A 115343-nucleotide genomic window follows, 5' to 3' on the forward strand; every position below is an offset into this window, starting at 1 on the left:
CAGGCCACCGCCACGTCCACGCCCGGTGAGTCCTGCAGATCCACGTACACCACCCCGCTCAGCCGGAGGGCGCGGACGGATTCGGGGAGCACGGCGACTCCTCCTCCAGCCGCCACAAGCGAGAGCATCCCGGCGGTCTCGTGCGTGACCTGGCCGATCCGCATCCGGAAGCCCGATGCGCGGCACAGCTCGCTCACCGTCCGGGCGATCACGGACTCCGGCGGGTGGGACACGAATTGCTGATCCTGCAGCAGCCGTGCGGACACGGGCCCAGCGGCCAGGGAGCTGTCCCGGGGAACGGCCACCACCAGTTCCTCGCGGTGGACGAGTCGGTGCTCGATGTCCTGCGAGGCCACGGGCGGAGACAGGATAGCGGCATCCAGGGTGTGCTCACGCAGCCCCGCTTCCATGGCGGGGCCCGGCATCTCCCCGTGCAGCACGAGTGAGACCCCGGGCAGCTGCTCCTGGACCGCCCGCCCCAGCCGGGGCATGACACCGTAGGTGGCGGGCCCCGAGAATCCCACCCGCAGCACACCGGCCGCGCCGTTGCCCACCCGGTGGACGTCCGCCGTCAGCGTCTCGAGCTCGGTGACGATCCGCCGCCCGCGGTCCAGCAGCTCCTGGCCCGCGGGCGTGAGGTCCACCCGCCGCGTGGTCCGGTCCAGCAACCGGACGCCCAGCTCCTCCTCCAGCTGGCGGATCTGCTGGGACAGCGGCGGCTGGGCCATGTGCAGGCGCTCGGCCGCACGGCCGAAGTGCCGCTCCTCGGCCACCGCTATGAAATGGTTCAGCTGCCGCAGGTCCACGACCACCGCCCCTCTCAGGAGTCCAGGAGCTTCTTCTCCAGGATCTCCTCCTTGACCGCTCGGCGCAGCGTCTTCCCCAGCATCGTGCGGGGGAGGTCGTCCATCGCGACGATCCGCCGCGGCACCTTGTAGCGGGTCACCTTGTCGTAGCAGTGCTGCCGCAGGGCGGCCTCGTCCATGCTCGTGCCGGGCTCGAGCACCACCGCGGCCACGACGGTCTCGTTCCCGTCCGCGTTGGGAATGCCCACCACGGCCGCGTCCGCGACGCCGTCGTGCAGCTTCAGCGCGGTCTCCACCTCCGTGGGCGCCACGTTGAACCCGCCGGTGATGATGACCTCCTTGATCCGGTCCACCACGCGCAGGAAGCCGTCCTCGTCCACGGTGACGATGTCGCCGGAGCGCAGCCAGCCGTCCGCCGTGAAGAGCTTGGCGGTCTCCTCCGGGCGCTTCCAGTAGCCCTGCGTGGTCTGCGGACCCTTGACCAGCAGCTCGCCCTCCGCGTCCACCGGGACATCCTCCCCGGTCTCCGGATCCACCATGCGGACGTCCGTGCCCGGGAAGGGGATGCCGATCGAACCCGCGCGGCGGTGCTCGTTGAGCGGGTTGCAGGCCACGAGGGGCGAGCACTCCGTGAGTCCGTACCCCTCGATGAGCATGCCGCCCGTGGCATCCTCCCAGGTGGCGACCAGGGGAACCGGCAGGCTCATGGCCCCGGACACGGCCACGCGGATCCCCGAGAGGTCCTTGCCGGTCTCGGCGGCGGCGTCGAGCACCTTCTGGTAGACGGGCGGAACCGCGGGGAGCACCGTGGGCATGCTCTTCTTCATGGCCCGCAGGATGAGGTCCGCGCGCACGGTGGGGAACAGCACGAGCTTCGCCCCCAGGGACATGGCGAAGGTCAGCCCCAGGGTGAGGCCGAAGGCGTGGAACAGGGGGAGCACACCGTAGACCACCTCGTTGGAGGAGCTGTCCAGCCAGTGCTGGCCCATGAGCGCGTTGGACTCCAGGTTGCGGTGGCTCAGCATGGCGCCCTTGGGCCGGCCCGTGGTCCCGGAGGTGTACTGCAGCAGCGCGATGTCCGTGGCGGTGGGGCGCGGGTGGTCCGAGCGCACCGGGGCGGAGTCCAGCAGCGTCTTCCAGGCAATGGTGCCGGGCGCGGGCGCGGTGAGCTCCCTGCGCTGCTCGGCCAGCTTCCTGAGCGGCAGCCGCAGCCCCAGGCGCATCACCGGGGGCATGGCCGCGGTGATGTCCACGGCCACCACGTGCTCCACGGCCAGGTCCTCTGGCATCCCGGTGATCCGCGAGGCCACCTTGTCCCAGGCGATCACCACGCGGGCACCGTGGTCCTCGAACTGGTGCCGCAGCTCGGGAGTGGTGTACAGCGGGTTGTGCTCCACCACGATCGCCCCGAGCCGCAGGGCAGCGTAGAAGGCCACGATGTGCTGGGGGCAGTTGGGCAGCACGATCGCCACGCGGTCACCGGCCTGCACGCCCAGGATCCGCAGCCCCTCCGCCACGCGCTGCACCTGGTCCCCGAGCTGCGCGTAGCTCATCCCGGCCCCGAAGAACTCGACGGCGGTCTTCGCGCCGTGGCGGGCCACCGACTTCTCCAGCATGTGCACCAGGGAGGTCTCCGGCAGATCCAGGTCCCGGGGGACCCCGGGGTCGTAGCTCGCCGTCCAGGGTCGGGATGCCAGGAAGTCTCGGGAATTCACGTCAGCCATGACAGCGAGGTTACCCGCCGCGCTCCACCCGCCACGAGCGGTGTCCTCACCGCCTCCGGCGGCAGGCCCGGCTCGGTCCCGCCCCCGGCCGCGTCGGTAGACTTTGCGGGACCCGTCACCGGACTCCCCGCCGAATCGAGGCCCCGCCATGTCCCCCTCCTCCGCCCGTGACCCCTTCGGCGACGGCAACGCCCCCTGGACCGGGAGCTCCCCCGCACGTGCCGCCTCCGAGTCCGAGGACACCCGCCCCCTCCCCCGCCCGGAAACCGCCGGACGCGACGTCGCCTCCGCGGACACCGCCGCCATGCCCTCCGTCCCGGCCGACGACGCCGCCCGCAGCCTTCCCCCGCGGAGCTCGCCGCAGACCGGTCGCACCGGGGTGGCCTCCGGCAGGCTGCACCCGCGCGACCGGCGGGCGGAGCCCGCGGACCCCGTGGGCGACGACCACCTCACCAGCCCCCAGGACCGGATCACGGGGGAGGCCGCCTGGGACTCCATGCGCCCCGCCGTGCGCCCAGAGGCCGCCGGTGCGACGAGCCGCCCCACCGTGGAGTCCCTCCGGGCCCGGCAGCGGCAGCGGTTCGGCGGCCCGCAGCTGCTCCCCGGTCTCACGGGTCTGCTCGTGGCCATGGCCCTCGGCGGCTTGCTGCTGGGCGCCGCGGGCCTCGTCGGTGACCAGTTCGGCGTGGACACCACCCGCAGCGCGGGGGACTCCCTTGCCCGCGCGTGGAGCCGACCGGACGACGCCCGGCTGTGGAGCGGCGTCGGCGTGCTGGGCGCGGTGGAGTTCCTCTCGCTGCTCGCGGGTGGCTACGCGGCGGGCCGCGCGGCTCGCTTCTCGGGTGTCGCCCAGGGAGTGGGCGTGTGGCTGTGGTCGCTGCTCGCCCGGGCGGTGGCCTCCGCGGGGGTGGCGCTGTGGGCCGGCGCCCAGGGGTGGGGCGGTTCGCGCTGGGTGGTGCAGGAGTTCCTCGGCGGCAACCAGGGCATCGGGGCCGTGGCACTCGCCGGGGCGCTGGTCCTGGGCCTGCTGGGCGCGGTCCTCGGCGGGGCCTGGGGGATGCGCTACCACCGTAAAGTGGACGCCTGGACCATTTCGAATGCAATGAACCAGTAGACTTTCGTACCGTCGGGAGCCTGGGCTGGGCTTCCACAGGGGAGTACGGAGGAAACAGCTATGCCTTCAACACTCGTCGCGGTCGTCGACGATCATGAAGTGGTCCGCGAGGGTGTCCGCCTGGTGTCCATGACCTCGCTGGCGGACGTCAAACTCGTGGGATCGTCCGATTCCGTGACCACGCTGCTGGACCAGCTGGGACGGGACCCGGAAAATCCCGCGCTCACGGCGCAGGGTGCGAAGCGCATCGAGTGCGACGTGGTCCTGCTGGACCTGTCGCTGGCGGACAAGTCGCGCCCGGCGAGCAACGTGGAGCGCCTGCGCAGCGCGGGCATGAAGGTCCTGATCTTCAGCATCGGGGAGAACGCCGGTCTCATCCGCGAGGCCCTGCGTGCGGGGGCACTGGGGCTGGTCCGCAAGTCGGACCCCCTCGAGCACGCCATCGAGGAGGCGCGCGCCATCGCGGACGGCAAACCCGTGATCACCAAGGAGCTGGCCGCGGCCATCGACGGCGACGTGGAGTTCTCCCGGGCCGCGCTGTCCCCGCGCGAGCGGGAGACGCTGCGGCTGTACGCCTCCGGGTTCGCCCAGGTGCAGGTGGCCCGGCGCATGGGCATCAAGCAGTCCGCGGTGAAGACGAACATCGACCGCATCCGCGAGAAGTACGCGCGCATCGGCCGCCCCGCACCCACCAAGATCGATCTGCGGATCCGTGCCATCGAGGACGGTCTGGTGGATCCCGAGGACGACGTCACGAGCGCCGAGAAGAAGCTGTGATCCCCACCCCGGACATCCCGTGACCTCCCTCCGCACGGTGGCGGGCAGCAGGGCCCGCTCCTACCGCAGGGTCAGCACCCAGCTGCGGTGGAAGCGGTTCTTCGCCACCACCGCGCCGGGTGAGCTGGGCGTCTACACCTACCGTGCCCACTGGCTCGCCATGATCGGCTTCGGCGTGTTCGGGGTGACCCACATGATCGAGGTGCTGCCCATCTTCACCCAGCAGCAGTCCTCGCTGCACGGCTGGTACTCGCTCTTCCTGATGGCGCTCGGGGTACTGACCGGGTGCACGCTCTACTACGGGCTGCGGCACTCCGTGCGGCCCTGGGTGTTCTTCGCCTTCACCACGGTGGTGGGCGCCGCCATCCTGGCCCTGCCCGCGGCGTGGACGGGGGGATCGCTGCCCCAGAATCCGTGGATCTCCGGATTCATCATCCTCGCGGTGGCAGCGGCCGCCGTGCTGTGGAGTCCCGCGGTGGCCGTCCTGTACATGGCCTCGATCGAGGTGGTCTACGCCGTGGTGGCCAGCCAGGTGATCACCACGGCGCCCCGGGCGGAATCGTGGGTGGCCGCGGGCCTGTCCCGCGTCGTGTTCAGTCTGATGCTCGTCATGATCCTCACGGTGGGCAAACGCGGCGTGAAGCGCATGGACCTCAACTACGCCGAGGCACTGTCCGAGACACTCGCCATGCGCCGCAGCCGCTCCGAGACCGAGGACCAGGAACGGATCGACCGGCTGATCCACGACAACGTCATGGCGGCGCTGCTGGACGCCTCACGCAGCCAGGGCGTGCTGCACAGGCGGACCCGGCAGCTGGCGGCCCGGGCGCTGGACGTGCTCGCAGAGGAGTCCAGCCGTTCCACGGCCGCGCACACCGTGATGGTGCACGACCTGATGGACGAGCTCATGGACGCCCTGGCGCCGTGGCGCACCCGCGTCCGGTTCACCAACCTCCGCGCCCCCGTCCGCCCGGTGGGGGAACCGCGCGTGTTCGTCCCCGCCTACGTGGCCCACGGACTGACCCAGGCCGTGAGCGAAGCCGTGGCCAACAGCGCCCGCCACTCCGGCAGCGAGATCACCATCGTCTCCATGGAGGGGGACGTGTGCCCGCCCAGCCCGATCAACCCCGAGGGCTTCTACCTGCGGTTCACCATCCGTGACGACGGCCGGGGCTTCAACTACCACGACGTCCCCAACCGTCGGCTCGGCGTGCGCGTCTCGATCATGGAGAACCTGGACTCGATCGGCGGGCGCGTAGTGCTCGACACCGCCCCGGGACGCGGCACCACCGTGAGCCTGATCTGGCCCGGGGACGTCCGGGTGTGAGCGGGGCAGAGCGGGCGGTCTTCGCCCACCGTTTCATGGGGCTCTTCGTCCTCGCGGCCTTCGCGGCACCCTTCTTCGAAGCTCCGGAGTACCTCGACGCAACGGAGCGCACCCGTGAGATGGCGGTCTCCATGACCGCCTACGTTCTTGCCGGGCTGATCGTGGCGCTCCCCCGGTGGGACGGCCGCCGCTTCCCCGCGGTCCCCACAGCCCTGGTCACCGTGCTGTTCCTGGTGGCGGCGCAGCAGGGGTACGCGACAACCCCGCCCACCCCGGACGCCGGGCAGTCGCCCTGGTTCCACCTGGGTTTCATCGCAATGCTGTTCGCCCTGGGGATGCGGCGCCGCCCGGGCTGGGCCTTCGCCGTCTGGCTGGGAGTGACCGCGCTCTCGGTCCTGCGGTGGCCGGTGGTCAACGGCACGATCATTCCCGTGGAGACATATCACGTGGTCGGCGTGGCCGTGATGATCACTACCTGGATGGTCGAGCGGCAGTACGACTTCTTCCTCCGCCGCAGTGAGGAAACCCAGCGGATCCTCGACAACGCCCGCGCCCGAGACGAGGCGGAGAAGGACATGCGGCACGCGTCGAGCCGCCGGGTGGACGAGGTCCGGCGGCTCGCGGGCGGGCTGCTCGAGCAGATCGCCCACGACTCCGCCGAGGTCACCGACTACGACGTGCAGCAGTTCCGGCTCACGGAGGCCCAGCTGCGGGACAGCATCCGCGGCCGTTCCATCGCCACGCCCCACGTCCTGGAACTCACCCGGGCCGCGCGCGCCCGCGGTGTGGCCGTGGACATCCTCGACGAGCGCGGCAGCACCCCCTCCCCCGAGGTGCTGCAGTCCACCGCGCAGCAGCTGGCCGAGATCCTCTCCGGGGTGCAGTCGGGGGTGGTCACGGTGCGCGCGCTGCCCCCGGGGGATCCCGCGGCGGTGTTCATCGTGTACGACTCGCAGAACCCGGACGACGACCCCGTGGCCGTGGAGATCGCGGACGTCACGGGGGTCGCCTCCGTCTTCTGAGGTGGCTGCGCCCGCACCGGGGCCCGGAGCGCTCCCCCGCGCGTGCCCGAGACTGCTCGTCGAAGCGCAACGCGAGCGCGGCGGCACCGGCGCTTCCCGCGCGTGCTCATGAGTGCACGACGACCTCCCACCGCGGCGAGCGAACTGCACAGCTCACGCCGAACGACAGGGGCCGTGGATCTCGTCCCCGGGTGCGCACGGTGGCCGTTCCCCCGAGGTGCGACCGTTCTAGCGTGCCCGTATGACGACGACCCCACCCGTGCGCGACGCCGCGCCGCCGACCGCTGCCGAGCAACCCGTCCCCGAAGCGCAGAGGACCACCCCGCGCGACGCCTTCCGCGCCGTCCACTGCGGTGACGGACTCGTCAGGTGTCCCTGGGCCCTCGGCTCGGCAGGCGCCCTGGCGGATCACGACACGGACTGGGGGACACCTCCCGCCGACGCCCACGAGCACTTCGCGGCCCTCACGCTGGAACTCGTGGACTCGGGACTGGCGCGGTGGTCCCAGTCCGCCCGCCACGGATCCTGGTACCTCCACATGGCCGAGCTGCGCCCGGAACGGCTGGCCCTGTTCGACGACGACGACGTCGAGGACCTGCTGGTCAATGCCGAGCTGATCCGCAACCGGGCCAAGATCGAGGCCGTGATCCACAATGCACGGGTCTGCCGGCAGTGGGACGTGCCGCAGTGGCTCCGCGTGTTCGAGGAGGCCGAGGTACCACCCACGGCGGAGCCGCCGGGCAACGCCCTGGACCTGCCGGACAGCACCGCGGCGTCCCGCAGGCTGTCGCAGGTGCTGAGGTCCCGGGGCATCGTGCTCGTGGGGCCCGTGAGCGCGCAGCGGTGGCTGCAGCGTATCGGCCGAGCCCCCGGGCACGTGGCCGGATGCCATCGCCTCCCCGCCGCAGCCCCCGCCTGAGCAGCCGGCCCGCCGAATGTGGGACTCCGTTCGAGCAGGTGCCGCGGGCCGGCCTGTCGGCGGGGGCGGCCCCCGGATCACTCCAGCAGCAGCGCCGGCTCCTCCAGGATGCGGGCCACGTCCGCCATGAAGTGGGCGGCGAGCTCACCGTCCACCACGCGGTGGTCGAACGAGCCGGCCAGGGTGGTGATCCAGCGGGGCACCACCTCACCGGCCACGACCCATGGTTTCTGCTTGACGTTGCCGAACGCCACGATGGCCGACTCACCCGGGTTGATGATGGGTGTCCCGAAGTCCGCCCCCAGCACGCCGATGTTGGTGATGGACAGGGTGCCGCCCTGCATGTCCGCCGGCTGCGTGCGCCCCGCGCGAGCCGTCTGCGTCAGCTCCTGCAGCGCCTCGGCCAGCTCGCGCAGGCCGAGGTCCTGGGCGTCCTTGATGTTGGGCACCAGCAGACCCCTGGGTGTCGCGGCGGCGATGCCCAGGTTCATGAAGTGCTTGACGATGATCTCGGAGTCCGTCCACGTGGCGTTGACCTGCGGGTTGCGCTGCGCGGCCCAGATCACCGCCTTGGCCACGATCAGCAGGGGCGAGATCTTCACGCCCTCCATGGACGGGGACTTCTTCAACCGCTGGACGAACTCCATGGTCCGGGTGGCATCCACCTCCACGAATATCGAGACGTGTGGTGCGGTGAAGGCGGACCTCACCATGTTCTGCGCCGTGGCCTTGCGGACACCCTTCACACGTAACCGCTCCACGCGCTCGTCCGCCGGGCGGCCCGCAGAGGACGACGCCGTGGCCGTGCCTCCGCTGCCCCCTCCCAGGCGCTCGGCGTGCGCGAGCAGATCGCGCTTGGTGACCTGACCGCCGTCGCCCGTGGCACGCACGTCCGCGAGGTCGATGCCCAGTTCCCTGGCGGCCTTGCGCACCGGGGGCTTGGCCAGGCCCGGGCGCCGGGGAACGGCGTCGACCGCGGGCTGCTCCGTCACGGTGTCCTCGAGGGAGCGCAGCAGAGTGCCCCCGCGTTCCCGGATCTTCCCCGCCCGCTCCGCGAGATCGGCGGCGGCACCGCCCAGACCCGTCCTGGACAGCCGTCCGGCCAGGCCCTGCCGGCGCGGAGGTGTGTCGTGGGACGGCTCGTCCGCCTCGCCGTCCGGGCCCTCCAGGCCCTGGGGCGTGTCCGCGTCCGTGCGCATCCCCACGCGGGAGCGGCGCCGACGTCGCACGGGGTCCGCCTTCGGGCCGGAACCCACGAGGGCCTTGCCCTGGGACGAATCGGCCCCCTCGCCGGACCCCGCGGCACCGCTCTCCCCGGCCTCGGGCTCACCTGTGAGCCCGTTCTCCGGCACGGACCCGGCATAGCCCGGAACGGTGGCGTCGGGCGGAGCGTCACTGCCCGAGCCGACGGTGATGATGGGGGTGCCCACGTCCACGGTGTCGCCCTCGGCCACCATGATCTCCTGGACCGTTCCCTCGAACGGGGACGGCAGCTCCACCACGGACTTCGCGGTCTCGATCTCCACGAGCACCTGGTTGACGGTTACGGTGTCCCCGACGGACACCTTCCAAGCCAGGATGTCGGCCTCGGTCAGTCCTTCGCCCACATCGGGCAGTGTGAAAACCTGTGACATCAGTTCTCCCTCCTGGGGAGCCGCCTCCGCACACGAAGACAGCGACGGTGTGAGTGCTCTAGTAGGCGAAGGAACGGTCGAGCGCCTCGAGCACTCTGTCCAGATCCGGGATGTAGTGGTCCTCCACGGCGGCGGGAGGGTACGGCAGGTGGTAGGCGCCCACGCGCAGCACGGGAGCCTCGAGCGAGTAGAACGCCCGCTCGGTGACCCGCGCCGCGATCTCACCCCCCAGACCGCCGAAAGTGGGGGCTTCGTGGGCGATCACCAGGCGACCGGTCCTGCGCACTGACGCGGTGACCGTGTCGAAGTCGATGGGCGAGAGGCTGCGCAGGTCGATGACCTCCACGCTGCGCCCGTCCTCCTCCGCAGCCTTGGCCGCGGCGAGTGCCACGGGGACCATGGGGCCCCACGCCACCACGGTCGCGTCCGTGCCCTCGTGGATCACGGCCGCGGCGAAGGGATCACCGGGAGAGTTCTCCTCGTCCACCTCACCCTTGAGCCAGTAGCGCCGTTTGGGTTCGAAGATGATGACGGGATCGTCGCACGCAATGGCCTGCTGCTCCATCCAGTAGGCGTCCTGCGCGTTCGAGGGTGTCAGGATGCGCAGCCCGGCGGTGTGGGCGAACAGTGCCTCGGGGGACTCCGAGTGGTGCTCCACCGATCCGATCACGCCGCCGTAGGGGATGCGGATGGTCATGGGCACCGAGAGCCTGCCCTCGGTGCGCGCCCGGAGCTTGGCCACCTGCGTGGTGATCTGGTTGAACGCCGGGAAGGTGAACCCGTCGAACTGGATCTCGCACACGGGCCGGTAGCCGCGGACCGCGAGGCCCACCGCTGTGCCCACGATGCCCGCTTCCCCGAGCGGCGTGTCCAGGACGCGGTGCGCGCCGAAGCGGGCCTTGAGGCCCTCGGTGACGCGGTACACGCCCCCCAGGGATCCGATGTCCTCGCCGAGGAGCATGACCTTGGGGTTCTCCTCCATGGCCCGGGCGAGCCCGGCGGTGATGGCTTTGGCTACGGTCAGCTTGCTCACGCGCCGACTCCTTCCGAGTCAGAATCCTGCGAATCGTCCTGGGCGACGAAGCCTGCCTGGTAGTCCAGGTACTCCGCACGCTCGGCGGCCACGAGCGAGTGCGGCTCGGCGTACACGCCGTCGAAGCGGTCCACGAACTCGGGGGGCGACATGGCGAGGACATCCGCGCGCATCTGGCGGGCCACGGCGTCGTTCTCCGCGGCGACGGTGTCGAAGAACGCCTGGTCCACGCAGTGCACGGTGCGCAGGTGGACCCGTAGCCGCTCGATGGGATCGAGGTGACCCCACTGGTCCTCCTCCTCCCGTTCGCGGTACTTGGTGGGATCGTCCGCGGTGGTGTGGGCGCCCATGCGGTAAGTCTCCGCCTCGATCAGCACCGGGCCCTCGCCCCGGCGCAGCTTCTCCAGTGCGTAGCGCGTGGCCGCGACCACCCCGAGGATGTCGTTGCCGTCCACCCGCAGTCCCTCGAAGCCGTAGCCGGCGGCTCGCGTGGCCAGCGGCACGCGCGACTGCGTGGCGAACGGGACGGAGATGGCCCACTGGTTGTTCTGGATGAAGAACAGTACGGGAGCGTCGTAGGACGCCGCGAAGACCATGGCCTCGTGGACCTCGCCCTCGGTGCTGGCGCCGTCGCCGAAGTACGCGATGACCGCCTCGGGATCGCCGTCCAGCGGGGAGCCGGAGTCCTCGGCGGCCTTGCGGTCGAGGGACGCGCCCATGGCGTAGCCCACCGCGTGCAGCGTCTGCGAGCCGAGCACCACCGTGTAGGGGTTGAGGTTGTACTGCTCCGGATCCCACCCGCCCGCGCTCAGGCCCCGGAAGTAGCGCATGAGCTCAGCGGGGGGAACGCCCCGCTCGAAGGCCACCGCGTGCTCACGGTAGGACGGGTAGATCCGGTCGGAGGGGTGGGTGGGCCACACGGAGCCCACCTGCGCGGCCTCCTGACCCCGGAGGGGGACCCACAGCACCAGCTGGCCCTGCCGCTGCAGGGAGGTGCCCTCCTCGTCCACGCGGCGCGCGAGGGTCATGGAGCGGTACAGGTGCTGCAGCTCCTCGACCGTGATGTCCGCGGCGTAGGGGGACAGCAGCGGGTCCTCGGCGACGACGCCCTGCTCGTCCAGGAGTTGATGGCGGGTCAGCGTGCTGGGCACGGCTCCCGCGTGACTTCGTGATTCCATGGTCGATCTCGGTCCTTCCACTGACTTCATGACCGGAGGATCGCCCCGGTCATGTCGAGCCTTGCGAACGAAGAGTTCTCGGTGCGCGTCTTGCGCTCAGCCCTGCCGGGTCATCGGCATGGTGCTGGGGTGCGGGAAGGTCGCGCAGAGTTCCAGGAATCGGGAGTTCGCCTCGGGTTCACCGAAGCTAACACGGACTCCTTCGGAAGTGAAACACCTCACAGACAGGGCGTGCTCGTCGCACAGCCGCGCGAACGCCTCACTGCGCTCACCCAGTGGCAGCCACACGAAGTTCGCCTGGGTCTCGGGGTGCTGCCACCCCAGTTCGTGCAGCCCGCGCAGCACCCGGACCCGTTCGTCCACCACGCGCTGCACCCGCTCCGCCACCTGCTCGATGTTCTCGACGGACGCCACGGCAGCCCGCTGGGCGACCTCCGTGACCGCGAAGGCCGGGGCGCTCTGGCGCAGGTACCGGGTGACGTCCTGCTGGGCCACGGTGTAGCCCACCCGCAGACCCGCGAGCCCGTGGGCCTTGGAGAACGTCCGCAGGGAGACCACGTTCGGGAAGTCCCGGTACAGCTCGAGGCCGTCGACGAGGCCCTCGGTGCGCTGGAACTCCCAGTACGCCTCGTCCACCACGACCACCACGTCCGAGGGAACCCTGGCCAGGAAGGCGCGGACGGCGTCGTCGCGCAGGCTGGGGCCCGTGGGGTTGTTGGGGGTGCACAGCAGGATCACCCGCGTGCGCTCCGTGACGGCTGCCGCCATGGCGTCCAGGTCGTGGGACCCGTCCGGCAGGTTGGGCACGTGGACGCTGAGCGCCCCGGCCAGACCCACCGAGATGGGGTAGGCCTCGAAGGACCGCCACGAGTACACGACCTCGTCGGGACGGCCGTCCGCACCGGTGCCCGCGAACGCGGCCAGGAGCTGGTTCAGTGCCCCCAGGCTGCCGGCGCCGGCCACGACGTCCTCGGCAGGGACCCCGAGGTGTCCCGAGAGGGCCTCGCGCAGGGCCGTGGCAGCGGGGTCCGGGTAGCGGTGGTAGCCGTCGAAGGACGCGAGGGCTTCCCGCACGGCGGGCACCGCGCCGAAGGGGTTCTCGTTGGACGCCAGTTTGTAGGCCACCAGGCCGGGGATCTCGGAAGCGGGTTTGCCGGCCGCGTAGACGGGGAGCGCGGCGAGCGCCGCGCGCGGCGTGACGCGCCTGACCTCCCGCGGGTGCTGCGGTGGTTCCGGGGATGGCGTGGGGGTATCCATGCTCGTCATGCTAACGCGGGGGCCTGTGCGGGTGGGCGGGCCCGAACGGCACCGCGCGGTCACCGCGGCGGGCGGATCAGTGCTCCTCCCTGCCCTCGTAGACATAGCTCTCCGTGCGCACCCCCGAACCGTGCGGGATCACGTCGGCCAACCGCCGTTCGTGGGCCTCCACCGCCGGGTGGTGGGCGGCGGAGATCCCCTGGGCGCCCACGGTGTACACGTACATGTCGTGCGCCGCGACCCCGGTCCGCCCGCCCGCCCAGTCCAGCGCCCCCTCGTACGGCGTGTTCACCCGGACCGTGGAGCGGTGGCCGGAGTCCGGGTTGGGCACCCCGTCCAGGGTGGGGACCACGTCGTCCACGTGCTCCACCGCCATCACGGAGGTGCCCTCGGGGATCGCGAAGTCCCCGACCGGCGCCCCGAAAGTGGTCACCGCCGCCACGTCGTAGCGCGCCCGGAACTCGTGGTTCGCCGCGAGCCCGGCGGCGTCGATCCCGCCCAGGCTGTGCCCGGTGAGCACCACGGTGTCCCCGGGGCGGATGCCCGCGTCCTGCAGCGCCTGGACGGCCATGCGCTGGGCCTGCGGCAGCTCGGTGAGAGCGGCACCGGGAGACGCCGTCATCCCGTGCCCGATGCCCTTGAGGTCGTGCACGCCGGAGCCGTCCACCCACTTCTCGGTTCCGGTGAGCACCACGGAGTACGCCGCCCGGCCGTCCGCGCCCGTGGCCTTCTGCACCAGCACGGTGCTGTTCTCCACGGGTTCACCGTCCCCGCCCGTTCCCGAGACGATGTTCTTGGCGTCCTTGAGCGCCGCGGCCGTGCCCGCCACCGTGACGGGAACCGCGCCGGTGTACTGCACACCGGCCGGCAGCGGCCGCTGCGTCAGGGGCGTCATGTGGTGTTCGCCCGCGGTGCGCGGGGTGACACCCGTGAAGACCTCCCGGCGTGCGGGATGCAGTGCCCGCGGGGCCACGAGCGGGCGGAGGAGCCCCTCGAGCTTCTTCCCCGGCTGCTCGGCGGCGCTCAGCCGCCGCCCGGAGCGGTACAGCGCACAGACCCCCGCCGTGGCAGGGGATGCCAGCATCATGGCCGCCACCGCGGGCTCCAGCGCGGACACCGTGGCGGGGTCCGCGTTGGATCCCGCTCCGGCCGCGCCGCCGCGCTCCGCCGGCCGGCCGGCCGCGGTGAGCAGGTTCACCGCGAACCCCCTCAGGTACTGACCGAGTGTCATGGCCCCGGCGGCCGACGTCGCCGCGGCGCCTCCCGCGTCCGCACCGGTCCCCGGGGTCCGTCCTGCGGCGTCGGACCGCCGTTCCCCACCCGTCCGCGGGCCGCCCACCGCCGGACCGGCCGCGCCCGAGGCACCCGGGTGCGCACCGACGGGTCCCGGGACCGGGACCTGCAGCAGCCCGTCCAGGAGGTCGTCGAGCCCGGGGCCGCGGATCACGGCGTCGCTGCCGTGGGGGCCGCCGCCCCGGACGATCAGCCCCAAGGCCGAGAGCCGCACCCGTTCCCGGAACGCCTCCGGGGAGTCGATGTCGGCGCGCGTGAGGGCCACCTCGATGTCCTCAGCGGTGCGCGTGAGCTCCCGCACGAAGGAGCGGTTCACGTTCCCCAGAGGGGTGTTCAGCACCGCGTCCGTGAACGAGCCCGTGAGCGCCCACTCGGTCACCTCGTACCGCCGGCGGACCCACAGCAGCCGGGTGGCAGTCAGGGCGACGTCCGCCGCGCGCTCGAGCAGGCCCGCCACAAGGGTCTCCGACAGTGCGGCCGCGTCCCCGAGCAGGGGTGCGCCGGTGAGTGCCCAGAGCTCCAGCTCCGCGGCGATCGGCATCAGGCCGGACGCGGTGTCACCGAGGTCGCAGGCCGCACGGGCGAGGTCCCCGGAGGTGGCCTGCAACGCGTCCCCGTCGAACGTGACATGCCCCCCGGCGGCTCCGCGACCCGCACCGCCCTGGACCGTCATGCTCTGCCGGGCGGCTTCGGCGGCGCCCGCCACCTCCGCCACGGAGGTGAAGCCCTCCGCCGCGGGTCGCTGCTGCGCCGCTGCGCCGAACAGCTCCGCCTGCAGGTTCTCCGCCGGGCCGTGGACCTCCGTGACCCCGGTGCCCATGGCCGGGCGCGGCGCGTGCCCGGTGGCCGGAGTGGGGTCGTGGACGGCGCGGACGCCGGCGCCCACGGCGACCATCACCGGGCCCCGGGGCTCGGGAGCGCCCCCGGCAGACCGGGACCCACGACTGCTGCGAGCACCGCGAGCAGCGGCCCACCGAGATCGGCCGCCGTCTCCGACGCCCCGATCCGCTCGGCGAGCGCATCGGCCGCCCAGCGCACGGACCGTGCGAGTTCCCGGCACCGTTCGACGTCCTCCCCCAGGTCGTGCTCGTGGCGTTCCACGCGCGCCCGGAAGGACCGGGCACCGGGGCCGGTCCAGCCGCCGTGCGCCTGCCCGAGCCCACCGACCGTGCCGCGGAGCGTGTTGAGGTGCTCCGCGGCGGCGTCGCAGCGCCGGGCGAGTGCCGTGAGGTGCTCGTGCACCAGTGCGCTCGCGATCCCGGGGTGCATCCCGTGCGCCGCGGCGCCCGCCGTGGGTGCCATGTCCGTGTCCTCTCCGCGCGTCGTGGGTCCCGGGCGAGAGCCCTGGGTGGCGGGCGGTGAGCCCGGCGCGCGGACCCAGGCTAGGCAACCGGGGCACCCGGTCCGGGCCGCCGCAGGGTGCTGTGGAGACGGGGCGGGAGGGTGGCGGGAAGCCGACTCGGTGCAGGTCGGTCGCCGCGGCACCGGGGTACGGGCCCGTGGAAGAATGGGGCCCATGTCGAACGCCGCGCAGACCCTCCCGTCCGGACGAGTGGCCCTGAGCCACCAGACCCCCGCCGTAGCACTGGGACCGTTGGACGGCCGTTACCGCCCGCAGACCGCGGTCCTGGTGGACCACCTCTCGGAGGCCGCGCTCAACCGCGAGCGGGTGCACGTGGAGGTGGAGTGGTTCATCCACCTGTGCGAGCAGCGCGCACTCACCGGCCTGGAGCCGCTCACGGACGAGCAGAAGGCAGGCCTGCGGGCCGTCGTGACCGGTTTCGACGCCGGGTCCGTGGCGGAGCTGGCCGAGCTGGAGGCCGTGACGGTGCACGACGTCAAGGCCGTGGAGTACTTCCTCGCACGCCGGCTCCCGGACCTGGGACTGGAGCACCTCACGTCCCTGGTGCACTTCGCGTGCACGTCCGAGGACGTCAACAACCTGTCCTACGCCCTGGGCATCAGGGACGCGGTGCAGCGGGTGTGGCTGCCCGCCGCACGCGAGCTGGTCACCGTAGTCTCCGCCATGGCGCGGGACGCCAAGGCCACACCCATGCTGTCCCACACCCACGGGCAGCCGGCCACCCCCACCACCCTGGGCAAGGAACTCGCGGTGTTCGCCCACCGGCTGGACCGCCAGGTGCGGCGTGTGGCCGGCACGGAGTTCCTGGGCAAGCTCAACGGCGCCACGGGCACGTTCGCGGCGCACACGGCGGCAGCCCCGGAGACGGACTGGCCGGAGATTTCCCGCTCCTTCGTGACGGGACTGGGTCTGACGTGGAACCCGCTCACCACGCAGATCGAGTCCCACGACTGGCAGGCGGAGCTGTACGCGGACCTGGCCCGGTTCAACCGGATCCTGCACAACCTCTGCACGGACGTGTGGTCCTACATCTCCATCGGGTACTTCCAGCAGATCCCGGTGGAGGGGGCCACGGGATCCTCCACCATGCCGCACAAGGTCAACCCCATCCGCTTCGAGAACGCGGAGGCCAACGCGGAGATCTCCTGCTCCCTGCTGGACACCCTGGCCGCCACGCTCGTCACGTCCCGCTGGCAGCGCGACCTCACGGACTCGTCCTCCCAGCGCAACATCGGCGTGGCGTTCGGGCACTCCCTACTGGCCATCTCCAACGTGGTGAAGGGCCTCGACCGGCTGGCCGTCGCGGAGGCCACCCTGGCCGAGGACCTCGACGGCAACTGGGAGGTCCTGGGCGAGGCCGTCCAGACCGCCATGCGCGCCGAGGCCGTTGCCGGGCGGGAGGGCATGGACAACCCCTACGAGCGCCTCAAGGAGCTGACCCGCGGGCACCGCGTGGATGCGCGGCGCATGCGCGAGTTCATCGACGGCCTGGGCCTCTCCGACGACACCGCCCGGCGCCTCGGGGCCCTCACCCCCGCGGACTACACGGGTCTGGCCGAGCAGCTCGTGGATTCGTACGGTCTCTGAGCCGCTCACCGGCGCGGTGTCGGGCTCACCCCCGGTGGGAAGACGCGGCCGGCGCACCGGCCGGAGCGGGATCTCCCGGGACGGGAGCACCCGGCAGCCGGCCGGCGGACCGCGGCGTGCCGGGCAGCGGCGCAGCGGGACGCGGTATCGCGGGTGCCCGTGTCCCGGGCACCGGTGCAGTAGGCGCCGAACCCCTGTGGGGCGCGGCGCTCGCCCCCGCGGCCCCGGGGTCGGTCCACCGCCGCACCTGGGCGGGGACGTTGGTGGTGATCTGCTGCACCCCGAGCGCCAGGCACACGTGGGCGTCCGCGAACGTGTCCACGGTCCACACCCGCAGCACGGCACCGCTGCGCAGCCACTGCTCGACCTGCCGGGGGTTCTCCCGGACGTACTCGATGCCGGGTCCGGCGATCTCCACCTCACCGCGGGAGATCACGGGAACGGCCGGGGGCACCACCAGGCGCATGCCCGCGCGGCAGACCGCGGCGGTGGCCGTTCCCACCCGCAGTCCGCTGCGGACCGTGGCCACGGTGGTCTGCGAGACCAGCTGGCACACGTGCCGGGGTGAGACGCACTCCAGGAGGTAGCGCACGGCGTCGGGGTGGAAGCTCATCACGGAGACCAGCACGCTGCCCAGCCACCCGGTCTCCGGGTTCCAGCCACGGCGCATGAGCAGCACCAGCAGCGCCTCCTCCAGTCCCTGTCCGAACGGACTGGGGTGCTTGGTCTCCACCGCCAGCCCCACGGGACGTCCCGCGGCCAGCAGCAGGTCCAGCAGCTCGTCGAGGGTCATGAGCTGCTCGTGGGCCGCCCCGTGCGTGGGCGGGATCCACACGCCCTTCCACGTGGAGAAGTCCAGACGGTGCAGCTGCGCGAGAGTGTGCTGACCCACCGGGCCACTGCCGTTCGAGGTCCGCCCCAGGTGGGAGTCGTGGTGCAGGACCAGGTGACCGTCGCACTCCACGCCGCCGGCGCCGTCCGCAAGGGCCTGCACGAACGCGGCGCGCGTGAGCTCCGGGTAGCGCCGGGACGAGCCGCGGTGCGCGTACACCAGGGGACGGGCGGGAGAACGGTCGTTCGGGGCAGCCACGGCTGCCACGGTAGGTGGCGGGCGCTACGGGACGTCGAGCGCCGCCCGTCCGCCCGGTGTCCGGGCGGTGACACCTACGTGAACCGGACGACGCCGTCCCCGGGCGCATCGCCGCGAGACCCGGGCGCGGCATCGCGAGATGCGAGGGTGCGCACCAGGCCCGGGGACGCGCAGCGGAACTCCCCGGAGGGGCAGCACGATTCCGGGCGCGCTGCCGCGCCAACGTACGTGGGGAGGCGACACCCTGACGTCGGAACGGGGCACCCCGGGGACGCCGCAGCTGTCCCGGGATGCCCCGCCGACGTGGCGCGACCGGCTACCGGCGCTTCTTGCCGCCCCTGGTCCCGGACTCCAGGGCCTCCTGCTGGGTGGCCGAGGTGCCGCCCTCGAACTTCTCGGCGCGGTCCCCCAGTCCGAGGGTCACGGGGAACTCGTTCGGGAAGGCGCCGAAGGCGTCGTCCGCGGACTTGATGACCTGACGGGCCATGGCCAGGTTGGCGCCGCCGCCCACCACGGCACCCAGCCCGAAGGGCAGGGCGCGCCCCAGCACCGCGCCGGACTGCCGGGCGAGGAACCGCTTGATGAACATGTTGCGCACGGTGCGACCCACGTCGAAGCGCTTGGAACTGTCCGAGGACTTGCCGAGCATGAGTCCCCACTTGCTGCTGACACTCTTGCTGGCCGAGGAGCTCGCGAGCAGCTGGCCCATGAGCGCCTGACCGTCCTCACCGAGCATCAGCGCCATGATCATGGTGCGGTTCTGCTGCTCGTCCTGCGGCTCCACGCCGTGCAGCTCTGCCATGGCCTGCGCGTAGAGCGCGGTGGCCTCCAGGTACCCGGCCACCGCCACGGAGGACAGCCCGAGGGAGGCGATGGTGCCGATGCCGGGAACCGCCGCCGTGGCACCCACGGCGCCGCCGCCGGCCGTCACGGAGCGGATGTAGAGCTTCCGGGCGCGCTTGGCGATCTGCTCGGGGGTTTCGTCCGGGTGCTGTGCTCGCAGGTGCTTGAGCACCTTGACCACCCAGGGCTGCTGGATGCGCAGCGCGTGGTCCAGGAACTTGTTGACGCCGGGCTTGGGCTTGCCGTTCTCGTCGAACGCCTTGTTCAGGGGGTTAACACCCATCAATGTCCACTCCTCGAAACGGGTAGGGGCTGCTCGGCGGGGACCGCCGAAGACATCGGACTCACTATGACACAGGGGGTCGGGGCACGCGTGCGAGGTGGCGGGTAGTACGCCCAGGGCACACAGGGTCGGCACGGAAAAGCGCCGGACCACGCATGCGGTGCACGGTCGTGGCCTCCACGACGCGCAGGGGCGCCCGGACCCCGCGCGTCCCTCGGCTCAGTGGGTGCTGAAATCCGTGTACTGGCCGGTGGCCGGACCGAAGTGCTCGTCCACGGTGATCACCGCGCCGGGAGTGTCCCGGGAGATCAGGGCCTTGAGGAAGTCCCCCACGGCCCAGCGCGGCCCCTCGGCAACCACCGTGACGGTGCCGTCCTCGTTGTTGGTGGCCGTTCCCGTGAGTCCCAGTTCCTCCGCCTGGCGCCAGCACCAGTACCGGAATCCCACGCCCTGCACCGTGCCGTGGACCACGGCGGTCAGCGCGATGACCTCGTTGAGGTCGAGGGCGTCCCGTTCCCGGCCCTCGGCGGCGTGAGGATGAATCGATGGCATCTCCATGCCCCCAGAGTAGAAGATCGCCCGGTCCGCGCGACTCCCTTCCGGGTGCGGCGCGGACCGGGCGAGGTCCTCCGGCGGCGGCCCGGACGTGCGCGGGCCGCGATGGTGGGGGCTCAGTCCAGGGAATCGAGCGCCTCGGCGATGGGGGTGTCCCCGTCCGCGAACTCGATGAACCGCCCCGTGGTGCCCTTGGCATCGGCGAGCGCACGTGCGGCCACGAGGGCCACGTTGCCGCGGGCGGTGTTCTTGTTGTCGTCCTCCCCGGCCCTGCCCAGCGCGATCGCACCGGAGGCGTCGTCGTCGGTGAGCATGCCCGGCCCCAGGATGGTCCAGTCCAGGGAGCTGGCGCGCAGGTGGTCGTCCGCGTCCGCCTTGGACTGCGCGTACGCGTAGAAGTCGTCGTCCTCGGGCACACCGTGGTCCTGGCCGGCGCCCATGTAGGACACCATGACGTACCGGCGGACGCCCGCGGCCGCCGCGGCGTCCATGGAGCGGATGGCCGCGTCACGGTCCACGGCGTAGGTGCGCTCCTGGGAGCCGCCGCCGGCACCCGCGGACCAGACGACGGCGTCCTGACCGGAGAACAGCTCCGTCATCGCGGCCACGTCCATGTCCTGGACGTCCGCCACCACGGGGGTGGCTCCGGTGTTCTCGACGTCCTGGCTCTGCTCCTCCTTGCGGATCACGGCGTTGACCGTCTCCCCCTGGGTGGAGAGCAGGCGGCACAGTTGAAGTGCCACCTTTCCGTGGCCACCGATGATCGTGATCTCAGACATTGCGAGTCCTTCCTGTCGGAACGAATTTGTCGGGGCCGTCCAGGCCCCCGGACCTGGTACAGCGGGGGAAGGCACCCGATTATTCCGTTCCGGGGTCGCCCGCGGTGGCCCGGCCCGCCCGGTGGCCCGCAGAGCTCAGCCGACCGCGGCCGCCGCGAGACGCCCGCTGAGCACCCGCACGACCCGCTGCAGATCGGCGTGGTGGTCCTGTGCCAGCTTGTCCGCCATGATCCCCACGAGACCGTGGACGATGAAGCGGTCGTCCTTCTGCGTGGCACCCACCGGGAGGTCACCGTTCCGGGCCCGGGCGTTGCGCAGACCGGTCGCGGCGTGATCCACCACGGCATCACGCACCAGGAAGCATCCCGGTCCCGTCAGCACCGCCCGGTAGTAGTCGCTGAACTGCTCCATGTGCCGGGCCACGGGCATGAGGGCCGCCTCCCACGGATCGCGGCCGTCCGCGGCCACGGCCTGCGCCGGGAACGGGACCCGCGCCAGCAGGGACTGCGTGGCGCAGCGCAGCACCTGCTCCCGGGAGCCGAAGTTCTCGTAGACGGCCTTCCGGCTGACCCCGGCGGCAGCGGCGATCTCGGTCATCCCCACCTGCGAACCCCGGCTGGCCACCAGCTCCACGGTGGCCGCCTCCACCGCCGCGCGGGTCCGTTCGATCCGCCGGTCCATCTGCTCTCCAATAACCACGTCGTGTGACAAGGGACCCTTCATTCAACGCCCCTTCCCGCCGCTCGCGCGACAACCTAAAGGGTGGGCCCGTCCCTCACGCGTGCCCGGGCGGCACGGCCTCCACCAGGAAGATCTGCCCCTCGCCCCTCACCGTCACCGTGCCCGGCCCGTCGAGACGGATCAGGGACTCGCCCGCCGTGGCCCGTGTCCCACCCCGCCGCGCACCCGACGACGCCGCCGCACCCCCGGGGTTCCCCGCGCCGACGGCGCCGGGTGGGGTGACCGTGTCCGGATCGTCCGTCCCGGCGGAGTGGTCGCTCGCGGTGACGGCGCCCTGCGTCACGAGCACCATGCAGGTGCCCGACGACTCACGGACGACCGGTCTCTCCGGTGTCACGCGGGCCGCGGTCAGGGAGAGCGCGGGGTCCCACAGGGGGTAGCGCACGGCGCCGTCCGCCGTCTCGCGGGTCTCCAGCAGCACCACGGGTTCCTGTGGCACGGCCATGATCCGCAGCAGCTCGGGGACGTCCACGTGCTTGCTCGTGAGCCCGGCGCGCAGGACGTTGTCCGAGCACCCCATGATCTCCACTGCCGTGCCGCTCAGGTAGGCGTGGAGCTGCCGTGCGGGGGTGAACAGGGCCTGACCGGGCTCCAGGTGCACCACGTTCATGCACAGTGCCACGAGCAGGCCCCGGTCGTCCGGGTAGTGGTGGGACAGCAGCCGGATCAGGCAGCGTGCGCGTTCGAGCGGATCCATCGCGGGGGTGAGCGACACGGTCCCCTCTTGTGCGGACGCGGCCGTGTCGTGCCCGGGGCCCGCAGCGGCAACGCACGCGCGCACGGCGGCCGCGGCGACGTCGTCCGGGAGCTCCAGGGCATGACGCACGGGGAACGGTGCGGCCGCGGCGGCGCCGAGCCACGGCAGGCCCAGCTGTGCGGCGAGCTCGGTGAGCCGGTCACGCTCCTGCTGTCCCGCGAGCAGCCACATGTCCGTCAGGGCCACCACGGTCTCGGGCTTGGCGCGGTCGTCCTTGTAGTTGCGGTGGGGTGCGTCCGGGGCGACCCCCGCGGCGTCCTCCCGCTCGAAGCCCTCCCGTGCCTGGTCGGAGGCGGGGTGGACCTGGAGGGACAGGGGCGCGTCGATGGCCAGGACCTTGAGCAGGAACGGCAGCCGGGGAGCGACCTCGTCCAGCCCGCACTGCCGCCCGGCCAGCTGCACGCGGGACGGCGCGCTCGGGTGCGCGCCCATCCAGAGCTCGGCCTCAGGCTGCTCGGTGGGTCCGGGGCGGCCCTGCATCTCGGCGAGCACCGAGCGGGACCCCCAGGCGTAATGCTGGATCGGGTTGCTCATCCTCAGGAACTCGGCCATGGCCAACATGTAACCACAGCGACCCACGGATCCCCGGGCACCCCGGGGACGCCCCCGGTGCTCCCGTAGAATCGGCAACCGTGACCACAGACCTTTCCTCATCATTCAAGGCCTACGACGTGCGCGGCATCGTGGGCGAGAGCATCACCGCGGACAGCGTGCGGGCCACCGGCGCGGCGTTCGTGGACGTCCTGGGCCTCACGGGTTCGGCCGTGGTGGTGGGCGGGGACATGCGCCCCTCCTCCCCCGAGTTCATCGAGGCCTTCGCCGACGGCGCCACCCGGCGCGGCGCGGACGTCACGGTGATCGGGAACATCTCCACGGACGAGCTGTACTTCGCGTGCGGCACGCTGGACTGCGCGGGTGTCACGTTCACCGCGAGCCACAACCCCGCGCAGTACAACGGCATCAAGATGGCCAAGGCCGGCGCCGTCCCCGTGTCCTCGGACACCGGGCTCTACGAGATCCGGGACACCGCCCAGGGCTTCCTGGACTCCGGGGAGATCCCGGCGGCCGAGCGCCGCGGCCAGATCTCGCGGCGGGACGTGCTGGGAGACTACGCCCACTACCTGCGCTCGCTGGTGGACCTGCGGGAGATCCGCCCCCTGAAGGTCGTGGTGGACGCCGGCAACGGCATGGCCGGACTCACCACCCCCGCCGTCCTGGGCAACGCGCTGCTGGATCCCCTCCCGCTGGAGATCGTGCCCCTGTACTTCGAGCTGGACGGCACCTTCCCCAACCACCCGGCCAACCCGCTGGAGCCCGCCAACCTCGTGGACCTGCGGGAGGCCGTCCGTGCGCACGGCGCGGACATCGGCCTCGCATTCGACGGCGACGCCGACCGCTGCTTCGTGGTGGACCAGAACGGCGATCCCGTCTCCCCCTCCGCCGTGGCCGCGATCGTGGCCGAGCGGGAGATCGCCCGCGCGCAGGCCGGCGGGGAGGAGCACCCCGTGGTGATCCACAACCTCATCACGTCCAGGGCCGTGCCGGAGCTGATCGAGGCCAGGGGCGGGCGTCCCGTGCGCACCCGCGTGGGCCACTCGTTCATCAAGGCCGTGATGGCCTCCGAGCGCGCGGTCTTCGGCGGGGAGCACTCCGCGCACTACTACTTCAAGGACTTCTTCAACGCGGACACCGGAATGCTCGCGGCCATGCACGTGCTCGCCGCGCTCGGCGAGCAGGGCGGCACCCTGAGCGAGCTCATGGACCGCTACGACCCCTATGTGGCCTCCGGTGAGATCAACTCGGAGATCGAGGACAAGGCCGCCGCCGTGGACCGGGTGCGCGCCCACTTCGCCGCCGCCGATCCCGCCGTGACCGTGGAGGACATGGACGGCACCACGTTCACCCACCCGCAGCAGGGCTGGTGGTTCAACCTGCGCCCCTCCAACACCGAGCCGTTCCTGCGGCTCAACGTGGAGGCACCGGACGCCGCGGCCATGGCGGCCGTCCGGGACACGGTCCTGGGCATCGTGCGCCAGGGCTGACCCTCGGGCACGTCCCACCCGCCCCCCAGCGGGTACGACGACGCCGCGCAACCTGTTCCGGTTGCGCGGCGTCGTCGTGTGCGGGGCGCCGCCCGTTGGCTCGGTGCACTGCCTGCCGAGCGGCATGACAGGGCCGGGAGTGGCGCCCCCCGGCCACGGTCTCCGGCCGGGCGGCGTCGTCACCCCGCGGGTGCTGCGGGACTCAGGCGTCCGCGGTGCGGGCCTCGTCGTGGAGCATCCACAGGTCCGGGCCGAAGATCTCGTAGTGGATGGCGCGCCCGGGGACGCCGGCGGCGATCAGCTGCGAGCGCACGGCCTGCATGAACTCGAGCGGGCCGCACATGAACACCTCCGCGCCGGTGGGGATCTCCATTCGTGAGACGTCCATGCGGCCCTCGTGGTCCCCCTCGCCGGGGGCACCCAGCCAGGAGACGAGCCGGGCGTTCGGCAGCTGCGAGACGAGGTCCCGGACCTGCTCCCGGCACGGCCACGCGGCTCTCGAGCGGTCCGCGTGCAGCACCAGGACCTCGCGCTGCGGGTCCTCCCGCACGAGCTGGTCCAGGAAGGCCACCACCGGCGTGATCCCGATGCCCGCCGAGACCAGCACGAGCGGCCCGTGGGAGTCCGGGTCCAGCGTCACGTCGCCGTACGGGTTGGAGATCTCCAGGACGTCCCCCACCACGGTGCCCCGGTGCAGGACGGGTGTGACCTCACCCTGCGGGTCCTCGCGCACGATGATCCGGCGGTGTCCCGGGTCGCTCGGCACCAGGGTGAACTGCCGGGGCTGCCGCAGCCCGTCCGCCACCGTGACCTGGAGGGAGACGTACTGCCCCGCCACGGCCGGGGTCATGGGGGTCCCGTCCGCGGGCTCGAACTCGAACGCCAGCACGCCGTCCGCCACGGTCTGCTTGCCGACCACGCGGTACGGGGCGAACATGACGTCGTTGGCCTGCTGCGCGTAGAGGCCCTTCTCCAGCTTGACCAGGGCATCGGCCATGAGCCAGTAGACCTCGTCCCACGCCTGGACCACCTCGGGGGTGGCGGCGTCCCCCAGGTCCGCCGCGATGGCCTTGAAGAGGTGCTCGTGCACCGTGGGGTACTCCTCCGCGGGCAGCCCCAGCGACGCGTGCTTGTGGGCCACGCGGGAGAGCACCTCGTCCGGGTAAGAGTCCGGGTGGTGCAGCAGGTGGGACGCGAACATCGCGATCGATCCGGCCAGGGCCTGGGGCTGGGTCCCGTTCTTCTGGTTGGCGCGGCTGAACATCCCGTCCAGCAGGTCCGGGCGGGCCTCGAACATGGACCGGTAGAACACCGGGGTGATCTCGGGAATCCGCTCCGCGACGACCCCGATGGTCTGAGCGATGACCGGACGTGACTTCTCGGACAGCATGACGGCTTCCTCTCGTCGTGGCGTGACGAGGCTAATTTAGCATTTCATATGCTCTATATAGTGCAGGGCAGCCGCACGTGCCGTGCCGCGGCCCGCAGTGCGCAGGGAGGGTCCTTCCCGTCACCGCGTCACACCGCCGGCGCGGATCCGCCCACGGCCGCGGAATCGGGCCCGGGCGGGCGCAGACCCAGCTGCACGGCAATGGGACCCACCTGGCGCGGATTCACGAGCTCGGCGACGCTCACGCCGTCGAGCTCCCGGTAGAAGGCCTCGCGCGCGCCGGCGAGAGCTCTGCGCAGCCGGCAGCCGTGGTTCAGCGGACAGGCCGTCTCGTCCGCCTCGCACTCCACGATGGCCGTGTCCGCCTCGAGCTCGCGCAGCACCCGCCCCACGCTGGCCTTGCACCCCGCGTCCGTGAGCACCACCCCGCCGGAGCGCCCGCGCTGGGAGCACAGCAGCCCCATGCCGCGCAGCCTGGCCACGGTCTTGGCCACGTGGTTGTACGGCGCGCCCACACCGTCCGCGATCCGCTGGGTGGAGAGCATGGTGCCCCGTGGGAGCCCGCCCATGAGCAGCAGCACCCGCAGCGCGATGTCCGAGAACGCCGTCAGCCGCACAGTTGTCCCTTCGTCATCGACCGCCCTCACCCACTCATGACGACGCCGCGCGGCCGGATGGGCCGCGCGGCGCGATCATACCGGGCACCCGCGCCCGCACGACGAGGCGGGCGCACCCCGGGGTGTCAGTTGCCCCTGAGGCGCTCCTCGAGGCCGGCGCGCTGCTCGAGGATGACCTCGGGCACGTCACCGAGCCGGGCGAACCACTCGTCGATGCCGGGCAGCTCGTTCAGCCACTCGTCCGTGTCCACGCGCAGGGCCGCGTCCAGCTCGGCGTCCGAGATGTCCAGGCCCGTGAGGTCCAGGTCCTCCTTGCCCGGCAGGATGCCCACGGGGGTCTCGTGACCGCCCGCGGTTCCCTTGAGCCGCTCCACGATCCACTTGACCACGCGGGAGTTCTCACCGAAGCCGGGCCACGCGAAACCGCCCTCCGGGGTGCGGCGGAACCAGTTGACGTAGTAGATCCGCGGCATGTTCTCCTCGCCCATGCGCGCGCCGGTGTCCAGCCAGTGCTCCAGGTAGGCGTTGGCGTTGTAGCCGATGAACGGGAGCATGGCCATGGGATCGCGGCGCACCACGCCCACCGCACCCTTGGCGGCGGCGGTGGTCTCGGAGGACAGCGTGGCGCCCTGGAACACACCGTGCTCCCAGCCGAAGGACTCGGACACCAGGGGAACCGTGGTCTTGCGGCGGCCACCGAAGATGATGGCGGACAGCGGCACGCCCTCGGGGTCGTCGTACTCCGCGGCCAGGATCTCCACCTGCTTGATGGGGGTGCAGAACCGGGAGTTGGGGTGCGCGGCGGGCCGCCCGGACTCGGGGGTCCAGTCGTTGCCCTTCCAGTCCGTGAGGTGCTCGGGGACCTCGTCCGTCATGCCCTCCCACCACACGCCGCCGTCGTCGGTCAGCGCCACGTTGGTGAAGATGGTGTTGCCGCGGGCGATCGCGTGCATGGCGTTGGGGTTGGTGGACCACCCGGTGCCGGGTGCCACGCCGAACAGGCCGGCCTCCGGGTTGACCACGCGCGGGGTGCGGTCCTTGCCGAAGCGGATCCAGGCGATGTCGTCGCCGACCATCTCGGCCTTCCAGCCCTCCACTGTGGGCTCGAGCATCGCGAAGTTGGTCTTGCCGCACGCGGAGGGGAACGCCGCGGCGATGAACCGGGAGTCACCCTCCGGGTCCGTGACCTTCAGGATCAGCATGTGCTCGGCCAGCCAGCCCTCGTCGTGGGCGATCGCGGAGGCGATGCGCAGCGCGTAGCACTTCTTGCCCAGCAGGGCGTTGCCGCCGTACCCGGAGCCGAAGGACCAGATGGCCCGGTCCTCGGGGAACTGGACGATGTACTTGGAGGGGTTGCACGGCCAGGGCACGTCCTGCTCACCGGGCTGCAGCGGAGCCCCCAGGGAGTGCACGCACTCCACGTAGGGCGCCTTGTCTCGGGACATCTTCTCCAGCACCGGCGTGCCGATGGTGGCCATGATGCGCATGGAGCACACCACGTACGGGGAGTCCGTGATCTCCACGCCGTACTGGGGCTTCTGCGCGTCCAGGGACCCCATGACGAACGGGATCACGTACATGGTGCGCCCGCGCATGGCCCCGGAGAACCGCTTGTTCAGCGTCTCCTTCATGACCTGCGGGTCCTCCCAGTTGTTGGTGGGACCGGCACCCTTCTGGGTCTTGGTGCAGATGAAGGTGCGCTCCTCCACGCGGGCCACGTCCTCGGGGTCCGAGAACGCCGCGAAGGAGTTGGGGAACTTGTCCTCGGAGAGCCGCACCAGGGTTCCCGCCTCGACCATCTGGTCCGTCAGCCGGGTCCACTCGGCCTCGGAGCCGTCGGCCCAGTGGATGCGGTCCGGCTGGGCGAGCTGCGCGATGCCACGCACCCAGTCCACCAGTTCGCGGTATTCCGTGGGGGGGTTGTCCAGCGACTGCCGGACCTCCCGGTCCAGTTCCGTGGTCCCGGTGCTTGCCGTGCCATTGTCAGCCATTGACATGTCTCCTCGTTGAGGCCGTCGTGCGTGCCGCGCCCCTGGGAGTCCGGCGCCCCCGTCCGTCCGCGCCACGTCACTGTGGCACGGCTTGGAGGTCGGGTCCCACCAGGGCTGCGCGTGGGTGTGCCTGGAGTCTAACGCGGCCGCGCGGAGGGTCGGGGACGATGACACCGCGCCGCCGGACCTTTCGGCACCCGCGCGATTTGTCGCCCGGGCGCTGCCGGTGTAAATTGTTACCCGTTGCCACGGCCGCGGTCGTCGCACAAGGGCGCCTGTAGCTCAACGGATAGAGCATCTGACTACGGATCAGAAGGTTGTAGGTTCGAATCCTATCGGGCGCACTTCGTCGGGACCCCGCATCCAGTGGATGCGGGGTCTTCTTGCTGACCGCCGCCCGCCGGCGCCACCAGGATCGAGGCCGCCCTGACTTCCCCCCGCACGTCCCCCGCCCACCGACTCGTCCTCGGGGCCGCCGCCCTCGCCCTGGCACTCGCCGGCTGCGCGGGCCCCGGGTCCCCCGCGAGTCCACCCCCGTCCGCTCCGACCGCGGACACGTCCACGACGGCGCCCGAGGCACCCTCCGCGCCCGCACCGGCCCCCGCCACCCGGACCCCCCGGGCGGAGCATGCGGACCCGGGCCCGGCGGCGTCGTCCCCCGAGGACGCAACGGCGAAGGCCGCCCCGGGAACCGCGCTGGCGGCCCTGGGTGAGCTGCCGGTCAAGGGACGCGCCCCCAAGACGGGCTACTCCCGCGACGAGTTCGGACCGCGCTGGGCGGACACGGACCACAACGGCTGCGACACCCGCAACGACGTCCTGCGCCGGGACCTGACCGGCGTGGCGGTCCGGCCGGGGACGCACGGCTGCAAGGCGGCGTCCGGCTCCCTGCTCAGCGCCTACACCGGAACCACGGTGGCGTTCGTGGCGGGGCGGGACACCAGTTCCGAGGTCCAGATCGACCACGTGGTGGCGCTCTCGGACGCCTGGCAGAAGGGCGCCCAGCAGCTCGACGCCGCCCGGCGCACCGAGCTCGCCAACGATCCCCTGAACCTGCTGGCCGTGGACGGGCCCAGCAACAACCAGAAGTCGGACGGGGACGCCGCCACGTGGCTGCCGCCCGCCACGGGCGAGCGGTGCGAGTACGTGGCCACGCAGATCGCCGTGAAGCAGCGCTACGAGCTGTGGGTCACCGATGGGGAGAAGCAGGCCATGGTGCGGGTGCTGGACGGCTGCCCCGACCAGCGGCTCCCCGAGGCCCGGTCCTGGCCTGCGCCCGAGGACGATCCCGCGGCGCCGCAACCGGTCGAGACGCCCGCGGCCGCCACCGTCCCGGCCGCACCGGAGGCGCCGGCTGCACCCGCAGCGCCTCCTGCCGCGGCGCCGGAGCAACCGGGTGGCGCGCCCGGTGGGCAGGTGTACTTCTCCCGCTGCGCCGAGGCCCTGGCTGCCGCGATGGCGCCGCTCCACGCCGGCTCCCCCGGCTACCGGCCGGCACTGGACCGCGACGGCGACGGCGTGGCCTGCGAGGCCAAGCCCTGACCGTGAAGGACCCGTGGGGTGCGAGGCGTGGCAGCACCCCGGGGAGCGTCACGCCTGCGGCGTGTAGAACTCCGTGAGGCGGGCATCGCCGCCGTCGAGCAGCGCCCAGTCCCCCGGGACCTCCAGCACGGCGGTGCCCGCCGCGGGGAAGCCGTTCGCGGCATCCAGCATGGCGTCCTGGTCCGAGTCCCGGGAGGCCAGGCGCAGGACCGCGTCCACCACGCCCGGCATGTGGGCCACCATCAGCAGCGTCCGCACGGACTCCGGCACGTGGTTCACGGCCGCGACGAGCTGCGCGTCCGCGCCGTTGTAGAGCGCGTCCCACAGCTGTGGTGTGGGGGCCTTCTCCCTGAGTTCGTGGCACACCCACGTGACCGTCTGCCGGGTGCGCAGCGCCGGGGAGACCAGGATCATGTCCGGTGCGGCGTGCTCGGCGAGCCACCGCCCCGCGGCCGCGGCCTCGCGGGCACCGCGCGGCACGAGCGGGCGGTCGTGGTCCGGGATCCCCCGCGGGAAGTCCGCTTCCCCGTGCCGCATGATCACCAGGTGCTTGAGGTCGCGGCGCGTCATGCGTGCCAGTCTGTCACGGCCCGCCGCGGCGCATGGCGACGCCGCCGGGGCCGGAACCCGGCGGTGTCGTGCGCCGACCCGCGCGCGGCGAGCACGTCAGATGGAGTACTCGGGGGCGGCCCACACGACCACTTCGGGGTGGTCGTAGAACCGGTACCCCTGGCCGCGGACGGTGCGGACCGTGTTGGCCAGGCGACCGAGCTTGGACCGCAGCCGACGCACGTGGACGTCGATGGTGCGTTCGGAGGGAACCTCCTCGGCGTCCCCCCACAGGTTCTCGAGCAGCTCCGTGCGGCCCACCGTGCGGGTGCCGTTCTCCACCAGGTAGTTGAGCAGCTCGAACTCCCGGTGGGTCAGGTTCAGCAGGTCCCCGTCCAGGAACACCTCACGGCGGGAGAGGTCGATCAGCACACCCACCCGCTGGTGGTCGATGCCACTGCCGGCGCCGCAGGCCGGGAGCGGGGTGAGGGGCTCGATCACGGGGTCCGAGAACGTGGGGTCCCCCAGCGCGCTGCGCACCACTTCGAGATCGGTGCCCTCGGCGTTCACCGGGGCCAGTGCCACGGCGGCGTAGGAGTCGGACTGCGGGACCGTGGAGCGGATGTACTGGCGGATGTCCTGCACGAGCTGCACCAGGTTGATGCCGCGGTCCGCCGCGGCCTGCTCGTCCACGCCCACGTAGAGCACGAATCCGCGGGCCTCCGTGGGCTGCTGCTCCGGGGGGACGGCGGTGTCCTGCCGGGTCTCGGCCTGGGGGTCCGTGGAGACGGAGCGCAGGTGGCGGTACTCCTCGGGATTGGCCACCCGGTGCCCCGGGCGGGAACGGGCGGGAACCTGGGCCCCCGCCAACCGGTGCCGCTGCGAGATGTGGACGTAACCCGGTGCGCCTGACATTCGAACCCCTGCCTCGTGAAGCCCCGTTCCCGTGAATTCCCTGGAAAACGGCGTTATCCACCATTTTCGGTGAAACAGTGGCGCACTGGCAAGTAATATATGCACTTCTTTCTCACATACTGAGACACCGCGCCTTGTGAGGAAGTACAGGATGCAGTGCGGCGGCCATCTGCCGGGCCCCCGAACTCCACCAGCACGTGCGAATTGCGCGGTCGACCAGGAAGGGCGCCCGGAGGTTCATTCGAATTCATACCCGCGCCCGGTTGTCAATGGCCCAAAGTCCAGAGCGGCCCTGCGCATCCTGACGTGGACCCCGTGCCCTCATCCGTGCGCGGTCAGTCCACCACGCCGTACAGCCGGTCCCCGGCGTCGCCGAGGCCCGGCACGATGTAGGCGTTCTCGTCCAGGCGCTCGTCCACGGAGGCCAGCACCACGTTGACCTCGCTGTCCCCCAGCTCGCGCTCCAGCCGCTCGAGCCCCTCGGGAGCGGCCAGCAGACACACGCACGTGATCTGCTCGGCGCCGCGGCGGTACAGGAACCTGATGGCCTCGCTCAGCGTCCCGCCGGTGGCGAGCATGGGATCGAGGACGTACACCTGCCGCCCCGTGAGGTCGTCCGGCAGCCGTTCGGCGTAGGTGATGATGTCCAGGGTGGCGTCGTCCCGCGCCATCCCGAGGAAGCCGACCTCGGCGGTGGGGATCAGCCGCGTCATGCCCTCCAGCATGCCCAGGCCTGCCCGAAGGATGGGGACCACCAGGGGCCGGGGGCGGGTGAGCGCGATGCCCTGCGTCTGCGCCACCGGGGTCTGGATGGTGACGGGCTCCACGCGGACGTCCCGGGTGGCCTCGTAGGCCAGGAGGGTGACCAGTTCCTCCACCAGCAGGCGGAACACGGGGGACGACGTATTCCTCTCGCGCAGCACGCTGAGCTTGTGGGCGACCAGGGGATGATCCAAGACGGTGACTCGCATACCCAGAATCTAGCAGTCGCGGCCACCGCACCCGCTTCCCGGCACCGGCGGCTCCACCACCGCAGCACCCGGCCACGTCACGACTTCGTCACGGCGGGCGCTCCCCGCGGCCGTGCAGGGAGCACGTACCTTAGGCTCGTGTGTGAAGACTTGACGGCACAGCATCACCTGCTGCACGCGGCAACCCTCGGAAGGGACACCTGATATGGCGGCTCCGGTTCTCGAAACGGAGAATTTGGTCAAGATCTACGGCAGAGGAGAAACCAGGTTCGACGCCCTCAAGGGCATCAACCTGGAGATCGGCAAGGGTGAGTCCGTGGCCGTGGTGGGCAAGTCCGGTTCCGGCAAGTCCACCCTGATGCACCTGTTGGCGCTGCTGGACGGGCCCACCCACGGCGTGGTGGCACTGGAGGGCAGGCCCACCGGGGACCTGAGCGCCAAGGAGCTCAACGAACTGCGCAACTCCGCGTTCGGCTTCGTGTTCCAGCAGTTCTTCCTGACGCCGAACCAGAGCGTCTTGGAGAACGTCACGCTTCCCCTCAAGATCGCGGGCGTTCCCGCCGCGGAGCGCAAACGCCGCGGCCTGGAGGTCCTCGAGCAGCTGGAGATGGCGGACAAGGCCGACAACAAGGCCACGGACCTCTCGGGCGGCCAGAAGCAGCGCGTGGTGATCGCCCGCGCGCTGATCAACGACCCGTCCGTGATCTTCGCGGACGAGCCCACGGGCAACCTGGACTCCGCCACGTCCAACGTGGTGGAGGACATCCTGTTCGGCCTCAACCGCGACAAGGGCATCACCCTGGTGGTCGTGACCCACGACGAGGACCTCGCCCGGCGCTGCTCCCGGCAGGTCTATTTGGTGGACGGGCAGATCGTGCCGAGCCTCGAAAAGGCACCGGGCGACGCGGCACCCCGCGAGGAGGACCGGCACCCCTGGGCGCAGCAGCCCTCGGACGCCACGGGTCCCGTGCGGGTCGCCGGGCCGGCCACCGGCGAGGTCATCACGCTGAGCCAGGCCGACGCCGCCGCGATCGCCCGTGCCGCACAGGAGCCGGCGCGCCCCGGCAGGCACGCCGCCCCCGCCCCCAGCACCCCCGATCAGCCAGGAGCCACCGCGTGAAATTCATCGATCTGCTGCGCACGTCGATCGGCAACACGTTCCGGTCCAAGGCGCGCACCATCTTGACCGTGATCGCGATCTTCATCGGATCCTTCACCCTGACCCTGACCTCGGGGATCGGCACGGGCGTCAACGACTACATCGACAAGACCGTGGCCGCGTTCGGCAACGAGAACTCGCTGTTCGTCCAGAAGGTCTCGGAGCGCTCCACCCCCGGATCCAACGAGGGGGACGGGCCCACCGAGTACAACCCGGAGGAGTCCAACGTTCGACTGGGCTTCGGCTCGGTGAGTGGCCTCTCCGACCGTGACATCGAGAAGATCGAGAAGATCGACGGCGTGGGTTCCGTGGACCCCATGTACATGGTCACCCCCAAGTACCTCGAGTCCGCGAACGGCAAGAAGTTCAAACTGAGCCTGGGCTCGCCCCCGGAGGCGGACGGGCTGCAGCTGGAATCCGGCAAGGCCCCCGAGCGCGCCAAGGACGAGATCTTGCTGCCTGCTTCCTGGGTGGAGCCGCTGGGCCTCGGCTCGAGCCAGGACGCCGTGGGCAAGACCGTCAAGATCGCCATCGGCAACGCCGTGGACCAGGACAAGACGTTCACCGCGACGGTCTCGGGTGTGTCCCAGGCATCCCTCGCGGGTTCCTCGGACAACCCCATCCCCTCCGTGGGGCTCAATAAGGAGCTCTACGACTACCAGTCCTCCGGCAGCCCGCGGAAGGTGCCGAACTCCTACTTCACCGCCACGGCCACCGTGGACGACATGTCCAAGGTGGGGACCATCAAGTCCCAGCTCGCGGACGAGAACATGCTGGGCAACACGGTGGAGGACCAGCTGGGCATGTTCCGTGCGGTCATCAACGGCATCGTGTGGATCCTGAACTCCTTCGCGATCATCGCGCTGCTGGCTGCGGGCTTCGGGATCGTGAACACCCTGCTGATGTCCGTGCAGGAGCGCACGCGGGAGATCGGCCTGATGAAGGCTCTGGGCATGAGCGGCGGCAAGGTCTTCGGCCTGTTCTCGCTCGAGGCGATCTTCATCGGCTTCCTGGGCTCCGCGATCGGTGCGGCCCTGGGCATCGCCGTCGGCAGCATCGCCAGCGGGGCGCTCTCCAACGGTCTGCTGTCCACGCTGCCCGGGCTCAGCCTGTTCCTCTTCGACCCCTTCAAGATCGCGCTCATCATCCTCTCGGTGATGTTCATCGCGTTCCTGGCCGGCACCATCCCCGCGGTGCGGGCCGCCCGCCAGGACCCCATCACCGCCCTGCGCTACGAGTAGGCCCCCCACCTGCTCCACCACTGGCACCACCGACGGGAAGGAAAATCACCATGAGCACCACCCCCAACGAACCCCACGATCCGCGCTCCGCGGCCCCCGGGCAGCCGGGTGCGGGCCAGCCGCTCGGCCAGGGCGCCGTCAACGGCGCCCCCCGGGGCACACCGTACGGTCAGGGCCCGGCCGTCGGCGCTCCCACCGGTCAGCAGTACGGCCAGGCCGGGGGCAAGTACGGCACGGCCGAGTACAACCCCGGCCAGTACACCGGCACGATGGAGCGGCCCTCCACCATTGACCGGTTGCTCAAGCTGACGCTGGTGTCGCTGGGGATCTCCGTGCTGAGCAGCATCCTCAGCATCATCGGAGTCCTCACCGCGGACACGGACGCCCTACTGCGCGAGCAGGGGGGCGCCGCCGCATCGCAGGCCGGCGCCGCAGACGTGGCCCAGATGGTGGGCACCATGGGCACGGTGGTCGGCGTCATCGGTCTCATCATCTCCATCGGCCTGTACCTGCTGGTCTACTTCAACCTGAAGAAGGGCCGGAACTGGGCCCGCATCCTGGGTACCGTGTTCGCCGCCATTGCCATCCTGTCCGGCATCTTCGGCCTGTTCAGTGGCACCAGCGGCATGAGCACCGGCATCTACATCGCAGGCATCGTCCTGGGGGTCGTCAAGATCGTCGTGGACATCCTCTGGATCGTCACCGCGTACAAGGCCCCCACCACCGCCTGGTTCAACCAGAACAGCGTGCAGCGCTGAGTCGCATGGCTCTTCCGCACACCGCCAGGTCCATCCAGCTCGAGGGCTGGATGGACCTGGCGCTTTCCGAGGCCGCGCTCACGGCCGCGTCCGGGGACGTGCCCATCGGCGCCGTCGTGCTGGACGCGGACGGGCGGGTGATCGGCACCGGGCGCAACCGCCGCGAGGAGTGCGGGGACCCCACCGCGCACGCGGAGGTGCTCGCCCTGCGCGAGGCGGCCGCGCACCGCGGTGAGTGGCGGCTGGAGGGGTGCACCCTCGTCGTCACCCTGGAGCCGTGCGCCATGTGCGCCGGGGCGGTCGTGCTCGCCCGCGTGCCCACCGTGGTGTTCGGCGCGTGGGACCCCAAGGCCGGGGCGTGCGGCTCGGTGTTCGACATCGTGCGGGACCCCCGCCTCAACCACTGGGTGGAGGTCACCGGCGGCGTGCGCGAGGACGAGTGCGCCGCCCTGCTGCGCGAGTTCTTCCGCACCCACCGCTGAGCGCCGCATTCCCCGACGCCGCCGCGCAGCCTGCCAGCCCAGGGCTCCGGTTTGGAGGGGTTGCGTCCCGGCCTGTAAAGTGCTGGGAGCTGGTGACGTGTCCGAGCGGCCGAAGGTGCATCACTCGAAATGATGTTTGGTGTCAAAGCCAACGTGGGTTCAAATCCCACCGTCACCGCCACTGTCCCGATCAGGGACTCCGAGAACACCCCGAACCTCAGGTTCGGGGTGTTCTCCGTTGCAGGGGAGCACCACGCCGCAGAGCGTCCAGGAAGCCCGAAGGATGAAAAGGGCCCGCAGGGATTGCCAGCCTGCTTATCAATCGGATAGAACTTGGGCATGGGCCGCTCCGGGATCGTGAGATTCCTCCACACAGCAGCCGGCATCCTGAGCTACCCCCAGGATCCGCGCTCGTTCGCACAACTCTTCGGCGCACTCTCGAGCGCCCACTACACGCGCGGGCGGATCACCCGCATCCACCGAGAGACGCCCGACACCGTGACCGCGTTCTTCACCGCCGGCGACGGCTGGATCCCGCACCGCGCGGGCCAGTGGGCGCGGATCGGCGTAGAGGTGGACGGGAAGCGGATCTGGCGCCCCTACTCCCTCAGCGCTCCCGAGCAGGGCGACCCCTCGATCACCGTCAGGGCCCAGGGGACCGTGTCCGAGCACTTCGTGCACCGGGCCGCCCCCGGGGACGTGCTGTACCTGGAGCGCCCGGAGGGGCAGTTCATCCTCCCGGAGATGCCCACGGCGCTGCTCTTCATGGTGGCCGGTTCCGGCATCACACCGGTGATGTCCATGCTGCGCACCCTGATGCCGCGCAGACCCGACCACGACGTCGTCCTGGTCTACGTGTCCCGGAACCGGCAGTCGTGCATCTTCCACGACGAGATCCTGGAACTCGCCGACCAGTTCCCCGGGCTGCGTCCGGTCTTCTGGTTCACGGAGGAGCGGGGCCGACTGGACGCCTCCGACGCGGCGACGGTGAGCGCGCTGTGTCCCGACCACCCGCAGCGCAGCACGTACGCGTGCGGCCCGGACTCCTTCGTCACGGCCGTGGAGAACCTGGGGGACGGTTCCGGCACCGCCCCGGTGGTGGAAAGATTCAACGTGACCCGCGCTCCCACCGACGGGCAGCGCGGCGAGATTCGTCTCGAGCGCAGCGACCTCACGGTGGAGGTGGGTGAGAGCGAGACCATCCTGGAAGCCGCCGAGCACGCCGAGCACCCGTTGCCCCACGGCTGCCGGATGGGCATCTGCCACAGCTGCCTGATCCCCCTGACGGACGGGGCCGTGACGAACATCCGCACCGGGGAACTGCACCGGGAGCCCGGGCCCGTCCAGACCTGTGTGACCCGCCCCGCCCCCTACGCCGTCTTCGACGCCTGAGACCACCCCCGCTTCCCGCCGGCACCGATCCCGCCGGCGGGCAATCCCATGGAACGAAGGAGCACCTCCTTGACACTCACACCAGCCACCGCACCCGTAACCGGGGCCGCCCCGCCGGCACCCAGGCAACCTCGCGATCCGCTCCAGCTCACCGACCGGGAGCTCGACGAGCTCGCGGCCGAGCTCGACACCGTGCGGGAGGAGATCTTCTCCCAGCGCGGCCAGTCGGACGCCCGGTACATCCGCCGCGTGGTGGCCCTGCAGCGCAGCCTGGAGATGACCGGACGCGCCTGCATGCTCTTCTCCCGCCACAAGCCCCTGTGGTGGACCGGCGTGGGCTGCCTCAGCGTGGGCAAGATCCTCGAGAACATGGAGATCGGGCACAACGTCCTGCACGGGCAGTGGGACTGGATGAACGACAAGGAGATCCATTCCACCACGTGGGAGTGGGACTTCGTGGCACCGTCCGCGGGGTGGCAGCGCACCCACAACGAGACGCACCACACCTGGACCAACGTGCTCGGCAAGGACCGGGACGTGGGGTACAACGTGCTGCGCATGGATCCCGAGCAGCCGTGGAAGCCCGTGAACCTGCTCAACCCGGTGATCAACCTCTTCCTGGCCCCGGCGTTCGAGTGGGGCATCGCCGTCTACGACGTGGAGCTGGACCAGTTCTTCGCGGGCAACAAGTCCGGCCGCGCCACGTTCGAGGACTTCAAGCGGGTGATGAAGAAGCTCGGGCGGCAGTCCGCGAAGGACTTCGTGGTCTCGCCCCTGCTGGCGTCCCTCACCGGGTCGGGGAAGGCCTCGATCAAGGGCTTCCTGGCGGCGAACGTGATCCGCAACGTCTGGGCGCACGCGGTGATCTTCTGCGGTCACTTCCCGGACGGCGCGGAGACCTTCACGGAGGACGAGGTGGAGAACGAGTCGCGGGGGCACTGGTACCGGCGCCAGGCCATGGGATCCGCGAACATCGACGGTTCCCGCCTGATGCACTTCATGAGCGGCAACCTGTCCTTCCAGATCGAGCACCACCTGTTCCCGGACATGCCCTCCAACCGGCTGGCCGGGATCGCACCGCGCGTGAAGGAGATCTGCCAGAAGTACGGCATCCGCTACACCTCCGGGCCCCTGCCCCGGCAGGTGTTCCAGGCGTGGCGCAAGGTGTTCCGGCTGGCCCTGCCCTGAGACCGGGCGGCATCCAGGGCGGGATTCGCCGGGGTCCGGGAGACCGGGACCGTGGGACCCCGCCCCGGGCGTGGCCGTGGCCGCCGCCCCGGTAGGTGTTCCCGCACCCCTCCCCTAGGGTGTAATCCGGCACACATTCACACCGTGGGCGGCGGCGCACCGGACGCGCCGCCGCCCACGGTCCGGACACGGAGGACCGCAGCATGAGCACCGAACAGCCCGTAGGCCACCTGGGGATCAACGGCGAGGACGTGCCGGACGCCCACTACGTGCGCACGGGTGAGCACAGCTTCCGCACCACCGTGTACACGCAGGGAGCCTGGAGCCCCCTGGAGCAGCACATGGCGGCGTCGTCCGGCCTGCTGGTGCACGAGATCGAGCGCAACCACCCGCGGGAGGACGTGATCCCCGTGCGGTTCTCGTTCGACATCCTGGGGTTCATCGCGGGCGGGGAGATCGAGGTGCACACGCGCGTGCTGCGTCCGGGCAGGACCATCGAGCTGCTGGAGGCCACCATGAGCAGCGGCGGCCGGGACTGCATCCGGCTGAGCCTGTGGCGGTTGAAGACCTCGGACACCCAGGACGTCGCCGGTGGCGAGATCGAGCCCCTCAAGCCACTGGACCAGTGCGAGGAACTCAACATGTACGAGCAGTGGGGTGGCGGCTACATCGGCTCCCTGCAGGCACGCGTGGCGCGGATGCCGAGACCGGGCAGCGGTGCCGGCTGGCTGCGCATCAGCAATGCCGTGGTGGCGGGTGAGGAGTCCTCCCCCACCGCCCGGTTCGTCAGCGCGGTGGACGCCGCGAACGGCCTGGCGCCGCGCGTGGAGATCGGGCCGTGGGCGTTCCCCAACGTGGACCTGAGCATCCACATGTTCCGCGCGCCGGTCTCCGAGTGGGTGGGCCTGGACACCAGCGTGGAGTTCGGCGGGGACGGCGTGGGGCTCACCCACTCGCAGCTGTACGACGAGCAGGGGCCCGTCGGACGGGTGGCGCAGGCGCTAACCCTGCGGCGCGCGGACTGACCCGTCCGGGGCGCATGGGCGCTGCGCTCAGCATTGGTCGGTGCGCGGCGTCGACCCCCCGGGAATTGACGGCCGCACCTAGGATGGGTGCTGGTTCCCTAACTATCCGGACGGGGCAGAACCCCAGGAGGTCCCAGCACGTGAGCAGCATCCAGATCAATGTGACCGACCGCGACGGTGCGCGCACCGAGGGTGTGGAGTGGAAGGACTTCGAGTCCCTCATGGAGTGCCTCACCCGCAATAAGTTCCCCATCCTGGCCACGTGCGGCGGCAACGCCTCCTGCTCCACGTGCCACTCGTACCTGGACCAGGACACGTTCGTGAAGACGGGCGGCACCAACGAGGAGGAGGAGGACCTCCTGGAGATGCTGGACGACACCCGCCACGACAACTCCCGCCTCACGTGCCAGGTGGAGTGGTCCGAGGACCTGGACGGCGCGGAGATCGAGATCGCCCCGGAGTGGTGATCACACCACGGTGAGGAGCGCGCGGCGACGCGCGGACGGAAGGTACAGCCATGACGGTCCTGCGGGACGATCTGACCACGCGCGCCGCGTACGTCTCGGACGCCTCGATCTACCGCAGGCTCCCGGCCGCGGTGGCCGAGCCGCGTTCGGTGGACGAGATCCGCGAGCTGCTGGCCACCGCGCGGGAGAACGGCTGGCCCGTGGTCTCCCGCGGTGGCGGCACCTCCGTGGCGGGCAACGCGATCGGCGAGGGCCTGGTGATCGACACCTCCCGGTACTTCAACCGGGTCCTGGAGATCGACCCGCAGGCCCGCACCGCCACGATCGAACCCGGGGTGATCTGCGACCAGCTGCGGGACGCGGCCGCGCAGTTCGGACTGACCTACGGTCCCGATCCGTCCACCCACGCGCGCTGCACCGTGGGCGGGATGGTGGCCAACAACGCGTGCGGCTCCCACTCGGTGGCATGGGGCACGAGCGCCGCGAACCTGGTGTCGGTCACGGTCATGCTGGCCGACGGGCGCTTGGTCACCCTGGACGCGGGCGGCACCTCGGAGCCCGCGCTGACCTCGCAGCTCGAGCGGCTGCGCAACGAGCACCTGGCAATGCTGCGCACCGAGCTGGGTCAGTTCCCGCGGCAGGTCTCCGGCTACGGGCTGCACCACCTGCTGAAGGAGAACGGCTTCGACACCGCCAAGGCGTTCGCCGGAACCGAGGGCACGTGCGGGATCATCACGTCTTTGACCGTCTCACTGGTGCCCAGGCCGGCGCACACCGCGCTGGCGGTCATGGGCTTCGAGGACGCCATCCAGGCGGCCACCGCGGCACCCAAGTTCCGCGTGCCCGGTGTGACGACCATCGAGGGCATGGGTTCGGACCTGCTCGACGCCCTGCGCACCCGCCCGGGGCAGGAGACCGCGGGCTCGGAGCTGCCCCGCGGGGGTGGCTGGCTCTACTGCGAGGTCGCCGGTGAGACCCCCGAGGCCGCCTTCGCCGCGGCCGAGCGGCTGCCCTCCCTGGTGTCGGAGACCGTGGTGGACTCCGTGGTCGTGGGGGATCCGGCCCGGGCGCGGGCCCTGTGGCACATCCGCGAGGCCGGCGCCGGCATCGTCACCCGGCTGCCCGACGGCGGGGAGGCGTGGCCCGGGTGGGAGGACTCCGCCGTGCCGCCCGAACGGCTCGGCGAGTACCTCCGCGACCTCTACGCCCTGCTGGACGAGATGGGCCTGCGCGGCATCCCGTTCGGGCACTTCGGGGAGGGGTGCGTGCACATCCGCATCTCCTTCGACTTCAACACCGAGCACGGGGTGGCGCAGTACCGCCGGTTCATCGAGCGCGCGGCGGAGCTCGTGCACCGCTACGGCGGCTCGGTCTCCGGCGAGCACGGGGACGGGCGCGCCCGCTCCGAGCTGCTCGGCACCCTCTACACCCCCGAGGCGCTGGCCGCGTTCGCACGGTTCAAGCGCATCTTCGACCCCGAGGGCGTGTTCAACCCCGGTGTGCTCGTGGATCCCGAGCCGCTGGACCAGGGCATCCGCCCCGGCCCGGGAGCGCGCACGTTCGAGCTGACCCCGGTGCACGCGTTCTCCCACGACAACGGTTCCTTCGGCCAGGCCGTCAACCGCTGCGTGGGCGTGGGTGCGTGCCGCTCCGACTCCGGGGCCATGTGCCCGTCCTTCCACGCCACCGGGGACGAGGTGCACTCCACCCGCGGGCGCATGCGCTCGCTGGCGGAGATGCTGCGCGGCGAGCACCTCACGGACGGCTGGAAGTCCAAGGAGACCTACGAGGCCCTGGACCTGTGCCTGTCCTGCAAGGCGTGCGCCACGGAGTGCCCCGTGAACGTGGACATGGCCACCTACAAGGCCGAGTTCCTGCACCACCACTTCCGGCAGGGTCTCACCTCCTTCATCGGCAGGGACCGCCGGCCCATGGCGCACTTCACCATGGGGTGGATGCCGTGGCTCATGCGGATCGCGGCACGCGTGCCCGGCTCCCTGCGCGCGGTCAACTTCCTGGAGCGCTTCGGTCCCGTGGAGGCGCTGACCAAGAAGCTCGGCGGGATCGAACCGCGCCGGGACATGATCCGCTTCAACGACACCCCGTTCACCGCATGGTTCCGCGCCCGCTCCCGGCGCGCCGCCTCGGGCGACGCCGAGGCCCGGGATGCACTCGACGCGGGGCTGGTGCGGGGCACCGGTCCTTCGGGCACCGGGGACGACGCCGCCGGTGCGGCCCCGCGCGGAGGCGGCCGTGCGGCGTCGTCGGCCGGTGACGTCCGGGCGGAAGGCGCGGCAGGGGCCGACCCCGCCGGGCGGCCCTCCGTGGTGCTGTGGCCGGACACCTTCACCAACTTCTCCGCGGACGGACCCGGCAAGGCCGCCGTGGAGGTGCTGGAGGCCATGGGCTACCGGGTGCTGATGCCCATGGGGCCCGTGTGCTGCGGGCTCACGTGGCACTCCACGGGCCAGCTGGACATGACCCGTAAGGTGCTGCGGCAGACCCTGGACATGATGGCCCCGCTGCTCGAGGCGGGGTACCCGGTGATCGGTCTGGAGCCCTCCTGCACCGTGATGCTGCAGCACGAGATCACCGAGCTGCTGCCCGACGACCCGCGGGCGCACGCCGTGAAGGGACTGACGCGGACGCTGGGCGAGTTCACCGCCGCCCACCTGGAGGCGGGCGGGGCGTGGCCGTTCGGCACCCTCGAGACCAGGCAGGGCCCGGGCAGCGCGGTGTGCCAGGTGCACTGCCACGAGAAGGCGATGGGCAACTACACGCCGGAGCTCACCGTGCTGCAGAAGCTCGGCGTGGACACCTCCGTGGTGGGCGGCGGGTGCTGTGGGCTGGCCGGGAACTGGGGCTTCGAGCCCGGTCACTACGAGATCTCCCGGACGCTGGGCGAACGCAACCTGTTCCCCGCGATCCGTGCCGCCGAGCCCGGGGCCATCGTGCTCGCGGACGGTTTCTCGTGCCGCACCCAGATCGCCCAGGGCACCGACGCCGACGCGGTGCACCTGGCGGAAGTGATGTTCGCCGCATTGCGGACGAAACGTAGGACACTGTCACCATGAGGACCTCTTCGCCCGACCCCCGGGGCGCCCGCACAGCCACCCGTCCGCTGCTCGCCGTGACCGCTCTGACCGCGCTGCTGGCGCTGTCCGCGTGCGGTTCCTCCGGCGACGCCCCCGCCACGGACTCCGCGTCCGCGAGCGCCTCGGCGACCTCGGCCTCGCCGAGCGCCTCCTCGAGTGCGTCCCCGAGTGCCTCGCCGAGCGCGTCCCCGAGCCCGTCGGCCAACCCAACGGTCGACTCCCCCGCGAGTGGGACGCCGGATCCCTCGGAGACCGCGACCGCGGCGGACGCCTCCCGGCCCCGGCCGGAGGAGACCCGCATGGCGTCGGCCCCCGAGGTCGGAATGCCCACCGCGAGCCCGTTCGACAGGGAGAAAGCCGACCAGCAGGGCGCGGGCGCCCTGTGCAGCGCGGCGCAGCTCAGCGGCACCGCGGCTCCCTCGAACGCCGCGGCGGGACATGTCATCGCCAGCCTCACCGTGACCAACACGGGCTCCACCCCGTGCGTCCTCAACGGGTACCCGGGGGTGTCCTTCGTGGACGCCGCCGGTGCCATGGTGGGCGCGCCGGCCTCCCGCGCGGAGTCCGCGGCCGCCGCGGTGACCCTGCAGCCCGGAGCTTCCACGAGCACGAGCCTGCGCATCACCCAGCCGGGCGTGATCGGGCAGGTGTGCAACCCGCACGAGGTCACCGGCCTGCGCGTGTACCCGCCGGGCAGCCACGAGTCGCTGGTGGTCTCCTACCCGGGACAGGCCTGCGGCAACCCCAAGGTCTCCCAGCTCCAGGTCAGAGGCTTTGGATCCTGACTCGGTCCTGAACCTCTTCTCCCCCGCGACCGCGCAGTGGTTCGCCGCCGCCTTCGACGGCCCCACCGCGGCCCAGCGCGGTGCGTGGGAGGCCATCTCGGCGGGCCGCCACGCCCTCGTGGTGGCGCCCACCGGTTCCGGCAAGACCCTCGCGGCGTTCCTGTGGTCCATCGACCGGCTGCTGGCCGCCAAGACCCCCGCCGGCTCCGCTGACGGGGGCGCTTCGGACGGCCCCTCCGTGTCGAGGACGTCAGGGGACGACGACGCCGCTGCAGCCCCCGCCGAGGACCGCACCTCGGTGCTCTACATCTCCCCGCTCAAGGCCCTGGGTGTGGACGTGGAGCGCAACCTGCGCGCCCCGCTGATCGGCATCACGCAGGCCGCGAAGGCGGCCGGGGCCGAGCCCCCGGAGATTTCCGTGGGGGTCCGCTCGGGTGACACCCCGCAGGCCATCCGCCGTGCGCTGCTGGCCCACCCGCCGGACATCCTCATCACCACGCCCGAGTCCCTGTACCTCATGCTCACGTCCAAGGCGCGGGAGACCCTGCGCCACGTGAACACGGTGATCATCGACGAGGTGCACGCGGTGGCCGGGACCAAGCGCGGTGCACACCTGGCCGTGAGCCTCGAACGCCTGGACGACCTGCTGGAGGAGCCGGCCCAGCGGATCGGGCTCTCCGCCACCGTGGAGCCGGTGGACACCGTGGCCGGTTTCCTGGGAGGTTCGCAGCCCGTGGACGTGGTGCGGCCGCCGTCCGAGAAGGACTGGGACCTCACGGTCTCCGTGCCCATCCCGGACATGACCGTCCTCGGTGGGCCGGCGGCGTCGCCGTCCTCGGACGGCTCCCCGAACCTGGACGGTGACCTGGGCGGCTCCGGGCAGGCCACGGCGTCCATCTGGCCGCACGTGGAGGAGCGGATCGTGGACCTAGTGGAGGCCCACCGCTCCACCATCGTGTTCGCCAACTCCCGCGGGCTCGCGGAGAAGCTCACGGCACGGCTCAACGAGATCCACGAGTTCCGGCTGGAGAACGCGCAGGAGGCCGCGGTCCAGGCCGGCGAGGACCGCGAGGGCGGTGACCCCGTGGCGCTCGGGGACGCCCTCTCCGGGCTGCTCGCGGAGAGCGAGGCGCGCACCGCGGGCAGCCGGACGGCCACCAGCTCGGACCCAGAGGCCACGGCCGACGGCTCCGGCCCCCGGCCCGCGCAGGACGGGACCGGCGCGCGGAGCCGGGCGGGCGGCGTCGTCCCCTCCTGGGGCGAACGGGAGCCCGCCGCGATCCCCCGGCAGAGCAACCGCCACGAGGGCGCGTCCCCCGTGCTCGCGCGCGCCCACCACGGCTCGGTGTCCAAGGATCAGCGCAGCCTGATCGAGGAGGACCTCAAGACCGGGCGGCTGCGCTGCGTGGTGGCCACCTCGTCCCTGGAGCTGGGCATCGACATGGGCCACGTGGACCTGGTGGTCCAGATCGAGTCCCCGCCCTCGGCGGCCTCCGGGCTGCAGCGCGTGGGACGTGCGGGTCACCAGGTGGGCGAGGTGTCGATCGGGCGGATCTACCCCAAGCACCGCGGGGACGTGCGGGACGCCGCCGTGATCGCGGAGCAGATGCTCCAGGGGAGGCTGGAACCGCTCTCGGTGCCCGCCAATCCCCTGGACATCCTGGCCCAGCAGACGGTCTCCGCGGTGGCCGCCGAGGATGTGGACGTGGAGGCCTGGTACGACACCGTGCGCCGCAGCGCCCCGTTCCGCTCCCTGCCGCGCTCCGCGTACGACGCCGTGCTGGACCTGCTCGCCGGGCGGTACCCCTCGGACGAGTTCGCGCAGCTGCGCCCGCGCCTGGTGTGGGACCGCGAGACCGGGACCCTGCAGGCCCGGCCCGGTGCGCTGCGCCTGGCCACCACGAGCGGCGGGACCATCCCGGACCGCGGGCTGTTCCCCGTGTTCCTGGTGGGCGAGCAGGACAGCAAGTCCCCCAAGCGCGTGGGCGAGCTGGACGAGGAGATGGTCTACGAGTCCCGCGTGGGGGACATCATCGCCCTGGGCGCCTCCAGCTGGCGGATCGAGGAGATCACCCACAACCGCGTGGTCGTGGCCCCCGCCCCGGGCGTTCCGGGCAAGCTGCCGTTCTGGCACGGGGACGGGCTGGGCCGGCCCGTGGAGCTGGGGCGCGCCGTCGGGCGCTTCACGCGGGAACTGGCCGGTGCCGGCAACGCCGAGGCCCGCGAGCGCCTGGCGGTGTCCGGGCTGGACGAGTGGGCGCAGGACAACCTGCTGGCCTACCTCGCGGAGCAGCGCGAGGCCACGGAGCACGTGCCGGACGACCGCACGCTCATGGTGGAGCGCTTCCGGGACGAGCTCGGGGACTGGCGCGTGGTGCTGCACAGCCCGTTCGGCACGCCCGTGCACGGCCCCTGGGCGCTGGCCGTCCGCGCGCGGCTGGACGAGCGCTGGGGTCTGGATGCGAGCGCGCAGGCCGCGGACGACGGCATCGTGCTGCGCGTGCCCGCCACGGACGAGGAGCCCCCCGGTGCGGAGCTGTTCCTCTTCGAGCCCGAGGAGCTGGAGCAGATCGTCACCGAGGAGGTGGGCAGTTCCGCCCTGTTCGCCTCCCGGTTCCGGGAGAACGCCGCGCGCGCCCTGCTGCTGCCGCGCGCCGATCCCGGCAAGCGCACGCCCCTGTGGCAGCAGCGCCAGCGCTCGGCCCAGCTGCTGGACGTGGCCAGGAAGTACCCGCAGTTCCCGATCATCCTGGAGACGGTGCGCGAGTGCCTCCAGGACGTGTACGACGTCCCCGCCCTGCTCCAGCTGCAGCGGGACCTGGCCGGGCGGAAGCTGCGTGTCGTGGAGACCACCACGGACTCCCCGTCCCCCTTCGCGCGCACCCTGCTGTTCGGGTACGTGGCGCAGTTCCTGTACGAGGGCGACTCGCCGCTGGCCGAGCGCAAGGCCGCCGCCCTGTCCCTGGATCCGGCCCTGCTCAACGAGCTGCTCGGCCGCGCCGAGCTGCGCGAGCTGCTGGACCCCGAGGTCATCGAGACCACCGTCCTGCAGCTGCAGCGCCTCGCCCCGGACCGCCGGCTGCGCGGGGTGGAGGGCGCCGCGGACCTGCTGCGCCTGCTCGGGCCCATGACCGCCGACGACGCCGCCCTGCGCCTGCGCGGGGACGGTTCCGTTCCGGCGGAGGCGCCGACCGCGGGGTCCGCCTCCATCGGGGGCAACGGCCGCGGGGAGGGTGCCGCGGAGCCAGACGCTTCGGCCGCCGACACCGGAGCCCCGGGCGCAGCGTCGTCTGCGGTACCGGAGGCGGCGAGCGCCGCCGTGTCCGCCCGGGTCGGGGACGAGGGCGGCCCCGGTGACGCGGCGGCGTCGGGCGGTCCCGCCGTCGAGGACAACGCGGAACGGGCCGAGGACCCCGCGTACCGTGCGATCTCCCCCGACGCGGCCCGCGAGCTGCTGGACGCACTGGTCTCCACCAACCGCGCGATCGTGCTGCGGGTGGGCGGCCGAGAGGTGTACTGCGCGGTGGAGGACGCCGCCCGGATGCGGGACGCCCTCGGGCAGCCGTTGCCCATGGGGGTGCCGCTCGCGTTCCTGGAACCGGTGGCGGATCCCGTGGGGGACCTCGTCTCCCGGTATGCGCGCACCCACGGGCCGTTCAGCGTGGCGGAGGCCGCGCAGGCCCTGAGCCTGGGCCCGGCCGTGGTGGAGTCCGCGCTGCGATCCCTGGGCAAGCAGCGGCGCGTGAGCGAGGGGGCGTTCCGCCCGTCCGGTGACCCGGCGGCGTCGGACTCGGAGTGGTGCGACATCGAGGTGCTGCGGACCCTGCGGCGTCGTTCGCTGGCGGCCCTGCGCGCGGACGTGGAGCCGGTGGACCCGCAGGCGTACGCCACGTTCCTGCCCGCGTGGCAGCACGCGGTGAAGGGGCACCAGCTGCGGGGCCTGGACGGGGTGCTCACCGTGATCGACCAGCTGGCCGGGGTGCCGATCCCGGCGTCCGCGTGGGAACCGCTCGTGCTCGCCCAGCGCGTGGTGGACTACCGCCCCGCCATGCTGGACGAGCTCATGGCCACGGGCGAGGTGGTCTTCTCCGGGGCCGGGTCCCTGGGCGGCGAGGACGGCTGGGTGGCGTTCCACCTGGCCGAGTCCGCGGAGCTCTCGCTGCCGCCGCTCGCGCAGCTGGACGCCGCCGCGGACGCCCTGGATTCCGCACTCGAAAGGGAGCTGCTCACGGTCCTGCAGGGCGGTGGCGCGTACTTCGCGTGGCAGCTGATCCAGCCCCTCGCGGCGGCGGGTGTGGCCGTGGACATGCCCCAGCTGCGCACCGCGCTGTGGAACCTGCTGTGGGCGGGGCTGATCACCAATGACACGTACGCCCCGGTGCGCGCGCTGATCTCCGGCGGGCACTCGGCGCACAAGACGCCCAAGCGGCCGGGGCGTTCCCGCTCCGCAGGGCGCCGGGGTGCGGCCCGGCTGCGTGCGGTGGGGCGCGGTCCGGCCGGTTTCGACCCCGCCGGCTCCTCCGGCGACGCCGCTCCGTCCGGCACGCGCGTGGTGCGCGCCGCCGGGAGCGGGGAGGAGCGCACGACGGCGGGCCGCTGGTCCGTGCTGCGCCCCGAGCCGCTGAACCCCACTGTGCGGGCACAGGCCCAGGCGGAGCTGCTGCTGGACCGCTACGGCATCCTCACACGCGGACCCGTGGCGGTGGAGGACGTCCCGGGCGGCTTCGCCACGGTCTACAAGGTGCTGCGCGCCCTGGAGGACGCGGGGCGGGCGCGGCGCGGCTACTTCATCGAGGGTCTCGGGGCCGCCCAGTTCACGCAACCGGCAACGGTTGACGTGCTGCGCAGCTTCACGGACGACGACGCCGCCCGCAAGGCCGATCCCCAGGTCCTCGCCCTGGCGGCCACGGACCCCGCGAACCCGTACGGCGCGGCGCTGGACTGGCCGGAGGCGGTGGTGCTGGAGTCCAGCACGAAGCACCGCCCGGGCCGCAAGGCCGGTGCCGTGGTGGTGCTCGTGGACGGTGCGCTCACCCTGTACCTGGAGCGCGGCGGGAAGACGGCGCTGGCGTTCGTCGCGGACGCGGGCCTGCTGCACCTCGCGGCGGAGGCGGTGGCCGGTCTGGTGCAGCGCAAGGCCGTGGACTCCCTGGTGGTGGAGAAGGTCAACGGGGACTCGGTGCTCTCCTCGGAGGAACTGGTCACCGCGGTGCGGGACGGGCTGCTCGCGGGCGGTTTCTACCAGACGCCCAAGGGCGTGCGGATGCGGGCGCCGGTGGGTGGGGGCAGGGGGTGACTGCTGCACGAGCGACGCCGGGCATCCACCCATTGCCCGCACTGCGCGAGTCACTCTGCCCCGGTGATACCACGTTGATACCATGAGTCGCATGGCCATGACACTGCGATTGACAGAAGATGACGAGCGCGTTCTCGCGGATCTCGCCGAGGCGGACGGCATCAGCCGTCAGGAGGCCACGATCCGAGCCATCCGTGAGGTGGCCGCGCGCCGCGGCCACGAGCGCCGTGTGGGCGAGTCGTCCGCACGCGCCCGCGCACGGTACGCCGATGTGCTGGAGCGGCTCGGCCAGTGACGCAGTACCTCACCACGGAGGACCTGTTAGAGCTGATCGGGGATCTCGTCGTAGGTCCAGTGCGGGATCTGGGTCTGCTGGATGCCGCCGCGCACCGCCCCACCACGGCACTGTGGGGCCGTGAGGCATATCCATGGCTGGACCAGAAGGCTGCTGCACTGCTGGAGTCACTCGTCCACCACAGGCCGTTGGTCGACGGGAACCAGCGCCTTGGCTGGCTGGCCACCGTGGTGTTCCTCGACCTCAACGAGGTGTGGATCGAGGCCCCGGACGACGACGTCCATGACCTCATCATCGCCGTGGCGAGCGGGCGGAGCACCCTTCAGCACAGTGCGGAGATGCTGGGCCGCTGGCACTGACCCACCTCAGGTGTTGGCCGCTCACGCCCGATGCTCCCATGCCGCATCTGGGGAAGTGCCCAGCCGAACCCCGCTGACATCGAGCTGACTGACGAGGGCCAGCGCTCTCCTGTCTGACACACTTCGTCAATGCCGACGAACAGCGCGCACCTCTCCCCAGCGGAAGGGGATAATTTCTCCTCGAAAGGTCTGGGCCGCGCTCAGTGGCTGGTGCTATCGAACGGGCTCGATGCCGGGGGACGCTCGGCCACGGATGTCGCTGTAGACGTGCTGGCCGTTCTGGTCCTGGGCGTGGGGGCCGACCGGATGGGCGTCCTGATGACGTTGTCCGGGCTCGGATTCCTCTTCTTCGGCGTCCCGATCGGCATCATGGTGGACCGCAGCCTCAGCCCTGCGCTCCTGGCGGCGGCCGGCATTGCAAAGGCGGCCCTGCTCAGCACGCTCGTGCTTGCCTGGGCGTTGGACGCCCTCACGTTCTTCCACCTGGCAGCGGTCATGGGTCTGCTGGGTGTGCTCACCGTGCTGGCTGAGACCACACAGACGACACTCGTTCCCCGCGTCGTGCCCCCTGCTCATGTGCCCCGTTTGGCGGCACGACTCGAATCCGCCGATGCCGCTCTGGGACTGATCGTGCCCGCAGCCGCCGGTCTCGCGGTGGCGAAGTTGGGATCGGGACCGGTACTCGCCCTGTCTGCCGCATTCCTCCTGACTGCCGGGCTGGTGGCATTCAAGGTTCGCATGATCTCTCCAGCCCAGCACAAACGGACAGACACCGGGACGGCCGATGCTGAAGCCGCCCTCTCCCGGTGGGCCCGTTTTTGGAGGGATGCAGTCGAGGGATGGAGTGTGCTCCGCAGCGCTCCCGCGCTGTGGCTGCTCACCCTGAGCGGCACGGCAAGCAACCTGGGCATGTCACTCTTCGTGCCCGTCGAGGCCGTGTGGATCCTCACCGATCTCCGTATGGGGCCGGAGTTCCTCGGCTTCCAACTCACTGCGGGTTCAGCTGGCGCACTGGCAGTTGCCGCTATTGCCAGCAAATGCATTTCCGCTCTCGGTGACCGCGGGTGCATCCTCACTGGATCATTCGGCTGCGCGGCGGCCGTGGGGCTCCACCTGATGGCGTACATCGACAGCAGCCACGCGGCGGTCTACCTACTGGCAGGGTCCGCCCTGTGGGGGTTCATGGTCGTGCTCAACAACATCACTCAGGCAACGGTCTTCGCACGTGCCTGCCCGGAGGGGACCCTTGGACGCGTCACCGCCCTTCGACGCATGCTGACGCGCGGCGCCGTGCCTTTCGGCACGCTCGCGGGTGGGGCCGTTGGCGCAGCCTTCGGTACATGGTGGGCTCTTCTGGGCTGGCAGGCATTCGCCGTACTTTCCCTGGTGCTGACGGGCATGACTTTTCGTCATCTCGTGGCGGCACCCACACGGGCCTGATGACCATGGACGGGGTGTGCGGGCATGAACAATGCCACGAACGCCCAAATCCTTGATTACTTGCCTTGCCCTACGGCGACTCAAACGTGCACACCTCTCGTACGCTGAGTTCGTGACGTCATCCCATGCGCATCCCCTCACGAGTCGAGAGGCTCGTAAAAGCATCGGTGAAACCCCTCAGCGCTTCCGCGCCGAGGGGCTGACTGCCGAGTCGGTCATTTTCGGAGCCCATCACAAGCCGGAGGCAGTAATGATCCCCTACGAGGCGTTTGAAGTTCTTGCGTCCCTCTTGGAGGACCTGACCATTGCTGAGGTCATCCGTCCCCGGCTTCACGAGGGCGGAGCGGGCCCGTTGGCAGAAACTGCTGACCTCCTGGGCCTGGATCCGTCTGGCGTCCAGTGAGCACGCGCCACATGAAGTTCACCAAACGTCCCGCATTCGAGCAAGACGTCCTGGCGCTGCCCCGGTAGCCGCCCGACGTCGCAAAAACGGCTCTTGAACAGCTGGTGTTCATCCGCTTCAGGAGGTGATCTCGGTCGGAAAGGCTCATTCGCCTTGCATCACAGATGCATCGATCCGTGCGGCAGCAATCCCCAGCCCACGGAGCTGAATGACCGGAATGGCACACGAACATGGCAGGTGGCCGCTTCTCTACGGTCTCTTCATTTCTTCCTCTTGTAGTAGTTGTCCCGAGCCCGCTGCCTCGCGCGCCGTCTGATCTCCTGGACGTCCTCATCGAACGTCTCGTGGGTCATGCGCTTGGCCTCGCGCCACTTCTCGTCGAACTGGGCCTGGGTGTCACCAGGGCGCCAGGACCTCGACAGGATTACCTCACCGGCCGTGGCCACGGCGTACGCGGCGCCCAGTGCAACACCGCCTCGCAGACCACCGAGGAGGAGAACGCCGAGACCCAGGCCCACGACGGCGTGGATCACCACGGGTGCGAGCGCGTAGTCCCAACCACCCGGGGCGGAGAGCCGCCGCTCCACCACGAAGGGCCGCTCCGCCAGTGTGGTGAGAACCTCCCCCACGATCACGGCGCCCACCGCCGCGACGATCAGGTTCTGCAGGGGCGCGACCCGCAGCCAGCCCGTCAGCGTGGCCACCCACAGCAGGAGAACCATCACCGGCGCCTTGAGTGCCCCCATCATGAGGTGCCCGGACAGCGGCGTCCACAGAGGAGGCGGGGTCCAGCTCTCGGGATTCTTCGGTCGTTCAACCGTCATCACGTGTCCCCCGCGCTATGTCCGGGCCTCGAGGAACGCCAACCGTGAGGCAAGGCCCGCCACGACGAACATCAAGAACCCGAGCACCCGGAGGTAGAACGTGCTGTCCGTGTCCGCGAAGAATGCGACCACGAGACCGGCGAGCGCAACGAGCCCCAGGCCCACGGCCAGTGCACGACTCTTTTCTCGTCCCAGTGCAGTGCTTCCCTGAGTGGACATTCGATTCTCCTCACGTCGGGATGGGCCATCTACGACACCACGGTTCGCCACCGTCCACAATGACCATTCGGCCACACGTGACGATTCACGGCATACGCTGAACACCCCACCCGCAACCCAGGAGCCCCCCCCGTGCCCGAAGGTGATTCCGTCTACCGCCAGTGCAAGATGCTGCGCGAGGCGCTGGAGGGCGCGGTGATCGAGAGCTCGGACTTCCGGGTGCCCGCCCTCGCCACGTCGGACGTGTCCGGGCGCACCGTGGTGGCGGTGGTGCCGCGCGGGAAGCACATCCTCATCCGGCTCTCCGGGGCACCGGACGCGGCGGAGCTGAAGTCCGGCGCCGAGCCCCTCACCCTGCACTCGCACCTCATGATGGACGGCACCTGGCGGGTCTTCGACCGGCAGCAGGACGACGACGCCGCGCGCCCCGGCGGGCGCCGGAGCTATCCCGGCGCGAGCCCCTACCGACCGCGCGGCCAGGCCCGGCGAGGCGGTAGCGTGCGCTCCGCGGCCGAGGCGCGGACCCGGGTCAGCGCCGACGTGTCCATCGGGCAGGGCTCGCACACCATCCGCGCGATCCTCCGTACCAAGGACGTGGAGGCCGTGGGCTTCGACGTCAAGGACGTGCGCCTGGTGCCCACCCGCCTGGAGGACCGGGAGCTCGTGGGCTACCTGGGCCCGGACATCCTCGGCCCGGACTGGGACCTCGAGAAGGCACTGGAGCGGTTGAGCGCCCAGCCGGACCGCGCAATCGGCACCGCTCTGATGGACCAGCGCAACCTCGCGGGCATCGGCAACGTGTACCGCGTGGAAACCCTGTTCATGTCCCGCACCAACCCATGGGTCACGGTGGGCTCACTGCCGGACGGGAAGCTGCGGGAGATCGTGACGCTCGCCCACAAGCTGCTGCACCTGAACAAGGACCGCTCCATGCGCTCCACCGTGGGCCAGGCCCCGCAGGGACGCCCCCTGTTCTGGGCGTACGGCAAGGACGGTCAGCCGTGCCGCCGCTGCGGGGCCGTGCTCAAGCGCGGGGAGATCGACGACGCCCTGCTCACCGTGGATCCCGCACCCTCACGGACCGCGGTGCAGCACCTGCGAACGATCGCGTGGTGCCCGCGGTGCCAGGCGGCGGAGTGACACACACCGCCCCGCGGACCAGTGCCGGGGCAGGGAGTCCGCGGGGCGGCGTCGTCGGACGGGTCAGCGGGTGACCCAGGTGCGGTTCGTCGCCGAGGACCAGTGGGCGGTGTACCCGTTGGAGAAGCGCTGCTGGACCTCGGAGCCTGCGCGGTACTCCTCCGTGAGGGGGTAGCCCCACCCGCGCTCGTACCCCGCGCGCTGCCAGGCCCGGCCGATGGCGCCGGTCTCCTTGACCGCGTGCGCACCGCTGCGCGGGGACCAGAGGATCTTCCACAGCGCGCCGTTGGCCGCCCGGAAGTTCTGGTAGACGCCGCCCCCGGGGAGCCCACCGCGTTCCGGGGACACCGGGGTGCCGAGCACGGCGGCTCCACCCATGCCGTTGTAGCGGGTGCGGATCCCGCCGTTGACGGGGTAGATGGCGGCGGCCGAACCTGTGGACGACTGCGGGGCCACGGGACCACCGGTCACGCCGGCGCGGGTGTCCGCGGGAGCGCGGCCGGCCGGGAAGCCGTAGGAGCTCACGGAGCCCACCAGCCGCCAGCCCTGCCCGTTGCCGGAGAGCCGCCCGTCCACGTACGTCAGGCCGATGCCGACGACCTCCATGCGGGGATCGGTCAGCACCTTGTTGTGGGCGGGTGAGCCCTTCCACCACGTGGTGAGGTCCGTGACGGAGTTCTGCCAGGACAGCGCGTGGATCTCCCCGGCGGCGTCGTACCCGGCGGCACGGCGGTCCGTGAGGAAGGTGGTGGAGTGGTCGATGACCTCACCCCTGACCAGCCGGTCCGACTGGCCCTGGGAGATCCCGGACAGGGACGGGGAGTACTTCACCGGCTTGAGCCCCTTGGAGGCACGGTGGCTGTTGATCTGCCCGAGCATCTTCTGGGCATCGGCCGCGCGGGTGCCGGAGGACACGGAGACGATGTCCGACGGCGCGGCGTCCGCCTGCGGGGCGGCCAGGAGGCTGCCGGTGAGGACGACAGCCGCTGCCGCGGTGGCTGCGGTGACCGCGGTGAGGGCGCGGTGGAGCGGGCTCCGCCCGGTGCGGACAGAGAGGTGGCGAGGAGGCATGGTGGGATCGTTTCGGCTTCGGGCGCGCAGGCATCCCACCGCGGGGGTGCAGTGGGGCGGTACACGCTGCGGGGACAGCTCGCGTCGGCGGGCGCCGACCGGTGCGGTGCATGCCCGATGGCGGCATGTCCGGCGTGGGCCCAGAAGGGGAGGAGAGACCCGCGGCCACGGTACCCCGGTGGGGCACCGGGAGGTGTGGTGCGTCACATGTTACGCAATCGTTACGTTGCGGCCCCCGGTCGCCCGTGCGTGACTGCCGGGGGTCAGACGCGAGTCGATCCGCACGGTGCGCCCCGTCACGGGGTGGGTGAACGCGATGGAGCGGGCAATCAGCTGCAGGGGGTTGTCCGGGTCCTCCACGTCGAAGTCCTCGCGGGGTTCCGGGTAGAGCTTGTCCCCGCGCAGGGGCAGTCCGAGAGAGGTCATGTGCACACGGATCTGGTGGGTGCGCCCGGTCAGCGGGGCGATCTCGTAGAGCCCCCACTCGCCCTGCGCATCGGTGAAGGTCTCCACGCGGCGGACGTCCGTGACCGCGTTGACCTCCCCCGGCTCCTCGAAGGCCTGCACCACGCCCTGGATCTTGCGGATCCGTGACTCCACCCGCACGGTCTCCTCCCCCACACGCTCGTTCACGCCGGCCACCGCCCAGTACGTCTTGCGCACCGTGCGCTCCTGGAACATCCGGTGGAACGCGCCGCGGTCCTCGGCGTGCCGGCACAGCAGCAGCACGCCACCGGTGGAGCGGTCCAGGCGGTGCAGCGCGGAGATCTCGTCGTTGCCGAACTGGCACCGCGCGGCCACCACCACCGAGCGCCGCACGTTCTCGCCCTTGGGTGTGCTGCACAGCCCGTGCGGCTTGTCCACCGCCAGGATCCACTCGTCCTCGTACAGCACGTCCAGCGTCACGGGCGGAGCGTCCTCGTCCGGCACGGGGCGGTGGAACCACACGGACACCCCGGGTTCGTACGGGGTCTCCGGGGTCACGACGACGCCGCCGTCCCCCAGCACCCGACCGGCCGCCACCTCGCGGGCGAACCATGCGGCGTCGTCCGGGAAGCGCGCCCGGACGTAGTCCACCGCGGTGCGCGGCAGACCGGGCAGGGAGTCGAGCACGGGGTCCGGGGCGCCGGGGCCCGGCATGCGCACACGGGTGGGCCCCACGCCGCGGACCGCGGGCAGCGGTGGGAGGACGCGACGCCTCACCGCGCGCTCCCACCTGCCGTTACCATGGCCTGGAACCTAACACACGACCGTGAGGCGGCCCGGTGAACGAGCACAGCACTGCGGAGCACGTGGTGCTCCTGGACGACCAGCACCAACCGGCCGGGACCGCCCTGAAGTCCGAGGTCCACACGGAGGCCACCCCGCTGCACCTGGCGTTCTCGTGCCACGTGCTCAACCCCCGGGGCCAGGTCCTCGTGACCCGTCGGGCGCTGAGCAAGCGCACGTGGCCGGGCGTGTGGTCCAACAGCTTCTGCGGCCACCCCGGCCCGGACGAGTCCTTCGAGGACGCCCTTGCGCGCCGCGCCCGCCAGGAACTGGGCCTGGAGATCCGCAACCTCACCGTGGTGCTGCCCGAGTTCCAGTACCGCGCCACGGATGCCACGGGTGTGGTGGAGAACGAGTTCTGCCCCGTGTTCGTGGCCGTGACGGACACCGACCCGCAGCCCGCGGAGTCCGAGGTCTCCGAGTACGCCTGGACGGCCCCGCAGGACCTGGTGGCCGCCGTGGAGTCCGCCCCCTACGCGTTCAGCCCGTGGCTCGGGGACCAGGTGCGGGAACCGGCGCTGCGGGATGCGCTGGGCTGACGGCGAGCCCGTGGTGAGGGGCTGAGGGGCAGTTGCACGAACGTCCCCGTTCGAGGAGGAACGTGCCCCGACCGCCACGGCTCAGCACACGTGAGCCGGGCACGTCGGCGGTCGAGGTGACCCCGGCGGCGTCGTGACTCAGGCGAGGTCCGCGAGAATCCGCTCCGCAAGTGCGGTCGCGGACTGCGGGTTCTGCCCGGTGTAGAGCGCACCGTCCACCTCCACGAAGGGACGCAGCGGGAGCACGCCCTTGCGGTAGTTGATCCCGGCGTCCTCCAGCGCGTCCTGGAGGTACCACTTGGCCTTCCAGCCGAACGTGTTCAGCTTCTCCTCCACGTTGGACAGCCCCGTCATGCGGCGCCCGGCGAAGGCGTTGCTGCCGTCGTCGTTGGTGGCCGCGAGCACCGCGACGGGCGCGTGGCACAGCAGCGCGAGCGGCTTGCCGGAGGCGAGGCGCTTGCGCAGCAGCTCCCCCGAGACGGGATCGAACGCGAGATCCTCCATGGGCCCGTGGCCGCCGGGGTAGAACACGAGGTCGTACGCGGACTCGTCCACCTCGTCCAGGACGCGGGGGTGCTCCAGCTGCTCCTGGATGGAGTCGATGTAGGCGCGGATCTGCTGACGGCGCTTGGGCAGTCCGCCGGCGACACCGAGGCTCAGCTCGTCCAGGGTGGGTGCCACCCCACCGGGAGTGGCGACCGTGACGCCCCACCCGGCCTCGGTGAACAGCCGGTGGGGCTCGGCGAGCTCCTCCGCCCAGTACCCGGTGGGGTGCACCGTGCCGTCCTTGAGCGTCCAGCCGCTGGCGGCGGTGACGACGAACAGTACCTCGGTCATGTGCGTGTCCTCTCGGTGGTGGTGCCGCGGCTCGACGGCCCCCGTCCGTAGCCGCCCCCGCGTGCGGTGGCGGTGGCGCGAACCGTCGGCCGACCCTAAAGTGTTCACTGTCAACTTTAGGCGGAGGGGAACCGGTGTCAACAACCACGCAGAAGCAGGCCCATCACCACGGCAACCTGCGGGAGGCCCTGGTAGAGGCCGGGATCACCCTGCTGGAGTCCGGGGACACCTTCTCGCTGCGCGCCGTGGCTCGCCAGGTGGGCGTGTCCCAGACCGCCCCCTACCGGCACTTCCCGGACAGGTCCCACCTGGAGGCCGCCATGGCCACCACCGGTTTCGTGCGGCTGCGGAGGCGGCTCGATGGCGTGCTGGTGGACCACGAGCCCTCCGCATCCGTCCTCACGGACCTGGCGGTGGCCACCGTGCGCTTCGCCGCGGAGAACCCCGCCCTCTACACCCTCATGTTCTCCCGGTGCTGCGGGTCCGACGACGCCCGCCTCCCCGCGGCGCACGAGGTCTTCGACCTGCTGCAGCGCGCCGCCGCGCGGCACTTCCCCGACGTGGACACCCACCACCTGGCCACCGCGGGCTGGACCATGACGCACGGGCTCGCCTCCCTCCACCTGAGCGGCCAGCTCCGTGCGGGGACCCCGTCCGAGCTGGACGACCGGGTGGCCGGCGCCTTCTCCGCCGTGCTGGCAGCCCACCTCTAGCGGCCCCACCTCGTCTGCGGCCACGGGGCCGCGCCACGAACCACCACCACGGAAGGACCACCCCATGCAGACCATCCTCGGAGCAGGCGGACCCATCGCGGACGAGCTCGCCCGCGAGCTGCACCGCCACCACACCCACGACATCCGGCTGGTGAGCCGCCATCCCAAGGCCGTCAACCCCACGGACGAGCTCGTGGCCGCGGACCTGACCGACGCGGAGGCCACGTCCCGTGCGGTGGCGGGCAGCGACGTCGTCTACCTGACCGTGGGACTGCCCATGGACTCCCAGCTGTGGGAGGAGAAGTTCCCCGCGATGATGCGCAACACCATCGCGGCAGTGAAGCAGCACGGGGCGAAGCTCGTGTTCTTCGACAACACCTACATGTACGCGGGCACGCCCACCCTGCAGACCGAGGACACCGCGTTCGAGCCCAACGGCCGCAAGGGCGCGGTGCGTGCGCAGCTCGCCACCATGCTGCTCGACGAGATGGCCGCCGGCAGCATCGAGGCGTTGATCGGACGCGCCCCCGAGTTCTACGGCCCGGGCAAGACCAAGAGCTGGACCAACGCGCTCGTCTTCGACCGCATCCGCGCGGGCAAGCGACCGTTCGTCCCGGTCAGCGCCACCACGCGCCGGTCCCTGATCTGGACCCCGGACGCGAGCCGCGCCCTCGCCCTGTTGGGCAACACCCCGGACGCGTACGGCAAGACCTGGCACCTGCCCATTGACCAGAACCGGCTGACCTACCGGCAGCTGATCGAGATCGCTTCCGACGCCACCGGACGAAAGATCGGGTACACGGTGCTGCCGCGCGCCGTGTTCGTGGCCGGTGCCCGCTTCGTGCCCGCACTGCGGGAGGCCAACGAGCTGCTGCCGCGCTACCGCGGCGACAACCTCTTCGACGCTTCGCGGTTCGCGGACCGCTTCCCCGAGTTCCAGGTCACCACGTACCGTCAGGGCATCGAGGACATCCTCGGCCAGTCCTGATCCGCGGCACGACGCCGCCGCGCGGCACCCTGGGTGCGGTGTGGCGGCGCCGTCCACACGCACTCTGAGGAACATGAGAACCGTCAGCGAAAGGACCGACATGACCACGATCGAACCCACCACTCCCGTGCTCGAGCCCGAGGCCAAGGAACTGTGCGAGGCCACGGACCCCCACCCCCGCATCTACGAGGTGCCGCCGGAGGAAGGGCGCAAGATCCTGCTCGACCTGCAGAGCGGCGAGGGCGTGGCACGCCCGGACGTGGCCGAGGAGTGGGTGGAGGTGGACGCCGGCGAGTGGGGCACGGTGCGCACGCGCATCATCCGCCCGAAGGGTGCCACGGGGAACCTGCCCGTGGTGTTCTACATCCACGGCGCCGGCTGGGTCTTCGGGGACGAGAAGACCCACGACCGGCTCTTCCGCGAGCTCGTGGTGGGTGCGAACGCCGTGGGCGTGTTCCCCGTGTACGACCGTGCCCCTGAGAAGAAGTACCCCACCCAGGTGGAGCAGAACTACGCCGTGGGGCAGTGGGTGGCCGCGCACGGGGCCGAGCACGGGATGGACACGAGCCGCATCGCGGTGACCGGCGAGTCCGTGGGCGGGTGCATGAGTGCCGTGTTCACGCAGATGAACAAGGACCGCGGCGGGCTGCAGATCGCCGGGCAGGTGCTGCTGTACCCGGTGGCGGACGCGGACTTCAGCACTGCCTCCTACGAGCAGTTCGCCGAGGGCTACTACCTCACGCGTGACGGCATGAAGTGGTTCTGGGACGCCTACACGACGGACGAGGACGAGCGCCGCGAGAAGTACGCGTCCCCGCTGCGGACCCCGGAGGACGAGCTGAAGGGCCTGCCCACCACGCTCGTGATCACGGACGAGGCGGACGTGCTGCGGGACGAGGGTGAGAAGTACGCGAACAAGCTGCGCTCCGCTGGCGTGGACGTCACCTCCGTGCGCGTGGCCGGGATGGTGCACGACTTCCTGCTGCTGGACAGCCTCCGGGACACCCGCGCCGCCAACGTCGCACGCGGGCTGGCCGTCGAGGCGCTCCGGAAGGCGCTGGGCACCGAGGGCTGACACCCCCTTCCGGACGAGCCGGGCGGGCCGCCTGCCGATGCGTCGTGCAGCGGCCCGCCCGGCTCAGGTCCCGGTTCCCGCCCGCGCCGGGCGGGACGCCGTGGTCGCGGGAGCCGGGGCGGGCCCGGTGGCGTCGGCCACCCTGGTGACACGCACCGGGGTGTTCTTGAACACCGGCTGGTGCGAGACCGGGTCCAGCTCGGTGTGCGTCAGCTCGTTCGCCGCGCGGTGCCCACGGGAGGCGTCCGAGCGGTGGGCCGAGGCGCCGGGGCCGCCGGGCGACGTCGTGCCGTGCCGCCCGGAACCGTAGTGGAAGGGCGCGAACACCGTGCCCTCGCGGACGTCCCCCACCCGGACCGGCGCGGTCACGTGACCGTGCTCCGAGTCCACCCGCACCACGTCCACCTCCCGCAGCCCGAGGCGCTCGCAGTCCGGCACGGACAGCTCCACCCACATCTCCGGGGCGGCCGCGTCGAGGACCGGGGTTCGGCCGGTCTTGGTCCGGGTGTGGAAGTGGTAGGCGGTCCTGCCCGTGGCGAGCCGCAGCGGGTGCTCGGTCGAGACCGTGCTCGGACCCTCGTACGGTGCGGTCTTGAACTGGGCGCGTCCCTCCGGCGCCATGACGCGGTAGGCCTCCTCGGCCATGCTCTCGCCGGTGTGCAGATCGTGACCGTAGCTCTCGGCCTCGTGCGCCCGCGTGGGGAACCGCCCGTCCGTGTACAGCCGCGGCGTGCCCTCGGGGTGCTCGGCGTTCACGGGCCACTGCACACCGCTGCCCCCGCGCAGCATCTCGTAGCTCAACCCGGTGTAGTCGCACGGCCTGCCGCGGGAGCACTCGCGCCAGGCGTCGAAGCCCTCCTCCGGCCCGGACCAGTCCAGCAGGGGCTCACCCGAGCGGGTGCGGAACCCCATGCGCCGCGCGTAGTCCAGGAAGATGTCCAGGTCGCTGCGGGCCTGCCCCGGAGGAGCCACGGCCTGTTCGGACAGGTGCACGGTGCGGTCCGCGTTGGTGAACGTGCCCGTCTTCTCACCCCACGCGGCGGCCGGCAGCACCACGTCCGCGTACCGCGCGGTCTCCGTGAGGTAGAGGTCCTGCACCACCACGAACAGGTCCTCCGCGGCGAGGATGTCCCGGATGCGCGGAAGCTGCGGCAGGGACACCGCCGGATTCGTGGCGGCGATCCAGAGCAGCTCCACGCTGCCCCGTTCCGCCTCCTCGAAGATCTGCAGGGCGTGCGTGGGCGGCCCGTCGTGGGGGATGCGGGCGGGGTCCACGTCCCACAGCGCGGCGAGCTGCGCCACGTGCTCCGCGTTCGCCCAGTTCCGGAACCCCGGGAGGTCTCCGTTCGCCCCGGCCTCCCGAGCGTTCTGGGCCGTGGGCTGGCCGTTCATCTGCAGCACCGCGCACCCGGGCCTGCCCAGCATCCCGCGCAGCAGGTGCAGGTTGTTGACCTGGCACGCGGACGCCGTGGCCTGCGCGGACTGGTAGAAGCCCTGCAGCACGGTGGAGACCACCCGCGGGCTCGTCCCGAAGATCCGCGCCGCCTCCCGCACGTCCTGCGCGGACACCCCGCACTCCCGCGCCACGGCCTCCGGTGTCCACCGGTCCATGTGCTGCGCGAGGTCCCCGATGTGCAGGGTGTGCGCCGCGACGTACTCCTGGTCCACCCACCCCTGCGCCACGACCTCCCGGACCAGGCCGTGCATGAGAGCCAGGTTGGTGCCGGGGCGCACCGCCAGGTGGACGTCCGCCCAGCGGGCCACCTCCGTGACCCGGGGATCCACGCACACGAGCTTCGGCCGGTCCGGGCCCTCCAACCGGTCCAGCACGCGCGACCACAGCACCGTCTGCGTCTCGGCCATGTTGTGGCCGTAGAGGAAGAGCGCATCGCACTCGTCGACGTCCCGGTAGCACCCGGGCTGACCGTCCGAGCCGAAGGACTCCTTCATCGCGGTGGCCGCGGTGGCCGTGCACAACCGGGTGTTCCCGTCCACGTGCGGGGTGCCGAGCCCCGCCTTGGTGAGGATCCCCAGCGCGTAGTACTCCTCCAGGAACAACTGCCCGGATGTGTAGAAGCCGTGGGACCCGGGACCCTTGTCTGCCAGAAGGGAGCGGCTGCGGGAGACGATGCGTTCCATCGCGGTGTCCCAGTCGCACTCCACCAGGCGGCCGTTCTCGCGCACGAGCGGGCGGGTCAGCCGGTCCCGGTGCGCCACACCCTGCCACGAGGCGTGGAGTCCCTTGGGCCCCAGCCGACCGCGGTTCACGACGTCCTGCGCCCGGCCGCGGACCCCCACCATGGCGCCGTCCTTGACCGCGATGTCCAGGGCGCAGCCGTTGCTGCACAGCACGCACGCGGACTGCACCCACCGGTCCACGTCCTCCTCGTGCACCCCGTCGGCCAGGGCCTGGTCCACGCGCACGGGCCACTGCCCGCCCCGCGGGTACGGGGTGCGCGGCCCCCAGATGTCGGAGATCCGGTCTGGCATGGTGTGTCCCTTCCGCGCCGCCGCGCCCGTACCCGTGGCGGCCGCGCCGTCGTCCTGCTCCCGGACGAGCCGCCCGGGGTGGCTCCAGTCTGCTGCCTCGCGGCGCGGGCGGTAAACCGTGCGGGGCAGCGGGTGCGGTGCAGCCTGCGGCATCACCCGGGGTGCCGCACTGCGGCACCCCTGGAGCAGGGCGACGCCGCGGACCGGTCGGCGTCCGGCCCCGTCCACCCGCCCGGTAGGCTTCTCACGCACCCCGCCCACCGCCCCAGGAGCCCCGCAATGTCCGAGTCCCCCGCCCACCGCGCCGCCACGGCCGCTCGCTCCGTGGACCGGCTCTTCGGCAGCCGCGCGTTCCGCGTGCCGGGCACGTACCTGGGCGCCGTCGCCTTCCCGCACCCGCGCCGGGGCCCGTGGCACTACTGGTGGCAGGCCCACCTGCTGGACGCCTTCGTGGACGCCGCCGCCCGCGAGCGCGCCGCCGGTCACGCCGACGACGCCGCCCGCTGCCGCTCCCGCGCGCACCTGCTGCTGCGCGGCATGGCCGTCCACAGCGGCGGGCGGGTGACCAACAACGTGTTCTTCGACGACATGGCGTGGCTGTCCCTCGCGCTCGGCCGGCTGCGGCACGAGGACGTCGCGGCCACCGGGCGCACCACGCGCCAGGTGCAGGACGAAGGCGTGGCGCTCGCCAGGCGCCTCGAGTCCGGGTGCGACCGGAACCTGGGCGGCGGCACGTGGTGGAACATGACCCGCGACTACAAGAACACCGCGTCCACGGCCCCCGTGGCCCTGAGCTTCCTGCGGATGCACCGGGTGGACGAGGCGCGGGAGCTGCTCACGTGGCTCTTCGACACCCTGTTCGACGCCGAGCGCGGCGTGTTCATGGACGGCATCCGCATGGTCGCGGCCGGTTCCGGGAAGGAGGTCACGGCGGTGGACCCGCACGTGTACACCTACAACAGCGGCCCGGCGCTCGGTGCGGCCCTGGAACTGGCGGGCGTCACCGCGGATCCGGGGGAGAAGCGGCGGTGGCTGTCCCGGGCCGCGGCCCTCGTCCACGGCGCCGCGCGCGAGTTCGCGGTGCCCGGCCCGCACGGGGCGCCCGTGCTGAAGGGACAGGGCGGTGGTGATGCCGGGCTGTTCACGGGGATCCTGGCGCGGTACCTGGGCTACGCGGCGGCGTCGTCGGACCTGGATGCCGAGGCGCGTGAGACCGCCCGGGGGCTCCTGGGTGTCACCGCGGACGCGCTGTGGGACGGGCGCCGTGAGTTCGGCCCGGACGAGGACTTCACCCGGCCCGGTGCGGCCGCGACCCCCGGTGGGCGCGAGACCGTGGCGGTGTTCTCGCCGGAACCCGCGCAGCACACGAATCTGGCGCAGCGCACCGGCGCACCCGCGGAACTGAGCACCCAGGTGCAGGCGTGGACTGTTTTCGAGGCCGCCGCGCGTTCGGCTGACCGCTGAACCCGGGGCGCCACGTGGGTCCCAGCCTAGCCCGCAGGGGTGTACCGGGGGTAGAAACGAACCATGAGTTCAGTACGCACCCCGGACCCGAACCCTGGCTGGCTCAGCGAGGACGATCTCAACCGCGCCCGCGCGTCCCTGCCCATCGTGTACGTCCAGGCCATTCCCGTGCGCCTGGACCCGTTGGGCTGCCTGTCCGAGATCGGCCTGCTGCTCACCGCGAACGACGAGGGCCGCATGGTCCGCACGTTCGTCTCCGGGCGCGTGATGTACCGGGAGACCGTGCGCGCGGCCCTGCTGCGCCACCTCGAGAAGGACCTGGGCCCGCTGGCCATGCCGCAGATGCCGTCCACCACGGTGCCGTTCGCGGTGTCCGAGTTCTTCCCGTCCCCGTCCGAGACGGGCCTCACCGACGACCGCCAGCACGCCGTGGCCCTGAGCTACATCGTCCCCGTGCGCGGCGAGTGCGAACCGCGCCAGGACGCCCTGCAACTGTCCTGGATGACCCCGGACGAGGCCCTGTCCCTGGACGTCCAGGAGGAGTTCGAGGGCGGGCGCGAGGATCTCATTCGTCAGGCGATCGCCCACGCGGGCTGGGGCCGCTGAGGGACCCCTTCGTCCGAGTGGCCGGGGTTGCGCGGACGACGGCGCCCGGTCACCTCACGCGCGCCCCGGCCGTCTGCGGGCCCGTCTTTCCTGGGCTGCGCTGCCGCTGAGGTCCGGCTCAGCGCAGCACCACCGTCTTGCCGCCGTGCAGGATCACGCGGCCCTCGCAGTGCCAGCGCACGGCGTCCGAGAGCGCCTTGCACTCGGTGTCCCGCCCGGCGGCCACGAGGTCCTCCGGACCGTAGGCGTGGTTCACCTCCACCACCTGCTGGGTGATGATGGGGCCCTCGTCCAGCTCCGCGTTCACGTAGTGGGCGGTGGCACCCACGGTCTTCACACCACGGTCGTAGGCCTGGTGGTAGGGCTTGGCGCCCTTGAAGGAGGGCAGGAACGAGTGGTGGATGTTGATCACGCGCCCCTCCATCCTGGTGGCCAGGGAGTCGCTGAGCACCTGCATGTACCGGGCCAGCACCACCAGGTCCACCTCGAAACGGTCCACCAGGTCCAGCAGCTTCGCCTCCGCCTCCGGCTTGGTGTCCTTGGTGACGGGCACGTGGAAGAACGGGATGCCGTGCCACTCCACGAGCCGCTGGTGGTCCCGGTGGTTGGAAACCACCGCCACGATCTCCACCGGCAGCTCCCCGGTGCGCGCACGGAAGAGGAGGTCGTTGAGGCAGTGGCCGAACTTGGAGACCATCACCAGCACCCGCCGCTTGGCCCTGTGCTGGTGCAGCTCCCACCGCATCCCGAAGCGCTCGGCCACCGGTGCGAGGTCCGCGCGCACCGCGTCCTCGTCCAGCACGGCGCCGTCCATGGGTGCCATGTGCACGCGCATGAAGAAGCGGCCCAGGCGCCGGTCGTCGAACTGCGTGAGCTCCACGATGTTCGCGCCGTGCTCCAGCAGCACCCCGCTCACGGCGTGCACGATCCCGGGCTGCTCCGGGCAGTCCAGGGTCAGCACCAGTTCCGGGGTGGCCGGCGCGGCGGGCGGTGAGGTGGGATGCGGGGTGCTCACGGGTTCTCCTCGGGGTCGGTCACGATGCGGGGCGGTCACGTGCAGGTGTTCACGGTGCGGGGCGCACCGCGGACTCAGGCCACGGCCGGGGACGCGAACTCCAGCATGGCGTCCAGCAGCCACAGAGCGGTGTAGCGCGCGAACGACGCGCGGGGCATGACGCGCCACCGCTCCTCCCCGGTGCGCCACAGCAGCACCTGCACGGGCCCCAGGGTGGTGGAGACCGCCTCCCCCACCGCGAACTCCCGCGGGTGCAGGTCCAGGGGGCAGCCCTTCTCCAGCACCTCGCGCGCCGCCGGGCCGGTGAGCTCCAGCGTGGTGCGGTTGGCGGAGAGGTCCACCACCTGTCCACGCTCCCCGGACGCCGCGAGCGCGCTGCTCAGCCGCGCCACCAGCGGGTGGGTGGACAGGCTCGGCAGCGCACCCGGTTCCAGTTCGCGCTCGTGAAGCCCGGCGGGCACCTCGGTCTCGTCCGGCGCCACGAGCAGGTACTCGTCCGGGCCCTGCCACAGCAGCGCGGTGGCCTCCGGTGAGCCTGTCACCCGACCCACGCGCTCGGGCAGCTCCAGGCCCACGACGTCGCACAGCGCCCTGGCCGCGTCCGTCCCGGGGGTCACGCGGATCCCGGCCATGGCGAGGAACGGGATCTCCCGCAGGGCCACGGCCCGCGGCCCGGTCACGGAGCCCTCCCGCATGGCCTCGGCCAGGGATTCGAGCGGACTGCGGCGCAGCGCCGTGAGGTCAGTGGTGGGTGTCTCAGCCATCTCGTCGGTTCCCTTCGGGGTCGTAGAGCACGGGGTCGGCGATCTCGACATCCACGAGCGCGCCGTCGAGCGGGGCCTGGAGGGTTTCTCCGATGCGCTGGCGGCCGTTCTCCACCAGCGCCAGGCCGAACGTCCGCTCCAGCACCGCGCTGCGGTAGCTGGAGGTCACGTGGCCCACCATCGGCACGGGGGCCTCGTGCGGCGTCACCGGCGTGCCGGCGTCGATCAGCTGCGCGCCCTCGGGCAGCCGGGTGGTGCGGTCCACGGGCAGCACCGCCACGAGCTGCTTGCGCCGCGGGTCCGTGGCGGAGGGCCGGGCGTAGGAGCGCTTGCCGATGAAGTCCTTGGTCTTGGAGACCACCCAGTCCATGCCCAGGTCCTGCGGGGTCACGGTGCCGTCCGTGTCCTGACCCACGATGGGGAAGGCCTTCTCCGCGCGCAGCACGTGCATGGTCTCGGTGCCGTACGGGGTGATCCCGAACTCCTGACCGACCGCGAACACGTCCTCCCACACGGCGAGCCCGTACCACCCGGACACGTTGACCTCGTAGGCGAGCTCACCGGAGAACGAGATCCGGCAGATCCGCGCGGGGACCCCGGAGGCGAGCACGGTCTCCCGGAACGCCATGAACGGGAACGCCTCCTGGGACACGTCCAGATCGGGCGCGATCTTGGCGATCACGTCCCGGGACCTCGGCCCCGCCACCGCCACCGTGGTCCACTGCTCGGTCACGGAGGCGAAGATGACGTCCAGCTCGGGCCACTCGGTCTGGGACCACTCCTCGAGCCACTCCAGCACCGCCGCGGCGTTGCCCGTAGTGGTGGTCATCAGGTAGCGGTCCTCGTCCAGGCGCAGCGTCACGCCGTCGTCGAAGACCATGCCGTCCGGGGTGCACATGACCCCGTAGCGGCCCACACCGGGCTTGAGCTTCTTGAACGCGTTCGTGTACACGCGGTTGAGGAACTCCCCGGCGTCCCGGCCGCGGATCTCGATCTTGCCCAGCGTGGTGGCGTCCATGAACCCCACGGACGTGCGCACGGCCGCGCACTCGCGCAGCACGGAGGCGTCCATGTCCTCCCCGTCCTGCGGGTAGAACCACGGCCGCTTCCACTGCCCCACGTCCTCGAACAGCGCCCCGTGGGCCTCGTGCCACGGGTAGATCGACGTCACGCGGGCGGGGTCGAAGAGCTCCCCGCGGCGCCGTCCGGCCAGGGCCGCGAAGGCCACCGGGGTGTAGGGCGCGCGGTAGGTGGTGGTCCCGAAGCCGCCCACGTCCTGCTGGTTCAGGACCGCGGCGATCACCCCGATCGCGTTGACCGCGGACGTCTTGCCCTGGTCGTTGGCCGTGGAGATGGAGGTGTAGCGCTTCACGTGCTCCACCGAGCGCATGCCCGCGCCCACTGAGCGCAGCACGTCCGCCACGGTTTGGTCCCGCTGCAGGTCCACGAAGCAGCGGTCCCAGCTCTGCGAACCGTCCTCCGTCCGCGGCACCAGCCACAGCGGGCGCGTGGCGCTCACGGGGGTGGCAGCGGCGTCGGGAACCTGCGGCTGCGCGGCGAACCCGGCCTCCTGCGCCGCCGCGGCACCCGCGCGGGCGCCCTCGGCCAGGCAGCCCGCCAGGTCCAGCGTGCCGTTCACGGCTCCTGCCGTGTGCTGGTCCCGCACGGGCCCCGCGGGCACAAAACCGGCCAGCTCGTCGTCCCAGCGCAGCTTCCCCTGCCGCTGGCTGTGCAGGTGCACCACGGGGCTCCAGCCCCCGGACACGGCCAGCAGGTCCGCGGCGAGCGTCTCGCGCGGGCCGGTGGGCGCGGCGTCGTCGTCGAGGCCCGTGACCACGACGCCGCTCACGCGCCCGCCGTCCCCGTCACCCTCGGTGCCGATCACCGCGCTGCCCGTGCGGACCGGCACCCCGGTCCCGCGGCTCACGCGCTCGGCGAGGTCCGTGAGCGCCGGACGGGAGTCCACCACGGCGGCCACGTCGATGCCCGCGGCCACGAGGTCCGCGACCAGCTCGTACGCGGAGTCGTTGGTGGTGGCCACCACCGCGCGGCGGCCCGCGGCCACCCCGTACCGGTTGAGGTAGGTGCGCACGGCCCCGGCAAGCATGGTTCCGGGGCGGTCGTTGTCCGCGAAGACCAGCGGACGCTCGTGCGCGCCGGTGGCCAGCACCACCTGCGCGGCGCGCACGTGCCAGACCCGCTGCCGGGAGACCCCGGGGCCGGGGCGCTCGGCCAGGTGGTCCGTGCGGCGCTGCACGGCCACCACGTAGTTGCTGTCGTAGCTGCCGAACGCGGTGGTGCGGGACAGCACGGTGGCCTCCGGCATGGCGGCCAGCTCCGCGGCGCACTCCCGGGCCCACTGCCAGCCGGGCACGCCGTCCACCAGGTCCTCCGGCCGGCTCAGCAGCGAACCGCCGGGCAACGGCTGCTCGTCCACGAGCAGCACGCGCGCACCGCCGCGGGCCGCCTCGCGTGCCGCGGCGAGGCCCGCGGGCCCCGCGCCGACCACCAGGACGTCCGCGTGGACGTTCTTGTGGTCGTAGTACGCGCCGTCCCGGGCGGGGTCCAGCGGCCCCTGACCGCTCACGAAGTCCGCCACGAGACCGTCCGTGAGCTCCACCGTGGTGGCGGGCAGCATGGACTCGATCACGTCCTCGGGCGTGCGGGGCTGCACCGTGACCAGCGCGTTGGGCTCCTCCACGCCCGCGCTGACAACGCCGCGCGGGCGCCCCAGGTACATGGAGTCGCCGCAACGGATCCGCCCGGCGGCCAGCAGCGCCGAGGCGAGCGTGTCACCGGCGTGACCCGTGAACTGCTGGCCGTCCACGGTGAAGGACAGTGCGGCGTTGCGGTCGATGCCGGTGCCCCGGCGGACGGACGCGGGAAGACGGTTCGGTGCGCTCATCACTGACCTCCTGGCTGCGGGGCGTTCTCGCCCATGCGGTAGACGGCCGTGATCTCGTAGCTGGCGGTGTCCCGCACCACGTTGAACCAGCGGCGGCACCCCACGGTGTGGACCCAGCGCTCCTTGAGCAGGCCCTTGGGGTTGTTGCGGTAGAAGAGGTACTCGGCCCACTCCCGGTCCGAGAGCTCGAAGGGGTCCTCGGGGTAGGGCACGTGGGCCTCACCGCCGTAGTGGTACTCGGTCTCGTCTCGCGGCCCGCAGTAGGGGCATTCGATCAGCAACATGGTGGATTCACTCCTGACGGGTGCTGCAGGCTCGGTCAGTGGGCCACGGCGGCGGCGCCGTGCTCGTCGATCAGGACGCCGGTCTCGAAACGCTCCAAGCAGAACGGCTCGTTGAGGGCGTGGGGCTCGTCCGTGGCAATGGTGTGGGCGAAGGACCAGCCGGCGCCGGGGGTCCCCTTGAATCCGCCGGTGCCCCATCCGCAGTTCACGTACATCTGGTCCACGGGCGTCTTGGACACGATCGGGGAGGCGTCCAGGGTGATGTCCACGATCCCGCCCCACGTGCGCAGCACGTGCGCCCGGGCAAACACGGGGAACAGCTCCACGGCGGCGGCCATCTGCTCCTCGATCACGTGGAACGCGCCGCGCTGGCCGTAGCCGTTGTACGCGTCCACGCCCGCGCCCATGACCAGCTCGCCCTTGTGGGCCTGGGAGACGTACACGTGCACGTGGTTGGACATCACCACGGTGGGGTGCACCTCCTCGTGCAGCTCGGAGACCAGCGCCTGCAGCGGGTGGGACTGGATGGGCAGCCGGAACCCGGCCAGCTCCGCGAGCACCGAGCTGTGCCCGGCTGCGCACAGCCCCACCTTCCCGGTGCTGATGCGCCCCCGGGAGGTCTCCACCCCCACCACGCGGTCCCCGTCCTTCACGAAACCGGTGACCTCACAGTTCTGGATGATGTCCACGCCCATCTCGTCGCACCTGCGGGCGAAGGCCCACGCCACGTGGTCGTGCTTGGCGATCCCCGCGCGCGGCTGGTAGGTGGCCCCCATGACGGGGTAGCGCAGGTCGTCCTGGATGTTGATGATCGGGCACAGCTCCTTGACCTGCTGCGGGTCGATCCACTCGGCGTCGATGCCGTTGAGCTTGTTCGCGTTCACCCGCCGCACGGACTCCCGGACGTCCCCGAGCGTGTGGGCCAGGTTCATCACGCCGCGCTGGGAGAACAGGAAGTCGTACTCCAGCTCCTCGGGCAGGCCCTCCCACAGCTTGAGCGAGTGCTCGTACATGGCCGCGGACTCGTCCCACAGGTAGTTGGAACGGATGATCGTGGTGTTGCGGGCCATGTTCCCGCCGGCCAGCCACCCGCGCTCCAGCACCGCCACGTTGGTGATGCCGTGGTTCTTGGCCAGGTAGTAAGCGGTGGCCAGCCCGTGCCCGCCGCCACCCACGACCACGGCGTCGTAGGAGGGCTTGGGGTCCGGGTTGTGCCACAGGAAGTCCGGGTGCTCGGGGAGCAGGTCGGCCATCGGGGTTCTCCGTTCGGGTGGAGGTGCTCTGTGCCGCAGGCGGTGTGCGGAGCCGCCCGTGCGGTGCTCCGGTGGTTCACGGGTCCCCGCAGGAAATCTCTGCCGGGTGGCGGCGGTGGGCGGCTCAGGAGTCCCCAGTATTCCCAGTGGTTGCTCAATACGCAACGGGGTTGCACAAAAAAATGCTGGATGACCACCAGAGTTCGCTTCTTGCCCTGCAATAGACGGGATCTTGCAGATTTCCTCCGCCCCATCCGTTGACTTCCCCGCAACGCCGGACATACGTTGTTGCGACCTGGTTGCTGATCCCGCAACCTCTCACCCCTGGGGGAACCATGACGCACGATGCCGCCGCACAACCGTCGCCCCCCGGTGCCAGGCCGGGAGGGTCACCGTCCACGGTCTCCCCGGGAACGCGCCGCCGGGTGGTCTCCGCGAGCTTCATCGGCAACTTCGTGGAGTGGTTCGACTACGCGGTCTACGGGTACCTGGCCTCCACCATCGCAGTGGTGTTCTTCCCGGACTCCGATCCGCAGACGGCGCTGCTGGCCACCTTCGGGCTGTTCGCCATCTCGTTCTTCGTGCGCCCGATCGGGGGCTTCTTCTGGGGCCACCTGGGTGACCGGCTGGGCCGGCGCACGGCACTGTCCCTGTCCATCCTGATCATGACCGGGGCCACGTTCTGCATGGCTCTGATCCCCGGGTACGGGAGCATCGGGATCTTCGCACCCATCCTGCTGCTCGTGGTGCGGATCGTGCAGGGCTTCTCCGCCGCCGGAGAGTACGCGGGGGCCTCGGCGTTCCTCGTGGAGTACGCACCGTCCCACCGGCGCGGCCTCTACGCCGCCGTGGTGCCCGCGAGCACCGCCGCCGGGCTGCTGTTCGGCTCCCTGTTCGTGGCCGCCCTGACGGCCGTGCTCTCCGGGGAGCAGATGGACATGTGGGGCTGGCGCATCCCCTTCCTGCTGGCCGCACCCATGGGGCTGATCGGGCGCTACGTGCGCACCAGGCTCGAGGACACCCCCGTGTTCCAGGAGCTCACACAGGAGGACGAGGTGATCCACGCCCCCATGCGGAACATGTTCCGCCACCACTGGGCCACGCTGCTGCGCGCGTGCGGCGCGGTGCTGCTCAACGCCGTGGGCTTCTACATGCTGCTCAGCTACATGCCCACGTACCTCTCCGAGGAGATCGGCTTCGGCAAGACCGAGTCCTTCCTGGCCACCTCCCTGGCGCTGCTGTCCTACATCGGCTTCATCTTCCTCACCGGCCTGGCCTCTGACCGCTTCGGGCGCAAGAAGCTGCTCATGGCCGCGTCCGTGAGCTTCGTGCTGCTCACCGTTCCGCTGTTCATGCTCCTGGACTCCGGGTCCTTCGCCGTGGTGCTGCTCGTCCAGGTGGCGCTGGGGGCCATGCTCACGCTCAACGACGGCACCCTGCCCAGCTTCCTGGCCGAGCAGTTCCCCACCCGGATCCGCTACAGCGGCTTCGCGGTCAGCTTCAACCTGTCCAACGCGGTCTTCGGCGGCACCGCGCCCTTCATGGCCACGCTGCTGATCGGCGCGTTCCACAGCGAGCTCGCCCCGGCCTGGTACCTCATGGCCGCCGCGGTGGTCTCGTTCGTCGCCGTGGTCCTGTGCCGGGAGACGCACCGCGAGCCCCTGGCCCACTGACCCGCCCGCCCACCGTGACCCGGGAGCGGACGGCGACGACGCGGCGTCGCCCTCCCCGCCACGCCCCGCACCGTTCCCCACCATCCAGAACCGTCCCGAAGGAGGACCATGAACAACACACCCGCCACCGACGTCTCCGAGCTCGCCCGCCTCAAGGTGATGCACAACGGCCAGAAGGAGAAGCTCACGTTCTCCGACACCGAGTTCGAGCGGCGCCTCGACGGTCTGCGCCGCATCATGGCCGAGAAGGACCTGGACGCCGTGGTGCTCACGAGCCACCACGGCATCAAGTACTACTCGGACTTCCTCTACACCACGTTCGGGCGCAGCTACGCGCTCGTGGTCACCGCGCAGGACTCCGTGACCGTCACGGCAAACATCGACGCCGGGATGCCGTGGCGCACCAGCTACGGCGAGAACATCGTCTACACGGACTGGCAGCGGGACAACTACTACTTCGCGCTGCAGGAGGCACTGCGCCAGCGTGGCGTGACCGCGCGGCGGATCGGCGTGGAGGACGACGCCCTGCCGGTGCTGAACCGGCAGCGCATCCAGGACGCGTTCCCGGACGCCGCGCTGGTGGACGTCTCCCTGGACTCCATGCGCCAGCGCATGTTCAAGTCCGCGGAGGAGATCGCGGTCATCAAGGACGGTGCGCGCATCGGAGACCTGGGCGGCGAGGCTATCCGGGACGCGATCCGCGAGGGCGTGACCGAGTACGAGGTGGCGCTGGCCGGGACCGAGGCCATGATCCACCAGATCGCCCGCACGTTCCCGCTGCGCGAGGTGCGGGACACCTGGGTGTGGTTCCAGTCCGGGCTGAACACGGACGGGGCGCACAACTGGGCCACTACCCGCAGGCTGCGGCGCGGGGACATCCTCTCCCTGAACTGCTTCCCCATGACCTCCGGGTACTACACCGCCCTGGAGCGCACCCTGTTCCTCGGGGAGCCGGACGCCCGCTCGCGCGAGCTGTGGGAGATCAACGTGGAGGTCCACGAGCGCGGCCAGGAGCTCATCAAGCCGGGAGCCGTGTGCAAGGACATCGCGCACGAGCTCAACAAGATCTACGTGTCCCACGGGCTGCTGGCCAACCGCACGTTCGGCTACGGCCACTCGTTCGGCGTGCTCTCCCACTACTACGGCCGCGAAGCGGGGCTGGAGTTGCGCGAGGACATCGACACCGTGCTGGAACCGGGCATGGTGGTCTCCATGGAGCCCATGATCACCATGCCCGAGGGCCAGCCCGGTGCTGGAGGCTACCGTGAGCACGACATCCTGGTAATCGGGGAGGACCGCGTGGAGAACATCACCCGATTCCCCTACGGCCCGGAGCACAACATCATCGACGCATGACGGGCATCCCCTGAACCGGAGGTGGCGCCGTCCGGGCGGCGCCACCTCCTCGTTTGCGGAAGAATACGGAGGGCCATGACGACGACAGACACGAGCACCGAGTCCCGCACCACTCCCGTGGTGTCCAACGCGATCAGCGTGCTGCGCTGCTTCTCCGTGGACGAGCCCCAGCTGGGCGTCACGGACATCGCCGGGAGGGTGGGGCTGCACAAGTCCACCGTCTCCCGGATTCTCTCCACGCTGGAGCAGGAGAACCTGGTGGAGCGGGACCCCCAGAGCCGACGCTTCGGGCTGGGACTGGGGCTGATCACCATGGCGGGCCCTCTGCTGGCGAACCTAGACGAGCGGCGCGTGGCCTACCCGGTGCTGCAGGAGCTCACCGAGCAGACCGGCGAGACCAGTGCCCTGAGCGTGTGGAACGGCACCGAGACCGTGTGCGTGGAGCAGATCCCCAGCCCCCGGGAGATCAAGCACACCATCCCGCTGGGCACCCGCTACGACTCCGCGCTGAGCTCCTCCGTGCAGGTGTTCCTGGCGCACCAGCCCCCGGAGCGCGTCCGGGCGCTGCTGCTGGCCGGGACCATCACGCACCACTCCACCGCCAACGCCGCCATCACCGCCTATCAGAAGGATCTCTCCCGGGTGCGTGCGGACGGTGTGGCCGTGAACTACGGCAAGACCTCGGTGGACGAGGTCGGGGTGGCCACCCCCGTGTTCGACCACCGTGGGGAGCTCGTGGCGGCCGTGATGATCGCCGCGCCGCGCTACCGGGTCACGGAGGAGCAGGCCGAGCAGCTGGTGGCGGCGTGCACCGCGGCGGCCGAGGAGATCTCCCAGCGACTGGGCCACTCGCCCGGCAGGGACTGAGGCGCGCTCGTCCGCGAGCGCCGTCGGTCCCCGTGCGAGCGGTCCCGGGCCCGGGCAAGTCCCCGCTGTCCCTGCCCGCGCCGCCATCCTCGGCAAGCGGCGTCGTTCCCACGGCGAGCGCCCACCGCCCCGGGCGGGCGCAGGACGTGGTGACGCCAGGGCTGCCCGCGACCCGGCACAATGGTCGGGTGCCCACCTCAGACTCCGCGCCCCCGTTCAGCTTCGAGCTCCACACGAGGCTGCGCGACAGCCCCTCCCTGCCCGAGGAGCGGGTGCGGGAGAACGGCGGGCAGTTCCAGGCCCGCACGGGCACCATCACCACTCCGCACGGAGAGATCCGGACGCCCGCGTTCATTCCCGTGGCCACCCAGGCCGCGATGAAGGCCGTGCTGCCCGAGTCGATGGCGGCGGAGGGCGCGCAGGCCATGCTGGCCAACGCCTACCACCTGTTCCTCCAGCCTGGCGACGACGTCCTGGACGAGGCCGGCGGGCTGGGCACCTTCATGAACTGGCCTGGCCCCACGTTCACGGACTCCGGCGGGTTCCAGGTGATGTCCCTGGGCTCCGGGCTGGGCAAGGTGATCGACATGTCCACCGTGGCCAACCCGCTGGGGGACACCCAGATGGCGCCCGGCCAGAAGCGCATGGCACGCGTGGACGACGACGGCGTGTGGTTCCGCTCCTACCTCAACGGGGACCTGCACCGGTTCACCCCGGAGGTCTCCATGCGGGTGCAGCACAATATCGGCGCGGACATCATGTTTGCGTTCGACGAGCTCACCACCCTCCACAACACCCGCGAGTACCAGGAGATCGCCCTGGAGCGCACCCGGAAGTGGGCGCTGCGATGCGTCGCGGAGCACCGTCGGCTCACGGAACAGCGCGCTCACAAGCCCTACCAGGCGCTGTTCGGCGTGATCCAGGGCGCCCAGTACGAGGATCTGCGGCGCCAGGCGTGCCGGGACCTGTCGGAGATGGGTTTCGACGGCTTCGGGATCGGCGGTGCGCTGGAGAAATCACAGCTGGGCACGATCGTGCGCTGGTGCACCGAGGAGCTGCCGGAGAACACCCCCAAGCACCTGCTGGGCATCTCCGAGCCGGACGACATCTTCACCGCGATCGACAACGGCGTGGACACCTTCGACTGCGTGTCCCCCACCCGCGTGGCCCGTTCCTCCGCGGTCTACTCGCCCACGGGCCGGTTCAACCTCACGAACATCCGCTTCAAGCGGGACTTCACGCCCATCTCGGACACGTGCCCCTGCTACACGTGCACGCACTACACACGCGCCTACCTGCGGCACCTGTTCAAGTCCAAGGAGCGCAACGCCGCCACCCTGGCGTCCATCCACAACGAGCGCTTCGTCCTGGACCTCGTGGCGGGCGCCCGCGCCGCCATGGAGGCGGGCGACTACTTCGAGTACCGAGACGAGTTCCTGGGCACCTACTACGGCACGTTCCAGCCGAGCGTCTGAGCACGACGACGCCGCGGGGCACGTCTCTCGAACCACTCGGAGGCGGCGTACGGCCGCGTCACTGAAGCCGTCCGGCAACGATGTTCATGGTCCGGTGGGTCCTTGCCCCCGCGTTAGACTGCCTTGAACTTCTTCAGCCCGCCGGGAGTCCTCTGCACGCGGATCCACGGTCCCGGTGGGTGTCGAGGGCAGGCGCTCCGCGTTCCACGTGGTGTTCCCGCGAACCGGCACCGGCGCCGTACGAGGGCCGGCCGCGCAGCGGGAACAGCACCGGGGCCCGGGGCAGCACCCGCGACACGAGTCACCCGACTCCCCCGCCCCACACGGTGGAGGACCCGGGATCCGCAGGTTCGAGGGCCTCACGTGTTGAGCGAGACCAGGTGCTTCCCCGCTCGGGGACCGGTCGGCGGCACCGCGCGTGCGGTGACCCGAACCGCGGACGGCGGCAGCGGCGTCGCCCGGGAATCCGCCCGGGCGCGGGACGGCCGGGCATGAGCGCCGCCCAGCACGACTACACGGCCCCCGGGATCCTGCACCGCGTCAGCGCGTGCGCCGGGGTGATCCTCGCGCCGAACCCGGGGCCCATGACCCTGGACGGCACCAACACCTGGATCCTCTCCGCACCGGGTTCCGGCCCCGAGCATCCCAACTACGGCCAGCACCCGTCCGCGCAGGGCCGGGGCGAGTGGCCCGGTCCGGACATCGTCGTGGTGGATCCGGGGCCGCTGGACGAGGGACATCTGCAGGCCGTCGCGGCGATCGGCACCGTGGTGCTCATCCTGGTGACGCACCGCCACGGGGACCACACGGACGGCATCGACCGCCTCCACGAGATCACCGGCGCCCCCGTGCGCGCGGCACTGCCCGAGTTCTGCCGGGACAGCGGCGAACCCCTGCGGGACGGGGACTGCGTGCTGGCCGCGGGCGTGAGCATCCGCGTGCTGGCCACCCCGGGCCACACCTCGGACTCGGTCTCGTTCCTGCTGGACCACGACGAGCCCGAGACCATTCTCACCGGGGACACCGTCCTGGGCCGCGGCACCACCATGATCGACCACCCGGACGGCACCCTGGGCGACTACCTGCACTCGCTCGAACGGCTCGCCAAGCGCTCGGGCGCCATGGGTCTGCCCGCCCACGGCGCGCCCCTGCCGGACTTGCAGGACGTGTGCGAGGACCTCGCGGAGCACCGGCTCGAGCGCCTGGACCAGGTGCGCGGCGTCGTCGCCGAGCTGGGGGACTCCGCGAATGTGCAGACCGTCACGGACGCCGTCTACGCGGACGTCCCCGCCGGGGTGCGCCGGGCCGCGGAGCACTCGATCGCCGCGCAGCTCGCCCACCTGGGCCTCTGAGCACCGGGAACGACGACGCCGCACGCACCCTCCCGCGTGGTGCTCACCTCCGACAGGCGGCGAGCACCGATCGCCCAGGGCACTTGGCCCGGTGGGCACTGACCGTGCCTTTCAGGTACCGGGCTGGGCGTGCTTCACCCCAGGCGGCACACCCTCGGGGAACGCTCGTCTCGTGGCGCGCCGTGGTTTCCCCCGCCCGGCCAGGTGGCATGTCCTCTGGGAACGCTCAGCCCTGCAGCGGGGCCGCCTCCGCGTAGCTCGGCTCGCGACGCTTGACCCATGCGATCGCGGCGTAGGTGACCGGCATGATCACGACCTCCACGAGGCACTTGTAGACGTAGCCCACGAGCACGTAGTTCAGGAACCCGGACCACGAGTCGATGCCGATGATGGGCGCGGCGATCGTGCAGAAGATGACGGTGTCCACGAGCTCGCCCACCAGCGTGGAGGAGATGAGCCGCGCCCACAGGTGCTTCTCCTGGGTGCGCTCCTTGACCTTGACCATCACGTACGCGTTGAGCAGCTGACCCACCAGGTAGCCCAGCAGGGACGCCGCCACGATCAGCGGCACCGGACCGAGCACCGCCTCGAACGCGCTCTGGTTCTCGTAGAAGGGCGCGGCCGGCAGGATGATCACGATCCAGAACACCAGCGAGGAGAACGCCCCGAAGAAGAACGAGGTGAGGATCGCCTTGCGGGCCGCCCGGAAGCCGTAGACCTCCGAGACCACGTCCCCCAGCACGTAGGCCAGCGGGAACAGGAAGAAGCCGCCGTCCGTGATGACGGGCCCGAACTGCACACCCTTGGTGGCGCCGATGTTCGAGAGCACCAGGATCACGCAGTACGCGGCCAGGATGAGGTCGAAGTACGTGCGGGGGCGGCGCGCGAAGGCGGGTTGGGCGGTGGAGCGGGCCGCGGCGTCGCCGGCGGGTGCTGCCGCGGCGGGCGCGTCCTGCGCTGAGACCGGGCCGTGGGGCGGGGTGGCGTGGGAAGACACGGGTGTCCTTGGGGTCGTCGCGTGCGGTGAGGGGACGTCGCCTGCCACCCGACGTCGGCCCCAGTGTAGTGGGGCGCCGCGGAACTCGCGGGCTGGCTGCGGGCGGAGCACAATACTGTGCATGAGCGAAACCACACGCAACCAGCCGCCCGTCGCCATGACCGTCGCGGGCTCCGAGGCCACCGGCGGCGCCGGTGCGCTGGCCGACATCAAGACCTTCACGTCCCTGGGGGTCTTCGGGTCCCTGGCGCTGACGTGCATCGTGGCGTTCGACCCCGAGAACGACTGGGGCCACCGCGTGACCCCCGTGGACCAGCAGACCCTGGCGAACCAGCTGCAGACCATCACCGCGGCGTACGACCTCGATGCCGTGAAGATCGGCATGCTCGGCCACCCGGACACCATCCGCACCGTGGCCACGGCCATGAAGAAGCTGCAGCCCGAGCACCTCGTCCTGGATCCCGTGCTGATCTGCAAGGGCCAGGAGCCGGGTGCGGCGCTGGACACGGACCAGGCGCTGAAGGCGGAGGTGCTCCCGCTGGCCACGTTCGTGACCCCCAACCACTTCGAGTCCCTGTCCCTGTCCGGGATGGAGTCCATCGACTCGGTGGCGGACCTCGAGGAAGCCGCCAAGCGCATCCACGACTCCTCCGGTGCCACCGTGCTCGCCAAGGGCGGGGTGCGCCTGGCCGGCGAGGAGGCCGCGGACGTGTTCTACGACGGCTCCACCCTGGAGGTGCTCACCGAGCCCAAGGTGGGCGAGGTGCCCGTGTCCGGCGCGGGCTGCTCGCTCGCGGCGGCCGTGACCGCGGAGCTCGCCAAGGGCGCCACCCCGCTCGACGCCGCCCGCACGGCCAAGAGCTTCGTCACCGCCGGCATCCGCCACCGGCTGGCATCCCACCTGCCGTTCGACTCCCTGTGGCAGGGCGGGTACGCCGCTGGGGCTTGATTGGACGCTGTCACCGAGGTTCCTGGGAGCCTTCGGGGAATGCCCCGTCCTCCGGGGCGTTCCCCGTTCTCCTGGGGTGGAATGGGGGTTGAACCGCACGAGATGTCGGCAAGACCCGCTTTGCTGACAGAACCAGGTAAGGTGTCGTCATGCCCCGCATCACAGCCCCCAGCAACGCCGCTCAACGAGAGCGCACCCAGCGTGCGATCCTCGACGCGTTCGGGGAGCTGCTGTACAGCAACGGGCTCACCGACCTCACCATGACCCAGGTGGCCAAGACCGCCGGAGTGGGCCGCACCGCGGTGTACAACTACTTCGCGGACATGGGCGAGCTGCTCGTGGCCTACGCCCTGGACAAGACCGAGCGCTTCGTGGCGGACCTGAACCGCGAACTCGCGGACACCGAGAACCCCGTGGACCAGCTGGGCGTGTACGTCCGGCACCAGATCGAGGACCTCAGCCGCCGCCACCTGCCTCCGGGACAGGCCATGCGCGCCGTGCTCTCCCCCGAGGACTTCGCCAAGCTCGGGGAGCACGTGCAGAAGCTGCAGACCGTGCTCGCCGGCATCCTGCAGCGCGCCATGGACGAGGGCTACCTGCCGGAGGGCGACACCGAGGAGCTGTCCCAGCTGGTGCACGGTTCGCTGGCCGCCACGGCGGACCGCAGCACGTCCGTGGCCGGCACCCGCACCCAGAAGGAACGCACACGGGCCACAGTCCGGTTCATCCAGCGCGGACTGGGCGCGCAGTTCGACGAGGACTCCCGCCCGGTCCGGCTGCCGCAGCAGCCTCCGAGGCTGAGTGCGGTGTCCTGAGCGCTCACCGCACACCGCGTCCCCACGGCCCCCGCACTGCCATCCGCAGCGGGGGCCGTTCCCGTGCGCCCGCGTCTCCGAGGGCCACGGCATGCCCGCCGCGGCGCCGGGATCGGCACCGGCATTTCACGTCGCGGCCATGACCTGGTCTTCTGCCCTCCCTACCCTCGTGAGCACCAGTGTCGACCCGGGCGCGCTCGCACCGACCCACGGCCGCCCGAGCACCCCCGTCCCCTGTGATGACCTGCTCGAACGGCCCGCGGCGGACGCGGCGCGCCCCGCCCCAGGAGATCACCGTGCTCATTGCCCCCTCCCCGTCCCCCTCCCCCGCGCGATCCGCCCGCCGCCGCGCTGCCGCCGTCTCCCTGAGCGCCGTGCTCATGGCCGCGGGGCTCGGCGTGGCGCCCGCCACCGCCGCGCCGGCCACCACGAGCATCGCCGCCATCCAGGGCACCGGGGACACCACCCCGCTGGCAGGCAGGACGGTGACCACCGAACCCGCCGTGGTCACGGCGGTCTACCCTCCCGGGTCGGGCGCCCTGGGCGGCTTCGTGATCCAGACACCGGGCAGCGGCGGCACCATCACGGGCACCACGCCCTCCACCGGTCTCTTCGTCTACACGGGGCAGGCGCCCGTGACGGTCCAGGAAGGCGACGCCGTGCAGGTCACCGGCACGGCCGGCGAGTTCAAGGGCCTCACGCAGCTCTCGGGGGACGTGAAGGTCACGAAGGTCATCAAGAAGGTGGCTCCCGTGAAGCCCGTGACCACGGAATGGGCCTCCACCGTCTCCTACCGGGAGAACCTCGAGTCCATGCTCTACCAGCCGCGCGAGCAGTTCCGCGTGGCGGACACCTACGGGGTGGGCCGCTACGGCGAGCTCGGCCTCTCCGCAGGCCCCGCGCTGCCCGCCCAGCCCACCGACGTCGCCCTGCCCGGCAGCCCCGAGGCCGAGGCGCAAGCCGCGCGGAACCGGGCCATCTCCGTGACCCTCGACGACGGCACCAACCAGGGGTTCGCCGCGAGCCCCACGCTGGAAGCACGCACCGTGCCGTACCTGGATCCGCAGAACCCGGTGGAGGTGGGAGATCGCGCCAAGCTCACCGAACCCGTGATCGTGGACTACCGCCACGACACCTGGCGGTTGCAGCCCACGTCCCCGGTGACCCGGGGAACGGAGCCGGTGCGGTTCACGACCTCCTCGGACAAGACCCCCCGCGTGGGCGGACAGTTCTCCGTGGCGTCCTTCAACGTGCTCAACTACTTCACCACCACGGGCCAGGAGCGCAGGTGCAAGGGTGGCAACTACTCCACGGACGGCACGTACAACGTGGCCCAGGGCTGCGACGTCCGGGGTGCCTACGACGTCGCCGACCTGCAGCGGCAGCAGGCCAAGACCGTGACCGCCATCAACCAGCTGGACGCCTCCGTGGTGGGGCTCATGGAGATCGAGAACTCCGTGAAGCTCGGTGAGACGACGGACGAGGCGCTCACCACCCTCGTGGGGGCGCTGAACGGCGCGGCTGGCTACCGGAAGTGGGCTGCCGCCCCCGTGGACGGATCCCAGCTGCAGGACGTGGCGGAGCAGGACGTCATCACCAATGCGATCATCTACCAGCCGCGCGAGGTGCAGCTGCAGGGTGACGCGCAGGCGCTCGGCTCCGAGGCGGGGCCAGGCGGCGCCTTCGAGAACGCACGGACGCCGCTGGCCGCGGCCTTCACCGCGGCGCACGGCAAGGGCAAGGCGTCCGGCGCGCCGACCACCGTGGTGGTCAACCACTTCAAGTCCAAGGGATCGGGACCGAAGAACGGTCCCAATGCCGATGCAGGGGACGGCCAGGGAGCATGGAACGCGGCCCGCGTGGCCCAGGCCGAGGCGTTGGTGGAGTGGATCCCGGAGCTCACGGACCGCGCCGGGTCCCAGGACGTGGCCCTGCTGGGCGACTTCAACTCCTACACCCAGGAGGACCCCATGCAGGTCCTCTACTCCGCGGGCTTCGAGTCCGCCCCCGCCCCCACGGAGCACACCTACGTGTTCGGCGGCCAGGTGGGCTCCCTGGACCACCTGCTGGTCTCCCGCTCCCTGCAGCAGCGCATGACCGGGGCGGACGTGTGGAACATCAACTCCGGACAGTCGCCGCTGCTGCAGTACGCGCAGTACCGCACCACCGCCCTGGACTACTACCGCCCGGACGCCTCCGCGTCCTCCGACCACGACCCGGCCATCGCCGGATTCCGGGCGGGCAGGGGGTGATCACCCTTCTCAACGGTGCGACGGCGCCCCCGCAGTCCCTTGTCGGCGATCGCGGGGGCGCTTCGCGTTCCACGTGCCGGGTTGGCGCCGCCGGTTCCTCCTTCGGGTGTGTGAATGCTTTTTCATGCGTAATTTTCACGCGCAAACCCGCCGGGGAGTCACCCCGGGGCTACGATCCAGCTGTTCCCACTTTTCCGGGCGCATGAACGGATCGGCCGGGCTGCCGATCTGCAACCACCGTGTGCTTTCCCGCGCGCCCCCTCACCCGTGAAGGACCCCCCATGGTCACCGCCGCACCCCTCCGCCGTTCCCTGGCCGCCGCCTTCGTGGCCCTCGCCCTGGGCGCGGGCATCTCCGTTGCCGACGCCGCTCCGGCCGAAGCCGCCGCCCCCAAGCCGTGTGCGGCGAGCATGTCCGTGAAGAACCCCCGCCAGTGGACCACCACCGTGGTGAACGTGTCCCGCGTGGGCGCCAACGCCAAGGTCACCACCCGGGCCAAGTACAAGACCACCACCAACACCAAGCAGGCCAAGGCCTCAGCGCGGGGCACCGCCGCCGTGAAGTACCCGATTGCCGGAGCCACGCCGGGCCGCACGGTGTGGGTGGAGGTCACTGCGACGGACGGGCGCAACTCATGGAAGTGCGGCGCGTCCTTCACCCCGCGCCGCAAGTAGGACCCAGCTGCCCGATCCCTCCAAACCATCGCGGGCCCGCTCCGCCTCTGGGGCGCGCCCGTGGCCACGGACCCCTCTGCGGCCGTTCCTGCGCAGATCCCCCGTGCGGAATGCCCGCGGACATCTGAGGCGGGAAATACCCACGGATCACCCGGTCCCGCGGGCATGTCGCGCCTCAGATGTCATGTCCGGCGGGCCTCCGAGCACGAGGGCACTGCAGGTCTCCTGCTGTGCCCTCCCCCACGCAGCAAGACTCGGGCGCGTCAGGGCAACGTCCATTCCCCCGGCTTCGATGAACACCGACCATGCGTCAGCCACGCGATCCAATTTCCCCCCGGGGAGGGATGGTACGTATGAATCGGGCAGGGGGATCGTGGGGCCGCGGGTTCGGGGGCCCCGGTACAGGAAAGACGCGACCCCCGACCGGTTCGAAAACCGGTGCGGAGCCGCGCCTGCCATGAACTGAGCCGCGACAACCCGAGGGTTGTCGCGGCTCAGCGCTGCTGCGGAGGATGGGGGATTTGAACCCCCGAGGGCGTTAACCCAACACGCGTTCCAGGCGTGCGCCATAGGCCGCTAGGCGAATCCTCCAGGCAAGCACGCACTCCACTCATGCGGGGCACGTGCGGCAATCAGCATAGCGGAGTTCCCGTCCCGTTCGCGAATCCGGCCCACGGGTCCTGCACATGCGGTGCTCACGGAGTCGCCCCAGGGGGAGGCGAGGGGCCTGAAAAGCCGGGCGAGCGGCGTCGTCGTCGGGCACGGGCGCGGGGAGCGACGGCGCTCCGCGGCCGGTTCGAACTCCGCGCACTGTTGGGCTAAAGTAGAGCCCAGCCCCTCGTGTGGCGCCATCTCGTAAAACTCCCCCAGGGCCGGAAGGCAGCAAGGGTATATGGGCTCTGGCGGGTGCACGGGGGGTCTCATCGTTCCTGGCTCCCCATCACCGTGAGCCCGCCGAGGGCGTCAGCGACCCCGGCTAGAGTCTTCTACGTGACTACCGCCCTGTACCGCCGCTACCGCCCGGAGACCTTCGAGGACGTCATCGGCCAGGAGCACGTGACCGATCCCCTGATGACCGCGTTGCGCAAGAACAGGGTCAACCACGCCTATCTCTTCTCCGGCCCCCGCGGCTGCGGCAAGACCACGTCCGCGCGCATCCTGGCGCGCTGCCTCAACTGCGCCGAAGGGCCCACCGCCACACCGTGTGGACGGTGCGCGTCCTGCCAGGACCTCGCCCGGGACGGCGCCGGCTCCCTGGACGTCATCGAGATGGACGCGGCCTCCCACGGCGGCGTGGACCACGCCCGTGACCTGCGCGAGCGCGCCACGTTCGCGCCCGTTCGGGACCGCTACAAGATCTTCATCATCGACGAGGCCCACATGGTCACGCGCGAGGGCTTCAATGCGCTGCTCAAGATCGTGGAGGAGCCGCCGGAGCACGTGAAGTTCATCTTCGCCACCACCGAGCCCTCCAAGGTCCTCACCACCATCCGCTCCCGCACGCACCACTACCCCTTCCGCCTGGTGCCGCCCGAGCCGCTCATGCGCTACCTGGAGCAGCTGTGTCAGGAGGAGGGCGTCACCACCGAACCGGGTGTGCTCTCCCTGGTGGTGCGTGCCGGCGGGGGCTCGGTGCGCGACTCGCTCTCCGTGCTGGACCAGCTCATGGCGGGCTCGGACGAGCGCGGCCTCACCTACGACCTCGCGGTCGCCCTGCTGGGCTACACCCACGCGGCGCTGCTGGACGACGTCGTGGACGCCTTCGCCGCCGGGGACGCCGCCACGGTGTTCTCCTCCGTGGACCGGGTCATCCAGACCGGGCAGGATCCCCGCCGGTTCGTGGAGGACCTGCTCGAGCGCTTCCGGGACCTCGTGGTGGTCAACGCCGTTCCCGACTCCGCCGCGAACATCCTGCACGGGATGCCCACGGACCAGATCAACCGGCTGCGCAACCAGGCCACCCAGCTGGGGGCGGGGGAGCTCTCCCGCTCCGCGGACATCATCAACGAGGCGCTCAACGAGATGACCGGGGCCACCTCCCCGCAGCTGCACCTGGAGCTGCTGTGCGCGCGGATCCTGCTGCCCTCCGCGGACGACTCCACGCGCGGCATCACCTCCCGCGTGGACCGGCTGGAACGGCGCCTCAGCATCCCGCGCGGTGCCGGCATCCGGTATCCGGCCCCGGCCGCGCAGCCCGCCCCGGAGTCGCCCGTGGAGGACCCCGCGTCCGGTCCCTCCGCGATCGCCCCCGCTGCGCCGACCACCTCCGAGGCCCCCGCGCGCGAGTCCGCGGATCCGGCACCGTCCGGGCCCGTGCGCCAGGACGGCTCGGAGCCGGGACGCTCCACCATGGCGACCCCCGACATCGCCGAGCCCTCCATCCCCGAGGACGAGGCGGAGGACCCTCGGGGCAGCGAGCACCCCGTTGCGGGCTCGCCCGTGCCGGAGGACGCACGCGGCCCCCAGGGTGGCCACCCGCCGGCGGACGGCACCACCACTGCGGCCGACGCCGCCACGCAGGATCGCCCGGCGCCGAACGTCCCCGCGGTCTCCCCCGCCCCGGAGGAGCACGAGCGGCCCACCGACTCGCGCAGCGTCGGTTCCGAGCCCGTGGCCGAGGAGTCCCGCTCCCGTGGGCAGCACCGGGACCCCGCGTCGGGCGCCCCCGGCGGACCCGCCGCCGAGCGGGGAGATGCCCAGCGGCGCAGCCGGGAAGATGCCGGGACTCAGCCCTCGGGCAGTGCGGATGCGTCGGCGGACAGTGCGCCCAGCGACGTCACGAGCGGAGAGCTGGAGCTGCTGCGCTCCTCATGGCCGGAGATCGTCTCCGCCCTCGCGGAGATCCGCCGGGTGGCGTGGGCCATCACGGTGCGGGGAACACCCATCTCCTACGAGAACTCCACGCTGCGCATCGCGTTCGAGGGTGACGGCGACATCATGAACTTCCCCCGCTTCGAGGGGGACGTCCGCACCGCCATCCAGAGGGTGGTGGGGCTGGACTGCGCCGTGGAAGCGGTCCGACCGGGGGACACGCACGGCCGGGACAGCGGCGGTGACGCCGGCGGTCCCCCACCGGGCTCGGGAAGGGGTCCCGGCGGGGGGCGAGGACCCGCGCCGCGACATCCCGGCAGACCGCCGGGCACCTCGAACGCCCCGTCCCAGGAGCAGCCCGACTACTTCCGGGAACCGGAGGGCTTCGGCGTCAATCGCCGGCGGGACAGCACATCCCAGCCGAGCGACGACACCTCCGGACCCCCGGCACGAACACCCCGGCAGTCCGGGCAGGACCGCGACGAGGGACAGTCCCGGGCCCAGCCCGCAGACCGTGCACGGCAACGGCCGCAGAGCCCGGCTCCGCCCTCCCCGGAGGACGACGAACCGGTCACCTCGTGGACCGTTGCCGCCATCCCCCAGCCGGGCGAGACCGCTCGACCCGCCGAGAACAACCGCGACACCGGCCAGGGTGGTGAACGGGCCGCGGAACCGTCGGGAGAACCCGCACCGGAGGGGGCGGACGCCACGCCATCGGCGGACCCCGGGGAGTTCGATGCACCCGGCGCCCCCGAGGGCTCCCCGGACCCGGCGGGCTCCGCGGTCTCCAGCGTCTCCCAGGGGGCCGCGGCCACGGATCCCGCCTCGGGAGAACGTCCCGGCCCGCAGGATGCGCCCACGGGTGGACCCTCCTCCGGTTCTCCGGACGCGGCCACGCACGACGGCCAGGGCTCCCGCGGCCCGGGGAACGGCGACGGCCCGCGTGCCACGGCGCCCGGTGACCGCGACCCCGGGGGCGCGGCGTCGGCCTCGCCGGCTCCGCACCGCCAGGCGGACCGCGGCCCCGAGTACTGGAGCCCCGAGGAACCCCCGCCTCCCCCCGAGGACGAACCCCCCGCGGACATGTACGACGAACCGGCACCGTCGTCTCCCCCGCGCCCGGACGCCGCACAAAGCCCGGCGGCAGCGGGCGAGAAACGACGCGGCTGGCGTGAGCGTCACGCCGCGGCCATCGCGGCGGCGGACCAGCAGAACCCGGACATGGCACCGCCCAGCACCCGCGGCCCGGGCGTCGAGGACGAGCACTTCGTCCCGGGTGCGGACGACGAGTCCCTGGAGGACTCCTCCCTGTACGGGCGGGCCGCCATCGAGCGCATCCTGGGCGGGATGCTCATCGACGAGCGCGCCCACGACACGAGCCAGTGACCCGGAGTGGTTGCCGCGCCGCCCGGTGACCCGGGCGACGCGCGACCCCGATCACGATCCACCTCACGAAGGAGCACGGTGTACGAAGGACCGGTCCAAGACCTCATCGACGAGCTGGGGCGGCTGCCCGGCGTGGGCCCCAAGTCCGCCCAGCGCATCGCGTTCCACCTGCTGGACGCCGACAAGGACGAGGTCCAGCAGCTCGTGGACGCCATCTCCACCGTGAAGACCTCGGTGTCCTTCTGCGTGATCTGCGGCAACGTCACGGAGCAGGACGAGTGCGCCATCTGTCGGGACGCCCGGCGGGACCGCAGCGTGATCTGCGTGGTGGAGGAGTCCAAGGACGTCATGGCCATCGAGCGCACCCGCAGCTACCGCGGTCTCTACCACGTGCTGGGCGGCGCCATCTCACCGCTGCAGGGAGTGGGACCGGACCAGCTGCGCATCCGGGAGCTGATGACCCGGCTCTCGGACGAGACGGTGCAGGAGATCGTGCTGGCCACGGATCCGAACCTGGAGGGCGAGGCCACCGCCACGTACCTCTCCCGCATGCTGAAGACCCTGGGCATCCGGGTCACCCGGCTGGCTTCCGGGCTGCCGGTGGGCGGTGACCTCGAGTACGCGGACGAGGTCACACTGGGCCGTGCGTTCGAGGGCCGCACGGTGGTCTCGGAGGCCCGCTGACACCCCCGCTCTGCGGGAGGGCCCGGCCAGGAGGATGCATACGCACGGGCCCCGTGGCCGCGCGGGCGAACGGCTAGCATGGACCACTGAATCCCCGAGACCACCCGCGCCTCGGCGCGGGGTGCCCGCCCGCGAGAGGAACGCATGAGCCTCATAGTCCAGAAGTTCGGCGGTTCGTCGGTCTCCGACGCCGACGGGATCCGCCGGGTCGCCCGGCGGGTGGCCGAGACCCGCAACGCCGGCCACCGGGTGGTCGTGGTGGTCTCCGCCATGGGTGACACCACGGACGACCTGCTCGATCTCGCCAACGAGGTGGCTCGCACACCACCGGCCCGCGAGCTCGACATGCTGCTGACCTCGGGTGAGCGGATCTCCATGGCGCTGCTGGCCATGGCCATCTCGGACCTGGGTGTGCCCGCGCAGTCCTTCACCGGCTCCCAGGCCGGCATGATCACGGACGGGGCCCACGGGGCGGCCAAGCTCGTGGAGGTCAGCCCCTCGCGGGTCAGTGCCGCCCTGGAGAACGACAACGTGGCCATCATCGCCGGGTTCCAGGGCATGAACCGCTCGTCCAAGGACATCACCACGCTGGGCCGCGGCGGTTCGGACACCACGGCCGTGGCACTGGCGGCCGCGCTCGAGGCGGACGTGTGCGAGATCTACTCGGACGTGGACGGCGTCTACTCCGCGGATCCGCGCATCGTGCCCTCCGCCCAGAAACTGGACCGGGTCTCCTCCGAGGAGATGCTCGAACTCGCGGCGAACGGGGCCAAGATCCTCCACCTGCGCTGCGTGGAGTACGCCCGCCGCTTCAATGTGCCGCTGCACGTCCGCTCGTCCTTCACCCACAACCAGGGCACCTGGGTCATCCCGAGCCCGCACGAGAACCTCACGCCGCAGAAGGAGATCCCCTTGGAACAGCCGCTGATCGCCGGCATCGCTCATGATCGCAGCCAGGCCAAGATCACCATCGTGGGGGCCCCGGACCACCCCGGCATCGCCTCCCGGATCTTCCGGCTGCTGGCGGACGCGAAGGTCTACGTGGACATGATCGTGCAGAACGTCTCCACGGGCGAGCACCCCCTGACGGACGTCTCCTTCACCCTGGACGAGTCCCAGGGCGAGCTGGCCCTGAGCCTGCTGCGCGCCGCCGAGGAGAAGATCGGCTACACCCGCCTGGACTACAACAGCGAGGTGGGCAAGCTGTCCCTCGTGGGCGCCGGGATGAAGACCAACACGGGTGTGGCGTTCACGTTCTTCCAGGCGCTCGCGGACGCCAACGTCAACGTGGACATGATCTCCACGTCCGAGGTCCGCATCTCGATCGTCACCTCGGTGGACAGGCTCGACGACGCCGTGCGCGCCGTCCACACCGCGTTCGGCCTGGACTCGAGCGAGCAGGCCACCGTGTACGGGGGCACGGGGCGCTGACCCCCGCATCCCCATGACCCACGACCCCACGAGCACGGGCCAGGGACCCGGCACGCGACCGGGCCCCGCCGGGAGCCCCCGCGTCCCGTACGGTGCCGGCGGCCACCGCGGGGTGGGTGACGACGCCGCCGGTCACGCCTCCGGGGCATGGAACGGCCCGTCCCCCGAGCAGGCCGGGACCGACGACCCGCTGGCACTGGCGAACCAGCTGTGCTTCTCCCTGTCCGTGGCCTCCCGGATGGTGGTGCAGGCCTACCGCCCGGTGCTGGAACCGCTGGGGCTGACCCATCCCCAGTACCTCGTGATGCTGGCGCTGTGGGGCTTCCAGCCGCGCACGGTCAAGGACCTCGGCGCGCAGCTCATGCAGGACTCCGCCACGCTGTCCCCCCTGCTCAAGCGGCTGGAGGCCCGCGGGTTCATCACCCGGGAACGGGACCCCCGCAACGAACGGGCGCTCGCGGTCTCACTGACGGAGAAGGGCATGGAGCTGCGGGAACAGGCCATGGAGGTGCCCGCACGGATGATGGACCGGCTGGACGTGACCCGCGACCAGGTGCACCTGCTCAACGAGGGCATGCACCGGCTCATCTCCGCTGCCCAGGCGCTGGACCCGGATCCCGAGCAGAGCCCACCGCAGGATCCCCGCGATGCGTGAGTCACCGACCAGGACGCGGCCCGGGGTGCTCACCCGGGAGCAGTGGACGCAGCGGGCGCAGGCTCACGAGGACCGGGTCTCCCGCCACACGAAGCCCTTCCTGGACCGGCGGTTCCGGGGCGAGAAGCATCCCGTGGAGGACTTCCTCTTCACGTACTACACGCTGTCCCCCGCCCAGTTCACGCGCTGGCACCCGGGCCCCGCCGTGGTCCTCCTGGACGCCCCCGAGCGGGCGGAGTGGAAGTTCTACCGCGCGGCCACCCCCGCGGAGCTCGCGGCCACGGGCGCGCGGGCGGACGCGAGCGGCGTCGTCGTGGACGCGGAGGCGTTCGTGGCGAAACGGGGGACCGCCGTGCGGTTCACGCGCGAGATCCTGGCGAACACGGCGGCGAAGACCGGCACGTTCGACTGCTTCGGCCTGCACGAGTGGGCCATGGCCTACCGCGCGGAGGAGAACGGCGTGCGCCACGAGTACGCCGGGCTGCGGCTGGGTGCGAGCGGCACGGACGAGGTGGTGCAGAGCCACCGGATCCGGTGCTCGCACTTCGACGCGTTCCGCTTCTTCCAGCCGCAGGCCGTGGCGCGCAACGAGCTGCGGCCCACGCGCGAGACCCAGCGCACCATGGAGCAGCCGGGGTGCCTGCACGCCGGCATGGACCTCTACAAGTGGGCGTACAAGCTGCTGCCGGCCGTGGACTCGCAGCTGCTCGCGGACTGCTTCGAGCTCGCGTGGGACGTGCGCGGCACGGACATGGCGGCCTCCCCGTACGATCTCACGGACTGGGGGTACGAGCCCGTGCGCATCGAGACACCCGAGGGCAAGGCCGAGTACGTCCGGCGCCAGCGCGCGTTCGCCGCGCGCGGCACCGCGCTGCGCGAGCGCCTGGTCGCCGCCACGGACCGGGTCCTGGAGGCCGCGACGTGAGCTGGCACCCGGTTCCCGACGCCGCCGCGGTCACCGCCGCGCTCGAGGCACCCGCCAGCGCGGTGCCGGTGCGGATCGGGGACACCGCGCTGATCCTCACGCGAGATGCCCGCGGAACACTGCACGCACTGGCCAACGAGTGTCCGCACCAGGGGGCCGCGGTGTGCCGCGAGACGCAGCGGGGTGCGGAATCGCTGGAGTGCCCCAACCACTTCTGGGTCTTCGACCTCGCCGGCACGTTCCGGGGCTCGCGGCTGGCCCTGGACATGGGGCGCACCGCCCCACCGGACCCCGCCAAGGACCTCGCGGAGTTCGCGTGCCGGGAGGCGGACGGCACCGTGGAGGTGCAGCTGTGACACCCGGACGCTCTCAGCCGCGCACCGCGTAGCAGTGCTCGGGGCGGCCGCGAGTGCCGTAGCGCAGCTCCAGCCGCAGCGTTCCCCGCTGCACCAGCTGGGACAGGTAGCGCTGCGCGGTCGCGCGGGAGATCCCCACGGCGCGGGCCACCTCCATGACCGTGACCTCCCCACCCTCGGCCACCGCGGCGGCAACGGCCGACTCGGTGGCGGACGCCGCGGAGGTGACGGCGGCGTCGTCGGCGCCCGTCATGGCACGGCGGGCGCGGTCGATCGAGGCCTGCGTGAGGGAGCCGGGCGCGTCGAGCTGGCGCCGGTACCGGGCGTAGGCCCGCAGCCTGCCCATCAGGACCTCGGGTTCGAAGGGCTTGAGCAGGTAGGCGAGCGCGCCGCGCCGGAATGCGGCCGCCACGGTGGCGCGCTCGGAGGCCGCGGAGAGCACGAAGGCGTCCACGTCCACGGCGCGCAGCACGTCCAGTCCCGAGCCCTGGGGGAAGTAGACGTCCACGAGCATCAGGTCCGGGGCGTGCTCCTCGACCGCCGCCGCCACCGCCCGCAGGTCGTGCACCGGGGGCAGGGCCGTGAAGCCCGGGACCGCGTTCACGTACCCCACGTGCAGGGCGGCCACGTGGAAGTCGTCGTCGATGATCAGGACCTTGACGTCGTTCATGCCGTCTCCTCCGTCAGCTCGGGTGCGGTGTCCACCGGGGTGAGCACCCCGGGCAGGCGCGCCGCGAAGACCGCACCGAGGCCGTCCTCGGTGCCCCCGGGATCCGCGAGCCACACGTCCCCTCCCATGGTGCGGGCCAGCCGCCGGGAGAGGCTGAGCCCCACCCCGTGACCGTGCACCCCCGACTCCGGGCCCGTGCGGGTGCTCACCCCGGAGGCGAAGATGTCCAGACCCGGGGCCACCCCCGCCCCGGAGTCCGCGACCGCGAGGTGCAGCGTGGAGCCCTCGCTCAGCAGGTCCACGTCCACCCACCGTCCTCCGTCCGCCGACGGCTCTGAACCGATCACCGCGGCCACGGCGTTGTCGATCAGGTTGCCGAGGATCGCCGTGACGTCCTGCGTGTCGATCAGCTGCCCCTGCAGCGCCGTCTCGGGGCCCACCCGCAGCGCCACCCCGCGCTCGTGGGCCTGCACGCCCTTGGCGCCGATGAACGCGCGCAGGAACGGCTCCTCGACCGCGGTGACGTTCTCCACCGGGTCCCGCACGGGCCCCGAGGCCATGATCTCCGCGACGTACTGCCGGGCGTGCTCGTGCTCTCCGTTGCCCAGCAGCCCGGAGAAGGTGTGCAGCCGGTTGGCGAACTCGTGGCGCTGGGCGCGCAGGGCATCGGTGATGGCCTGCATGGCGCTGAGCCGGCTGCGCAGGTCCTCCAGGGCCGTGAGGTCCCGCAGCATGACCACCTGCCCCAGGTCCACGCCGTCCCGGTGCACGCTCTGCACCTGCGCGCGGATCGTGCGGTGGGAGGTGTCCAGGCGCACCACGGACTCCTCCGGGGCACCCCCGCTGCGCTGGCGGGTGATCGCGTCCGTCAGGGCGGGGTCGAAGTCCACCTCGGTGTACGGGCGGCCGACGACGTCCGCGGCCTCAGTGCGCCGCGGCAGCTCGAGCAGCACCCGGGCGGCCTTGTTGCGGATGCTGATCCGCCCGTCCGGGCCGATGCCGATCACCCCGTCCTCCACGCCGTAGAGCACGGCCTCCTGGTCCCGCACCAGCTGCGCCATCTCCTCGGGCTCCAGCCCCAGGGTGGTGCGGCGCAGCCACCGGACCAGCAGGGCCGCGGCCCCCGCGGCGAGCGCCATGGCCAGTGCCGCGATGATGAGGATGGACACGACCGCCTGCTGCAGCTGCCCGGTGACGGTGGCCACAGGCACGCCCACGCTGACCTCGCCGACCACGCGCTCGCCCTGGCGCACGGGGACCTTCGCCCGCACGGACTCCCCCAGGGTCCCGGCGTCGCGGGACACGGACTCGCGCCCGCCGAGCGCGTCCGGGGCGGTGCTGACCGGCTGCCCGAGGGAGCCGGGGTTGGGGTGGGACATCCTGATGCCCTGGTCGTTGGTGACCACCACGAACAGTGCACCGGTGCCCTGACGGACCGCCTCCCCGCGCTGCTGCACCGACCCCTTCACGAGGGTCCCGGCGTCCAGGTGCTGGGCGCCGGACTCGCGCGCCACCGCGCTCACGAGCACCGGGTCCGCAGCGAGGGTGCGTCCGATGCCCAGGGCCTCCTGCTCCGACTGGTCGTACACGCGCTCGACCGTGAGCACGAGCACCGCCGCGAGGCACAGCACCACGCTCCCGGCCACGATGCCGAGCAGCACCACCATCATGCGGGTGGTGAACGTCCCCGCAGGGGTGCGCGCCGTGCTCATGCGCTCATCCTAGGGTGCGCCACACCACTGAGCAGAATGAGCACAAACGTGTCAATGAGCACAACCCCCGGCAATGAGCACAACGGGGGCGTGACCGGGCTCTCACTCGTACGGTGTGATCAGCCGCACGTTCGCCGTGCACCCACCCCACCCACAGACCCCAGGAGAGACTCATGCTGGTCGTACTCGGGTTCCTGATGATCGCCACGTTCATGGGCCTCATCATGACCAAGCGGCTCACACCGCTGCTCGCCCTCATCATCGTGCCCACCGTGTTCGGCCTCTTCGCGGGCGCCGGGCTGGGCATCGGGGACATGGTCATGGACTCCGTCAAGGACATGTCCTCCACCGCCGCGCTGCTGATGTTCGCGATCATCTACTTCGGCCTGATGATCGACGTGGGCCTGTTTGACAAGCTCGTGAACCTCATCGTGCGCGCCACCGGCCACGATCCCGCCAAGGTGGTGGTGGGCACCATGATCCTCACCGCCCTGGTCTCCCTGGACGGGGACGGCTCCACCACGTACATCGTGGTCACCGCGGCCATGCTGCCCGTGTACCAGCGCCTGGGCCTGAGCCCCGTGGTCCTCACGTGCATCGCCGGTCTGACCAACGGTGCCCTGAACATCGTCCCGTGGGGCGGACCCACCGCCCGCGCCGCCGCCGCGCTGCACGTGGAGGCCACGGACATCTTCCTGCCCATGCTGCCCTCCCTGGCCGCGGGCCTGGTGGTCATCTTCGTCTTCGCCGTGCTGCTGGGCCGCTCCGAACGACGCCGCCTGGCCACTGCCGATCCCGCCCGCTGGGGCCGCGGCGCGGCCGTGGGCGCCGGTGCCCCCGGCACGGGCACGTCCCGCTCGAACACCCCGCTGCTGACCGGCGAGGGCCTCACCGACACCGCCCTGGACCCCAACCGCGAGTCCCTGCGCCCCCGCCTGTTCTGGTTCAACCTGGCCCTGACCGTGGCCGTGATGGTGCTGCTCGTGGCGGACGTGGTGCCCCTGCCGTACCTGTTCATGGTGGCCAGCGCGATCGCCCTGGTGGTGAACTTCCCCAAGATGTCGGACCAGGGCAAGATGCTCGCGTCCCACTCCTCCTCCGTGATCGCGGTGGTGTCCATGGTGATGGCCGCGGCCGTGCTCACCGGCATCCTCTCCGGCACGGGCATGGTGGAGGCCATGTCCAAGTGGCTCGTGGAGGTCATCCCCTCCTCGATGGGCCCGTACATGGCGGTGCTGACCGGGCTGATCAGCATCCCGGCCACGTTCTTCATGAGCAACGACGCCTTCTACTTCGGCATCCTGCCGGTGCTCACCGAGACCGGCGCGCACTACGGGATCCCCGCGGTGGACATGGCCCGCGCGTCCATCACGGGTCAGCCCGTGCACATGCAGTCCCCGCTGGTCCCGGCCATCCTGCTGCTCGTGTCCCTCGCCGGGGTGCAGCTGGGCGACCACCACAAGAAGGTGCTGTGGCGCGCCCTGGTGGTGGCCCTGGTCATGCTGGTGGTGGGCGTCGTGGTGGGCGCCGTGGGCATCGGCTGAGCGCACCGCAGCACGACGCTGCGGCGTGCGCGGCAGAGGGACGAGCGGCGCCGGGGGCCGCGAGCACCCACTAGAGTGGGGTGCGCAAGCTCGCGGAGCGTCGTCGTCGCCCGGACACCGGTTCCGGACGCGCCCGGCGTGAGACGGCACGGACTCCGCGCGCTGGACACCTTCCACACCGCGTACAGGAGCGTTCCATGGCCCGAATCGTCGTCGACGTCATGCCCAAACCGGAGATCCTCGACCCGCAGGGCAAGGCCATTGCGAACGAGCTGCCCCGGATAGGTCTCAGCAGCTTCACCGAGGTCCGCCAGGGCCGCCGCTTCGAGCTCACGGTGGACGGTGAGGCCACCGAGCAGGTGCTCGCCCAGGCCCGCGAGGCCGCGGAGAAGCTGCTCTCCAACCCGGTGATCGAGGACGTGGTGAACGTCAGCGCACTGCCCGAGGAGCACTGAGCGTGGCGCAGCACCTCACCGCCGAACAGACGCCCCTGGTGGCGGACCTCTCCCAGCCCGCCCCGGACTCCCGCCTCGCGGACGTCCGCGTGGGCGTGGTGACCTTCCCGGGCACGCTGGACGACCGCGACGCCGCCCGGGCCGTGGAGATCGCCGGCGGCACCGCCGTGCCGCTGTGGTACGCGGACACGGACCTGCAGGGCGTGGACGCCGTGATCCTGCCCGGCGGGTTCTCCTACGGGGACTACCTGCGTGCCGGCGCGATCGCCCGCTTCGCCCCGCTCATGGACAGGATCGTGGACGCCGCGAGCGCGGACGGCGGGATGCCCGTGCTGGGCATCTGCAACGGCTTCCAGGTGCTCACCGAGGCCCACCTGCTGCCCGGTTCCATGATCAAGAACGAGCGGCTGAAGTTCCTCTGCCGTGACCAGGGGCTGCGCGTGGAGAACGCGGACACCGCGTGGACCGGGCGCTTCGCGCAGGGCCAGGAGATCGTGGTGCCGCTGAAGAACCAGGACGGCCAGTACGTCGCGGACCGGCGCGCCCTGGACGAGCTCGAGGCCGAGCACCGCGTGGTCTTCCGCTACGCGGGCGGCAACCCCAACGGCTCGCGCAACGACATCGCCGGGATCACCAACGCCCGGGGCAACGTGGTGGGACTCATGCCGCACCCCGAGCACGCCGTGGAACCCGGTTTCGGCGCGGACCTCTCCGGTTCCGGCGCCGTGGGCATGCGCGAGGGCACGGACGGGCTGGACGTGTTCGTCTCCGTCCTGGAGCACCTGACCCGCTGACGCACGACGGCGCCGGGAGCCTCCCGGCGCCGTCGTGCGCCCCGCGCGCGACCCCGCACCGATCCGGCCGGGCCTCCGGCCACCGGCCACCACCATGCACCGGCGTGACGGCACCGCACGCCCCATCCTCCACCAAGGGACCCCGTAGACGTCATGAGCGAAACGCACTTCAACCTGGACACCATCGAGCACGCCGCCGCCACCCCGGACACCGAGCTGCCCTGGGCGGAACTGGGCCTGAACGAGACCGAGTTCGAGCGCATCAAGGAGATCCTGGGCCGCCGCCCCACCGCCGCGGAGCTCGCCATGTACTCCGTGATGTGGTCCGAGCACTGCTCCTACAAGTCCTCCAAGGTGCACCTGCGGCAGTTCGGCGAGAAGGTCACGGACGAGATGCGCAGGAACCTCATGGTGGGCATCGGGGAGAACGCCGGTGTCACGGACATCGGGGACGGCTGGGCCGTGACGTTCAAGATCGAGTCCCACAACCACCCCTCCTACGTGGAGCCGTACCAGGGTGCCGCCACGGGTGTGGGCGGGATCGTGCGGGACATCATCTCCATGGGCGCCCGTCCGGTGGCCGTGATGGACCCCCTGCGCTTCGGCGCCATCGACCACCCGGACACCCAGCGCGTGGTGCACGGGATCGTGGCTGGCGTGGGCGGCTACGGCAACTCACTGGGTCTGCCGAACATCGGCGGCGAGGTGGAGTTCGACCCCTGCTACCAGGGCAATCCCCTGGTCAACGCGCTGGCCGTGGGCGTGATGCGCCACGAGGACATCCGCCTGGCCACCGCGTCCGGCACCGGCAACAGGGTGGTGCTCTTCGGCGCGCGCACCGGCGGGGACGGCATCGGCGGCGCGTCCGTGCTGGCGTCCGAGTCCTTCGACGACTCCAAGCCCTCCAAGCGCCCCGCCGTGCAGGTGGGGGACCCGTTCGCGGAGAAAGTGCTCATCGAGTGCTGCCTGGAGCTGTTCAAGTCCTCCCTGGTGGAGGGCATCCAGGACCTCGGCGCGGCCGGCATCTCGTGCGCCACCTCCGAGCTGGCCTCCAACGGTGACGGCGGCATGCGGGTGAACCTGGACGATGTGCTGCTGCGCGACCCCTCCCTGACCCCGGGCGAGATCCTGATGTCCGAGTCCCAGGAGCGGATGATGGCCGTGGTCACCCCGGAGAAGGCCGCGGCCTTCGAAGCGGTCATGGCCAAGTGGGACGTGGAGTACTCCTGGATCGGCGAGGTCACGGACACCGGCCGGCTGGTCATCGACCACCACGGCGAGGTGATCGTGGACGTGGATCCGCGCACCGTGGCCCACGACGGCCCGGTGTACGAGCGCCCGTACGCCCGACCGGAGTCCCAGGACGCCCTGCAGGAGGCCCACTTCACGGGCTCCCCGGAGGACGCCGCCCGCCCCTCCGGTGCGGAGCTCGGCCCCGCGCTGCTCGAGCTCATGGGATCCCCCAACCTGTGCTCCAAGGAGTGGGTCACCAGCCAGTACGACCGCTACGTGCAGGGCAACACCGCCATGGCCATGCCGGACGACGCCGGTGTGGTCCGAGTGGACGAGCGCAGCAACCTGGGCGTGGCCCTGTCCACGGACTCGAACGGCCGCTACACCCGCCTGGACCCGTACCGCGGCGCGCAGCTCGCACTCGCGCAGGCCTACCGCAACGTGGCCACCGCGGGCGCGCGCCCCGTGGCGGTGTCCGACTGCCTGAACTTCGGCTCCCCCGAGGACCCGGACGTGATGTGGCAGTTCGCGGAGGCCGTGCGCGGGCTGGCGGACGGCTGCCAGGCCATCGGCGTGCCCGTCACGGGCGGCAACGTGTCCCTCTACAACCAGACCGGCGGTGTGGCCATCAACCCCACCCCGGTGGTCGCCATGATGGGTGTCTTCGACGACGTCACCCGCCGCACGCCGTCGGGCTGGCGCGAGGACGGCCAGGCGGTCTACCTGCTCGGCGAGACCGCGGCCGAGCTGGACGGCTCCGAGTGGGCGCGGCTGCGCGGCCACCTGGGCGGCACGCCCCCGCGCGTGGACCTGGACCGCGAGCGCGTGCTCGCGGACATGCTCGTCAACATGTCCCGTGACGGCATGATCGACGCCGCGCACGACGTCGCCGAGGGCGGGCTGGGTGCCACGCTCGCCGAGATGGCCCTGCGCTTCGGCGTGGGCGCCCGGATCGGGCTCGGGGAGGTGGCCGAGCGCGACGGCGTGGACCTGTTCACGCTGCTGTTCTCGGAGACCCAGGGCCGCGCCGTCGCGAGCGTGCCCCGCTCGGAGGAGGTGCGCTTCCGGGACATGTGCACGGTGCGCAACTACCCGTTCGCCCGGATCGGCGTGGTGGACGCCGAGAGCGGTTCCCTGGACTTCCAGGGCGAGTTCGCGGTGGGACTGGACGAGCTGAGGGACGCCCATGAGTCCACGCTGCCGCGCCACTTCGGCTGACGAGGCGCACACACCACGAGGAACGCACGAGGTCACCGCCATGTGGGATGCACTGCCGGAGCCGGAACCACCGGAGCCGATCCGCACCGAGCGCCTGGAGCTGCGCCCGTTCGCGCGGGACGAGCTGGAGGCGGTGGCCGCGGGGGCCCGGCTCGAGCACTTCGCCCCGGGATTCCCCACCCCCGCGGACGTGGACCGGGCGCGCGGCGCGATCGAGGCGGGTGAGCACTTCGCCACGGAGTCCGAGCACATCCGGTTGGCCATGGTGGACCTCGCCTCGGAGCAGGTCATCGGGACCGCGGGCTTCCCGGGCCCCGCCATGGACGGGGAGCTCGAGGTGGAGGGTTCCGTGGTCCCGGACCGGCGCAACCGCGGGCTGGCCACGGAAGCGCTGCGGGCACTCGTGCAGCACGCGTTCCAGAACCCGGAAATCCGTGCGGTGCACGGTTCCGTGCCAGGTGATCAGGAAGCCGCCCGCAGGGTCCTGCTGCACTGTGGTTTCATCCGGCGGTCCTCCGAGGGCTCGGAGGACTCGTACCATCTCCCCCGCCCCTGACGGAGGTCGCCCGTGACTCCCTGGATACCCATCAACAGCTTCCCCGTGGACACCCTCCCGGAGTGGATCCTGGTGATCCTGGCCGGGCTGGACCTGGCGCTGAAGCTCATGGCGCTGGGGTGGCTCCCGCACCAGCGCCGGCCGTCCGTGGCCCTGGCGTGGCTGCTGGCCATCTTCCTCGTGCCCTACGCGGGGCTGCTGCTGTTCGTGGTCATCGGGTCCGCGCGGCTGCCCCGCGCCCGGATGGCCAAGCAGGCACGGATGAACCACGTGATCCAGGAGAACACGCCCGAGGGCATCACCACGGGGCTCCATTTCGACAGGTTCCCCGAGTGGGTGCGCACCACCGCGGAGCTCAACCAGAACCTGGGCGCGCTGCCCATGGTGGGCGGCAACGACTTCGAGATCCTGCCCGACAACCACGAGAACATGGCCCGGATGGCCGCGGACGTGGACGCCGCCACGGACTACGTGCACTTCGAGTTCTACATCGTGGCCGTGGACCAGGTCTCCCGCGATCTCCTGAACGCGCTCATCCGGGCGCACGAGCGCGGGGTGCGGGTGCGCATCCTGATCGACCACGTGGGGTCCCTGGGGTATCCGGGGTACGCGGAACTGGTCAGGGAGTTCGACCGCTGCGGGGTGCCCTGGCGGCGCATGCTCCCCATCCGCCCCTGGCGCGGGGAGTGGCAGCGCCCGGATCTGCGCAACCACCGCAAGATCCTCGTGGTGGACGGCACGGTGGCCTACACGGGATCCCAGAACGTGATCCACCGGTCGTACAACAAGAGGAAGAACATCCGCAGGGGCCTCGAGTGGAAGGACCTGATGATCCGCGGCACCGGGGCCGTGGTCACGGAGCTCAACGCGGTGTTCGTCTCGGACTGGTACTCGGAGACCGACGACCTGCTGCTGGACGAGACCCCTGCCGCGCTGGAGGAGACCTCGGGGCCCATGTACGCGCAGGTGGTGCCGTCCGGGCCCGGCTTCGAGACGGAGAACAACCTGCGGCTGTTCAACCACCTGATCTACAACGCGAACCACCGCGTGGTGATCTCCAGCCCGTACTTCGTCCCGGACGAGTCCCTGCTCCACGCCCTCACCACGGAGGCGCAGGCGGGAGTGCGGATCCAGCTGTTCGTGGGTGAGACCTCGGACCAGTTCCTGGCCCAGCACGCCCAGAACTCCTACTACTCGGAGCTCGCCCGTGCCGGCGTGGAGATCCACCGCTACAGCTCCCCCACGGTGCTGCACGCCAAGTTCGTGCTCGTGGACGACATCGTCTCGGTGATCGGCTCCTCCAACATGGACGAGCGCTCCTTCGCACTGGACCTCGAGGTCTCCGTGATGATCGTGGACGAGGGGTTCCGCGCCCGGATGGAGGAGATCGTGGAGCAGTTCACGGCCCGCTCCATGCTCCTGGACGTGACGGCCTGGGAGAAGCGCTCCTTGGGGCGCAAGTTCGTGGAGAACCTCTGCCGTCTCACCTCCGGCCTGCTCTGAGTCCCGACCCGGGCGACGACGCCGCACGGCCGCGTTCGTGGGCCGCGCACCCTGCCTCGACCATCCCCCACGGTCATCGCGCCACCGTGCGCACGGTTCGTGCGTACCCGGGCGCGAGACCGCCCGCCCGGGTGCACGAACGCCGCCGCCGCCCCGCGAGATCGGGGCGACGACGGCGTCGTCGTGCGCGGCGCGTGGCCGGTGCGCGAGATCAGGACGCGACGAGCACCGCGCGGCCGTTGAGGGTGCGGTTGCGCAGCCCGTCCAGGGCGGCGTTGACCTCCTGAGCGGTGAGCGGCACCTCCGTGATGGGGGGCTTGGGCAGATCAGTGTCCTGGGCGAGCTTCACGAGCTCCTTGAGCTCGGGCAGGCTCCCCACGAAGTTGCCGCGGATGTTCAGCAGGTTGAACGCCACGAGGGCGGTGGGGAACGTGAACTGGCCACCGAACAGGCCCACGCTCACCAGGGTGCCGCCGTTGGCCATGGCGAACAGTGCGGCGCTGGAGGTGTCCCCGTTGTTGACCAGGTCGATGGCCGCGGCGATCTTCTCACCGCCCGCCGCCACGATGTCCTTGTGGGGGGCCTCGCCACCCGCGACCACGGTGGCCGTCGCACCCATTGCGGTGGCGTTCTCCAGAGCCTTCTCGCTCATGTCCACCGCCACGATGTTCTCATGGCCCAGCGCCTTCAGCAGCGCAATGGTCATGAGCCCCACACCACCGGCGCCGATCACGGCAACGGGCTTGTCCGCGGGGACCGGCATGATCTTCTGGATGGCCGAGTAGGACGTCAGCCCGGAGCAGGCCAGCGTGGCACCGAAGGACGGGTCGATGTCCCCCAGCGGCACCAGGTAGCGGTCCCCGGGAACCAGGACCTCCTCCGCGTAACCGCCGTTGAGCGCCACCGAGAGGTTGCGCTTGGCGCCGCTGCAGTAGTTCTCGCGGTCCTCCTGGCAGGCTTGGCACTCACCGCAGCCGACCCAGGGGTAGACGATGTACTTGGTGTCCCCCGGCTGCACCGTGGCCTCCGGGCCCACCTCCACCACCTCGCCCACGATCTCGTGGCCCAGCACCACCGGGTACTGCGCGCCCGAGGCGGTCAGCTCGCGACGCCCCGCGCTGCCCAGGTCGAAGTACCCGTCCTGGCAGTGGACATCCGAGTGGCACACCCCCGAGTTCGTGACGCGGACCAGCACCTCGGAACCCGTGAGCTGGGGCTTCTCCAGCTCGATCTCCTCCGCGGGGGCGCCGGGTTCTGCGTGACCGAAAACCTTCATGACTACTCCTTCGTAGTGGATCCGTACGTGCACTTCACGTGTGGGCTACATCATCACTGTAGGCCGCATCACAGCGATGCGCACCGGCTCGCGGAGGTTACGCAACCCACGGGTAACTTTTCGTGCGGAATGCATGGGCGGGTGCGGCCCCGGTGCGGCCCGCGCCCCGGCGAGACCGCATGGCACGGAACCCCGCCGACGGCGGCGTCGCCCGCTCGGTGCTCCGCGCCCCGGATTCTGCCGAGGACTAGTGTGATCCACATGACATCACCCGGCGTGGACGAGCACGGCCGTCCGGAACCCCCTCAGCGCGCGGACGAGCTCACCATACTGTTCGGTTTCCTGGACCACCTGCGCGCCACGATCGCGTGGAAGACGGACGGGCTGAGCACCGAGCAGCTGCGTGAGCGCCCGCTGCCCACCCCCATGATGCTGGGCGGCATGCTGAAGCACCTGGCGTACGTGGAGGACCACTGGTTCTGCCACGTGCTGAGCGGACGAGAACCGTGTTCCCCGTGGGACGCCGTGCAGTGGGAGAGGGACCCGGACTGGGACTGGAACTCCGCTCCCGAGAACAGTGCGGATGAGCTGCGGGCCCTGTGGTCGTCCGCCGTGGACACGTCCCGGCAGCAGTGGGGCCTTTTCGCCGCGGAGCACTCCAACCCGCTGGACAGCCAGGTGGGGCGTCCCGTCCGCGGTGACATGAACGCACGCTGGGTCGTCACCCACATGATCGAGGAGTACGCCCGCCACTGCGGCCACGCCGACCTGCTGCGGGAGGCGATCGATGGAGCGGTGGGGGACTAGGCCCGAGACGGCCGGGTGCGGCGGAATGGCACCCAGGTGGACCATGCGTCGCACTGAGTGCTCGTTGACTGGCCCCGGTGGCTGCAGGCCTCGAACCGTTTATCGCGGGAAGGCGCACCTCGCCGTCGCCCGCCTGGCAGCCGGGGAGCAACCTGGGTGTGGTCGGCGGGGTCCCGCTTCGCCCGGCAGCTGCGCCGATTACCAGGCAGATCCGTCTAGTCGGCCGGCGCCTGCCGCGATGCCCTGACATCCCGTCGAACGCGGACAACCAACCCGCCGAGGCCGAGCGCAGAGATGCTGATGCCCAGCCACAAGGAGTGGCCAAGGACAAAGGCGCCGAACCTGAGATCACTCCCGGTGATGCTGATCCCCACCAGCAGGATGGTGACCCAGGCAATGTAATTCTCTACACGCGGCCATCCTCTCGAAGTCCTCGGCCCCATTTGCTCTCTCCCGTTTCCTGAAAAAGTGTTGGCCCCGCATTGCCTGCGCCGGGAAATGACCGACTGCCAGGACCACCCCGTGAACCACCTCGCCAGGCCCCTCCGCGGGGAATCCTCGCCACACGTCCGGCCCAGGCTACTTCCGCAGAAGCTGGGGTGCCACACATCACAGCGCGTGAGATTGGACGGCACCACCCCTGCACACATGAGCCTCAAGGTCTGTTCGCACGGTCCTCGTGCTCCACCAGAGTCTTGTAGCGCGCCGCGGTGAGCTTCGAAAAGAGCAGCAGCACCAGGGCGGACAGCACGCTGACCAGCACGAGCCCCACGGACCACGGCACCCAGACGGAGAACAGCGCGGCGATCACGCCCACGACGACTGCGCCCGAGCAGATCTGGGTGGCCACCCGGTTTCGAGTCAGGACAAAGAGCAAGACATCCAGCAGGGTGTCGACCAGCATGAGGGCCACCACGACCACGCACACCGCCAGGAACTGCACGAGCAACCTTGCCGGACCCACGCCCTGGTGCTCCCCGAGGACCTGCCACAGCACCTGGGGTGCCAGCACGGAGAGCGGGATCCCTGCCAGAACCAGGCAGAGCTCCACCAGGACACCCCACTCCTTGGTCGTCCTGCTCATCCCTGCTCCCTCCGTGCCCGGTCATCCGTCCGCGGTGTCGGCCCCGTGTCCGCTGCCACCTAGGGCCGGATCAGCACCCGTCCACCGAACAGCCCCGGCTCACCGGGACGGGCGGCGCCCCGGCGGCGTCCTTGACCGCCAGCAGGTGGCACTCCGGGAAGCGGTGCTCGGCGTCCGAGCGGCTGACGGTGCGCCACACCTCGGCGAAGCCCGCCCGCGTCAGGTGGTCCGCAACGACCTCGGGGCTCCACCGCCAGGCGGGGGCCACCGCGTGGTCGAAGGAGACCACCGCACGCCCGCCGTCCACGGCCTGGAACGCCACCAGGACAGCACCGCCCACGGGCAGCCGATCCGCCCAGGACGCGAGGATGCCCGGCACGCGCTCCGGGGGCACGTGGCTGAGGCTGTACCGCGCCAGCACCGCGGCCACGGGGGCCTCGGGGGCCTCGGCCTCGAGCGCCGCACCCCACGACTCCGGATTCGCATCCCCCGGTTCGAACCTCACGTCCGGGTGGGATGCACGGGCGATGGCCAGCATGGACTCGGACGGGTCCACCCCCACCACGGGCAGACCGCGCGCGGCCAGCTCCGCCGTGACGTGTCCTGTGCCGCACCCCACGTCCACCACGGTCCCGGGCAGGCCGCTCCTGACGACGTGTTCCGCGAAGGCCCCCACCGCGTGGCGCTCCCAGGGGCCGCGGAAGGCCGCGGGGAACGCCCGCTCGTAGTCCTGGGCGTGGTGGTCGTATCCGGACTGCATGCCACCACCGTCACACACGGACGCGGCCGGTGCAGAATCGGTCCGTCACATGAGTTTGCCGGCCTGGTTGTCACCCCGTGGGCAGCCTGTTTCACTGGCCTCATCCCCGATGAAAGGACAGGACATGGCATACGGCATTGCAGCAGTGTGGGTTCCGGTGGAGGACATGGACCGGGCCCTGGCGTTCTACCGGGACACCCTCGGCCTGACGGTGGAGAAGCAGGACACCGACTGGTCGGAGGTGACCCAGGGCGAGCTGCGGATCGGACTCAACGCCCGGGAGACCGCCCACACCGTGGACGGTGGGGCGGTCATCAGCTTCACCCCGGAGGACTCCATCGACGACGAGTACGCGCGGCTGAAGAACGCGGGCGTCACCATGACCGGTGAGATCAGCGACCACCCGTGGGGCCGGATCGCGCCGTTCAAGGACAGCGAGGGCAACGACCTCCAGCTGTTCGCGCCCCCGGCCTGAGCTCCGGGCGCAGCGGGCTGGGGGATGCTCATCGCCCCCGGCCCGCACCACCGAGCGGCAGGTCCCGCCCCGGCAACCCGGTGGGCCCTGCCGTTTCCCGTGTCCGGACGTCCCGGCCTCCCGCCCCGCGGTCCGGCCCGTCGCCCGGCGGCCCCTCCTGCAGCGGCCCGCCGGGCCGCGCCGACGGCTTCCGGGGTGAGCGCACGGGCCATGACCGCGTGTGACCCCGGAAACTGATCCGGGCGCCGGAAGCTCCTAGGATTGCCCAGTGATGAATCCCGCCACCCAGCCATCGCGCGAGCGCACTCCCGCGTCCCGGACCGCGGCGTCACCGGGAACCGTGACAACCCCCGGCCGGTCCTCCAACGGCGCGGACCACGCCGCCCCGGCGGCCGCGAACGCGTGGCGGCGGAGCCTGGGAGCGGCGTCGAGCCCGGACCTGAAGCTCGCGATGGCGGCCTCCGGCACCGTGCTCAGCGTGTTCACGGTGGGTCACATGGCGGGCAACATGCAGGTGTACGCGGGCAGGGAGCGGTACAACCGGTACGCGCTGCTGCTGCGCGGCGCGGGCGCCCCGGTGCTGCCGCCCAACACCCTGCTCTGGGTTGCCCGGGCGGGACTGCTCGCGAGCACGGCCGTGCACGTGGCGGCCGGCACCGAGCTGACCCTGCGCTCCCTGCGGGCCGAGGGCCGCACGGTGGGCGACGTCGCGCGGCAGACCACCCGGCGGCTCGTCACGCTCGCGCGCAACCTGCCCCGGCCCCGCGTGTTCGTGCCCCGCACCGAGGCACCCCTCGCGTACCGCCGCGCGGCGTTCGACGGTGCCCTGCTGCCCGACTCGTTCGACGCCCGTGCGCCCCGCACGCGCCCCCGCGGACGACGCCGCTCCGTCCCGCAGATCGTCGCCCGCTCCATGCGCTCCACGGGCGCGGTCCTCGGGCTGTTCGTGACCTACCACGTGTTGGACCTGACCACGGGGACGCGACCGGCGGCGTCACGGTCCTTCGAGCACGGTGACGCGTACGGAAACCTGGTGGGCAGCCTCTCCCGGCCCGTGACTGCGGCGTTCTACGCGGCGTCGATGGCGGCGCTGGCCGGTCACATGGTCCACGGCCTGCACACGGCTGCGCTGGACACCGGGCTCACCGGCACCGCCCAGCGCGTGCGGCAGGTGGACGTGGCCGCCAAGGCTGTGGGCGCCGTCGTGGCCCTGGGCAACCTGAGTATTCCGCTGGCCGTACAGATCAAGGTGGTGCGCTGATGCTGCTGACCGTTCACGTGTGGCGCCAGGCGGCCGCCGAGGAGCCGGGCGGGTTCGAGACCGTCCACCCCGTGCAGGCCACGGAGGACATGAGCGTCCTGGAGCTGCTGGACGCCGTCAACGAGACCCTGGAACGCCAGGGGGACGAGCCCGTGAGCTTCGACGACGGCTGCCGCGAGGGCATCTGCGGCAAGTGCGGCGTGACCGTGGACGGCGTACCCCACGGACCGGACCGCAACAGGGCGTCGTGCATGCAATCCCTGCATGCCTACCGGGACGGGGACGAGATCTTCGTCGAGCCCATGCGCGCGGGGGCGCTGCCGGTGAAGAAGGACCTCTCCGTGGAGAAGAAGTCCCTGCGCCGGGTCTCCAAGGAGGCGAAGTTCCCGGTGGCCATGAAGGCACTCAACACGGCCGGGTGCATCAGCTGCGGGGCATGCATCGCGGCGTGCCCCAACGGCTCCGGGCAGCTGTTCGTGGGCACCATGCTCAAGCACCTGCCCCCGCTGGCCAGAACCCCCGAGGAACGGGACGAGCGCGCCGCCAAGGTCCTGGACGCCGCGGACCAGGAGTTCGGGCCGTGCTCCCTGCTGGGCGACTGCACGGAGGTGTGCCCGGCCGGACTGCCGCTGCAGAACCTCACCGCGGTGACACGGGAGAACCTGCACCGGAAGTTCCCGGACCGGTACCCTGCGCCGCAGGGGCCGGCGCCCGGGGAGTAGCCGCCACCAGGGCATCCGGGCGCGCGGCCACCGGCAGGGTGCCCCTGAGCGGCGACCCCGGGTGCCCTCAGGCGTCGCGCGCTCGGCGGATGCGGCCCGGGAACGGCAGCCAGGACCGACCACCCGTCGGTGCCGCCGTGGCTGCCGAGCGGCCCGCCTCCACCACGTCCGCCTGCGGGTCCCACTGCCGCAGGGCCGTCCGGAACCGGTCCTGGAGAGTGGTCTTCGCGGCGGGGCAGCCGTGGCACGCGCCCTCCAGCACCACGGTCACGGTGTGCCCCTCCACCGCGGAGATCTCGATGCGCCCGCCGTGGGCACCCGCAATGGGCGCGACGTCACGCTTCAGCACCGTGTGGGCCAGCCGGCGCAAGTCCTCGGTGGTGAGCTCGTGCGGCACGGCACCGGCCACGTGCTCCGTGACGGCCGATCGCACCTCGCCCGCGGCTTCCTGCCAGGTGCGACCCGGGGCCAGCGTGGTGTCGATCCAGCCCACGCCACCGGCCACCGCGACGAGGACGTCCTCGGCGAGCAGGCGGGCCAGCGCCTCACCGGGGTGCTCCGACGCGTCCGCGAAGGAGTCGGAGCGCCCCGTCAGGATCCACCGCGCCACCGCACGGTCCTTCTGCACCTCGGGGTGGAGGGCGGTACCTGCCGGGTTCACGAGATCACGAGGCCTGTGATCCAGTGGCCGAGCCACGCGGTGCCGTATGCCAGGACGAACATGTAGGCGACCGCCAGGGCGGGCCACTTCCACGAGTTGGTCTCCCGGCGCATGGTCGCCAGGGTGGACACGCACTGCATGGCGAACGCGAAGAACAGCATGAGGGCCACGATGGTGGGCGCCGTGAACACCTGGGCACCCTGGTGGGGACCGTGGGTGTGGGTCAGCTGCCGCAGGGCGTCCCCCGGGTCCTCCGGGTCCTCGGCGGCCGCAACCTGTCCCATGGTGGAGACGAAGACCTCCCGGGCCGCGAAGGAGCCGATGAGGCCGATGTCCACCCGCCAGTCGAAGCCGAGCGGCTCGAACACCGGCTCCACGGCCTTGCCAGCGGCTCCGGCGAACGAGTTCTCCATGACGTAGGACTGTGCCGCGGCCTCGTCCATGCGCGCCGTCTCCGCTTCACGGGCGGGGAAGTTGATGAGCACCCACAGCACTGCCGTGACCACCAGGATGATGGTGCCCACCTTGCGCACGAACATCCACACCGGAACCCATACGGCACGCAGGATCCCGCGGAGTGTGGGGAGCCGGTACGGGGGCATCTCCAGGTAGAACGGCAGCGCACCGCGGCGCAGCAGGGTGGCCTTGAAGACGCGGGCCACCGTGAGGGAGGCCAGCCCGCCCAGCAGGTACATGGCGAACAGCGCCGCGCCCTGCATCGAGAACGGGCCCAGCCGGGCGTCGTCGGGCACCAGCAGCGCGATGAGCACCAGGTACACCGGCAGCCGGGCCGAGCACGTCATGAGCGGTGCGGACATGATCGTGGCGATCCGGTCCCGGGAGGACGGCATGGTGCGCGTGGCCATGATCCCCGGGACCGCGCAGGCCGTGGAGGAGAGCATGGCCACGAAGGCGCGCCCGTCCAGTCCGCTGCGGGCCATGATGCGATCCATGAGGAAGGCCGCACGGGACATGTACCCCACGGCCTCCAGGACGGAGATCATCAGGTACAGCAGCATGATCTGCGGGAGGAACACGAGCACACCGCCCACGCCGCCGATCAACGCGGTGCCCACGAAATCCGCGAAGAACCCCGATCCGAGGTTCGTGGCCGCCAGCTCACCCCAGTGGTCGAACACCCCCTGGACGGCGTCCTGGATGGGCGCCGCCACGGTGAAGATCACCTGAAAGAAGCCGAACATCACGGCCAGGAACACGAGCGATCCCCACACCGGGTGGAGCAGCACGCGGTCGATCCTGGAGGTCGCCACGGAGGACCCCGGAACCCGGTACCGCGCCGAGTCGAGGACGGAGCGGATCCAGCCGCGCAGCTGCGCGTCGTCGTCGCACGGGGGTGGGATGAGCGCCACGGGCCAGGACGCGGCGGCGTCCAGCAGCTCGCGGACGTCCTCGATGCCCCGGCCCCTGTGCGCCACGGTCTCGACCACCGGCACGCCCAGCGCCCGGGACAGCGCGGTGACGTCCACGTCCCCGCCGCGTGCCCGCAGCTCGTCCACCATGGTGAGGACCACGGCCGTGGGGTGCCCCAGGGCGAGCGCCTCGGCGCAGAGCCCGAGGGAGCGGAAGAGCGTGGTGGAGTCCAGGACCACGAGCAGGGCGTCCGGGGCGGCGTCGCTCTCCAGCCGGCCCTCCAGGTGGTCCAGGACCACTTCCTCGTCCGGGCTGGCCGGCTCCAGGGAGTAGGTTCCCGGCAGGTCCGTGACCGTCACGGAACCCGACGGCGTCCTGGCAGTGCCCCTGGAGCGGGTCACCGTGACGCCGGGATAGTTGCCCGTGGCCGCGGACAGGCCCGTGAGTCTGTTGAAGAGAGAGGACTTGCCGGTGTTCGGGGACCCGAGCAGCGCAACCTCCACGGTGCCCTCGAGGACCCCCACGCCGCTCTCGGTGGAGCCGTGGCAGCTCACGACGCCGCTGCCACCGGTTCCGGAGTCTGCTCAGCGACGCGGACGGAGCGGGCCTGCTCCTTGCGCAGGCACACCTCGGCGCCGCACACGCGGAACAGGATGGGGCTGCCCATGGGCGCGCGCCGCAGGCACGTGACCTGCTCGCCCTCGCGGAAGCCGAGTGCCCCCAGGCGACGGCGCACCACGGGATCCAGGGCGCCCTCCACGAGCGTGATGCAGGCGTCCTCGCCGGGCTTCACGTCGCACAGGGTGGCGCACGACGGCGCACTGCTCTCCCGCTTGCTCCGCTTCATGGTGTGGCCCCTCGGTTCGCGCGGGCGTCCGGAGATCACCTCCGAGCCCTGTCATGCCCTCTTACGTCAATTCTGCGTTGCAGAATTGGATAAGGCAAGGCTAACCTTCAGCTCCCGCCCCCGGCGCGGTGCTACGCCAGGTGCAGCACGAACGCCACGCGCCGCCATCCCTGCGACTCGCGACCGGGCACGTCCTCCTCGGGGACCACGGTGTAGAGGCGCTCGGCGTCCGCCAGGAACGCCTCGTTGGCCATGGCGGAGACCAGGGGATCCAGGACCTCCGCGGGGTCCCGGTCCGTGGTGGCGGCCACGGAGAGCGGTCCCATGAAGGCCACCTCGCCCTGCACGGACAGTGCGGCATGGGCCACGGGCCGGCCCCACTCGTCCACCTCGAAGCGGGAGTAGCCGCCCATCGGCGCGTCGAACATCCCGGCGTCCCCGGGGAAACTCAGCCCCCGGTCGAGATCCTGGACGGCCCCGGCCAGCAGCACCTCGGTGGCGGTCACCGTCCTGCCCGCCGCGGCGAGGGCCTCACGGGCACCGGTCACCCGGTCCGGCGGGCACACGAGCACGGCGTTCCCACCGGGTGGGACCGAGCCGTTCCACGCCTGCACGGACGGCTGCGGGGCGTCCTCCCGGATCGCGGCCCACCCGGCCGTCCATGCCGCCAGGTCCGTCTCCCACTTCTCCGCCACGGGGGCTCCCTTCGCGCATCTCGCACGGTTCACGGGCCCGAGGATCACGGGCGCCGCATCGAGTATGCCACCGGCTGCCCGGGGTGACGGGAAGCACGGAGGCGGCGTTCTCTATGCTTGGCCGGGTACACCGTCGCGCGTCGGCGCGCACCCGCCACGTCATCCCGCCACGACCGAGGAGCCGCTCCCGTGTCCGCCAAGAAAACCTTGCAAGTCGCCCTGGCCTTCATCGGCCTCATGGTGGGCGCAGGCTTCGCCACCGGCCAGGAGGTCATCCAGTACTTCATCTCGTTCGGGGTGTGGGGACTGGCCGGTGCGCTCGTCGCCGGGATCCTGATGATCACGGCGGGTGCCGTGATCATCAACATCGGCAGCTACTTCATGGCCGACGAGCACCTGCGGGTCTTCCGGTCGGTGTCCGCGCCGGTGGTCTCCCGCTTCCTGGACATCTCGGTCTCGCTGACCCTGCTGGCCATGGGCATCGTGATGCTCGCGGGTGCCGGTTCCACCCTGGAGCAGCAGTTCGGCCTGCCGGCCTGGATCGGCTCGGCCGTCATGGTGGGCATCGTGATGCTCACCGGCCTGCTGGACGTCAACAAGGTCACCAACATCATCTCCGCGGTCACCCCGGTGATCTTCGTGGCCGTGATCGTGGCCTTCGGGTACGCCCTCACCAAGCTGCCCGTGGACCTGGGCGCCGTCAGCGAGCTCGCCGTCCAGGCGGACTCCCCCGTGAGCCCGTGGTGGCTGTCCGCCGTGAACTACACGTGCATGGCGCTGATGCTCGGGGTGTCCATGTCGCTAATGATCGGCGGCAACACCCTGGACCCGCGTGACGCGGGCCGCGGCGGTCTGCTGGGTGGCGTGGTCTACACGGTGCTGCTGCTCATGAACGCCTTCGCGCTGCTGGTGAACTTCGAGGCCGTGGGCGAGGCGGACGTCCCCATGCTCCAGCTCTTCGAGACCATCCACCCCGTGGCCGCGATCGCCATGGTGTTCGTGACATTCCTGATGATCTACAACACCTGCATCAGCATGTTCTACGCGCTGGGCCGGCGGGTGACCGTGAACCACCGCAAGCGCTACCTGCCCGTGTTCCTGGGCCTGTGCGCTGTGGGGTACGCGGTCAGCCTGGTGGGCTTCGGCACGCTCATGAGCGTGGTCTACCCGGCCATCGGGTACGTGGGCATGATCCTGGTGGTCGTCATGTTCGTCTGGTGGTTCCGCAACCGCTCGGAGATCAGCGCCGAGTCCGGGCGCCGCACCCGCATCCGGGCGCTGCTCACCAAGCGCGGCGACGACAGCAAGGAGTTCTCCGAGTACAACGAGAACCAGCTCCGGGACGCCACGCAGGACTCCCCCGCGGACGACGACGCGCTGACCGGCGCCATCGAGACCCAGGTCAAGCGCGACCTCGGTCAGGGCGGGCAGTCCTCCTGAACGACGCCGCCCGGTCGCCCCGGCCGTGACCCCGCCGACGCCGTGTGCCCACCGCGTGCCAACCGGTGCCCCGTGGCCGCGTCCGGCGGTACGAGCGGCAGGCCCCGGTGCCGCGACGAGGTTCTACGTCGCGGTCGGGAGTCTCCCGGCGATCGGTGAGGATCCCGCCGCGGTGAGCGCGAGATGACGGAACCCCCGGCAGGAGCCGGGGGTTCCCTCATGGGGCGAGCGGGCGGCGTCGTCCGCCGGGGACGAGAACCGCTGCCCGCGGGCGGGGTGGGATCAGCCGCGCGCGGTCTTCCTGTCCCGGTCGCGCTGCTCCCAGAAGATGGGCAGGGTCACGGTGTCCGTGCCGTCCCACGCGGAGAGGCCGTGCAGCCCCGGGACGTCGCCCGCCTTGAACACGGGCTCCACACCGGCCCTGCGCTGCTCCATGTAGTTCTGCAGCACCTTGGCGGCCACACCCGCGAGCATGACCAGCGCAATGAGGTTCAGCGTGGCCATGAAGGCCATGAACAGGTCCGCCAGCGACCACACGAGGTCCAGGGCGAGCACCGCGCCCATGAACACGCAGACCAGCACCGCGAAGCGGTACACGCCCATGGTCACGCGGGACTGCGTCATGAAGCGGATGTTGGACTCGCCGTAGTAGTAGTTGCCGATCACCGAGGACCACCCGAAGAGGAAGATCGCCACGGTCAGGAAGTGCACGGACCAGTCCCCGAGCTGCATGCCCAGCGCGGTCTGCGTGAGGGACGCGCCCTGGCGCTGGTCGCCGAACGTGGGGTTGGACAGCAGCACGATGAACGCGGTGATGGAGCACACGAGCATGGTGTCGAAGAAGACGCCCAGGGACTGCACGAAACCCTGCTTCGCGGGGTGGGAGATGGACGCGGTGGCGCCGGCGTTGGGGGCTGAGCCCATGCCGGCCTCGTTGGAGAACAGCCCGCGCTTCATCCCCTGGATGATCACGCCGATCAGACCGCCCGTGATGAACTCCCGGATGCCGAAGGCACCCTGGATGATCATCCCGAACATGGCGGGGATCTCGGTGATGTTCAGGACCACCACGAGCAGCCCGAGGGCCAGGTACAGAACGGCCATGACGGGGACCAGGATCTGGGTCACGGCCGAGATGGAGCGGATGCCCCCGAAGATCACGAGAGCGGTGATGGCCACGAGGGCCAGGCCGAGGACCACGCGCATCCAGAGGCCCTGACCGTCGGAGATGTCCACGTTGAAGGAGCCGCTCACCGCGTCCACGATCGAGTTGGACTGCACGGAGTTGAACACGAAGCCGTAGGTCACGGTGATGATGACCGCGAACAGCAGGCCCATCCAGCGCTTGTTGAGCCCGCGCTCCATGTAGTAGGCGGGGCCGCCCACGTAGCCGTCCGCCGTCTTCACCTTGTAGAGCTGACCCAGCAGGGACTCCACGAAGGCGCTGGCGGCGCCGATGGCGGCAATGATCCACATCCAGAACACGGCACCCGGGCCGCCCAGGCTGATGGCGATGGCCACGCCGGCGATGTTGCCGGTGCCCACGCGGGCCGCGGCGGACACGGTGAACGCGCGGAACGAGGAGATGCCCTTGCGGCCGTCCTCCTCACCCGCGGGGTCGGTGAGGACCCGGAACATCTCCGGGATGCCGCGCAGCTGGATGGCCCTCGTGCGGATGGTCAGGTACAGGCCCACGCCGATGAGGACGGCGAAGACCACGTACCAGACGTACTCACCCGCCGTTCCGACGAGCGCTGTCAGTGCTTCCATGAATGACTCCGGGATCTAAGGGGAGCACCCGGATCCATGCGTGCGGTGAGCACGTGGCCCGGGTGGGAACGAGGAAAAGTGTGTGCTGTCGCACCAATTCAGGACACAGTATCCGATTCCCACCCGGGCCAGGTCATTGCCTCCAGACGTCGTGCGGGCTCAGTCCTCGACCACCCGCACCGCACCCTTGTCCGCGCTGGTCACCATGGAGGCGTACGCCCGCAGGGCCTTGGAGACCTTCCGCTCACGCGGCCGGGTGGGCTTCCAGGGGGCGTCCCCCTTCTCCTGGCGACGGCGCGCGAGCTCGGCGTCGTCCACGTTGACGCGCAGGACACGCTTCTCCACGTTGATCTCGATCTCGTCCCCGTGCTCGATGAGGCCCACGGCCCCGCCCGCGGCGGCCTCCGGGGAGATGTGCCCGATGGACAGCCCCGAGGTGCCCCCCGAGAAGCGGCCGTCCGTGATGAGCGCGCACTTCTTGCCCAGTCCCAGACCCTTGAGGTAGCTGGTGGGGTACAGCATCTCCTGCATCCCGGGTCCGCCCTTGGGGCCCTCGTACGCAATGACGACGATGTCCCCCTCCGTCACGTTCTTGGAGAGGATCTCGTGCACGGCCTCGTCCTGGGACTCCACCACGAACGCGCGGCCCGTGAAGTGGAACAGCTCCGGGTCGATGCCCGCGGTCTTGATGATCGCGCCGTCCTCGGCGATGTTGCCGAACAGCACGCACAGCCCGCCCTCCGCGGTGTAGGCGTGCGCCACGGAGCGGATGCAGCCCTCGGCGGCGTCCACGTCGTGGTCCTCGTACTCGTTGGCCTGTGAGAACGCCTGGGTGGTGCGCACCCCGCCGGGAGCCGCGAGGAAGAAGTCGCGGGCGGCGTCGGACGCCCT

General features: G+C 71.3%; 99 protein-coding genes, 3 tRNA genes and 1 other RNA gene (2 of these 103 running past the window's edge). 59 read left to right on the top strand and 44 right to left on the bottom strand.

Annotation, left to right across the window (positions count from 1 at the left end; translation table 11 throughout):
- Both C1C97_RS06150 and C1C97_RS06155 read right to left on the bottom strand, forming a co-directional pair.
- Positions 1 to 806: the 5' portion of a LysR family transcriptional regulator gene (locus tag C1C97_RS06150; RefSeq protein ID WP_110920891.1), read on the bottom strand. It extends 73 nt beyond the left edge of the window; only the first 806 of its 879 coding nucleotides appear in the window; it begins with the start codon at positions 804 to 806; its stop codon lies beyond the left edge, outside the window.
- Positions 807 to 820: 14 nt separating this feature from the next.
- The gene (locus tag C1C97_RS06155) at positions 821 to 2530 is read right to left on the bottom strand and encodes a long-chain-fatty-acid--CoA ligase (protein WP_110920889.1); all 1710 of its coding nucleotides are present in this window, start codon (positions 2528 to 2530) and stop codon (positions 821 to 823) included.
- Positions 2531 to 2678: 148 nt separating this feature from the next.
- Between C1C97_RS06155 and C1C97_RS06160 the strand changes: the two genes are divergently transcribed.
- From C1C97_RS06160 to C1C97_RS06180, 5 genes are all read left to right on the top strand, one after another.
- On the top strand, positions 2679 to 3644 hold the full coding sequence (locus C1C97_RS06160; RefSeq protein ID WP_121030672.1) for a hypothetical protein: 966 nt from the start codon (positions 2679 to 2681) through the stop codon (positions 3642 to 3644).
- A gap of 60 nt (positions 3645 to 3704) precedes the next feature.
- Entirely contained in the window at positions 3705 to 4421 is a 717-nt protein-coding gene (locus C1C97_RS06165; protein WP_110920710.1) for a response regulator transcription factor, read from the top strand.
- A gap of 19 nt (positions 4422 to 4440) precedes the next feature.
- The gene (locus C1C97_RS06170) at positions 4441 to 5748 is read left to right on the top strand and encodes a sensor histidine kinase (RefSeq protein ID WP_233542781.1); all 1308 of its coding nucleotides are present in this window, start codon (positions 4441 to 4443) and stop codon (positions 5746 to 5748) included.
- Positions 5745 to 6770, top strand: coding sequence for a hypothetical protein (locus C1C97_RS06175; RefSeq protein WP_110920709.1), 1026 nt, complete (start codon positions 5745 to 5747; stop codon positions 6768 to 6770). Before C1C97_RS06170 ends, C1C97_RS06175 begins: the two co-directional genes overlap by 4 nt.
- Before the next feature lie 241 nt (positions 6771 to 7011).
- Positions 7012 to 7689: a DNA-3-methyladenine glycosylase I gene (locus tag C1C97_RS06180; protein ID WP_110920708.1), complete on the top strand. Its 678-nt coding sequence runs from the start codon at positions 7012 to 7014 to the stop codon at positions 7687 to 7689.
- Between the two features lie 77 nt (positions 7690 to 7766).
- Here C1C97_RS06180 and C1C97_RS06185 read toward each other — a convergent pair whose 3' ends face one another.
- From C1C97_RS06185 to C1C97_RS06210, 6 genes are all read right to left on the bottom strand, one after another.
- Entirely contained in the window at positions 7767 to 9323 is a 1557-nt protein-coding gene (locus C1C97_RS06185) for a dihydrolipoamide acetyltransferase family protein (RefSeq protein ID WP_110920707.1), read from the bottom strand.
- Between the two features lie 58 nt (positions 9324 to 9381).
- Positions 9382 to 10356, bottom strand: coding sequence for an alpha-ketoacid dehydrogenase subunit beta (locus C1C97_RS06190; protein ID WP_110920706.1), 975 nt, complete (start codon positions 10354 to 10356; stop codon positions 9382 to 9384).
- Positions 10353 to 11564 carry a thiamine pyrophosphate-dependent dehydrogenase E1 component subunit alpha gene (locus C1C97_RS06195; protein WP_121030674.1) on the bottom strand — a complete coding sequence of 404 codons (1212 nt, stop codon included), beginning with the start codon at positions 11562 to 11564 and terminating at the stop codon, positions 10353 to 10355. Before C1C97_RS06195 ends, C1C97_RS06190 begins: the two co-directional genes overlap by 4 nt.
- Positions 11565 to 11630: 66 nt before the next feature.
- Positions 11631 to 12791: a histidinol-phosphate transaminase gene (locus C1C97_RS06200; protein WP_121030676.1), complete on the bottom strand. Its 1161-nt coding sequence runs from the start codon at positions 12789 to 12791 to the stop codon at positions 11631 to 11633.
- 76 nt (positions 12792 to 12867) lie between these two features.
- Positions 12868 to 14979: an alpha/beta hydrolase family protein gene (locus C1C97_RS06205; protein WP_407657261.1), complete on the bottom strand. Its 2112-nt coding sequence runs from the start codon at positions 14977 to 14979 to the stop codon at positions 12868 to 12870.
- The gene (locus tag C1C97_RS06210) at positions 14979 to 15386 is read right to left on the bottom strand and encodes a hypothetical protein (RefSeq protein WP_121030678.1); all 408 of its coding nucleotides are present in this window, start codon (positions 15384 to 15386) and stop codon (positions 14979 to 14981) included. Before C1C97_RS06210 ends, C1C97_RS06205 begins: the two co-directional genes overlap by 1 nt.
- 205 nt (positions 15387 to 15591) lie before the next feature.
- Here C1C97_RS06210 and purB point away from each other — a divergent pair, with 205 nt between their 5' ends.
- Positions 15592 to 17034, top strand: a complete 1443-nt coding sequence (gene purB / locus C1C97_RS06215) for an adenylosuccinate lyase (protein ID WP_110920682.1) — start codon at positions 15592 to 15594, stop codon at positions 17032 to 17034.
- 25 nt (positions 17035 to 17059) lie between these two features.
- Here purB and C1C97_RS06220 read toward each other — a convergent pair whose 3' ends face one another.
- The 6 genes from C1C97_RS06220 to manA form a co-directional block, all read right to left on the bottom strand.
- Complete coding sequence (locus tag C1C97_RS06220) at positions 17060 to 18124, bottom strand: glycerophosphodiester phosphodiesterase (RefSeq protein WP_325048957.1); 1065 nt, start codon at positions 18122 to 18124, stop codon at positions 17060 to 17062.
- Positions 18125 to 18440: 316 nt separating this feature from the next.
- The gene (locus C1C97_RS06225) at positions 18441 to 19250 is read right to left on the bottom strand and encodes a di- and tripeptidase (protein ID WP_110920681.1); all 810 of its coding nucleotides are present in this window, start codon (positions 19248 to 19250) and stop codon (positions 18441 to 18443) included.
- A gap of 219 nt (positions 19251 to 19469) precedes the next feature.
- Entirely contained in the window at positions 19470 to 19808 is a 339-nt protein-coding gene (locus tag C1C97_RS06230) for an acylphosphatase (protein WP_199712205.1), read from the bottom strand.
- 113 nt (positions 19809 to 19921) lie between these two features.
- The gene (locus C1C97_RS06235; RefSeq protein ID WP_121030680.1) at positions 19922 to 20584 is read right to left on the bottom strand and encodes an SDR family oxidoreductase; all 663 of its coding nucleotides are present in this window, start codon (positions 20582 to 20584) and stop codon (positions 19922 to 19924) included.
- A gap of 135 nt (positions 20585 to 20719) precedes the next feature.
- Positions 20720 to 21295 carry a TetR/AcrR family transcriptional regulator gene (locus C1C97_RS06240; RefSeq protein ID WP_233542782.1) on the bottom strand — a complete coding sequence of 192 codons (576 nt, stop codon included), beginning with the start codon at positions 21293 to 21295 and terminating at the stop codon, positions 20720 to 20722.
- Between the two features lie 64 nt (positions 21296 to 21359).
- Positions 21360 to 22634, bottom strand: a complete 1275-nt coding sequence (manA, locus tag C1C97_RS06245) for a mannose-6-phosphate isomerase, class I (protein WP_233542783.1) — start codon at positions 22632 to 22634, stop codon at positions 21360 to 21362.
- A gap of 80 nt (positions 22635 to 22714) precedes the next feature.
- On the opposite strand from manA, the gene C1C97_RS06250 reads away from it, so the two are divergent.
- Positions 22715 to 24124 (top strand): phosphomannomutase/phosphoglucomutase, encoded by a 1410-nt coding sequence (locus C1C97_RS06250; protein ID WP_121030683.1) that lies wholly within the window; start codon positions 22715 to 22717, stop codon positions 24122 to 24124.
- A 202-nt stretch (positions 24125 to 24326) separates the two neighbouring features.
- Here the strand turns inward: C1C97_RS06250 and C1C97_RS06255 are convergent, their stop codons facing one another.
- The 3 genes from C1C97_RS06255 to C1C97_RS06265 form a co-directional block, all read right to left on the bottom strand.
- A complete protein-coding gene (locus tag C1C97_RS06255; RefSeq protein WP_121030685.1) occupies positions 24327 to 25514 on the bottom strand; it encodes a globin domain-containing protein in 1188 nt (395 codons plus the stop codon).
- Between the two features lie 128 nt (positions 25515 to 25642).
- On the bottom strand, positions 25643 to 26131 hold the full coding sequence (locus C1C97_RS06260) for an RrF2 family transcriptional regulator (RefSeq protein WP_121030687.1): 489 nt from the start codon (positions 26129 to 26131) through the stop codon (positions 25643 to 25645).
- A gap of 125 nt (positions 26132 to 26256) precedes the next feature.
- Entirely contained in the window at positions 26257 to 28122 is a 1866-nt protein-coding gene (locus C1C97_RS06265; RefSeq protein WP_110920888.1) for a phosphoenolpyruvate carboxykinase (GTP), read from the bottom strand.
- A gap of 271 nt (positions 28123 to 28393) precedes the next feature.
- Between C1C97_RS06265 and C1C97_RS06270 the strand changes: the two genes are divergently transcribed.
- A tRNA-Arg gene (locus C1C97_RS06270) sits at positions 28394 to 28466 on the top strand.
- A gap of 496 nt (positions 28467 to 28962) precedes the next feature.
- The gene (locus C1C97_RS12495) at positions 28963 to 29664 is read left to right on the top strand and encodes a GmrSD restriction endonuclease domain-containing protein (protein WP_233542784.1); all 702 of its coding nucleotides are present in this window, start codon (positions 28963 to 28965) and stop codon (positions 29662 to 29664) included.
- Positions 29665 to 29712: 48 nt separating this feature from the next.
- Here the strand turns inward: C1C97_RS12495 and C1C97_RS06280 are convergent, their stop codons facing one another.
- The 3 genes from C1C97_RS06280 to upp all read right to left on the bottom strand — a co-directional run bounded on the left by C1C97_RS06280 (position 29713) and on the right by upp (position 32099).
- The gene (locus C1C97_RS06280) at positions 29713 to 30234 is read right to left on the bottom strand and encodes a SixA phosphatase family protein (protein WP_121030691.1); all 522 of its coding nucleotides are present in this window, start codon (positions 30232 to 30234) and stop codon (positions 29713 to 29715) included.
- Between the two features lie 96 nt (positions 30235 to 30330).
- Positions 30331 to 31128, bottom strand: a complete 798-nt coding sequence (locus tag C1C97_RS06285; protein WP_121030694.1) for a winged helix-turn-helix domain-containing protein — start codon at positions 31126 to 31128, stop codon at positions 30331 to 30333.
- Positions 31129 to 31463: 335 nt separating this feature from the next.
- Complete coding sequence (gene upp / locus C1C97_RS06290) at positions 31464 to 32099, bottom strand: uracil phosphoribosyltransferase (protein ID WP_110920814.1); 636 nt, start codon at positions 32097 to 32099, stop codon at positions 31464 to 31466.
- Between the two features lie 205 nt (positions 32100 to 32304).
- On the opposite strand from upp, the gene C1C97_RS06295 reads away from it, so the two are divergent.
- The 16 genes from C1C97_RS06295 to C1C97_RS12155 all read left to right on the top strand — a co-directional run bounded on the left by C1C97_RS06295 (position 32305) and on the right by C1C97_RS12155 (position 51484).
- Entirely contained in the window at positions 32305 to 33219 is a 915-nt protein-coding gene (locus C1C97_RS06295; protein ID WP_121030696.1) for an ABC transporter ATP-binding protein, read from the top strand.
- Complete coding sequence (locus C1C97_RS06300) at positions 33216 to 34499, top strand: ABC transporter permease (RefSeq protein ID WP_110920816.1); 1284 nt, start codon at positions 33216 to 33218, stop codon at positions 34497 to 34499. Before C1C97_RS06295 ends, C1C97_RS06300 begins: the two co-directional genes overlap by 4 nt.
- Before the next feature lie 50 nt (positions 34500 to 34549).
- Positions 34550 to 35257 carry a hypothetical protein gene (locus C1C97_RS06305; protein WP_121030698.1) on the top strand — a complete coding sequence of 236 codons (708 nt, stop codon included), beginning with the start codon at positions 34550 to 34552 and terminating at the stop codon, positions 35255 to 35257.
- A 5-nt stretch (positions 35258 to 35262) separates the two neighbouring features.
- Positions 35263 to 35739: a tRNA adenosine(34) deaminase TadA gene (tadA, locus tag C1C97_RS06310; protein WP_110920818.1), complete on the top strand. Its 477-nt coding sequence runs from the start codon at positions 35263 to 35265 to the stop codon at positions 35737 to 35739.
- A 91-nt stretch (positions 35740 to 35830) separates the two neighbouring features.
- A tRNA-Ser gene (locus C1C97_RS06315) sits at positions 35831 to 35920 on the top strand.
- A gap of 158 nt (positions 35921 to 36078) precedes the next feature.
- Positions 36079 to 37131 carry a flavin reductase family protein gene (locus C1C97_RS06320; protein WP_121030699.1) on the top strand — a complete coding sequence of 351 codons (1053 nt, stop codon included), beginning with the start codon at positions 36079 to 36081 and terminating at the stop codon, positions 37129 to 37131.
- A 69-nt stretch (positions 37132 to 37200) separates the two neighbouring features.
- The gene (locus C1C97_RS06325) at positions 37201 to 38319 is read left to right on the top strand and encodes a fatty acid desaturase family protein (protein ID WP_121030701.1); all 1119 of its coding nucleotides are present in this window, start codon (positions 37201 to 37203) and stop codon (positions 38317 to 38319) included.
- A gap of 203 nt (positions 38320 to 38522) precedes the next feature.
- Positions 38523 to 39344, top strand: coding sequence for a thioesterase family protein (locus C1C97_RS06330; RefSeq protein WP_121030703.1), 822 nt, complete (start codon positions 38523 to 38525; stop codon positions 39342 to 39344).
- Between the two features lie 140 nt (positions 39345 to 39484).
- Entirely contained in the window at positions 39485 to 39811 is a 327-nt protein-coding gene (locus C1C97_RS06335) for a 2Fe-2S iron-sulfur cluster-binding protein (RefSeq protein WP_121030705.1), read from the top strand.
- A 50-nt stretch (positions 39812 to 39861) separates the two neighbouring features.
- Complete coding sequence (locus C1C97_RS06340; RefSeq protein WP_121030707.1) at positions 39862 to 42885, top strand: FAD-binding and (Fe-S)-binding domain-containing protein; 3024 nt, start codon at positions 39862 to 39864, stop codon at positions 42883 to 42885.
- Positions 42882 to 43691 carry a DUF4232 domain-containing protein gene (locus C1C97_RS06345; RefSeq protein WP_121030709.1) on the top strand — a complete coding sequence of 270 codons (810 nt, stop codon included), beginning with the start codon at positions 42882 to 42884 and terminating at the stop codon, positions 43689 to 43691. The genes C1C97_RS06340 and C1C97_RS06345 overlap by 4 nt, the downstream gene beginning before the upstream one ends.
- Positions 43681 to 48987: an Lhr family ATP-dependent helicase gene (locus C1C97_RS06350; RefSeq protein ID WP_121030711.1), complete on the top strand. Its 5307-nt coding sequence runs from the start codon at positions 43681 to 43683 to the stop codon at positions 48985 to 48987. The genes C1C97_RS06345 and C1C97_RS06350 overlap by 11 nt, the downstream gene beginning before the upstream one ends.
- A 91-nt stretch (positions 48988 to 49078) precedes the next feature.
- Complete coding sequence (locus C1C97_RS06355) at positions 49079 to 49282, top strand: CopG family transcriptional regulator (protein ID WP_121030713.1); 204 nt, start codon at positions 49079 to 49081, stop codon at positions 49280 to 49282.
- Positions 49279 to 49641 (top strand): type II toxin-antitoxin system death-on-curing family toxin, encoded by a 363-nt coding sequence (locus C1C97_RS06360; protein WP_121030715.1) that lies wholly within the window; start codon positions 49279 to 49281, stop codon positions 49639 to 49641. The genes C1C97_RS06355 and C1C97_RS06360 overlap by 4 nt, the downstream gene beginning before the upstream one ends.
- A gap of 129 nt (positions 49642 to 49770) precedes the next feature.
- On the top strand, positions 49771 to 51081 hold the full coding sequence (locus tag C1C97_RS06365; RefSeq protein WP_121030717.1) for an MFS transporter: 1311 nt from the start codon (positions 49771 to 49773) through the stop codon (positions 51079 to 51081).
- A 112-nt stretch (positions 51082 to 51193) separates the two neighbouring features.
- Positions 51194 to 51484, top strand: a complete 291-nt coding sequence (locus tag C1C97_RS12155) for a hypothetical protein (RefSeq protein WP_147406053.1) — start codon at positions 51194 to 51196, stop codon at positions 51482 to 51484.
- Positions 51485 to 51744: 260 nt separating this feature from the next.
- Here the strand turns inward: C1C97_RS12155 and C1C97_RS06370 are convergent, their stop codons facing one another.
- Positions 51745 to 52308 (bottom strand): hypothetical protein, encoded by a 564-nt coding sequence (locus tag C1C97_RS06370; protein WP_147406054.1) that lies wholly within the window; start codon positions 52306 to 52308, stop codon positions 51745 to 51747.
- A 15-nt stretch (positions 52309 to 52323) separates the two neighbouring features.
- Positions 52324 to 52527, bottom strand: a complete 204-nt coding sequence (locus tag C1C97_RS12160; protein ID WP_147406055.1) for a hypothetical protein — start codon at positions 52525 to 52527, stop codon at positions 52324 to 52326.
- Positions 52528 to 52659: 132 nt separating this feature from the next.
- Between C1C97_RS12160 and C1C97_RS06375 the strand changes: the two genes are divergently transcribed.
- A complete protein-coding gene (locus tag C1C97_RS06375; protein ID WP_121030721.1) occupies positions 52660 to 53667 on the top strand; it encodes a DNA-formamidopyrimidine glycosylase family protein in 1008 nt (335 codons plus the stop codon).
- 63 nt (positions 53668 to 53730) lie between these two features.
- Here C1C97_RS06375 and C1C97_RS06380 read toward each other — a convergent pair whose 3' ends face one another.
- A complete protein-coding gene (locus C1C97_RS06380; RefSeq protein WP_110920752.1) occupies positions 53731 to 54738 on the bottom strand; it encodes a CAP domain-containing protein in 1008 nt (335 codons plus the stop codon).
- A gap of 210 nt (positions 54739 to 54948) precedes the next feature.
- Positions 54949 to 55878 carry a pseudouridine synthase gene (locus tag C1C97_RS06385; protein ID WP_233542785.1) on the bottom strand — a complete coding sequence of 310 codons (930 nt, stop codon included), beginning with the start codon at positions 55876 to 55878 and terminating at the stop codon, positions 54949 to 54951.
- A gap of 125 nt (positions 55879 to 56003) precedes the next feature.
- On the opposite strand from C1C97_RS06385, the gene idi reads away from it, so the two are divergent.
- On the top strand, positions 56004 to 56546 hold the full coding sequence (gene idi / locus C1C97_RS06390) for an isopentenyl-diphosphate Delta-isomerase (RefSeq protein WP_121030725.1): 543 nt from the start codon (positions 56004 to 56006) through the stop codon (positions 56544 to 56546).
- A 138-nt stretch (positions 56547 to 56684) separates the two neighbouring features.
- On the opposite strand, the gene C1C97_RS06395 is transcribed toward idi, so the two are convergent.
- Entirely contained in the window at positions 56685 to 57383 is a 699-nt protein-coding gene (locus C1C97_RS06395; RefSeq protein WP_121030727.1) for a type 1 glutamine amidotransferase domain-containing protein, read from the bottom strand.
- A gap of 134 nt (positions 57384 to 57517) precedes the next feature.
- Between C1C97_RS06395 and C1C97_RS06400 the strand changes: the two genes are divergently transcribed.
- From C1C97_RS06400 to C1C97_RS06410, 3 genes are all read left to right on the top strand, one after another.
- Positions 57518 to 58096 (top strand): TetR/AcrR family transcriptional regulator, encoded by a 579-nt coding sequence (locus C1C97_RS06400; protein ID WP_121030729.1) that lies wholly within the window; start codon positions 57518 to 57520, stop codon positions 58094 to 58096.
- A gap of 64 nt (positions 58097 to 58160) precedes the next feature.
- Positions 58161 to 59084: an NAD-dependent epimerase/dehydratase family protein gene (locus C1C97_RS06405; RefSeq protein ID WP_121030731.1), complete on the top strand. Its 924-nt coding sequence runs from the start codon at positions 58161 to 58163 to the stop codon at positions 59082 to 59084.
- 100 nt (positions 59085 to 59184) lie between these two features.
- Positions 59185 to 60159 (top strand): alpha/beta hydrolase, encoded by a 975-nt coding sequence (locus C1C97_RS06410; protein ID WP_121030733.1) that lies wholly within the window; start codon positions 59185 to 59187, stop codon positions 60157 to 60159.
- Positions 60160 to 60222: 63 nt separating this feature from the next.
- Here the strand turns inward: C1C97_RS06410 and C1C97_RS06415 are convergent, their stop codons facing one another.
- Entirely contained in the window at positions 60223 to 62649 is a 2427-nt protein-coding gene (locus C1C97_RS06415) for a molybdopterin oxidoreductase family protein (RefSeq protein ID WP_121030735.1), read from the bottom strand.
- 279 nt (positions 62650 to 62928) lie between these two features.
- Between C1C97_RS06415 and C1C97_RS06420 the strand changes: the two genes are divergently transcribed.
- Both C1C97_RS06420 and C1C97_RS06425 read left to right on the top strand, forming a co-directional pair.
- The gene (locus C1C97_RS06420) at positions 62929 to 64113 is read left to right on the top strand and encodes a glycoside hydrolase family 76 protein (protein WP_121030737.1); all 1185 of its coding nucleotides are present in this window, start codon (positions 62929 to 62931) and stop codon (positions 64111 to 64113) included.
- A gap of 63 nt (positions 64114 to 64176) precedes the next feature.
- Complete coding sequence (locus C1C97_RS06425) at positions 64177 to 64719, top strand: NUDIX hydrolase family protein (RefSeq protein ID WP_110920986.1); 543 nt, start codon at positions 64177 to 64179, stop codon at positions 64717 to 64719.
- A gap of 118 nt (positions 64720 to 64837) precedes the next feature.
- Here the strand turns inward: C1C97_RS06425 and purU are convergent, their stop codons facing one another.
- The 5 genes from purU to C1C97_RS06450 all read right to left on the bottom strand — a co-directional run bounded on the left by purU (position 64838) and on the right by C1C97_RS06450 (position 70940).
- Positions 64838 to 65734, bottom strand: a complete 897-nt coding sequence (gene purU, locus C1C97_RS06430) for a formyltetrahydrofolate deformylase (RefSeq protein WP_121030739.1) — start codon at positions 65732 to 65734, stop codon at positions 64838 to 64840.
- Positions 65735 to 65808: 74 nt separating this feature from the next.
- A complete protein-coding gene (locus C1C97_RS06435; protein WP_121030741.1) occupies positions 65809 to 66498 on the bottom strand; it encodes a sarcosine oxidase subunit gamma in 690 nt (229 codons plus the stop codon).
- Positions 66491 to 69403 (bottom strand): sarcosine oxidase subunit alpha family protein, encoded by a 2913-nt coding sequence (locus C1C97_RS06440; RefSeq protein WP_121030743.1) that lies wholly within the window; start codon positions 69401 to 69403, stop codon positions 66491 to 66493. The genes C1C97_RS06435 and C1C97_RS06440 overlap by 8 nt, the downstream gene beginning before the upstream one ends.
- Entirely contained in the window at positions 69403 to 69687 is a 285-nt protein-coding gene (locus C1C97_RS06445) for a sarcosine oxidase subunit delta (protein WP_110920771.1), read from the bottom strand. Before C1C97_RS06445 ends, C1C97_RS06440 begins: the two co-directional genes overlap by 1 nt.
- A 35-nt stretch (positions 69688 to 69722) precedes the next feature.
- A complete protein-coding gene (locus C1C97_RS06450) occupies positions 69723 to 70940 on the bottom strand; it encodes a sarcosine oxidase subunit beta family protein (RefSeq protein ID WP_121030745.1) in 1218 nt (405 codons plus the stop codon).
- Positions 70941 to 71275: 335 nt separating this feature from the next.
- Here C1C97_RS06450 and C1C97_RS06455 point away from each other — a divergent pair, with 335 nt between their 5' ends.
- The 5 genes from C1C97_RS06455 to C1C97_RS06475 all read left to right on the top strand — a co-directional run bounded on the left by C1C97_RS06455 (position 71276) and on the right by C1C97_RS06475 (position 77663).
- Positions 71276 to 72613 carry an MFS transporter gene (locus tag C1C97_RS06455; RefSeq protein WP_121030747.1) on the top strand — a complete coding sequence of 446 codons (1338 nt, stop codon included), beginning with the start codon at positions 71276 to 71278 and terminating at the stop codon, positions 72611 to 72613.
- Between the two features lie 108 nt (positions 72614 to 72721).
- A complete protein-coding gene (locus C1C97_RS06460) occupies positions 72722 to 73969 on the top strand; it encodes an aminopeptidase P family protein (RefSeq protein ID WP_121030749.1) in 1248 nt (415 codons plus the stop codon).
- 75 nt (positions 73970 to 74044) lie between these two features.
- On the top strand, positions 74045 to 74836 hold the full coding sequence (locus C1C97_RS06465; protein WP_110920827.1) for an IclR family transcriptional regulator: 792 nt from the start codon (positions 74045 to 74047) through the stop codon (positions 74834 to 74836).
- A 188-nt stretch (positions 74837 to 75024) separates the two neighbouring features.
- Positions 75025 to 76311, top strand: a complete 1287-nt coding sequence (gene tgt, locus C1C97_RS06470) for a tRNA guanosine(34) transglycosylase Tgt (protein WP_110920828.1) — start codon at positions 75025 to 75027, stop codon at positions 76309 to 76311.
- Positions 76312 to 76802: 491 nt separating this feature from the next.
- Entirely contained in the window at positions 76803 to 77663 is an 861-nt protein-coding gene (locus tag C1C97_RS06475; protein ID WP_110920829.1) for an MBL fold metallo-hydrolase, read from the top strand.
- Between the two features lie 226 nt (positions 77664 to 77889).
- On the opposite strand, the gene C1C97_RS06480 is transcribed toward C1C97_RS06475, so the two are convergent.
- Positions 77890 to 78660 (bottom strand): queuosine precursor transporter, encoded by a 771-nt coding sequence (locus C1C97_RS06480; RefSeq protein WP_121030751.1) that lies wholly within the window; start codon positions 78658 to 78660, stop codon positions 77890 to 77892.
- Between the two features lie 121 nt (positions 78661 to 78781).
- On the opposite strand from C1C97_RS06480, the gene C1C97_RS06485 reads away from it, so the two are divergent.
- The 4 genes from C1C97_RS06485 to C1C97_RS06500 all read left to right on the top strand — a co-directional run bounded on the left by C1C97_RS06485 (position 78782) and on the right by C1C97_RS06500 (position 83350).
- A complete protein-coding gene (locus C1C97_RS06485; protein WP_121030753.1) occupies positions 78782 to 79609 on the top strand; it encodes a hydroxymethylpyrimidine/phosphomethylpyrimidine kinase in 828 nt (275 codons plus the stop codon).
- Between the two features lie 149 nt (positions 79610 to 79758).
- Entirely contained in the window at positions 79759 to 80424 is a 666-nt protein-coding gene (locus C1C97_RS06490; RefSeq protein WP_110920978.1) for a TetR/AcrR family transcriptional regulator, read from the top strand.
- 296 nt (positions 80425 to 80720) lie between these two features.
- The gene (locus tag C1C97_RS06495; protein WP_233542786.1) at positions 80721 to 82676 is read left to right on the top strand and encodes an ExeM/NucH family extracellular endonuclease; all 1956 of its coding nucleotides are present in this window, start codon (positions 80721 to 80723) and stop codon (positions 82674 to 82676) included.
- A 281-nt stretch (positions 82677 to 82957) separates the two neighbouring features.
- Positions 82958 to 83350 (top strand): hypothetical protein, encoded by a 393-nt coding sequence (locus C1C97_RS06500; RefSeq protein WP_110920946.1) that lies wholly within the window; start codon positions 82958 to 82960, stop codon positions 83348 to 83350.
- Positions 83351 to 83856: 506 nt separating this feature from the next.
- Here the strand turns inward: C1C97_RS06500 and C1C97_RS06505 are convergent.
- A tRNA-Ser gene (locus tag C1C97_RS06505) sits at positions 83857 to 83941 on the bottom strand.
- 238 nt (positions 83942 to 84179) lie between these two features.
- On the opposite strand from C1C97_RS06505, the gene ffs reads away from it, so the two are divergent.
- From ffs to C1C97_RS06540, 7 genes are all read left to right on the top strand, one after another.
- Positions 84180 to 84276, top strand: an RNA gene (gene ffs, locus C1C97_RS06510) — signal recognition particle sRNA small type.
- A gap of 64 nt (positions 84277 to 84340) precedes the next feature.
- On the top strand, positions 84341 to 87547 hold the full coding sequence (locus C1C97_RS06515) for a DNA polymerase III subunit gamma and tau (RefSeq protein WP_121030757.1): 3207 nt from the start codon (positions 84341 to 84343) through the stop codon (positions 87545 to 87547).
- Between the two features lie 78 nt (positions 87548 to 87625).
- Positions 87626 to 88231 (top strand): recombination mediator RecR, encoded by a 606-nt coding sequence (recR, locus tag C1C97_RS06520; RefSeq protein ID WP_110919539.1) that lies wholly within the window; start codon positions 87626 to 87628, stop codon positions 88229 to 88231.
- 144 nt (positions 88232 to 88375) lie between these two features.
- On the top strand, positions 88376 to 89662 hold the full coding sequence (locus tag C1C97_RS06525; RefSeq protein ID WP_110919540.1) for an aspartate kinase: 1287 nt from the start codon (positions 88376 to 88378) through the stop codon (positions 89660 to 89662).
- A gap of 13 nt (positions 89663 to 89675) precedes the next feature.
- Entirely contained in the window at positions 89676 to 90317 is a 642-nt protein-coding gene (locus C1C97_RS06530; protein WP_121030759.1) for a MarR family winged helix-turn-helix transcriptional regulator, read from the top strand.
- Complete coding sequence (locus C1C97_RS06535) at positions 90310 to 91242, top strand: 3-methyladenine DNA glycosylase (RefSeq protein ID WP_121030761.1); 933 nt, start codon at positions 90310 to 90312, stop codon at positions 91240 to 91242. The genes C1C97_RS06530 and C1C97_RS06535 overlap by 8 nt, the downstream gene beginning before the upstream one ends.
- Positions 91239 to 91598, top strand: coding sequence for a Rieske 2Fe-2S domain-containing protein (locus tag C1C97_RS06540; RefSeq protein WP_121030762.1), 360 nt, complete (start codon positions 91239 to 91241; stop codon positions 91596 to 91598). Before C1C97_RS06535 ends, C1C97_RS06540 begins: the two co-directional genes overlap by 4 nt.
- 13 nt (positions 91599 to 91611) lie before the next feature.
- On the opposite strand, the gene C1C97_RS06545 is transcribed toward C1C97_RS06540, so the two are convergent.
- Together C1C97_RS06545 and C1C97_RS06550 are read right to left on the bottom strand one after the other, a co-directional pair.
- Positions 91612 to 92268 carry a response regulator gene (locus C1C97_RS06545; RefSeq protein WP_110919544.1) on the bottom strand — a complete coding sequence of 219 codons (657 nt, stop codon included), beginning with the start codon at positions 92266 to 92268 and terminating at the stop codon, positions 91612 to 91614.
- Entirely contained in the window at positions 92265 to 93980 is a 1716-nt protein-coding gene (locus tag C1C97_RS06550; RefSeq protein WP_121030763.1) for a sensor histidine kinase, read from the bottom strand. Before C1C97_RS06550 ends, C1C97_RS06545 begins: the two co-directional genes overlap by 4 nt.
- Before the next feature lie 173 nt (positions 93981 to 94153).
- On the opposite strand from C1C97_RS06550, the gene C1C97_RS06555 reads away from it, so the two are divergent.
- The 6 genes from C1C97_RS06555 to cls all read left to right on the top strand — a co-directional run bounded on the left by C1C97_RS06555 (position 94154) and on the right by cls (position 101283).
- Entirely contained in the window at positions 94154 to 95524 is a 1371-nt protein-coding gene (locus tag C1C97_RS06555; RefSeq protein WP_121030764.1) for a CitMHS family transporter, read from the top strand.
- Positions 95525 to 95721: 197 nt separating this feature from the next.
- A complete protein-coding gene (gene purS, locus C1C97_RS06560; protein ID WP_110919547.1) occupies positions 95722 to 95979 on the top strand; it encodes a phosphoribosylformylglycinamidine synthase subunit PurS in 258 nt (85 codons plus the stop codon).
- 2 nt (positions 95980 to 95981) lie between these two features.
- The gene (gene purQ / locus C1C97_RS06565; protein WP_110919548.1) at positions 95982 to 96773 is read left to right on the top strand and encodes a phosphoribosylformylglycinamidine synthase subunit PurQ; all 792 of its coding nucleotides are present in this window, start codon (positions 95982 to 95984) and stop codon (positions 96771 to 96773) included.
- 153 nt (positions 96774 to 96926) lie between these two features.
- On the top strand, positions 96927 to 99224 hold the full coding sequence (gene purL / locus C1C97_RS06570; protein WP_121030765.1) for a phosphoribosylformylglycinamidine synthase subunit PurL: 2298 nt from the start codon (positions 96927 to 96929) through the stop codon (positions 99222 to 99224).
- Between the two features lie 40 nt (positions 99225 to 99264).
- Positions 99265 to 99780, top strand: a complete 516-nt coding sequence (locus C1C97_RS06575; RefSeq protein ID WP_158591135.1) for a GNAT family N-acetyltransferase — start codon at positions 99265 to 99267, stop codon at positions 99778 to 99780.
- 12 nt (positions 99781 to 99792) lie between these two features.
- On the top strand, positions 99793 to 101283 hold the full coding sequence (gene cls / locus C1C97_RS06580) for a cardiolipin synthase (protein WP_110919551.1): 1491 nt from the start codon (positions 99793 to 99795) through the stop codon (positions 101281 to 101283).
- Positions 101284 to 101494: 211 nt separating this feature from the next.
- On the opposite strand, the gene C1C97_RS06585 is transcribed toward cls, so the two are convergent.
- Positions 101495 to 102559, bottom strand: coding sequence for an alcohol dehydrogenase (locus C1C97_RS06585; protein WP_110919552.1), 1065 nt, complete (start codon positions 102557 to 102559; stop codon positions 101495 to 101497).
- A gap of 261 nt (positions 102560 to 102820) precedes the next feature.
- On the opposite strand from C1C97_RS06585, the gene C1C97_RS06590 reads away from it, so the two are divergent.
- Positions 102821 to 103366: a DinB family protein gene (locus C1C97_RS06590; protein WP_199712206.1), complete on the top strand. Its 546-nt coding sequence runs from the start codon at positions 102821 to 102823 to the stop codon at positions 103364 to 103366.
- 655 nt (positions 103367 to 104021) lie between these two features.
- On the opposite strand, the gene C1C97_RS06600 is transcribed toward C1C97_RS06590, so the two are convergent.
- Both C1C97_RS06600 and C1C97_RS06605 read right to left on the bottom strand, forming a co-directional pair.
- Positions 104022 to 104450, bottom strand: coding sequence for a hypothetical protein (locus C1C97_RS06600; RefSeq protein ID WP_110919555.1), 429 nt, complete (start codon positions 104448 to 104450; stop codon positions 104022 to 104024).
- A 70-nt stretch (positions 104451 to 104520) separates the two neighbouring features.
- A complete protein-coding gene (locus tag C1C97_RS06605; RefSeq protein WP_121030773.1) occupies positions 104521 to 105210 on the bottom strand; it encodes a class I SAM-dependent methyltransferase in 690 nt (229 codons plus the stop codon).
- Positions 105211 to 105334: 124 nt separating this feature from the next.
- Here C1C97_RS06605 and C1C97_RS06610 point away from each other — a divergent pair, with 124 nt between their 5' ends.
- From C1C97_RS06610 to C1C97_RS06620, 3 genes are all read left to right on the top strand, one after another.
- Entirely contained in the window at positions 105335 to 105685 is a 351-nt protein-coding gene (locus tag C1C97_RS06610; RefSeq protein ID WP_121030775.1) for a VOC family protein, read from the top strand.
- A 340-nt stretch (positions 105686 to 106025) separates the two neighbouring features.
- Complete coding sequence (locus C1C97_RS06615; protein WP_233542787.1) at positions 106026 to 106946, top strand: hypothetical protein; 921 nt, start codon at positions 106026 to 106028, stop codon at positions 106944 to 106946.
- Positions 106946 to 107668, top strand: coding sequence for a succinate dehydrogenase/fumarate reductase iron-sulfur subunit (locus tag C1C97_RS06620; protein ID WP_121030779.1), 723 nt, complete (start codon positions 106946 to 106948; stop codon positions 107666 to 107668). Before C1C97_RS06615 ends, C1C97_RS06620 begins: the two co-directional genes overlap by 1 nt.
- A gap of 67 nt (positions 107669 to 107735) precedes the next feature.
- Here C1C97_RS06620 and C1C97_RS06625 read toward each other — a convergent pair whose 3' ends face one another.
- From C1C97_RS06625 to C1C97_RS06640, 4 genes are all read right to left on the bottom strand, one after another.
- The gene (locus C1C97_RS06625; RefSeq protein ID WP_121030781.1) at positions 107736 to 108329 is read right to left on the bottom strand and encodes a NifU family protein; all 594 of its coding nucleotides are present in this window, start codon (positions 108327 to 108329) and stop codon (positions 107736 to 107738) included.
- Positions 108326 to 110254, bottom strand: coding sequence for a ferrous iron transporter B (gene feoB, locus C1C97_RS06630; RefSeq protein WP_199712207.1), 1929 nt, complete (start codon positions 110252 to 110254; stop codon positions 108326 to 108328). Before feoB ends, C1C97_RS06625 begins: the two co-directional genes overlap by 4 nt.
- Positions 110251 to 110547: a FeoA family protein gene (locus C1C97_RS06635; protein ID WP_110919567.1), complete on the bottom strand. Its 297-nt coding sequence runs from the start codon at positions 110545 to 110547 to the stop codon at positions 110251 to 110253. The genes feoB and C1C97_RS06635 overlap by 4 nt, the downstream gene beginning before the upstream one ends.
- A gap of 131 nt (positions 110548 to 110678) precedes the next feature.
- A complete protein-coding gene (locus C1C97_RS06640; RefSeq protein WP_110919561.1) occupies positions 110679 to 111242 on the bottom strand; it encodes a hypothetical protein in 564 nt (187 codons plus the stop codon).
- Between the two features lie 189 nt (positions 111243 to 111431).
- Between C1C97_RS06640 and C1C97_RS06645 the strand changes: the two genes are divergently transcribed.
- Entirely contained in the window at positions 111432 to 112682 is a 1251-nt protein-coding gene (locus tag C1C97_RS06645) for a YkvI family membrane protein (protein ID WP_110919562.1), read from the top strand.
- A gap of 282 nt (positions 112683 to 112964) precedes the next feature.
- On the opposite strand, the gene C1C97_RS06650 is transcribed toward C1C97_RS06645, so the two are convergent.
- Both C1C97_RS06650 and ilvD read right to left on the bottom strand, forming a co-directional pair.
- Positions 112965 to 114452, bottom strand: coding sequence for an alanine/glycine:cation symporter family protein (locus tag C1C97_RS06650; RefSeq protein WP_121030782.1), 1488 nt, complete (start codon positions 114450 to 114452; stop codon positions 112965 to 112967).
- A gap of 159 nt (positions 114453 to 114611) precedes the next feature.
- Positions 114612 to 115343, bottom strand: partial view of a dihydroxy-acid dehydratase gene (gene ilvD / locus C1C97_RS06655; RefSeq protein ID WP_121030784.1) — the end only. 1107 nt of this gene lie beyond the right edge of the window; only the last 732 of its 1839 coding nucleotides appear in the window; its start codon lies off the right edge, out of view; the stop codon is at positions 114612 to 114614.

Origin of the sequence: Kocuria tytonis (assembly GCF_003226895.2) — a bacterium.
GTDB lineage: Bacteria > Actinomycetota > Actinomycetes > Actinomycetales > Micrococcaceae > Kocuria > Kocuria tytonis.

Coding starts and splice junctions, on each gene's coding strand:
- C1C97_RS06155 (WP_110920889.1), bottom strand. CDS start 2,530: ATGGCTGACGTGAATTCCCGAGACTTCCTGGCATCCCGACCCTGGACG.
- C1C97_RS06160 (WP_121030672.1), top strand. CDS start 2,679: ATGTCCCCCTCCTCCGCCCGTGACCCCTTCGGCGACGGCAACGCCCCC.
- C1C97_RS06165 (WP_110920710.1), top strand. CDS start 3,705: ATGCCTTCAACACTCGTCGCGGTCGTCGACGATCATGAAGTGGTCCGC.
- C1C97_RS06180 (WP_110920708.1), top strand. CDS start 7,012: ATGACGACGACCCCACCCGTGCGCGACGCCGCGCCGCCGACCGCTGCC.
- C1C97_RS06185 (WP_110920707.1), bottom strand. CDS start 9,323: ATGTCACAGGTTTTCACACTGCCCGATGTGGGCGAAGGACTGACCGAG.
- C1C97_RS06195 (WP_121030674.1), bottom strand. CDS start 11,564: ATGAAGTCAGTGGAAGGACCGAGATCGACCATGGAATCACGAAGTCAC.
- C1C97_RS06200 (WP_121030676.1), bottom strand. CDS start 12,791: ATGGATACCCCCACGCCATCCCCGGAACCACCGCAGCACCCGCGGGAG.
- C1C97_RS06205 (WP_407657261.1), bottom strand. CDS start 14,979: ATGGTCGCCGTGGGCGCCGGCGTCCGCGCCGTCCACGACCCCACTCCG.
- C1C97_RS06210 (WP_121030678.1), bottom strand. CDS start 15,386: ATGGCACCCACGGCGGGCGCCGCGGCGCACGGGATGCACCCCGGGATC.
- purB (WP_110920682.1), top strand. CDS start 15,592: ATGGGGCCCATGTCGAACGCCGCGCAGACCCTCCCGTCCGGACGAGTG.
- C1C97_RS06225 (WP_110920681.1), bottom strand. CDS start 19,250: ATGGGTGTTAACCCCCTGAACAAGGCGTTCGACGAGAACGGCAAGCCC.
- C1C97_RS06230 (WP_199712205.1), bottom strand. CDS start 19,808: ATGGAGATGCCATCGATTCATCCTCACGCCGCCGAGGGCCGGGAACGG.
- C1C97_RS06235 (WP_121030680.1), bottom strand. CDS start 20,584: ATGTCTGAGATCACGATCATCGGTGGCCACGGAAAGGTGGCACTTCAA.
- manA (WP_233542783.1), bottom strand. CDS start 22,634: ATGGCCGAGTTCCTGAGGATGAGCAACCCGATCCAGCATTACGCCTGG.
- C1C97_RS06255 (WP_121030685.1), bottom strand. CDS start 25,514: ATGCTGTCCGAGAAGTCACGTCCGGTCATCGCTCAGACCATCGGGGTC.
- C1C97_RS06265 (WP_110920888.1), bottom strand. CDS start 28,122: ATGGCTGACAATGGCACGGCAAGCACCGGGACCACGGAACTGGACCGG.
- C1C97_RS06280 (WP_121030691.1), bottom strand. CDS start 30,234: ATGACGCGCCGCGACCTCAAGCACCTGGTGATCATGCGGCACGGGGAA.
- C1C97_RS06285 (WP_121030694.1), bottom strand. CDS start 31,128: ATGTCAGGCGCACCGGGTTACGTCCACATCTCGCAGCGGCACCGGTTG.
- upp (WP_110920814.1), bottom strand. CDS start 32,099: ATGCGAGTCACCGTCTTGGATCATCCCCTGGTCGCCCACAAGCTCAGC.
- C1C97_RS06295 (WP_121030696.1), top strand. CDS start 32,305: ATGGCGGCTCCGGTTCTCGAAACGGAGAATTTGGTCAAGATCTACGGC.
- C1C97_RS06305 (WP_121030698.1), top strand. CDS start 34,550: ATGAGCACCACCCCCAACGAACCCCACGATCCGCGCTCCGCGGCCCCC.
- tadA (WP_110920818.1), top strand. CDS start 35,263: ATGGCTCTTCCGCACACCGCCAGGTCCATCCAGCTCGAGGGCTGGATG.
- C1C97_RS06320 (WP_121030699.1), top strand. CDS start 36,079: ATGGGCCGCTCCGGGATCGTGAGATTCCTCCACACAGCAGCCGGCATC.
- C1C97_RS06330 (WP_121030703.1), top strand. CDS start 38,523: ATGAGCACCGAACAGCCCGTAGGCCACCTGGGGATCAACGGCGAGGAC.
- C1C97_RS06340 (WP_121030707.1), top strand. CDS start 39,862: ATGACGGTCCTGCGGGACGATCTGACCACGCGCGCCGCGTACGTCTCG.
- C1C97_RS06345 (WP_121030709.1), top strand. CDS start 42,882: ATGAGGACCTCTTCGCCCGACCCCCGGGGCGCCCGCACAGCCACCCGT.
- C1C97_RS06355 (WP_121030713.1), top strand. CDS start 49,079: ATGGCCATGACACTGCGATTGACAGAAGATGACGAGCGCGTTCTCGCG.
- C1C97_RS06365 (WP_121030717.1), top strand. CDS start 49,771: ATGCCGACGAACAGCGCGCACCTCTCCCCAGCGGAAGGGGATAATTTC.
- C1C97_RS06370 (WP_147406054.1), bottom strand. CDS start 52,308: ATGACGGTTGAACGACCGAAGAATCCCGAGAGCTGGACCCCGCCTCCT.
- C1C97_RS12160 (WP_147406055.1), bottom strand. CDS start 52,527: ATGTCCACTCAGGGAAGCACTGCACTGGGACGAGAAAAGAGTCGTGCA.
- C1C97_RS06380 (WP_110920752.1), bottom strand. CDS start 54,738: ATGCCTCCTCGCCACCTCTCTGTCCGCACCGGGCGGAGCCCGCTCCAC.
- C1C97_RS06385 (WP_233542785.1), bottom strand. CDS start 55,878: ATGCCGGGCCCCGGCGCCCCGGACCCCGTGCTCGACTCCCTGCCCGGT.
- C1C97_RS06395 (WP_121030727.1), bottom strand. CDS start 57,383: ATGACCGAGGTACTGTTCGTCGTCACCGCCGCCAGCGGCTGGACGCTC.
- C1C97_RS06405 (WP_121030731.1), top strand. CDS start 58,161: ATGCAGACCATCCTCGGAGCAGGCGGACCCATCGCGGACGAGCTCGCC.
- C1C97_RS06410 (WP_121030733.1), top strand. CDS start 59,185: ATGACCACGATCGAACCCACCACTCCCGTGCTCGAGCCCGAGGCCAAG.
- C1C97_RS06415 (WP_121030735.1), bottom strand. CDS start 62,649: ATGCCAGACCGGATCTCCGACATCTGGGGGCCGCGCACCCCGTACCCG.
- C1C97_RS06420 (WP_121030737.1), top strand. CDS start 62,929: ATGTCCGAGTCCCCCGCCCACCGCGCCGCCACGGCCGCTCGCTCCGTG.
- C1C97_RS06425 (WP_110920986.1), top strand. CDS start 64,177: ATGAGTTCAGTACGCACCCCGGACCCGAACCCTGGCTGGCTCAGCGAG.
- C1C97_RS06435 (WP_121030741.1), bottom strand. CDS start 66,498: ATGGCTGAGACACCCACCACTGACCTCACGGCGCTGCGCCGCAGTCCG.
- C1C97_RS06440 (WP_121030743.1), bottom strand. CDS start 69,403: ATGAGCGCACCGAACCGTCTTCCCGCGTCCGTCCGCCGGGGCACCGGC.
- C1C97_RS06445 (WP_110920771.1), bottom strand. CDS start 69,687: ATGTTGCTGATCGAATGCCCCTACTGCGGGCCGCGAGACGAGACCGAG.
- C1C97_RS06450 (WP_121030745.1), bottom strand. CDS start 70,940: ATGGCCGACCTGCTCCCCGAGCACCCGGACTTCCTGTGGCACAACCCG.
- C1C97_RS06455 (WP_121030747.1), top strand. CDS start 71,276: ATGACGCACGATGCCGCCGCACAACCGTCGCCCCCCGGTGCCAGGCCG.
- C1C97_RS06460 (WP_121030749.1), top strand. CDS start 72,722: ATGAACAACACACCCGCCACCGACGTCTCCGAGCTCGCCCGCCTCAAG.
- C1C97_RS06465 (WP_110920827.1), top strand. CDS start 74,045: ATGACGACGACAGACACGAGCACCGAGTCCCGCACCACTCCCGTGGTG.
- C1C97_RS06475 (WP_110920829.1), top strand. CDS start 76,803: ATGAGCGCCGCCCAGCACGACTACACGGCCCCCGGGATCCTGCACCGC.
- C1C97_RS06485 (WP_121030753.1), top strand. CDS start 78,782: ATGAGCGAAACCACACGCAACCAGCCGCCCGTCGCCATGACCGTCGCG.
- C1C97_RS06490 (WP_110920978.1), top strand. CDS start 79,759: ATGCCCCGCATCACAGCCCCCAGCAACGCCGCTCAACGAGAGCGCACC.
- C1C97_RS06500 (WP_110920946.1), top strand. CDS start 82,958: ATGGTCACCGCCGCACCCCTCCGCCGTTCCCTGGCCGCCGCCTTCGTG.
- C1C97_RS06525 (WP_110919540.1), top strand. CDS start 88,376: ATGAGCCTCATAGTCCAGAAGTTCGGCGGTTCGTCGGTCTCCGACGCC.
- C1C97_RS06530 (WP_121030759.1), top strand. CDS start 89,676: ATGACCCACGACCCCACGAGCACGGGCCAGGGACCCGGCACGCGACCG.
- C1C97_RS06535 (WP_121030761.1), top strand. CDS start 90,310: ATGCGTGAGTCACCGACCAGGACGCGGCCCGGGGTGCTCACCCGGGAG.
- C1C97_RS06545 (WP_110919544.1), bottom strand. CDS start 92,268: ATGAACGACGTCAAGGTCCTGATCATCGACGACGACTTCCACGTGGCC.
- C1C97_RS06550 (WP_121030763.1), bottom strand. CDS start 93,980: ATGAGCACGGCGCGCACCCCTGCGGGGACGTTCACCACCCGCATGATG.
- C1C97_RS06555 (WP_121030764.1), top strand. CDS start 94,154: ATGCTGGTCGTACTCGGGTTCCTGATGATCGCCACGTTCATGGGCCTC.
- purS (WP_110919547.1), top strand. CDS start 95,722: ATGGCCCGAATCGTCGTCGACGTCATGCCCAAACCGGAGATCCTCGAC.
- purL (WP_121030765.1), top strand. CDS start 96,927: ATGAGCGAAACGCACTTCAACCTGGACACCATCGAGCACGCCGCCGCC.
- C1C97_RS06575 (WP_158591135.1), top strand. CDS start 99,265: ATGTGGGATGCACTGCCGGAGCCGGAACCACCGGAGCCGATCCGCACC.
- C1C97_RS06585 (WP_110919552.1), bottom strand. CDS start 102,559: ATGAAGGTTTTCGGTCACGCAGAACCCGGCGCCCCCGCGGAGGAGATC.
- C1C97_RS06590 (WP_199712206.1), top strand. CDS start 102,821: ATGACATCACCCGGCGTGGACGAGCACGGCCGTCCGGAACCCCCTCAG.
- C1C97_RS06600 (WP_110919555.1), bottom strand. CDS start 104,450: ATGAGCAGGACGACCAAGGAGTGGGGTGTCCTGGTGGAGCTCTGCCTG.
- C1C97_RS06605 (WP_121030773.1), bottom strand. CDS start 105,210: ATGCAGTCCGGATACGACCACCACGCCCAGGACTACGAGCGGGCGTTC.
- C1C97_RS06610 (WP_121030775.1), top strand. CDS start 105,335: ATGGCATACGGCATTGCAGCAGTGTGGGTTCCGGTGGAGGACATGGAC.
- C1C97_RS06620 (WP_121030779.1), top strand. CDS start 106,946: ATGCTGCTGACCGTTCACGTGTGGCGCCAGGCGGCCGCCGAGGAGCCG.
- C1C97_RS06635 (WP_110919567.1), bottom strand. CDS start 110,547: ATGAAGCGGAGCAAGCGGGAGAGCAGTGCGCCGTCGTGCGCCACCCTG.
- C1C97_RS06650 (WP_121030782.1), bottom strand. CDS start 114,452: ATGGAAGCACTGACAGCGCTCGTCGGAACGGCGGGTGAGTACGTCTGG.